At 71.4% G+C, this 114093-nt stretch carries 96 protein-coding genes, 1 pseudogene and 1 riboswitch (1 of these 98 only partly in view); of the genes and pseudogenes, 40 read left to right on the forward strand and 57 right to left on the reverse strand.

Translation table 11 applies throughout. From position 1 onward, the window contains the following. Positions 1–90: 90 nt before the first annotated feature. From ACGFRB_RS08290 to ACGFRB_RS08320, 7 genes are all read right to left on the reverse strand, one after another. Entirely contained in the window at positions 91–1128 is a 1038-nt protein-coding gene (locus ACGFRB_RS08290) for a ribonucleotide-diphosphate reductase subunit beta (protein ID WP_393240626.1), read from the reverse strand. Further along, entirely contained in the window at positions 1128–3509 is a 2382-nt protein-coding gene (locus ACGFRB_RS08295) for a ribonucleoside-diphosphate reductase subunit alpha (protein ID WP_393240629.1), read from the reverse strand. Before ACGFRB_RS08295 ends, ACGFRB_RS08290 begins: the two co-directional genes overlap by 1 nt. A 133-nt stretch (positions 3510–3642) precedes the next feature. Then, a riboswitch (cobalamin riboswitch) is annotated at positions 3643–3775 on the reverse strand. Between the two features lie 48 nt (positions 3776–3823). Next, the gene (locus ACGFRB_RS08300; RefSeq protein ID WP_393240632.1) at positions 3824–4342 is read right to left on the reverse strand and encodes a GNAT family N-acetyltransferase; all 519 of its coding nucleotides are present in this window, start codon (positions 4340–4342) and stop codon (positions 3824–3826) included. 43 nt (positions 4343–4385) lie between these two features. Next, a complete protein-coding gene (locus tag ACGFRB_RS08305) occupies positions 4386–4994 on the reverse strand; it encodes a hypothetical protein (RefSeq protein WP_393240635.1) in 609 nt (202 codons plus the stop codon). 104 nt (positions 4995–5098) lie between these two features. Beyond that, positions 5099–6721, reverse strand: a complete 1623-nt coding sequence (gene mctP, locus ACGFRB_RS08310) for a monocarboxylate uptake permease MctP (RefSeq protein ID WP_393240638.1) — start codon at positions 6719–6721, stop codon at positions 5099–5101. After that, positions 6718–6975, reverse strand: a complete 258-nt coding sequence (locus ACGFRB_RS08315) for a DUF3311 domain-containing protein (protein WP_393240640.1) — start codon at positions 6973–6975, stop codon at positions 6718–6720. Before ACGFRB_RS08315 ends, mctP begins: the two co-directional genes overlap by 4 nt. Before the next feature lie 315 nt (positions 6976–7290). After that, positions 7291–8055 (reverse strand): GntR family transcriptional regulator, encoded by a 765-nt coding sequence (locus ACGFRB_RS08320; RefSeq protein ID WP_363001793.1) that lies wholly within the window; start codon positions 8053–8055, stop codon positions 7291–7293. 285 nt (positions 8056–8340) lie between these two features. Between ACGFRB_RS08320 and ACGFRB_RS08325 the strand changes: the two genes are divergently transcribed. From ACGFRB_RS08325 to ACGFRB_RS08340, 4 genes are all read left to right on the forward strand, one after another. Then, the gene (locus tag ACGFRB_RS08325; RefSeq protein WP_363001440.1) at positions 8341–9624 is read left to right on the forward strand and encodes an extracellular solute-binding protein; all 1284 of its coding nucleotides are present in this window, start codon (positions 8341–8343) and stop codon (positions 9622–9624) included. A 104-nt stretch (positions 9625–9728) separates the two neighbouring features. Further along, positions 9729–10721 (forward strand): sugar ABC transporter permease, encoded by a 993-nt coding sequence (locus ACGFRB_RS08330; RefSeq protein ID WP_363001438.1) that lies wholly within the window; start codon positions 9729–9731, stop codon positions 10719–10721. A 35-nt stretch (positions 10722–10756) separates the two neighbouring features. Next, complete coding sequence (locus ACGFRB_RS08335; protein WP_363001791.1) at positions 10757–11626, forward strand: carbohydrate ABC transporter permease; 870 nt, start codon at positions 10757–10759, stop codon at positions 11624–11626. A gap of 9 nt (positions 11627–11635) precedes the next feature. Beyond that, complete coding sequence (locus tag ACGFRB_RS08340; RefSeq protein WP_393240644.1) at positions 11636–13168, forward strand: glycoside hydrolase family 3 protein; 1533 nt, start codon at positions 11636–11638, stop codon at positions 13166–13168. A gap of 118 nt (positions 13169–13286) precedes the next feature. Here ACGFRB_RS08340 and nagB read toward each other — a convergent pair whose 3' ends face one another. Both nagB and ACGFRB_RS08350 read right to left on the reverse strand, forming a co-directional pair. Beyond that, on the reverse strand, positions 13287–14072 hold the full coding sequence (gene nagB, locus ACGFRB_RS08345; RefSeq protein WP_363001435.1) for a glucosamine-6-phosphate deaminase: 786 nt from the start codon (positions 14070–14072) through the stop codon (positions 13287–13289). A 370-nt stretch (positions 14073–14442) separates the two neighbouring features. Beyond that, a complete protein-coding gene (locus ACGFRB_RS08350; RefSeq protein ID WP_363001434.1) occupies positions 14443–15051 on the reverse strand; it encodes a LysE family transporter in 609 nt (202 codons plus the stop codon). A gap of 617 nt (positions 15052–15668) precedes the next feature. Here ACGFRB_RS08350 and ACGFRB_RS08355 point away from each other — a divergent pair. Further along, positions 15669–17135: a histidine kinase N-terminal domain-containing protein gene (locus tag ACGFRB_RS08355; RefSeq protein WP_393241532.1), complete on the forward strand. Its 1467-nt coding sequence runs from the start codon at positions 15669–15671 to the stop codon at positions 17133–17135. Between the two features lie 278 nt (positions 17136–17413). On the opposite strand, the gene ACGFRB_RS08360 is transcribed toward ACGFRB_RS08355, so the two are convergent. Beyond that, complete coding sequence (locus ACGFRB_RS08360) at positions 17414–17671, reverse strand: WhiB family transcriptional regulator (RefSeq protein ID WP_003953983.1); 258 nt, start codon at positions 17669–17671, stop codon at positions 17414–17416. A 319-nt stretch (positions 17672–17990) separates the two neighbouring features. Then, complete coding sequence (locus ACGFRB_RS08365) at positions 17991–18959, reverse strand: diacylglycerol/lipid kinase family protein (RefSeq protein WP_393240650.1); 969 nt, start codon at positions 18957–18959, stop codon at positions 17991–17993. Between the two features lie 74 nt (positions 18960–19033). Here ACGFRB_RS08365 and ACGFRB_RS08370 point away from each other — a divergent pair, with 74 nt between their 5' ends. Continuing rightward, entirely contained in the window at positions 19034–19489 is a 456-nt protein-coding gene (locus ACGFRB_RS08370) for a hypothetical protein (RefSeq protein WP_363001432.1), read from the forward strand. A 137-nt stretch (positions 19490–19626) separates the two neighbouring features. Here the strand turns inward: ACGFRB_RS08370 and ACGFRB_RS08375 are convergent, their stop codons facing one another. The 3 genes from ACGFRB_RS08375 to ACGFRB_RS08385 form a co-directional block, all read right to left on the reverse strand. Continuing rightward, complete coding sequence (locus tag ACGFRB_RS08375) at positions 19627–20802, reverse strand: RNA polymerase sigma factor SigF (RefSeq protein WP_393240653.1); 1176 nt, start codon at positions 20800–20802, stop codon at positions 19627–19629. After that, entirely contained in the window at positions 20799–21212 is a 414-nt protein-coding gene (locus tag ACGFRB_RS08380; protein WP_361230972.1) for an anti-sigma regulatory factor, read from the reverse strand. Before ACGFRB_RS08380 ends, ACGFRB_RS08375 begins: the two co-directional genes overlap by 4 nt. A 191-nt stretch (positions 21213–21403) precedes the next feature. Next, positions 21404–21664, reverse strand: coding sequence for a UBP-type zinc finger domain-containing protein (locus tag ACGFRB_RS08385; protein WP_361230974.1), 261 nt, complete (start codon positions 21662–21664; stop codon positions 21404–21406). Positions 21665–21874: 210 nt separating this feature from the next. Between ACGFRB_RS08385 and ACGFRB_RS08390 the strand changes: the two genes are divergently transcribed. Beyond that, on the forward strand, positions 21875–23470 hold the full coding sequence (locus ACGFRB_RS08390; protein ID WP_393240658.1) for a Na+/H+ antiporter: 1596 nt from the start codon (positions 21875–21877) through the stop codon (positions 23468–23470). Here the strand turns inward: ACGFRB_RS08390 and ACGFRB_RS08395 are convergent. Further along, positions 23449–24429: a 1-aminocyclopropane-1-carboxylate deaminase/D-cysteine desulfhydrase gene (locus ACGFRB_RS08395; RefSeq protein WP_393240661.1), complete on the reverse strand. Its 981-nt coding sequence runs from the start codon at positions 24427–24429 to the stop codon at positions 23449–23451. The two genes, ACGFRB_RS08390 and ACGFRB_RS08395, sit on opposite strands and share 22 nt — an antisense overlap. A 181-nt stretch (positions 24430–24610) precedes the next feature. Continuing rightward, positions 24611–25201, reverse strand: a complete 591-nt coding sequence (locus tag ACGFRB_RS08400) for an N-acetylmuramoyl-L-alanine amidase (RefSeq protein WP_393240664.1) — start codon at positions 25199–25201, stop codon at positions 24611–24613. A gap of 321 nt (positions 25202–25522) precedes the next feature. Here ACGFRB_RS08400 and ACGFRB_RS08405 point away from each other — a divergent pair, with 321 nt between their 5' ends. The 5 genes from ACGFRB_RS08405 to ACGFRB_RS08425 all read left to right on the forward strand — a co-directional run bounded on the left by ACGFRB_RS08405 (position 25523) and on the right by ACGFRB_RS08425 (position 30033). Then, positions 25523–26947, forward strand: a complete 1425-nt coding sequence (locus ACGFRB_RS08405) for a family 2B encapsulin nanocompartment shell protein (protein ID WP_363001425.1) — start codon at positions 25523–25525, stop codon at positions 26945–26947. A 432-nt stretch (positions 26948–27379) separates the two neighbouring features. Next, on the forward strand, positions 27380–28432 hold the full coding sequence (locus tag ACGFRB_RS08410; protein ID WP_393240668.1) for a family 2 encapsulin nanocompartment cargo protein polyprenyl transferase: 1053 nt from the start codon (positions 27380–27382) through the stop codon (positions 28430–28432). A gap of 102 nt (positions 28433–28534) precedes the next feature. Continuing rightward, on the forward strand, positions 28535–29119 hold the full coding sequence (locus tag ACGFRB_RS08415; protein ID WP_393240671.1) for a dihydrofolate reductase family protein: 585 nt from the start codon (positions 28535–28537) through the stop codon (positions 29117–29119). A 91-nt stretch (positions 29120–29210) separates the two neighbouring features. Then, positions 29211–29483 carry a hypothetical protein gene (locus tag ACGFRB_RS08420; protein ID WP_393240674.1) on the forward strand — a complete coding sequence of 91 codons (273 nt, stop codon included), beginning with the start codon at positions 29211–29213 and terminating at the stop codon, positions 29481–29483. 127 nt (positions 29484–29610) lie between these two features. Then, complete coding sequence (locus ACGFRB_RS08425) at positions 29611–30033, forward strand: DUF6304 family protein (RefSeq protein WP_363001421.1); 423 nt, start codon at positions 29611–29613, stop codon at positions 30031–30033. Positions 30034–30134: 101 nt separating this feature from the next. On the opposite strand, the gene snpA is transcribed toward ACGFRB_RS08425, so the two are convergent. Beyond that, positions 30135–30770 (reverse strand): snapalysin, encoded by a 636-nt coding sequence (gene snpA, locus ACGFRB_RS08430; RefSeq protein ID WP_363001419.1) that lies wholly within the window; start codon positions 30768–30770, stop codon positions 30135–30137. Positions 30771–30912: 142 nt separating this feature from the next. Between snpA and ACGFRB_RS08435 the strand changes: the two genes are divergently transcribed. Continuing rightward, positions 30913–31860 carry a LysR family transcriptional regulator gene (locus ACGFRB_RS08435; RefSeq protein WP_393240678.1) on the forward strand — a complete coding sequence of 316 codons (948 nt, stop codon included), beginning with the start codon at positions 30913–30915 and terminating at the stop codon, positions 31858–31860. A gap of 82 nt (positions 31861–31942) precedes the next feature. Here ACGFRB_RS08435 and ACGFRB_RS08440 read toward each other — a convergent pair whose 3' ends face one another. From ACGFRB_RS08440 to ACGFRB_RS08450, 3 genes are all read right to left on the reverse strand, one after another. Further along, the gene (locus tag ACGFRB_RS08440) at positions 31943–32605 is read right to left on the reverse strand and encodes a class I SAM-dependent methyltransferase (protein ID WP_393240681.1); all 663 of its coding nucleotides are present in this window, start codon (positions 32603–32605) and stop codon (positions 31943–31945) included. Between the two features lie 94 nt (positions 32606–32699). Further along, entirely contained in the window at positions 32700–34190 is a 1491-nt protein-coding gene (locus ACGFRB_RS08445) for a HAMP domain-containing sensor histidine kinase (RefSeq protein WP_363001416.1), read from the reverse strand. 7 nt (positions 34191–34197) lie between these two features. Continuing rightward, positions 34198–34878 (reverse strand): response regulator transcription factor, encoded by a 681-nt coding sequence (locus tag ACGFRB_RS08450; RefSeq protein WP_363001415.1) that lies wholly within the window; start codon positions 34876–34878, stop codon positions 34198–34200. A gap of 200 nt (positions 34879–35078) precedes the next feature. Between ACGFRB_RS08450 and ACGFRB_RS08455 the strand changes: the two genes are divergently transcribed. After that, a complete protein-coding gene (locus tag ACGFRB_RS08455) occupies positions 35079–36383 on the forward strand; it encodes a DUF2079 domain-containing protein (protein ID WP_393240685.1) in 1305 nt (434 codons plus the stop codon). A gap of 105 nt (positions 36384–36488) precedes the next feature. Here ACGFRB_RS08455 and ACGFRB_RS08460 read toward each other — a convergent pair whose 3' ends face one another. Together ACGFRB_RS08460 and ACGFRB_RS08465 are read right to left on the reverse strand one after the other, a co-directional pair. Then, positions 36489–36944 carry an RICIN domain-containing protein gene (locus ACGFRB_RS08460; RefSeq protein WP_363001413.1) on the reverse strand — a complete coding sequence of 152 codons (456 nt, stop codon included), beginning with the start codon at positions 36942–36944 and terminating at the stop codon, positions 36489–36491. A 1288-nt stretch (positions 36945–38232) separates the two neighbouring features. Continuing rightward, positions 38233–40773, reverse strand: coding sequence for a hypothetical protein (locus ACGFRB_RS08465; protein WP_393240688.1), 2541 nt, complete (start codon positions 40771–40773; stop codon positions 38233–38235). A 258-nt stretch (positions 40774–41031) separates the two neighbouring features. Between ACGFRB_RS08465 and ACGFRB_RS08470 the strand changes: the two genes are divergently transcribed. Next, positions 41032–41247: a hypothetical protein gene (locus tag ACGFRB_RS08470; protein ID WP_393240691.1), complete on the forward strand. Its 216-nt coding sequence runs from the start codon at positions 41032–41034 to the stop codon at positions 41245–41247. Between the two features lie 16 nt (positions 41248–41263). Here the strand turns inward: ACGFRB_RS08470 and ACGFRB_RS08475 are convergent, their stop codons facing one another. The 3 genes and pseudogenes from ACGFRB_RS08475 to sodN all read right to left on the reverse strand — a co-directional run bounded on the left by ACGFRB_RS08475 (position 41264) and on the right by sodN (position 42873). After that, positions 41264–41794, reverse strand: a complete 531-nt coding sequence (locus tag ACGFRB_RS08475) for an NUDIX domain-containing protein (RefSeq protein WP_393240694.1) — start codon at positions 41792–41794, stop codon at positions 41264–41266. Then, positions 41758–42151: pseudogene (locus ACGFRB_RS08480) on the reverse strand (tetratricopeptide repeat protein); the annotation flags it as partial. The pseudogene ACGFRB_RS08480 and the gene ACGFRB_RS08475, both read right to left, overlap by 37 nt. 326 nt (positions 42152–42477) lie before the next feature. Beyond that, entirely contained in the window at positions 42478–42873 is a 396-nt protein-coding gene (sodN, locus tag ACGFRB_RS08485; RefSeq protein ID WP_363001407.1) for a superoxide dismutase, Ni, read from the reverse strand. A 142-nt stretch (positions 42874–43015) separates the two neighbouring features. On the opposite strand from sodN, the gene sodX reads away from it, so the two are divergent. Continuing rightward, positions 43016–43450 carry a nickel-type superoxide dismutase maturation protease gene (gene sodX / locus ACGFRB_RS08490; RefSeq protein ID WP_361231006.1) on the forward strand — a complete coding sequence of 145 codons (435 nt, stop codon included), beginning with the start codon at positions 43016–43018 and terminating at the stop codon, positions 43448–43450. Here the strand turns inward: sodX and ACGFRB_RS08495 are convergent. Continuing rightward, entirely contained in the window at positions 43354–43983 is a 630-nt protein-coding gene (locus tag ACGFRB_RS08495; protein ID WP_361231008.1) for a CGNR zinc finger domain-containing protein, read from the reverse strand. The genes sodX and ACGFRB_RS08495 overlap by 97 nt on opposite strands. 95 nt (positions 43984–44078) lie before the next feature. Here ACGFRB_RS08495 and ACGFRB_RS08500 point away from each other — a divergent pair, with 95 nt between their 5' ends. Next, the gene (locus tag ACGFRB_RS08500) at positions 44079–44840 is read left to right on the forward strand and encodes a class I SAM-dependent methyltransferase (RefSeq protein ID WP_393240698.1); all 762 of its coding nucleotides are present in this window, start codon (positions 44079–44081) and stop codon (positions 44838–44840) included. A 110-nt stretch (positions 44841–44950) separates the two neighbouring features. On the opposite strand, the gene ACGFRB_RS08505 is transcribed toward ACGFRB_RS08500, so the two are convergent. The 3 genes from ACGFRB_RS08505 to ACGFRB_RS08515 are packed head-to-tail and all read right to left on the reverse strand — an operon-like array spanning position 44951 to position 47704. Then, entirely contained in the window at positions 44951–45718 is a 768-nt protein-coding gene (locus ACGFRB_RS08505) for an amino acid ABC transporter ATP-binding protein (protein ID WP_363001402.1), read from the reverse strand. Next, complete coding sequence (locus ACGFRB_RS08510) at positions 45715–46704, reverse strand: amino acid ABC transporter permease (RefSeq protein ID WP_393240701.1); 990 nt, start codon at positions 46702–46704, stop codon at positions 45715–45717. Before ACGFRB_RS08510 ends, ACGFRB_RS08505 begins: the two co-directional genes overlap by 4 nt. A gap of 31 nt (positions 46705–46735) precedes the next feature. Beyond that, complete coding sequence (locus tag ACGFRB_RS08515) at positions 46736–47704, reverse strand: ABC transporter substrate-binding protein (protein WP_393240704.1); 969 nt, start codon at positions 47702–47704, stop codon at positions 46736–46738. 540 nt (positions 47705–48244) lie between these two features. On the opposite strand from ACGFRB_RS08515, the gene ACGFRB_RS08520 reads away from it, so the two are divergent. The 3 genes from ACGFRB_RS08520 (at position 48245) to ACGFRB_RS08530 (ending at position 52085) form a co-directional block, all read left to right on the forward strand. Beyond that, positions 48245–49453, forward strand: coding sequence for an NADP-dependent malic enzyme (locus ACGFRB_RS08520; protein ID WP_393240707.1), 1209 nt, complete (start codon positions 48245–48247; stop codon positions 49451–49453). A gap of 168 nt (positions 49454–49621) precedes the next feature. Further along, a complete protein-coding gene (locus ACGFRB_RS08525; RefSeq protein ID WP_363001396.1) occupies positions 49622–50587 on the forward strand; it encodes a zinc-binding dehydrogenase in 966 nt (321 codons plus the stop codon). Positions 50588–50660: 73 nt separating this feature from the next. Next, positions 50661–52085 carry a cellulase family glycosylhydrolase gene (locus ACGFRB_RS08530; RefSeq protein WP_393240711.1) on the forward strand — a complete coding sequence of 475 codons (1425 nt, stop codon included), beginning with the start codon at positions 50661–50663 and terminating at the stop codon, positions 52083–52085. Between the two features lie 352 nt (positions 52086–52437). Here the strand turns inward: ACGFRB_RS08530 and ACGFRB_RS08535 are convergent, their stop codons facing one another. Next, on the reverse strand, positions 52438–53334 hold the full coding sequence (locus tag ACGFRB_RS08535) for a PadR family transcriptional regulator (RefSeq protein ID WP_393240714.1): 897 nt from the start codon (positions 53332–53334) through the stop codon (positions 52438–52440). Between the two features lies 1 nt (position 53335). Further along, on the reverse strand, positions 53336–54211 hold the full coding sequence (locus ACGFRB_RS08540) for a DUF4097 domain-containing protein (protein WP_393240717.1): 876 nt from the start codon (positions 54209–54211) through the stop codon (positions 53336–53338). Positions 54212–54477: 266 nt separating this feature from the next. On the opposite strand from ACGFRB_RS08540, the gene ACGFRB_RS08545 reads away from it, so the two are divergent. Continuing rightward, positions 54478–55305 carry a hypothetical protein gene (locus ACGFRB_RS08545; RefSeq protein WP_363001389.1) on the forward strand — a complete coding sequence of 276 codons (828 nt, stop codon included), beginning with the start codon at positions 54478–54480 and terminating at the stop codon, positions 55303–55305. Positions 55306–55696: 391 nt separating this feature from the next. Here ACGFRB_RS08545 and ACGFRB_RS08550 read toward each other — a convergent pair whose 3' ends face one another. After that, positions 55697–55882, reverse strand: a complete 186-nt coding sequence (locus ACGFRB_RS08550) for a DUF6104 family protein (protein ID WP_053640526.1) — start codon at positions 55880–55882, stop codon at positions 55697–55699. A gap of 104 nt (positions 55883–55986) precedes the next feature. Here ACGFRB_RS08550 and ACGFRB_RS08555 point away from each other — a divergent pair, with 104 nt between their 5' ends. The 7 genes from ACGFRB_RS08555 to fxsT all read left to right on the forward strand — a co-directional run bounded on the left by ACGFRB_RS08555 (position 55987) and on the right by fxsT (position 69017). After that, positions 55987–56568, forward strand: a complete 582-nt coding sequence (locus ACGFRB_RS08555) for a CU044_2847 family protein (protein ID WP_393240721.1) — start codon at positions 55987–55989, stop codon at positions 56566–56568. Then, positions 56565–58979, forward strand: coding sequence for a trypsin-like peptidase domain-containing protein (locus ACGFRB_RS08560; RefSeq protein WP_393240724.1), 2415 nt, complete (start codon positions 56565–56567; stop codon positions 58977–58979). Before ACGFRB_RS08555 ends, ACGFRB_RS08560 begins: the two co-directional genes overlap by 4 nt. A gap of 187 nt (positions 58980–59166) precedes the next feature. After that, on the forward strand, positions 59167–60174 hold the full coding sequence (locus tag ACGFRB_RS08565) for a MoxR family ATPase (RefSeq protein WP_363001384.1): 1008 nt from the start codon (positions 59167–59169) through the stop codon (positions 60172–60174). Between the two features lie 6 nt (positions 60175–60180). Then, positions 60181–63717: an SAV_2336 N-terminal domain-related protein gene (locus ACGFRB_RS08570; RefSeq protein WP_393240727.1), complete on the forward strand. Its 3537-nt coding sequence runs from the start codon at positions 60181–60183 to the stop codon at positions 63715–63717. Between the two features lie 159 nt (positions 63718–63876). Further along, complete coding sequence (locus tag ACGFRB_RS08575) at positions 63877–64254, forward strand: hypothetical protein (RefSeq protein ID WP_393240730.1); 378 nt, start codon at positions 63877–63879, stop codon at positions 64252–64254. 273 nt (positions 64255–64527) lie between these two features. Next, positions 64528–65874: an aKG-HExxH-type peptide beta-hydroxylase gene (locus tag ACGFRB_RS08580; RefSeq protein ID WP_393240733.1), complete on the forward strand. Its 1347-nt coding sequence runs from the start codon at positions 64528–64530 to the stop codon at positions 65872–65874. Between the two features lie 116 nt (positions 65875–65990). Further along, complete coding sequence (gene fxsT / locus ACGFRB_RS08585) at positions 65991–69017, forward strand: FxSxx-COOH system tetratricopeptide repeat protein (protein WP_393240736.1); 3027 nt, start codon at positions 65991–65993, stop codon at positions 69015–69017. A 147-nt stretch (positions 69018–69164) separates the two neighbouring features. On the opposite strand, the gene ACGFRB_RS08590 is transcribed toward fxsT, so the two are convergent. From ACGFRB_RS08590 to ACGFRB_RS08625, 8 genes are all read right to left on the reverse strand, one after another. Next, positions 69165–72953, reverse strand: coding sequence for a multifunctional oxoglutarate decarboxylase/oxoglutarate dehydrogenase thiamine pyrophosphate-binding subunit/dihydrolipoyllysine-residue succinyltransferase subunit (locus ACGFRB_RS08590; protein ID WP_393240739.1), 3789 nt, complete (start codon positions 72951–72953; stop codon positions 69165–69167). 259 nt (positions 72954–73212) lie between these two features. After that, complete coding sequence (locus tag ACGFRB_RS08595) at positions 73213–74271, reverse strand: HAMP domain-containing sensor histidine kinase (protein WP_363001787.1); 1059 nt, start codon at positions 74269–74271, stop codon at positions 73213–73215. A 416-nt stretch (positions 74272–74687) separates the two neighbouring features. Next, positions 74688–75425, reverse strand: coding sequence for a response regulator transcription factor (locus ACGFRB_RS08600; protein WP_361236058.1), 738 nt, complete (start codon positions 75423–75425; stop codon positions 74688–74690). A 72-nt stretch (positions 75426–75497) separates the two neighbouring features. After that, a complete protein-coding gene (locus ACGFRB_RS08605; protein ID WP_393240742.1) occupies positions 75498–76241 on the reverse strand; it encodes a spermidine synthase in 744 nt (247 codons plus the stop codon). 262 nt (positions 76242–76503) lie between these two features. Beyond that, positions 76504–77124, reverse strand: coding sequence for a hypothetical protein (locus tag ACGFRB_RS08610; RefSeq protein WP_393240745.1), 621 nt, complete (start codon positions 77122–77124; stop codon positions 76504–76506). A gap of 794 nt (positions 77125–77918) precedes the next feature. Beyond that, positions 77919–78332, reverse strand: a complete 414-nt coding sequence (locus tag ACGFRB_RS08615) for a hypothetical protein (protein ID WP_393240748.1) — start codon at positions 78330–78332, stop codon at positions 77919–77921. Continuing rightward, the gene (locus ACGFRB_RS08620) at positions 78329–78799 is read right to left on the reverse strand and encodes a DUF4259 domain-containing protein (RefSeq protein ID WP_393240751.1); all 471 of its coding nucleotides are present in this window, start codon (positions 78797–78799) and stop codon (positions 78329–78331) included. Before ACGFRB_RS08620 ends, ACGFRB_RS08615 begins: the two co-directional genes overlap by 4 nt. 97 nt (positions 78800–78896) lie before the next feature. Then, a complete protein-coding gene (locus ACGFRB_RS08625; protein ID WP_393240754.1) occupies positions 78897–79205 on the reverse strand; it encodes a hypothetical protein in 309 nt (102 codons plus the stop codon). Between the two features lie 556 nt (positions 79206–79761). Between ACGFRB_RS08625 and ACGFRB_RS08630 the strand changes: the two genes are divergently transcribed. Next, positions 79762–80316, forward strand: a complete 555-nt coding sequence (locus tag ACGFRB_RS08630) for a DUF4365 domain-containing protein (protein WP_393240757.1) — start codon at positions 79762–79764, stop codon at positions 80314–80316. Next, on the forward strand, positions 80309–81562 hold the full coding sequence (locus tag ACGFRB_RS08635) for a hypothetical protein (RefSeq protein WP_393240760.1): 1254 nt from the start codon (positions 80309–80311) through the stop codon (positions 81560–81562). The genes ACGFRB_RS08630 and ACGFRB_RS08635 overlap by 8 nt, the downstream gene beginning before the upstream one ends. Before the next feature lie 25 nt (positions 81563–81587). On the opposite strand, the gene ACGFRB_RS08640 is transcribed toward ACGFRB_RS08635, so the two are convergent. Genes ACGFRB_RS08640 through ACGFRB_RS08655 form a run of 4 tightly spaced genes read right to left on the reverse strand, consistent with a single transcriptional unit; the run spans position 81588 to position 86527 of the window. Next, the gene (locus tag ACGFRB_RS08640) at positions 81588–82664 is read right to left on the reverse strand and encodes a hypothetical protein (RefSeq protein WP_393240764.1); all 1077 of its coding nucleotides are present in this window, start codon (positions 82662–82664) and stop codon (positions 81588–81590) included. Continuing rightward, positions 82664–83746: a TniB family NTP-binding protein gene (locus tag ACGFRB_RS08645; RefSeq protein WP_393240767.1), complete on the reverse strand. Its 1083-nt coding sequence runs from the start codon at positions 83744–83746 to the stop codon at positions 82664–82666. The genes ACGFRB_RS08640 and ACGFRB_RS08645 overlap by 1 nt, the downstream gene beginning before the upstream one ends. Continuing rightward, positions 83743–85770: an integrase gene (locus tag ACGFRB_RS08650; protein ID WP_393240770.1), complete on the reverse strand. Its 2028-nt coding sequence runs from the start codon at positions 85768–85770 to the stop codon at positions 83743–83745. Before ACGFRB_RS08650 ends, ACGFRB_RS08645 begins: the two co-directional genes overlap by 4 nt. Further along, positions 85760–86527 (reverse strand): TnsA-like heteromeric transposase endonuclease subunit, encoded by a 768-nt coding sequence (locus tag ACGFRB_RS08655; RefSeq protein WP_393240773.1) that lies wholly within the window; start codon positions 86525–86527, stop codon positions 85760–85762. The genes ACGFRB_RS08650 and ACGFRB_RS08655 overlap by 11 nt, the downstream gene beginning before the upstream one ends. A 201-nt stretch (positions 86528–86728) precedes the next feature. On the opposite strand from ACGFRB_RS08655, the gene lon reads away from it, so the two are divergent. Continuing rightward, a complete protein-coding gene (gene lon, locus ACGFRB_RS08660; protein ID WP_393240776.1) occupies positions 86729–89140 on the forward strand; it encodes an endopeptidase La in 2412 nt (803 codons plus the stop codon). A gap of 134 nt (positions 89141–89274) precedes the next feature. On the opposite strand, the gene ACGFRB_RS08665 is transcribed toward lon, so the two are convergent. The 3 genes from ACGFRB_RS08665 to ACGFRB_RS08675 all read right to left on the reverse strand — a co-directional run bounded on the left by ACGFRB_RS08665 (position 89275) and on the right by ACGFRB_RS08675 (position 91868). Continuing rightward, the gene (locus tag ACGFRB_RS08665; RefSeq protein WP_393240779.1) at positions 89275–89568 is read right to left on the reverse strand and encodes a hypothetical protein; all 294 of its coding nucleotides are present in this window, start codon (positions 89566–89568) and stop codon (positions 89275–89277) included. Positions 89569–89763: 195 nt separating this feature from the next. Next, positions 89764–90678: a lytic polysaccharide monooxygenase gene (locus tag ACGFRB_RS08670; RefSeq protein WP_393240781.1), complete on the reverse strand. Its 915-nt coding sequence runs from the start codon at positions 90676–90678 to the stop codon at positions 89764–89766. Positions 90679–91025: 347 nt separating this feature from the next. Next, positions 91026–91868, reverse strand: coding sequence for a lysozyme (locus tag ACGFRB_RS08675; protein ID WP_363001365.1), 843 nt, complete (start codon positions 91866–91868; stop codon positions 91026–91028). A 278-nt stretch (positions 91869–92146) separates the two neighbouring features. Between ACGFRB_RS08675 and ACGFRB_RS08680 the strand changes: the two genes are divergently transcribed. Further along, complete coding sequence (locus ACGFRB_RS08680; RefSeq protein ID WP_363001363.1) at positions 92147–92626, forward strand: MarR family transcriptional regulator; 480 nt, start codon at positions 92147–92149, stop codon at positions 92624–92626. A 201-nt stretch (positions 92627–92827) separates the two neighbouring features. On the opposite strand, the gene ACGFRB_RS08685 is transcribed toward ACGFRB_RS08680, so the two are convergent. Beyond that, on the reverse strand, positions 92828–93613 hold the full coding sequence (locus ACGFRB_RS08685) for a hypothetical protein (protein ID WP_393240784.1): 786 nt from the start codon (positions 93611–93613) through the stop codon (positions 92828–92830). A gap of 564 nt (positions 93614–94177) precedes the next feature. Here ACGFRB_RS08685 and ACGFRB_RS08690 point away from each other — a divergent pair. From ACGFRB_RS08690 to ACGFRB_RS08710, 5 genes are all read left to right on the forward strand, one after another. Continuing rightward, on the forward strand, positions 94178–97738 hold the full coding sequence (locus ACGFRB_RS08690) for a nitrate- and nitrite sensing domain-containing protein (protein WP_393240787.1): 3561 nt from the start codon (positions 94178–94180) through the stop codon (positions 97736–97738). After that, positions 97735–98265, forward strand: coding sequence for a roadblock/LC7 domain-containing protein (locus ACGFRB_RS08695; RefSeq protein WP_393240790.1), 531 nt, complete (start codon positions 97735–97737; stop codon positions 98263–98265). The genes ACGFRB_RS08690 and ACGFRB_RS08695 overlap by 4 nt, the downstream gene beginning before the upstream one ends. Beyond that, on the forward strand, positions 98262–98675 hold the full coding sequence (locus ACGFRB_RS08700) for a DUF742 domain-containing protein (protein ID WP_361236019.1): 414 nt from the start codon (positions 98262–98264) through the stop codon (positions 98673–98675). Before ACGFRB_RS08695 ends, ACGFRB_RS08700 begins: the two co-directional genes overlap by 4 nt. Continuing rightward, entirely contained in the window at positions 98656–99438 is a 783-nt protein-coding gene (locus tag ACGFRB_RS08705; RefSeq protein WP_393240793.1) for an ATP/GTP-binding protein, read from the forward strand. The genes ACGFRB_RS08700 and ACGFRB_RS08705 overlap by 20 nt, the downstream gene beginning before the upstream one ends. Before the next feature lie 251 nt (positions 99439–99689). Beyond that, the gene (locus ACGFRB_RS08710; protein WP_393240796.1) at positions 99690–100925 is read left to right on the forward strand and encodes a styrene monooxygenase/indole monooxygenase family protein; all 1236 of its coding nucleotides are present in this window, start codon (positions 99690–99692) and stop codon (positions 100923–100925) included. Between the two features lie 81 nt (positions 100926–101006). Here the strand turns inward: ACGFRB_RS08710 and ACGFRB_RS08715 are convergent, their stop codons facing one another. The 4 genes from ACGFRB_RS08715 to ACGFRB_RS08730 all read right to left on the reverse strand — a co-directional run bounded on the left by ACGFRB_RS08715 (position 101007) and on the right by ACGFRB_RS08730 (position 104195). After that, the gene (locus tag ACGFRB_RS08715) at positions 101007–102296 is read right to left on the reverse strand and encodes an NlpC/P60 family protein (protein WP_393240799.1); all 1290 of its coding nucleotides are present in this window, start codon (positions 102294–102296) and stop codon (positions 101007–101009) included. 143 nt (positions 102297–102439) lie between these two features. Next, a complete protein-coding gene (locus tag ACGFRB_RS08720; protein WP_363001356.1) occupies positions 102440–102778 on the reverse strand; it encodes a hypothetical protein in 339 nt (112 codons plus the stop codon). 161 nt (positions 102779–102939) lie between these two features. Then, entirely contained in the window at positions 102940–103131 is a 192-nt protein-coding gene (locus ACGFRB_RS08725) for a hypothetical protein (RefSeq protein WP_393240802.1), read from the reverse strand. Between the two features lie 128 nt (positions 103132–103259). Continuing rightward, entirely contained in the window at positions 103260–104195 is a 936-nt protein-coding gene (locus ACGFRB_RS08730) for a diiron oxygenase (protein WP_363001353.1), read from the reverse strand. A gap of 352 nt (positions 104196–104547) precedes the next feature. Here ACGFRB_RS08730 and ACGFRB_RS08735 point away from each other — a divergent pair, with 352 nt between their 5' ends. Beyond that, the gene (locus tag ACGFRB_RS08735; protein ID WP_393240805.1) at positions 104548–104697 is read left to right on the forward strand and encodes a hypothetical protein; all 150 of its coding nucleotides are present in this window, start codon (positions 104548–104550) and stop codon (positions 104695–104697) included. A 103-nt stretch (positions 104698–104800) separates the two neighbouring features. Here ACGFRB_RS08735 and ACGFRB_RS08740 read toward each other — a convergent pair whose 3' ends face one another. From ACGFRB_RS08740 to ligD, 5 genes are all read right to left on the reverse strand, one after another. After that, positions 104801–106447: a penicillin-binding transpeptidase domain-containing protein gene (locus ACGFRB_RS08740; RefSeq protein WP_393240808.1), complete on the reverse strand. Its 1647-nt coding sequence runs from the start codon at positions 106445–106447 to the stop codon at positions 104801–104803. Further along, the gene (locus ACGFRB_RS08745; RefSeq protein ID WP_393240810.1) at positions 106444–107832 is read right to left on the reverse strand and encodes an FtsW/RodA/SpoVE family cell cycle protein; all 1389 of its coding nucleotides are present in this window, start codon (positions 107830–107832) and stop codon (positions 106444–106446) included. The genes ACGFRB_RS08740 and ACGFRB_RS08745 overlap by 4 nt, the downstream gene beginning before the upstream one ends. Before the next feature lie 129 nt (positions 107833–107961). Then, positions 107962–110193 (reverse strand): HEAT repeat domain-containing protein, encoded by a 2232-nt coding sequence (locus tag ACGFRB_RS08750; RefSeq protein ID WP_393240813.1) that lies wholly within the window; start codon positions 110191–110193, stop codon positions 107962–107964. Positions 110194–110574: 381 nt separating this feature from the next. Continuing rightward, positions 110575–111597, reverse strand: coding sequence for a DNA ligase (locus ACGFRB_RS08755; RefSeq protein ID WP_393240816.1), 1023 nt, complete (start codon positions 111595–111597; stop codon positions 110575–110577). After that, entirely contained in the window at positions 111594–112487 is an 894-nt protein-coding gene (ligD, locus tag ACGFRB_RS08760) for a non-homologous end-joining DNA ligase (protein ID WP_393240819.1), read from the reverse strand. The genes ACGFRB_RS08755 and ligD overlap by 4 nt, the downstream gene beginning before the upstream one ends. Positions 112488–112565: 78 nt before the next feature. On the opposite strand from ligD, the gene ACGFRB_RS08765 reads away from it, so the two are divergent. Continuing rightward, a complete protein-coding gene (locus ACGFRB_RS08765; protein ID WP_393240822.1) occupies positions 112566–113678 on the forward strand; it encodes a Ku protein in 1113 nt (370 codons plus the stop codon). Between the two features lie 282 nt (positions 113679–113960). Beyond that, positions 113961–114093 carry the 5' end (the start) of a response regulator transcription factor gene (locus ACGFRB_RS08770; RefSeq protein ID WP_393240825.1) on the forward strand. The gene runs 584 nt beyond the window's last position, so the window shows 133 of its 717 coding nt (coding positions 1–133); it begins with the start codon at positions 113961–113963; the stop codon falls past the right edge of the window.

Below are 114093 nucleotides of genomic sequence, written 5' to 3' on the forward strand. Positions count from 1 at the left end.
CGCCGAGACGGAGCGAGCGAAGCGAGCGCAGTGCACCAGACGCCGCAGGCCCCGCCCTCCGGGCGGACGGAGCTACTTTCGAAACACGCCCTAGAAGTCCTCGTCCAGGTCCACCGAACCCTCGACCGCCACCTGGTACGCCGACGGGCGGCGCTCGAAGAAGTTGGTCAGCTCCTGGACGCCCTGCAGCTCCATGAACGCGAACGGGTTCTCCGAGCCGTACACCGGCGCGAAGCCCAGCCGCGTCAGCCGCTGGTCGGCGACGCACTGGAGGTACTCGCGCATGGACTCGGTGTTCATGCCCGGCAGACCCTCGCCGCACAGGTCGCGGCCGAACTGGAGCTCCGCCTCGACGGCCTCCTTCAGCATCGCGGTGACCTGCTCCTGGAGCGCGTCGTCGAAGAGCTCCGGCTCCTCCTTGCGGACGGTGTCCACGACCTCGAAGGCGAAGTTCATGTGCATCGTCTCGTCCCGGAACACCCAGTTGGTGCCGGTGGCCAGACCGTGCAGCAGACCGCGCGAGCGGAACCAGTAGACGTACGCGAACGCGCCGTAGAAGAACAGGCCCTCGATGCACGCGGCGAAGCAGATCAGGTTGAGCAGGAAGCGCCGGCGGTCGGCCCGCGTCTCCAACCGGTCGATCTTTTCTGCCCCCCTTTCCCCATCCAGGGCGGCCATCCACTTGAAGCAGAACTGCGCCTTGTCGCGGATCGACGGGATGTTCTCGACGGCCGCGAAGGCCGCCGCGCGCTCCGCCGGGTCGGGGAGGTAGGTGTCGAGCAGCGTCAGATAGAACTGGACGTGCACGGCCTCCTCGAAGAGCTGGCGCGAGAGGTAGAGCCGCGCCTCGGGGGAGTTGATGTGCTTGTAGAGCGTCAGCACCAGGTTGTTCGCCACGATCGAGTCGCCGGTCGCGAAGAACGCGACGAGCCGTCCGATCATGTGCTGCTCGCCCGGGGACAGCTTGGCGAGGTCGGCCACGTCGGAGTGGAGGTCGACCTCCTCCACGGTCCAGGTGTTCTTGATGGCGTCGCGGTAGCGCTCGTAGAAGTCCGGGTAGCGCATCGGACGCAGGGTCAGTTCGAAGCCCGGGTCGAGCAGGTTCTTCTGGTTCTTGTCGGCGGTCATTACTGGCAGGCCTCGCAGGACTCGGGGTTCTCAAGGGAGCAGGCGATGGCGTCCGCGTCGGGCGCCGGGGACTGCGCCGGTACGGGGGCGGCGGCGCGGGCGGCGCGGGCGATCCGGGTGGCCGGGCGCGAGCGCAGGTAGTACGTGGTCTTCAGACCCTGCTTCCAGGCATACGCGTACATCGACGACAGCTTGCCGATGGTCGGCGTCTCCATGAACAGGTTCAGCGACTGCGCCTGGTCCAGGAACGGGGTACGGGCCGCCGCCATGTCGATCAGACCGCGCTGCGGGATCTCCCAGGCCGTCCGGTACAGCGCCCGCGTCTCGGCCGGCACCCAGGCGAAGTCCTGCACGGAGCCCGAGGACTCGCGCAGCGCCTCGCGGGTCTCGGCGTCCCAGACGCCCAGCCGCTTCAGCTCGTCCACCAGGTACGCGTTGACCTGGAGGAACTCACCCGACAGCGTCTCGCGCTTGAAGAGGTTGGAGACCTGCGGCTCGATGCACTCGTAGACACCGGCGATCGAGGCGATCGTCGCCGTCGGCGCGATCGCGAGCAGCAGGCTGTTGCGCATGCCGACCTCGGCGATCCGGGCCCGCAGCGCGGCCCAGCGCTCCGGCCAGGTCAGCTCCACGTCGTAGTGGTCGGGGTGCAGCACACCTCGCGCGGTGCGGGTCTTGTCCCAGGCGGGCAGCGGACCGTTGCGCTCGGCGAGGTCGGCGGACGCCTCGTACGCGGCGAGCATGATCCGCTCGGAGATCCGGGTGGACAGCGCCCGCGCCTCCGCCGAGTCGAACGGCAGCTTCAGCTGGAAGAAGACGTCCTGGAGACCCATGGCGCCCAGGCCCACCGGACGCCACCGGGAGTTGGAGCGCCCGGCCTGCTCGGTCGGGTAGAAGTTGATGTCGACGACCCGGTCGAGGAAGGTGACGGCGGTGCGGACGGTCGCGTCGAGACGCTCCCAGTCCAGTTCGCCGGTGGCCGTGTCGACGAAGGCGCCCAGGTTGACCGAGCCGAGGTTGCACACGGCGGTCTCGCCGTCGTCCGTGACCTCGATGATCTCGGTGCAGAGGTTCGAGGAGTGGACGACCGAGCCGGGCTCGGCGGTCTGGTTCGCGGTCCGGTTGGCGGCGTCCTTGAAGGTCATCCAGCCGTTGCCGGTCTGCGCGAGGGTACGCATCATCCGGCCGTACAGCTCGCGGGCCGGCAGCGTCTTGCGGGCCAGGCCCTTCGCCTCGGCCGCGACGTACGCGGCGTCGAACTCCGCGCCGTACAGGTCGACCAGCTCGGGCACGTCGGCCGGGGAGAACAGTGACCAGTCGGCGTCCGCGTTCACCCGGCGCATGAACTCGTCGGGGATCCAGTGCGCCAGGTTGAGGTTGTGGGTGCGCCGGGCGTCCTCGCCCGTGTTGTCGCGCAGCTCCAGGAACTCCTCGATGTCCGCGTGCCAGGTCTCCAGGTAGACCGCGGCGGCGCCCTTGCGCCGGCCGCCCTGGTTCACCGCGGCGACGGAGGCGTCCAGCGTCTTCAGGAACGGGACGATGCCGTTGGAGTGGCCGTTGGTGCCGCGGATCAGCGAGCCGCGGGCGCGGATGCGGGAGTACGCGAGACCGATGCCGCCCGCGTGCTTCGACAGGCGCGCGACCTGGTGGTAGCGGTCGTAGATGGAGTCCAGCTCGTCCTTCGGGGAGTCGAGGAGGTAGCAGGACGACATCTGCGGGTGGCGGGTGCCGGAGTTGAACAGCGTGGGGGAGGACGGCAGGTAGTCGAGCCGGCTCATCAGCCCGTACAGCGCCGCGACCTCCTCCAGCGCGCGCACGCTGTCGTCCTCGGCGAGACCGGCGGCGACCCGCAGCATGAAGTGCTGCGGCGTCTCGATCACCTTGCGGGTGATCGGGTGGCGCAGCAGGTAGCGGGAGTACAGGGTGCGCAGACCGAAGTACCCGAAGCGGTCGTCGCCGGCCGGGTCGATCGCGGCGTCGAGCCGGTCGGCGTGCAGGGCCACGAATTCCGCGGTCCGGTCGGCGATCAGACCCTCGCGGTGACCGGTGGCGACGGACTCGGAGAAGGAGACCGCGCCCTGTCCGGCCGCCTCCTCGGCGATGGTGAGCGTGAGCAGCCGGGCGGCGAGCCGCGAGTACGCGGGGTCCTCGGCGATCAGGCCGGCCGCCGCCTCGGTGGCGAGTTCGCGCAGCTCCGCCGTGTCCGAGCCGGGGTGCCGGCCGCGCAGCGCGGCGGCGGCGACCCGGCCGGGGTCGGTGTCGGTGAGGTCGGCGGTGAGGTCGGTCAGGATCCGCAGCAGCGCGGTTCCGGGGCCGTCGCTCTGGGCCGCGATCTCCTCGGAAGATACAGCCGAAGCCGGATCGGCGGGCGCGATGGTCACTGGGGGCTCTCCCTCGCTCGGCTCGTGGCCTGCACGGGGGATACGGGGACGAGCGGGGGCCGGGATACGCGCGGCGCGCCGCGTCCACCGGCCCACTCCGCGAGGCCCGGACGTCTGTGGCACCCGGAACGGACGGACCGGGTGCGCTGTCCACAGGTCTTCGGACTCCGGCCGCGCGAAAGAGCACGAACCATACCGTTGCGGGACAGTTCCGGATTTCCACCGGATTCCCCTGCGACGACAGCGAGGACGAGCATACATGTGGGGGGCGCCGCTTGCGGCACCCCCCACATGTTGTGTCCCGGCGTCAGGCCTCAGACCGTGTCCCGCAGCTCCAGACCGTAGGAGAGCAGGGTGAAGTCCACCCCGGGAACGGGCTGCCAGTCCCGCTCGGGGGCCCGGACGAAGCCGAGCCGGGCGTAGACCCGGTGCGCTTTGGTCATGGTCCGCTGAGTGGACAGGACGATCCGCGCGCAGCGGGGGACGGCCCGCGCGCGGTCCACGCACGCCCGCACCAGCGCCTCGCCGACGCCCCGGCCGCGGGCCGCGTGGTCGACGGCCAGCATCCGGAATTCGGCCTCGTCCGCGCGGGCGGTGTCCGCCCACTTCTCGCCCCCGGTGGTGAAGGTCACCCCTCCGAGGACCGTCTCCGCCGCGTCGACCGCGACGAGCACCTCCGCCTCGGCGGCGCGCCCGGCCACGTCGCGCAGCAGGTCCGTATAGCCGTCGGCCTCGCCGAACGCCAGGAAGCCGTCGTCGCGGTAGGCCCGTACGGTGATCTCGCCGAGGCGCTCGTAGTCCTCGGGGCGCGCTGCTCTGATCGTGAAGTCCATGGAGGCCAGTCTGTCGGGGGCAGAGGGCCGGCGCGGGAGAATTTCAGCCACCGACCCCCACGCTGTTGTCGGGCGCGCCGTCGCCCTCCGCGGGCAGATCGCCGCGCTGTACGGGTGCCCCGCCGCCCGCCGGCTTCTCGGGCAGCACGTCGTCGAGTTCGCGGGCGTCGGCCCGGTGCGCCCGCTCGGCGGCGGCACGCAGCCGGTCCTTGCCGACGGTGAGCGGGGCGCCGAGGGTGATCCGTACGCCGTCCTCGACGCGGATGTACGTGTGCTGTCCGTCGGACGTGCGGTACCAGCCGGGCTTCTCCGGCGCGCAGGGGGCGGACTTCGGGGAGGCGGCGCAGTCCTGGTCGGTGAAGGTGCCGCGATCGGCGCCGAGGGTGACCTGGGTGCCGTCCTTGGCGACGTACGTGGCCTGGAAGCCGTCGTCGCCCATGACGCCGACCGACTGGCGGGCGAGGGTGAAGCCCTCGATCTCCGTGACGTACACATGGTCCAGGGAGAGCTGCGCGTACCCGGCGCGCTCCTCCAGCTCGGCCTGGGAGGGGGCGCCGGCGATCACGCTGCCGCAGCCGGTGAGGGCCAGCGCCAGGGGCAGGGCCAAGGGCAGAAGCAGCGGGCGGCTGGTCAAAAACGTACGAGAGTTCATCCGTTCATACTCGCGGGAGAACGGGCGGGGCCGCCGGGCTTTCCCTCGGGAAGGCCCGGCGGCCCCGGAACTGCTCCGTGTCGCTGTCGCGGTCGGCCGAGGCGTCAGTGCCCGGCGCCGACCTTCGGCAGCTCGGTGACGACACCCTTGTCGCCGGCGTCCGCCGTGTAGTCCTCCGGCGAGGTCTCGTCGACCCCGTCCGGCGTCCCGACGGCGCGCAGCACCAGGGTGAGGACGACGGTGACGATCACGTTCAGGGTGAAGGCGGTGAGGCCGATGTAGCCGATCTCGCCGATGCCCGGGATCTCCGCCGACGAGCCGCCGAAGTGCTTCTGCGTGGGGCTCGCCACCCCGTATGCGGCGGCTGTGCCGTAGATCATGCCGACGCCCCAGCCGACGAGCAGCGCCCAGCGGTGGAACCAGCGGGTGAACAGGCCGCCGACCAGGGCCGGGAAGGTCTGCAGGATCCAGATGCCGCCCAGCAGCTGGAAGTTGATGGCGACGGTCTTGTCCATGGTGAGGACGAAGATCAGGGCGCCGACCTTCACCAGGAGCGAGACCAGCTTGGAGACCTTGGTCTCCTGCTCGGCGGTCGCGTTCGGCTTGATGAAGTCCTTGTAGATGTTGCGGGTGAAGAGGTTGGCCGCGGCGATCGACATGATCGCGGCCGGCACGAGCGCGCCGATGCCGATCGCGGCGAAGGCCACGCCCGCGAACCAGTCCGGGAACATGTCCTCGAAGAGCTGCGGGATGGCGAGCTGACCGTTGCTCACCTTCACCCCGGCCGCGATCGCCATGAAGCCGAGCAGCGCGAGCAGGCCCAGCATCAGCGAGTACAGCGGCAGGATGGTGGTGTTGCGGCGGATCACGTTGCGGCTCTTGGAGGAGAGCGTCGCGGTGATCGAGTGCGGGTACATGAACAGCGCGAGCGCCGAGCCGAGCGCCAGCGTGGCGTACGTCCACTGGCCCGCCTCGCCGGGGGCCAGCGTGCCGCGCGGCTTGCCGGTGGCGGGGTTGGTCGTGGCGAACGCCTCGCTCGACTTGGCGAAGATCTCGTCGAAGCCGCCCAGCTTGATCGGGATGTAGATGATCGCCACCGCGATGACGATGTAGATCAGGGTGTCCTTGACGAACGCGATCAGCGCGGGCGCCCGCAGACCGGACGAGTAGGTGTACGCGGCCAGCACGCCGAAGGCGATGAGCAGCGGCAGGTCCTTGACGAACCAGTTGGTGTTCTCGCCGCCGCCGACGCCCATCACGTCCAGGACGGCCTGGATGCCGACCAGCTGGAGCGCGATGTACGGCATGGTCGCGAGGATGCCGGTGACGGCGACCGCCAGCGACAGACCCCGGGAACCGAACCGTCCGCGCACGAAGTCCGAGGTGGTGACGTAGCCGTGCTTGTGGGAGACCGACCACAGGCGGGGCAGGAAGGTGAAGATCAGCGGGTAGACCAGGATGGTGTACGGCACGGCGAAGAAGCCGGCCGCGCCCGCCGCGTAGATGGCCGCCGGGACGGCGACGAAGGTGTACGCGGTGTAGAGGTCGCCGCCGAGCAGGAACCAGGTGATCCAGGTGCCGAACGAGCGACCGCCCAGACCCCATTCGTCGAGGCTGTTCTCGTTGGTGGGGCGGCGCCACTTGGCCGCCAGGAAGCCCATGACCGTGACGGCCAGGAAGAAGAAGATGAAGACGCCGAGCGCGACGCCGTTCACGCCGTCCTTCACTTCGCGTCACCCCCCTTGCGCGCACGCTGGTCGGACTGCCACAGCAGGTAGGCGATCACGGTGAGAGCCGTGGAGATGAGCACCCACAGCATCTGGTACCAGTAGAAGAACGGGATGCCGATGAAGGTGGGGTCCACCTTCGCGTAGGAGCCCACCCACAGCATCGCCACGAAGGGTGCGACGAGGAGGAGCCCGATCACCACCCTCAGGGGTGTGACGACTGGTGGTTTTCCTTGTTGCGTGGCTTGTGACATGGCCGTCCGTCCCCTTGGTGATCACCGCGTAATGGGTGGGAAATCTAGGGGACGGGCTCACCTCCGCGTAACCCTTTCCCGCATAACGGATGCGACTCGCCAGGGACTCGTTTTCGATTGAATCCGGCCATATCTGGTCATGATTGGCCTGGAGTAGACCAATTAGTGTCGCCAAATCTCAATATGTGGACCGGATGTGGCGAGAGCGCTTCCGGTGCGTGGCGTGAAAACGGCGAACGGCCACGCTCCGCAAGGGGGAGCGCGGCCGTTCGCCGCGGCAGGGGGAAAGCGGGAGAAAACGGGAGGGGTCGCGGGTCAGTCCAGCGGGCGCTGGAGGCGGGCGACGAACTTGTACCGGTCGCCCCGGTAGACCGAGCGCACCCACTCGACCGGCTCGCCCCGCCGGTCCACGGAGTGGCGGGAGAGCATCAGCATCGGCAGACCGACATCGGTGCCGAGCAGCCCGGCCTCGCGCGGGGTGGCCAGCGAGGTCTCGATGGTCTCCTCCGCCTCGGCCAGGTGCACGTCGTACACCTCGGCCAGGGCCGTGTAGAGCGAGGTGTACTTGACGAGGGAGCGGCGCAGCGCGGGGAAGCGCTTGGCCGAGAGGTGCGTCGTCTCGATCGCCATCGGCTCGCCGCTCGCGAGCCGCAGCCGCTCGATGCGCAGCACCCGGCCGCCGGGGGAGATGTCGAGCAGCCCGGCGAGGGTGTCGTCGGCCGTCACGTACCCGATGTCGAGGAGCTGGGAGGTGGGTTCGAGGCCCTGGGCGCGCATGTCCTCGGTGTACGAGGTGAGCTGGAGGGCCTGGGAGACCTTGGGCTTGGCCACGAAGGTGCCCTTGCCCTGGATGCGCTCAAGGCGGCCTTCGACGACCAGCTCCTGGAGGGCCTGGCGTACGGTGGTGCGCGAGGTGTCGAATTCGGCGGCCAGGGTGCGCTCGGGCGGCACCGGGGTGCCGGGCGGCAGGGTCTCCGTCATGTCGAGCAAGTGGCGCTTGAGGCGGTAGTACTTGGGTACGCGCGCGGTGCGGGTGGCGATCCCGCTGTCCGTCTCCGTACTGCCCGCGTCCGTGGCCATGGCCCGCCTTCCCGACTCCTGTGCTGCTGCCGTCACCGGCTCCTCCGTCTGTCGCGGCTCACATGGTGGCACGGACCGGTCGAGGGTCATCGCCCTCCCTCAGGTGTCGGTCCGATAACGGACGCGACTGCCCTTCTTATACACCCTTGACACCCCTAAAGGTCTAGGCCAAGCTCCGGGTACTGGTCTAAACCATTAAAGACCAGGTCCCGGCCCCACAGCTGTACTCGACGTACGTCTTCGCGTGGTGGGTCAGGGGGAGCAGGCATCCCTGAGGAGGGTGGCGTGAAGCGCAAGCTCATCGCGGCGATCGGTGTCGCGGGCATGATGGTCGGTATCGCGGCGTGTGGTGGCGGCGACGACAAGGGCGGTGCGAAGGCCGGCGGCGACGCCAAGGAGCTGACCGTCTGGCTGACGGTCGACGCCCAGAACAACTGGCCGGAGCTGGTCAAGGCCGCCGACGACACGGTGGCCAAGAAGCACCCGGGCATCAAGATCAAGCACGAGTACTACGGCTGGCCGGACAAGAACACCAAGCTCGACGCGGTGCTCGCGACCGACAAGGCCCCGGACGTTGTCGAGATGGGCAACTCCGAGATGATCAGCTACATGGCCAAGGGTGCCTTCGCCGAGGTCGACCCGTCGAAGTTCGAGAACTCCGACAAGTGGCTCGACGCCCTCAAGGACTCGGTCACCTACAACGGCAAGACCTACGGCGTCCCGTACTACGCCGGTGGCCGCGTGGGCACCTGGCGCAAGGACGTCGCCACCGAGGCGGGCGTCAAGGCCGCCCCGAAGACCTGGGCCGAGCTGACCGCCGCGCTCGACGCCATCCAGAAGAAGAAGGGCGACAAGTTCAGCGCCTGGTACCAGCCGTCGCCGGACTGGTACGCCGCGATGTCCTTCGTCTACGACGCCGGCGGCTCCATCGCCAAGCAGGACGGCGAGACCTGGAAGGCCAACCTCTCCTCCACCGAGTCCCTCAAGGGCCTGACGGAGTACAAGAACATCGTCGACAAGTACATGCACGGCGACAAGACGAAGGACGAGGCCGACCGTCCCGTCGTCTTCGGCCAGGGCAAGTCCGCGACGATCTTCGCCGCCGGCTGGGAGGGCGCCACCGCCGCCGACCCGAAGACCGACAAGGTCGGCGGTCTGAAGGACAAGCTCGAGAACTTCGTCATGCCCGGCCCGTCCGGCAAGAACCTCCCGGTCTTCCTCGGCGGCTCGGACCTGGCCGTCCCGGTCAAGTCCAAGGCGCAGGACGTCGCCGCCGAGTGGATCGCCGCCTTCACGGGCGCCGAGGGCCAGAAGGGCCTCGTCGCCAAGGGCAACCTGCCGAACAACAAGGCGGCCCTCGCCCCGCTGAAGAGCGACCCGGCCACCGCCGTCCCGGCGACCGCCGCCGAGTCCAGCTGGTTCGTCCCGACCGCCCCCGGCTGGGGCCAGGTCGAGAAGGCCCAGATCCTCAAGACGATGCTCATCGAGATCGCCAACGGCAAGAAGCCGGTCGAGCAGGCCGCCAAGGACGCCGACGCCGCGATCGACAAGGTCATCAACACCAAGTGACCTGATGTCGCAGGGTCCCGCCGCGCGGGGTCTGTCCACTGGGCAGGCCCGCGCGGCGGGACCCTGCCGCCCGTATCACGAGAGGGATCGCTGAGGAGCACGGGATGAGTGCCGCTGACACAACCACCGCGAAGGTGCCGCCGGTGCGGCAATCGCCGCCATCGGGCTCCAAAGCCGCGAGCCCGGCTTCCGGGGGCGGCAAGAGAAAGGGCGGAGCGGGCATACCCTGGCTGCTCCTCGCGCCCTGTCTGATCGTGCTGATCCTGGTGCTCGGCTATCCGCTGGTGCGCCTGGTCACCCTCTCGTTCCAGCGCTTCGGCCAGCCGCAGCTGTGGGGCTTCAAGGAAGCCGAGTCGGCCGGCTTCGACAACTTCACCGCGATCCTCGGCGACGGCGAGTTCTGGACCGTCGTGCTGCGCACCGTGATCTTCGCGGCCGGCGCCGTGATCTTCACCATGGTGCTCGGCATGCTGATCGCCCTGCTCCTCCAGCGCGTCTCGGGCTGGGTCAAGGCCCTGATCAACATCGTGCTCGTGGCGAGCTGGGGCATGCCGATCATCGTCTCCACCGCCATCTTCAAGTGGCTCTTCGACGCCGACTACGGCGTGCTGAACTGGCTGCTCAGCAGGCTGCCCGGGGTCGACATGATCGGCCACAACTGGTTCGCCAGCGGCCCCCAGGGCCTCGCCGTGATCATGCTCCTGGTGGTCTGGGGCGCCGTGCCCTTCGTCGTCATCACCCTGAGCGCCGGCCTCACCCAGGTGCCCAAGGAGCTGGAGGAGGCCGCGCGCCTCGACGGAGCCGGCGCGATCGGCGTCTTCCGCTACGTCACCCTGCCCATCCTCAAGCCCATCATCGTCATGCTGACGACGCTGTCGGTCATCTGGGACATGGGTGTCTTCCCGCAGGTCTACGTGATGCGCAACGGCCACCCCGAGGCCGAGTTCCAGCTCCTCACCACGTACTCCTTCGACAAGGCCTTCGTCGTCAACGACTACGGCACGGGCTCGGCGATCGCCGTCGTCACCGTGCTGCTGCTGCTCGGAGTCGTGGCGGTGTACATGCGCCAGATGCTCAAGATCGGAGATGTCGAGTGAGCGTCACCAAGGCATCCGCACCCGCACCGGCACCCGTGCCCGCCGCCGCACCCGCCGTCTCCCCCCGGCCGGCCAAGGCCCGCAAGCCGCGCAAGTCGAAGGCCGGCTGGAACCTCCTCGGCCTGCTCGTCTTCGTCACCCTGGGCTTCCCCGTCTACTGGATGCTCAACACGGCCTTCAAGCCGGCCAAGGACGCGATCGACCCCGACCCGCACTTCTTCCCGTCCACCTTCACGCTGGAGAACTTCCGGCGCGCGCTGGACATCGCGGACTTCTGGGGCCCGGTCGGACGCAGCCTCGTCGTGTCGGCCGTCGTGGTCGTCATCGGCATCGCGATCGGCCTGCTCGCCGCCCTGGCCATCTCGCGCTTCGCCTTCCGCGGCCGCAAGGTCGTCATCGTCGGCATCCTGGCCGTCCAGATGGTCCCGCTGGTCGCGATGATCATCCCGGTCTTCCTGCTGCTCAACGACCTCGGTCAGTACGACAAGCTCAGCGGCCTGATCATCACGTACCTGACCTTCATCCTGCCCTTCACGGTGTGGACGCTGCGCGGATTCATCGTCAACATCCCCAAGGAGCTGGAGGAGGCCGCCCAGGTCGACGGCTGCACCCCGACCGGCGCGTTCCTGCGGGTGGTCTTCCCGCTGCTCGCCCCGGGCATGGTCGCCACCTCCGTCTACGGCTTCATCCAGGCGTGGAACGAGTACCTCTACGCCCTGATGCTGATGAGCCAGCAGAACCAGACGGCCACCGTCTGGCTGTCCAACTTCATCACCAAGAACGGCACCGAGTACGCCCCCATGATGGCCGGCTCGACCATGATGGCCGTCCCCATCGTGATCCTCTTCCTCATCGTCCAGCGCAAGATGGCCGCCGGTCTGACGGCCGGCGCGGTGAAGGGATAACGGAGCCCCATGACCACTCTCGTACGCGGTTCGGACACCCTGACCCGTGACGCGCTCACGGTCCTCCAGCCCGGATTCGTCGGCACCACCGCCCCCGACTGGCTGCTCCGCCGCATCGGCGAGGGCCTGTCCTCCGTGGGCCTTTTCGGACGCAACGTCGCGAGCCCCGAGCAGCTCGCCGCCCTCACGGCGCGGCTGCGCGCCGAACGCGACGACGTCCTCGTCGCGATCGACGAGGAGGGCGGCGACGTCACCCGCCTGGAGGTCAACGAGGGCTCCTCGTTCCCCGGCAACTACGCCCTCGGCCGTGTCGACGACGTCGAGCTGACCCGGGCCGTGGCCCGCGAACTCGGCCGCCGGCTCGCGCTCTGCGGCGTCGACCTCAACTGGGCGCCGTCCGCCGACGTCAACTCCAACGCCGACAACCCGGTCATCGGGGTCCGCTCCTTCGGCGCCGACCCCGACCTGGTCGCCCGGCACACCGTGGCGTACGTCGACGGCCTGCAGTCCGTCGGTGTCGCCGCCTGCGTCAAGCACTTCCCGGGCCACGGCGACACCAGCGTCGACTCGCACGACGCGCTGCCCCGGATCGACGTGGACCCGGCCACCCTGCGTGCCCGGGAACTGCGCCCGTTCCGCGCCGCCATCGAGGCCGGCACCAAGGCGGTCATGAGCGCGCACATCCTGCTGCCCGCGCTCGACCCGGAGCGCCCGGCCACCCTGAGCCCGCGGATCCTCACCGGTCTGCTGCGCCGGGAGATGGGCTTCGACGGCCTGATCGTCACCGACGGCATGGAGATGCGGGCGGTGGCGGCGACGTACGGCATCGAGCGCGGATCCGTCCTCGCGATCGCCGCGGGCGCCGACGCCATCTGCGTCGGCGGCGGGCTGGCCGACGAGGGCACCGTCCTGCGGCTGCGCGACGCGCTGGTGACCGCGGTGCGGACCGGTGAACTGCCCGAGGAGCGGCTGGCCGACGCCGCCGAGCGCGTCCGCGCGCTGGCGTCCTGGACCAGGGCGCACCGGGTCGCCGGGAGCGTGCCGGGACCGGGCGCGGCGGCGTCGGAGGGGACCGCGCCCGGCTCCGGCTCCGGCGCCGACGTAGGACTCGTCGCGGCCCGCCGGGCTCTGACGGTCACCCCGGGCGGGGCGCCCTTCACCCCGCTCGCCGACGCCCCGTACGTGGCCGCGTTCACGCCCACCGCCAACTTCGCGGTCGGCGACGAGACCCCCTGGGGCGTCGCCGCCGAACTGGGCCGGCTGCTGCCGGGGACCCGTACCGGCTCGTACGGCGCGGACGTCACGGCCGACGAGGTCCTGACGGCGGCGGGGGAGCGGCGCGTGGTCGCGGTCGTCCGGGACCTGCACCGTCATCCGTGGATGTCCGCGGCTCTGGACGCCCTGCTCACGGACCGTCCGGACACCGTCGTGGTGGAGATGGGCCTGAACGAGTCGGAGCCGCGCGGCGCGCTGCACATCGCCACGCACGGCGCCGCCCGCGTCTGCGGCAGGGCGGCGGCGGAGGCGATCACGGGCCGCTGAGGCCGCCGCTCTCCGAGGAGCGATCCGGGGGGCGTTCCGTCGGGCATATGCCGAGGCCCGGCACCTGGATCAGGTGCCGGGCCTCGGCATATGCCATACCTGCCGCCGCGGGAAGCGGTCAGATGCTCTGCCAGGCGGGCTTGTTCGCGAAGGTGTGGCGGAAGTAGCCCGCGAGCTTCAGCTTCGAGGCGGCGGCCTCGTCCACGACGACCGTCGCGTGCCGGTGCAGCTGGAGCGCGGAGGCCGGGACGAGCGCGGCGACCGGGCCCTCGACGGTCTGCGCGACGGCCTCGGCCTTGCCCTCGCCGGTGGCCAGCAGCACCAGGTGGCGGGCCTCCAGGATGGTGCCGATGCCCTGGGTGATGACGTGGTGCGGCACCTGCTCGATGTCGTCGTCGAAGAAGCGCGCGTTGTCGATCCGGGTCTGCTCGGTGAGCGTCTTGATCCGGGTCCGGGACGCGAGCGAGGAGCAGGGCTCGTTGAAGCCGATGTGCCCGTCGGTGCCGATGCCCAGGATCTGGAGGTCGACCCCGCCCGCCTCGGCCAGCGCCTTGTCGTAGGCCTCGCAGGCGGCCTGGACGTCCTCGGCGGAGCCGTCCGGCCCCATGAACCGCTCCTCGGTGAGGCCGAGCGGCTCGACGACCTGGCGCAGCACGGTCGAGCGGTACGACTCGGGGTGCCCGGCCGGCAGGCCCACGTACTCGTCGAGCTGGGCTATCCGCGCGCGCGAGGCGTCCACGGAGCCGGCCCGGACCAGGGCGGTCAGCGCGTCGTAGATGGGCAGCGGCGTCGATCCGGTAGCCACGCCGAGCAGCGCGTCGGGCTTGCGGCGCAGGAGACCGGCGATGCCGTCCGCGATCAGCTCGCCGCCGGCCTTGGCGTCCTTGACGATGACAACTTCCACGCTGTGCCTGCCGATCTGATCAGGGGCTGGTGAGGACCGAGGTGGTATAGACCAATCTCCTCAAATCTAGCAGAGCGGGGGCCGTTTGTGCGGTTCCCGGACAGCTCTTCCCGGCTCTTCCGGGCTCGTTCGGGGGCCGTGGGCGCGGGGGCGCGGGGCGCCGCGAGGGCCCGCTTCTCATCGTCTGCCGCACGGGCCCCGGCAGCCACTCGGATGGCGGAGGCGCGGGCGGGGCGCGAGGGGGCGCGAAAGGGGGCGTGCGGCGCGGTGGAGAGGCCGGAAGAGGGGCCTCGGAAGGGGCCTGGGAAGGGGCCTGGGAAGGGGCCGGGGAGAGCGCGGGGCGGGCCGGGGTGGGAGCGGTCGCGTCGCGTCAGGCGGAGGCGAAGACGAGGGAGATGCCGAGGGCGACGAGGACGCCGCCGATGGAGCGGTTCAGGACCTTCTGCCGTCGCAGCATCCGGGCGCGCAGGGTGCCGGAGGAGAAAAGGACGCCGGCGAGGCTGAACCATCCCAGGTGGGCGAGTGCCATGAACAGGCCGTATCCGGCCTGCTGGACGACCGGGGTGTCGTGGTGGACGACCTGGGTGAAGGTGCTCACGACGAACAGCATCGTCTTGGGATTGAGGGCGTTGGTGAAGAATCCGTTCCGCAGGGCCTGGCCGCCGGTGAGGGCGCCCTGGGCGGCGGTGGTGTCCACTTCCGCGCGCGAGGAGAAGGTCTTGTAGCCGATCCAGACGAGGTAGCAGGCCCCGACGATCTTCAGGGCGGTGAACAGCTGCGGAGTCCTGGCGAGCAAGAGGCCGACGCCCAGCATGGTGTAGGTGACGTGGACCAGGACCCCGAGGCTGATGCCGGCCGCGCTGAGGAACGCGGCGGTGCGTCCGTGGAGGTAGCTGTTCCGTACGATCACGGCGAAGTCGGCGCCCGGGCTGATGACCGCGAGGACGGTGATGACGGCGACCGCGACGACTTCGGCCATGACGGGACTCCTGGGGTGTCGTCCAGCCCGGAAGCCCAGCGGAACATCTCCCGGCCGGGGGCGTGTGCCGCGGTGTGCCGCGGTCGGGCAAACGATTTCCGCAAGGGGCGGCGTCATCAAGCGGGAACGGCACGACTGACCGGATCGGGTCGGTGAATGGCAGGTTCGGGGCCGTCGGTGTCCACGTGGCGAGAGTGGCGCTCCCGGTCGCACGCGCCGGCGACCGGATCGTGGTCACCTGGCTCGACTGCTCGCACCGTGCTCCGGAAGGACCCGGAAGGACCCGGAAGGCCGCGGAAAGACCCGCGGGCCGCGGCGCCTGACGGGACCCTCAGCCCATCTGGCACCGCAGCCCGGAGTTGCCCGGCCGTGGGTGTGCGGTCCCCGGCCGTGAGGAGGCCATGGCGCAGTCAGGGCAGAGAGCGCCGGGTGGCCTCGTCCACCCTCCTGTGCGGGGAGGGTGGAGGCTTGCGGAAATATTGTGGACTAGACCATTCTCGCCTGTCCACGCAGGTGAACGATCGTTTCCACGTGTCCCCCATACTCCACCACGGACGCCCGGAGATCCAGGTTCACCGCCTATTCATTCCGCGGGTACTCTCGCACCCGTGCCCTCCATGAACGACCTCGTACGCCAGCACACCGCTCTTGGCGAGTCCGACCTCGAATGGCTCCACCTGCTGGTCTCGGAGTGGCAGCTGCTCTCCGATCTCTCCTTCGCCGACCTGGTCCTGTGGGTTCCGACCCGCGACGGCACCCGGTACGTCTCCGTCGCGCAGATGCGGCCCAACACCGGCCCCACCTCCTACCAGGACGACATGGTCGGCCATCTGATCCCGCGCGGCCGCCGGCCGCTGCTCGACGCGGCGCTCGACGAGGGCCGGATCGTGCGGGAGGGCGACCCCGAGTGGCGTGAGGAGGTCCCGGTCCGGGTCGAGTCCATCCCCGTCCGCCGTGAGGGCCGGGTCCTCGGCGTCATCGCCCGCAACACCAATCTGCTCACCGTGCGGACCCCGTCGCGGCTGGAGCTGACCTATCTCCAGTCGGCCTCCGACCTCGCGCAGATGATCGCCGCCGGCGAGTTCCCCTTCCCCGGCGAGCAGGTCGACATGGATTCCTCTCCCCGGGCCGGCGACGGGCTGATGCGTCTCGACGCCGACGGTGTCGTCCAGTACGCCTCGCCCAACGCCCTGTCCGCGTACCACCGGCTCGGCCTCGCCGCCGACCTGGTCGGCCAGGACCTCGGCCAGATCACCACCGAGCTGGCCCCCTCCCGCGGCCCGGTGGACGAGGCCCTGGTCAAGATGGCCTCCGGATACGCCCCGAGGGAGTTCGAGGTCGAGGGCAACGACGGGGTGATCCAGCTGCGCGCCATCCCGCTCAAGCCCAAGGGCACCCGCATCGGTTCGCTCGTCCTGCTCCGGGACGTCACCGAACTGCGTCGCCGCGAGCGCGAGTTGATCACCAAGGACGCCACCATCCGGGAGATCCACCACCGGGTGAAGAACAACCTCCAGACGGTGGCGGCCCTGCTGCGGCTCCAGGCCCGCCGGATGGACTCCGAGCGGGGGCGCGAGGCGCTCAACGAGGCGGTACGGCGCGTCGGTTCGATCGCCATCGTGCACGAGACGCTGTCCCAGAACCTCGACGAGCGGGTCGAGTTCGACGACATCGCCGACCGGGTGATCGCGATGGTCGCGGAGATCTCCCCGGGCAAGGTCGCCTGCCGGCGCAACGGCCGCTTCGGCATTCTCGACGCCGAGGTCGCCACCCCGCTCGCCATGGTGCTCACCGAGATCCTCCAGAACGCCCTGGAGCACGCCTTCGCGCCGGGGGAGCAGGGCACCGTCGAAGTCACCGCCGTACGCGGCGAGTCACGACTGGACGCCAGGCTGTTGATCACCGTGAAGGACGACGGTCGCGGACTGCCCGAGGGATTCGATCCGCAGCGGGCCGGAAACCTCGGTCTCCAGATCGTGCGCACCCTGGTGGAGGGGGAACTCGGCGGCGGTTTCGACATGCAGCCGGGCGCGGAGCGCGGTACCCGGGTGGTGCTCGACATTCCTGTGCGTCCGCAGAAATAGACGGATCGTCAGTCTTCGCTCCGTATTCCAACGGCCCTTTAGGAAAAGGCCGTTCGAAATCCCTTCAAAGATCCTTCGAAGAAGCCTCGAAGATCCTTCGAAGGCGTTCGGTCACGGAACGCACAAAGGCGAACGCGGTGCGGACACAGCAGCGAGCCCCGGGCCGAAAAATCGGCCCGGGGCTCGAATGCTGTGGGTTACTGCGCGCGCTGCGGCTCAAGGGGCGGTGATTGCGTACACGATGTGCGCGCCGCCGGCCTCGGTCCGTAACGGGTGGCTCAGGCGCTGGCGTTGCGCGCCCGGTTGCGGGCGGCGCGGCGCTTCATCGCGCGACGCTCGTCCTCGCTGAGGCCACCCCAGACGCCGGAGTCCTGGCCGGACTCGAGCGCCCACTGCAGGCACTGCTCCATGACGGGGCAGCGGCGGCAGACGGCCTTGGCTTCCTCGATCTGCAGCAGAGCAGGACCGGTGTTGCCGATGGGGAAGAACAGCTCGGGGTCTTCCTCACGACAAACGGCGTTGTGACGCCAGTCCATGGCTGCTACCTCTCTTGGTGTTACGTGCAGGATGTGCTTGTGAATGTGAACGCTTTCACGAATCCCCCGACAAGGGAAGGGCCGACTGCCAGGTGAACTGGTGTGGTCCTGGGTTTGAGGAGGGGTTCTGGCTTTCAGTGGAGGCTGGTCTTGCGGGCCGTCCCGATCGCCAAGAAGAGACTCGCAAACCTCGGCAGCGGATACAACCCCTTCTGGAAAGTTTTTTTGGAATCCTCGGTGTCGGCTCCGTCACAGCCGTACATCTAGGGGGTGGATGGCAGCCTAAACGTTCGAGTGGAAGGACTTTCGGTCCTTCTGGTCACACAATCACACGCAGTGCACGGCGTACGCCTGTGAACGTCACGCTCGTACGCAGTCCGAGGTGGTCTCCGTCCATCTGGAGGGGGAGCGGAACCTTCGAATGCAAGGTGAAGTCGGTGAGGTCGTGCAGGGATATCGCGTGCTTGCCGCGCGGCCCGCGCTCCGGGGTCGACGTGAGCAGCTGGGTGCCGTACCGGGCGACCGCCGCGGTCGACAGCCGGGTCAGTCCGAGCACGTCGAGCGCCGTGTCGAAGGACGCGTCCGGCGACGCGTACACCGGCCGGTTGCCGAGATACGTCCAGGGCGAGGTGTTGCAGATGATCGACAGGACCAGATCCTCCACAGGATCCTCGCCCGGCCGCTCCAAGGTGATCGTCCCGTGCCGGCGGTTCCGCTCGCCCAGGAACTGGCGCATCACCTGACGCAGATAGAGCGCGTGCGTCGAACGCTTGCCCCGCTCCCGCTGCTGCTCGACCCGCCCGATCACGCTCGCGTCGAAGCCGAGCCCCGCGCAGAAGGTGAACCAGCGCTCCGGCACTCCCTCGTCCTCGGTGTCGGGGGTCCCGGACGCGAGTCCGAGGCTGACCGTCCGGGTCCGCCGCTCGCGCAGCGCGTCGAGCAGGGCGCCGGTGGCCTCCACGGCATCGTTCGGCAGACCGAGCGCTCGCGCGAAGACATTGGTGGAACCGCCCGGCACCACCGCGAGCCCCGGCAGCCCCTCCGGATCGGGCCCCCCGTGCAGCAGCCCGTTCACCACCTCGTTGACGGTGCCGTCGCCGCCGAGCGCCACCACCAGGTCGATGTCGTCCGACTCCGCCGCCTTGCGGCCCAGGTCACGGGCGTGCCCGCGGTACTCGGTGGTCACCGCGTCCAGCTTCATCTCGCTGGCCAGCGCGTGGATCAGCACATCACGGGTGCGCGCACTGGTGGTGGTTGCTGCCGGGTTGACCACGAGAAGCGCGCGCATGACCGCCAGCGTACCTACCCGGCGGTACACGGGCCCACTCCGGTGCCGGACCCGGTCCGGCTACCCTGCCTGGTATGAGCAGCGCCGACAAGAGCAGTACGGAGCGGGCCGCGGAGCCCACGGACCAGGGCCCGAGGCCCCGGCGGCTCACCGCGGCCGCCGCGGTGGCCGGCGTCGAGGCCCTCGCCCTCCTGGCGGGCGGTCTCTACCTCCTGGTGACAAGTGTCACCGGCCACCCCGACGATCCGACCTCCGCCCTGATGGGCGCGGTCACCCTGATCGCGCTCGGGCTGATCCCGTTCGCCGCCGCCCGCGGACTGCTGATGCGGCGCTCCTGGAGCCGCGGCCCCGCGGTGATCACCCAGATCCTGGCGCTGCCCGTCGCCTGGCAGCTGCTCCAGGCCGACAGCGTCATGATCCCGGCGGGCATCGCCCTCGCGATCCTCGCCGTGAGCGGACTCGTTCTGCTGGCCGGCCCCTCCACCACCGAGGCGCTCGGCATCAGGCGCCCGGGCCAGGACGCCTCGTAGCGGGAGCGGCGGGCCTCGTAACGGAAGCGGTGCGGGCGACCCCATCCGTACCTCCGCACCCGTCGTTCGTTCGCGCATATGCCAGGACCCGCCGGGGCGCGCTGCCCCGGCGGGCCCTGGCATAGGACCGTCCGCGCTCACTCCTCCACGAGGAGCTTGTCCCGCAGCTGCGCGAGCGTGCGCGCGAGGAGCCGGGACACGTGCATCTGCGAGATGCCGACCTCCTGCGCGATCTGCGACTGCGTCATGTTCCCGAAGAAGCGAAGCAGCAGGATCCGCTTCTCCCGGGGCGGCAGGTCCTCCAGGAGCGGCTTGAGCGACTCCCGGTACTCGACCCCTTCCAGGGCCTCGTCCTCCGCGCCCAGGGTGTCCGCGACCGCCGGCGACTCGTCGTCCGTGTCCGGGACGTCCAGCGAGAGCGTGGAATAGGCGTTCGCCGACTCCAGCCCCTCCAGGACCTCCTCCTCGGAGATCCCGAGCCGCTCGGCCAGCTCGTGCACGGTCGGCGAGCGCCCGTGCAGCTGCGAGAGCTCGGCCGTCGCCGTCGTCAGCGAGAGCCGCAGCTCCTGGAGCCGGCGCGGCACCCGCACCGCCCAGCCCTTGTCGCGGAAGTGCCGCTTGATCTCGCCGACCACCGTCGGGGTCGCGTACGTGGAGAACTCCACCCCGCGCTCCGGGTCGAACCGGTCCACCGACTTGATCAGGCCGATCGTCGCCACCTGCGTCAGGTCGTCGAGCGGCTCGCCCCGGTTGCGGAAGCGCCGGGCCAGATGCTCCACCAGTGGCAGATGCATCCGGACCAGCCGGTCGCGCAGCGCGGCCCGCTCGGCGGAGCCCTCCGGCATGTCGCGCAGCTCGACGAAGAGGGCCCGGGCCCCGCTGCGGTCGTGCGGATCGGCGGCCCCGCGACCCGCGTGGGTCCCGGCTCCGCCGCGCCCCGCGGGAGCGGTGCGGCCCTCGCGACCGCCGCCGTGGTCCGCGCGGCCTGCGTCGTCGGCTTCGTCGGCTTCGTCGGCGTTGTCCGTGTGACCGGCGTGCTCTTCGTCGGCCGTGTGGTCTGCGAGGCCGTCGTCCGCGTCCGCGTGCTCGTCGCGCTCCGCGCCGCCCGCCCGCGCGCGCTCGCGCAAGTGGCCACCGGAGTCCGAGGGCTCCCGGGGGGCCGGGGTCTTCGGCACCGCGTCGTGCTGCTCGTGCTCGCTCATCTGGTCCGCCTGCTCCGCGTGATCCGTAGCGACCTCGGCCCCGGCGCCGGCCTCCGGATGCGGCCGTGCCTGCTGCTCAGGGATGCCGGCCGTCGCCTCCCCGTTCCTCACGCCGGGCCTGGCCCCGCGCCGCGCTGTTTGTACAGGCTGATGGAGACCGTCTTGTCCTCGGCGACGGACGACTCCACCTTCCCGGCCAGCGCCGAGAGCACCGTCCACGCGAAGGTGTCCCGCTCCGGCGCCCGGCCGTCGGTCGTCGGGGCCGACACGGTGACGTCGAGCGCGTCGTCGACCAATCGGAACACGCAGCTCAGTACCGACCCCGGCACCGCCTGCTGGAGCAGGATCGCGCACGCCTCGTCGACGGCGATACGAAGGTCCTCGATCTCGTCCAGAGTGAAGTCCAAACGCGCCGCGAGACCGGCCGTGGCCGTACGCAGCACGGACAGGTAGGCACCCGCAGCGGGCAGCCGGACTTCCACGAAGTCCTGGGTCCCGGGCTCGCCTGCGATCTGGGACACCCTCACCTCCAAGGTGGCACATGCTCTTTCGGGGTCCGGGGAGGAGCCCCCAGGACCGGTGCGGTACGCGGTGGTCGCGCGGTCCGCCGAGACGCTATCGCGATCCTTCCCGCCGTGTCGCCAGGGGTCCGGAAGGACCACCTCCGCACGGCGGCCGCGGAGAACCCGCGGAGGGGTGACGTACCCACACGTCAGACGATCGAACCGTCCACGAAGCACCAGCGCCAGTGTTCACCCGGCTCGAACGTACGCATCACCGGGTGACCCGTCGTACCGAAGTGCGCGGTCGCGTGCCGTCCCGCCGACGAGTCGCAGCACCCCACGTGCCCACAGGTCAGACAGAGCCGCAGCTGGACCGGGTGCGTGCCGTCGGCCAGACACTGGGGGCAGGTGGCGTTCAGCGGAGCCGGTTCGGGGCGCGGCAGTTCGGCAACGTGCGGACACTCGCTCATGATGGCCAGGTTACGTTGTGGCCGCGCGCCGTCGGCACGCGGCGAAGGGTCGGGAGACGGCGCGAGGACCGGGCCGGCGCGGCGGCATGACGGGACGCGACGGGACATGACGGGGCGACCGGGGACCGCGCACGTCCACGACGCGCACCGCGGGCACGGTGGGCACGGCGGCGACGGACGGGCACGACGGGGACGGACGGACAGGCGGGCATGGACGCATTGCACCTGGTGGGACTGGTCGCGGCGAGCGCCGCCGTCGCTGGCTTCGCCCGCCGGACCCCGGTGCCCGCGCCGCTGCTCCTGGTCGCGGCCGGCCTCCTCGCCTCGTACGTGCCCGGCGTCCCGGACTACACCCTCGACCCGCACATCGTGCTGCCGCTGATCCTGCCGCCGCTGCTCTACACGGCCGCCGTCGACTCCTCCTACCTCGACCTGCGCGCGAACATCCGGCCCGTCGCCCTGCTCTCCGTCGGCTACGTGCTCTTCGCGACCGTCGCCGTGGGCTGGCTCGCGTACGCCCTCGTCCCCGATCTGCCGCTGACCGCCGCGCTCGTCCTCGGCGCGGTCGTCGCCCCGCCGGACGCGGTCGCCGCCACCGCCATCGCCCGCAAACTCGGGCTGCCGCACCGGATCACCACCATCCTCCAGGGCGAGTCCCTGGTGAACGACGCCACCGCCATCACCGCGTACAAGGTCGCCCTCGCCGCCGCCGTGGGCGAGGGGATCGGCTGGGCGGGCGGCCTGGAGGAGTTCGCGCTCGCGGCGGTCGGCGGCATCGTCGTCGGTCTGATCCTCCAGGTCCCGATCCACTGGCTCCGTACGCATCTGCGCGAGGCGCTGCTCCAGAACACCCTGTCGCTGCTCGTGCCGTTCGTCGCGTACGCGGCGGCCGAACAGGTCGGCGCCTCCGGGGTGCTCGCGGTCGTCGTGGTCGGGCTCTTCCTGGGCCACCACGCCTGGCGGGTCGACTTCGCCACCCGGCTCCAGGAGGAGGCGGTGTGGAAGATGGTGGCCTTCGTCCTTGAGTCGGCCGTCTTCGCGCTGATCGGTCTGCAACTGCCGTACGTGGTGCGGGGCCTCGGCCCGTTCGGGATCGCGGAGTCCGCCGGATACGCGGTGGGGGTCTTCGTCTTCGTGGTCGTGGTGCGCTTCGTCTGGGTCTTCCCGGCCACCTTCCTGCCCCGGTGGCTGTCCGCCCGGATCCGGGAACGGGAGCCCGGGGTGGACTGGCGGGCGCCGGTGATCGTGGGCTGGGCCGGGATGCGCGGGGTGGTCTCGCTGGCCATCGCCTTCTCCATCCCGGTCGCCGCGGCCGGCGCGCCGTTCCCGGCCCGCAACCTGATCCTCTTCCTGACCTTCACCACGGTCATCGGCACCCTCGTGGTGCAGGGGCTGACCCTGCCGCCGCTCATCCGGATCCTGAAGCTGCCCGGCCGCGACCGCACCCGGGAGACCCTGGTCGAGGCGCAGGCCCAGAGCGAGGCGTCGCAGGCGGCGGAGGAGCGGCTCGAAGCCCTGCTCGCCGACGAGCGGGGCGCCCTTCCGAAGCCGCTGGCCGACCGGCTCCGCGCGGTGATGGAGCGGCGCCGCAACTCCGTCTGGGAGCGGCTCGGCGCGGTCGACGAACGTACCGGCGAGACCGTCGACGACACCTACCGGCGGCTGGCACGGGAGACGATCGACGCCGAACGGGAGGTCTTCGTGCGGCTGCGCGACGCCCGCCGGATCGACGACGAGATGATGCGGACGCTGCTGCGCCGGCTCGACCTGGAGGAGGCGGCGGCCTACCGGGAGGAGGCGGGCTGAGCCTCGGGGTCGGTACCGGTCTTCGTGGGGTCGGAGCCAGGGGCCCGGGGTTCCGGGGCGCCGGTGATCACGGCCGCGATCCGGGTGCCGGGGGTGAAGGCTCCCTCGGCGGCCAGCGTCACCACGGCGTGCAGCATTTTGGCCACATACAGTCGTTCGATGGCGAGTGTGCGCCACATCCCGTGCCGCTCTTCGAAATTCCTTGCGAAAGCGTCGAGTTCCGGGGTGGTACGGGCGTAGCCGCCGCAGTGGAAGCGCTCGTCGAGCCACCAGTCGCCGCGCGGACCGCCGAACGCGGCCTCCTGGAGCGCCCGGACCTCCGCGCCGAGGAAGCCGCCCTTGAGGACCGGGACGCCGAGTGCCCGCTGTCCGGGGGCGAGCCCTGCCGCGAGGCCCGCCAGGGTGCCGCCGGTGCCGACCGCGACGGCCGCCACGTCGGCTTGCCCCGCCAGTTCCCGGCCCAGCTCCACGCAGCCCTGGACGGCCAGGGCGTTGCTGCCGCCCTCGGGCACGACGTACGTCTTCGCCGGGGCCTCGGCCAGGGCCAGCAGCCGGGCCAGGGCCTCGGGGCGGTGCTTCTCGCGGTACGTGGCGCGGTCGGCGAACACCAGGCGCATGCCGTCGGCCGCGCAGCGCGCGAGCGACGGGTTCAGCGGCCGGCCGGCCAGCTCGTCGCCGCGTACGACACCGATCGTGGCGAAGCCGAGGAGCCGGCCCGCGGCGGCCGTGGCCCGCAGGTGGTTGGAGTACGCGCCGCCGAAGGTGAGCACCGGACGGCCGTCGGCGGCCCGGAGATTGAGCGCGAGCTTGCGCCACTTGTTGCCGGGCAGATCGGGGTGGATCAGATCGTCCCGCTTGAGCAGCAGCGTCAGCCCGTACCGGGTGAGGCGCTCGTCCTCCACCGGCTCCAGAGGGGATGGGAGCCGGGGCCGCAGCCGGGCGGGATCGAACGCGTTCACCCGGACATTGTCGCCGGTCGGGGCGGGGATCGGGGCGCCGGGGCCCGCATCTGGAGGCCGGCACCCGGGTTCGGACACCGGCCCCCGCCCCGACCGGCGTCCGGGCCCCGGCGGTTCCCGGGGCCGAGGCCCGAGGCCCGAGGCCCGGATCCTGGGCCTCGGCCCCGGGCCCTGGGCCCGGTCAGTCCAGGCGTCCGGCGATCCGCTCGCGCATCGACGCCATGGTGAAGCCGCGCGGATCGACCTTTCCGGGCTGCCATTCCAGGTGGCCGATGACCGAGCGCTGGGTCCAGCCGTGCACCCGGCACACCGCCGCGGCGGCCTTGGCGATGGCGTCGAGCTGCGCCGCGGGCCACGGGTCCTGGCCGTCGCCCAGGTTCTCGCACTCGAAGCCGTAGAAGTGGCGGTTGCCGTCCGTGCTGGCCTCGTTGTCCGGGGGGAGGTCCCGCTCGGCGATGACCGCCTGGAGGACGTCGGGGTCGCCGGCGCCCGCGTGGTTGGCCCGCCCGAAGCCGACCAGGTGGACGGTGCCGTCCTTGGCTATCACGCCGTGGCACAGCGGCCCCGGCAGTGACGTGTAGCCGTCCCGGCAGACGCGGACGGTGCCGTCGGTGCCCTGGGTGGCGGTGTGGTGGATCACCACGCCGTGGACGGGCCCCCAGGAGCCCTTGCTGTTGCGGTTGTGGTGACTCCAGTCGCCGACCTCGACGACCGTCAGACCCTCGTCGCGCAGTGCGGAGAGGAAGCGGCTCGCGGACATGGGTGTGGCCATGGCTGGCTCCTTTTTCAGGCCAGGCACGCGAAATTGCGATGCCTCATCCGGAGTACCGGAGGGCCCAGCTCCGCTGCCATCTGTTCGGACCGTGTGCGAGCCGATCCGGACATCCTGGGGCCGGTTCGTGGAGCGATCGTCCATGCGGTGCGCACCCGCGCGGGTGACCCGGACGGGTGCATTACGGGGCGGGCGGGGGTGGAAAGCGCGCGCCTTGCCCCGATCGGACGCTCTTCACACCCACTCTTTTGTGTAATGGCGTGAGTACGGTCCGTGCTGAAAGGCTTCCTCTCGCAGATCTGTCGTACGAGAGGGAGTTCCATGTCTGTTGGTTCGGTTGGTTCGGTTGGCGACGGGATCCGCGCGGATCAGGCCGCACCGCAGCAGAGTCTCGGTACCGCCGCCGCGCGGAACCTCGCCAGCACCACCAAGTCGGCCCCGCAGATGCAGGAGATCACCTCCCGCTGGCTGCTGCGGACGCTGCCCTGGGTGCAGGTGAACGGTGGCGCGTACCGCGTGAACCGAAGGCTCAGCTACGCGGTGGGGGACGGCCGCGTCACCTTCGTGCAGACCGGTGAGCGGGTCGCCGTCATCCCCGCCGAACTCGGCGAACTCCCCGCCCTGCGCGGCTTCGACGACGCGGCCGCCCTGGACGAACTGGCGGCCCGCTGCCGCCAGCGCGTCTACGCGGCGGGCGAGGTCATCGCCGGCCGCGGCGAGCCGACCGACCGGGTCCACCTCCTCGCCCACGGCAAGGTCGAGCAGGTCGGCGAGGGGCCGTACGGGGACGAGGCGATCCTCGGAGTCCTCGCCGACGGCGCCTACTTCGGCGAGGACGCGCTCACCGACCCGGACGCCACCTGGGAGTGGACCGCCCGCGCGGCCACGAGCTGCACGATCCTGGAGCTCACCCGTACCGAGGTGCAGAACCTCGCCGCGCGGGCGGGCAGTCTGGCCGGTCATCTCGCGGAGTTCGCCGCACTGCCCGAGCGGCCGTCCAACGCCTACGGCGAGGCGGCCATCGATCTGTCCGCCGGCCACGTCGGCGAGGCCGTCATCCCGCACGCCTTCGTGGACTACGAGGCGTCCCCGCGCGAGTACGAGCTGAGCATCGCCCAGACCGTGCTGAAGATCCACACGCGTGTGGCCGACCTGTACAACCACCCGATGAACCAGACCGAGCACCAGCTGCGGCTCACGGTCGAGGCGCTCCGTGAGCGCCAGGAGCACGAGATGGTCAACAACCGCGAGTTCGGTCTGCTCGCCAACTGCGACTACGGACAGCGCATCCAGCCGCACGACGGCGCGCCCGGCCCCGACGACCTGGACGAACTGCTCTCGCGGCGCCGTGACTCCCGGCTGTTCCTGGCCCACCCGCTCGCCATCGCCGCCTTCGGGCGCGAGCTGAACCGGCGCGGGCTCGTCCCCGACTCGATCGACGTCGACGGCACCCGGATCACCACCTGGCGCGGAGTGCCGATCTTCCCGTGCGACAAGATCCCGGTCACCGACGCCGGCACCACCTCGATCATGTGCATGCGTACGGGCGAGTCCGACCAGGGGGTGATCGGTCTTAGGCAGGTCGGCCTCCCGGACGAGATCGAGCCCGGTCTGTCCTGCCGTTTCATGGGCATCAACGAGCAGGCGATCATCTCCTACCTGGTCACGGCCTACTACTCGGCCGCCGTCCTCGTCCCGGACGCCCTCGGCGTCCTGGAGAACGTGGAGATCGGCCGCCGGCGCTGACCGGCGCTGACCAGCGCACCAGTCCGGTGAGCCGAGCCGGTGCGCCGGGGCGTGGGCACCGCCGACCTGCCCCCGCCCCGGCGCCCGTCCGCTCCCCGGCCTGTCCGGCGGATTGCCGGACCCCGGCCGGACCCCGGCGGGGGCCGGGACGCCGGGCACGGCCCGGGAGCGCGGCCGGCCTGCCCGCCGCGCCTTTGGCCGTCTGAAGAGCCCCGCCGCACGGTGCTTCGGCGCCTTGCGCTCCTTCCCTCCCGGCCCCCTGCGGGCCAGGAGGGACCTCAGCCCCCGGTCCCGGTGGGCCCGGGGGGACTCCAACCCTCGGTCCTGGCGGGCCTGGGGCGACCTCATGCGCCGGACGCCCCGGCTTTCCGGCCCTGATCCATGGACCGGCCCCCGGCCCGCCAGGCCGCGACGAAGGTGACCGCGAACCCCATGACCACGATCAGCGCCGATACCGCCACGACCGGAGAGCGGAGCGCCCTGCGGCTCCTGGACCGGGCGCGTGGCGTCGTCGGCCCCCGACTGCGTACCGCCGTCGACACTCTCCCCGGTGATCTGCGGCGCATCGCCGCCTACCACTTCGGCTGGGAGGAGGCCGACGGCAGCCCGGCCGCCGGTCCGGCCGGCAAGGCCATCCGGCCCGCCCTGGTGCTCGCCGCCGCGCGGGCCCTCGGCGGCGAACCGGATCCCGCCGCCGGGGCCGCCGCCGCGGTGGAGCTGGCCCACAACTTCACCCTGCTCCACGACGACATCGTCGACGAGGACCCGACCCGGCGTCATCGCCCCACCGCCTGGGCGGTGTTCGGCATTCCCGACGCGTTGCTCGCGGGCGACGCGATGTCCGCGCTCGCGCTGCGGCTGCTCGCCGAGGACCCGCACCCGGCGGCCCTGGCCGCGCAGAACCGTCTCGCCTCCTGTGTCATCGAGCTCTGCGCGGGCCAGCAGGCGGACTGCTCCTTCGAGCGCCGCGCGCCGCGCGAGGTTTCCGTGGACGAGGTGACGGCGATGGCCACCGCCAAGACCGGGGCCCTGCTCGGCTGCGCCTGTGCGCTCGGCGCGCTGTACGCGGGGGCGGACGAGGAGACGGTCGAGGCGATGGACGCCTTCGGCCGGGAGGCCGGACTCGCGTTTCAGCTGATCGACGACCTGATCGGCATCTGGGGCGATCCTGGGCGCACCGGCAAGCCCGCCGGGGCCGATCTGATGGCCCATAAGAAGTCGCTTCCCGTGGTGGCCGCGCTGGCCTCCGGGACCGAGGCGGGCGAGGAGCTGGCCGCGCTGTACGCCCGTCCGGTGCTGGACGCCGAGGCGGTCCTGGCGGCTGCGGACGCGGTGGAGCGGGCCGGCGGCCGGGACTGGGCGCAGAGTCAGGCGGCGGAGCGGATGGCCAGTGCGGTGGAGCAACTGTCCCGGGCCGTCCCGGACTTGTCGGCGGCGGGGGATCTGCTGGCACTCGCGGAGTTCGTGACGCGGCGCAGTCGCTGAGGGCGTACATAAGGGCTTGCGTAACCACTCCATCCGGAGCACTATGAATGCAGTGGTCAACGCGACCGCGCCTTCCTCTGCCCCCCATGGAAAGAGACCGGCTTGCGCAAGCTCACCTATTACGTGGCCTGTTCCCTCGACGGCTTCATCGGCGACCCGCACGGCGACGCCACGTCCATGTACGCGTTCGCGGACGAGGAGTACATGGCCTTCATGCACGCCGAATTCCCGGAGACGGTCCCGACCGCCTTCCGGGAGGCGGCGGGTCTCGTCGGTGTGCCCGCCCGGCGGTTCGACACGGTCGTCCAGGGCATGGGGTCGTACCGCCTCGCCCTGGACACCGGCGTCACCAGCCCGTACGCCCACCTCCGCGAGATCGTCGCCACCCGCTCGCTCGCCGAGTCGCCCGACCCCAATGTCGAGCTGGTCAGCGGTGATCTGGCCGCCCGCATTCGCGAACTCAAGGCGGAGGACGGCCCGCTGGACATCTGGCTCTGCGGCGGCGCGGAGATCGCCGGGCAGCTCGCCGACGAGGTCGACGAGCTGATCATCAAGTCGTACCCCCAGGTGTACGGCTCCGGTATGCCGATGTTCGCCGCGGACTTCGCCGCCCGGGACTTCACCCTCGATGGCGTGCGCGTCTTCGGCAACGGGGTCGTGGTGCGCACGTACACCAGGAAGCGGTGACGCGGGGAGGGGTGGGGGAAGCGGCGGAGCGCCGGTACGGGGAGCGGTGACGCCGGAAGCGATGGCGGAGCCGCCGCTCTACCCTGGAGGCATGGCCGAGGAGGTGCCGCGCACGACGCGCGACCCCCGCGCCGAGCCGCCGTGCCCGGCGTGCGGGGAGCGACGGCGGGTGGCCGCCCGCCGGCACAAGGTTCTCGGGGCCTGGGTGCCGGAGTGGGACGTGCTGCCGTGCCGCAATCCGGACTGCGCGCTGTACGAGCCCCCGGAGCCGGCCGACCCCGCCGACCCCACAGGTCCAGCGGACCTCACAAGCCCAGCGGACCCCGCAGGCCCCGCCGATCCGGGCTCGGAACCGGCCCGCTAGAGCGGCCGGAGCGGGAACGGAACCCACTATCACGTGAGCGACCGGCGAGAACGGCGAGAACGGGAGAAGTCCGGCTGCCGGGTGACCGGCCGCGCGCGGGAGCCGGTCATACCGCTACAGTCCGCGCATGTCATCGGAGTCGACACAAGTCTGGACCGGCTGGTACCGGGACCGCCGTGGTGCGGAATCCATCGTCATCACGGCCGACGGGGGCCACCTGGCCACCCGTATCAGGGGAATCGAGTACGAGGGCGCGAGCTTCGCCGCCCTGCGCGCCGCCGCGGACGGGGGTGGAACGACGCTCACCGGGTGCGTCCTGGAGTGGGATCTGCCCCTGCCCGTCGTCGCGGACGGCGCCGCCCAGCAGGCGACGCTCAGCTGCCTGCTGACCCTCGGCGAACGCGCCGACCTCAGCCTGACACTGCACTACGCGGGCGCCGCCTTCGAGTCCGGCATCGCGGGCGGCGACTTCGGCGAGGCGCTCGACCGGGTCAGGCGGCAGCTGCCACCCGGATCCGACTTCGGCGGACGGCTGGCGCAGGCCGCCTGAGCGAGGGATGGGATGGGGCAGGGCGGTCCGTACGGCTGAAGGAGCCGTACGGACCGCCCTGTCGGTCGGTCACCCCTGCCGGGTCGGGCGGGGGCGCGCGGTCAGCCGGCCTTGAGGGCCGAGGTCAGCCCGTACTGCCACAGCTGGTTCACCCGGGCCCGCTCGGTGGCGTTCGGGGTGGAGTTCGTGCACGAGGTGCCGGGGCCGCCGCCGGACATCAGCTCGCTGCACGGCCCGCTGTAGTGGTCGGGGAGGCCGAGCACGTGCCCGGTCTCGTGGGCGGTGACGCGGGTGGAGTTGTACTGCTGGTTCTGCGCGTAGTCGAGGAAGATGTAGCCGTTGCCGTGCCCGTCGGTGCTGGCGTACGAGCCGCGGGAGTCGTTCCCCTCGTAGTAGGCGAAGTCGGGGTTGGAGCCCTCGGCCAGCTTGACGTTGGTCACCGAGCTGTTCCATATCCGGGCCGAGTTGGAGATCACCGAGCGGAAGCTCGGCGCGTTGGCGGTGCTGTAGACCACCGTGACGGCGGTGGCACCGGGCGCGGCGGCCTGCTTCTTCGCGACCGAGGCGAGCACGGCGTCGAAGAACGCCTGGTTGGCCTTCGCCTCCTCGGCCGACCCGGCGTAACCGGCGCCCGGGGTAGGCGCGGTGGCGCCGGCCGGGGCGGCGGCGAGGGAGAACGTGAGGCCCGCGCCGAGAGCGGCGGTCAGCAGGGACGTGAGGATCTTCGGGTGTCGCATGGGGGCTCCTCCTGTGGGGTCCAGGAGAGTCTCGGGGGCACCGGAACGTCCCGGGAATGATGCCGTTCGGCGATAACTCCGTGAAATCACTGGCGAATTGACGCTCTGGTGCACACAGATGCCCCGGCCTACCCTCGGGGCCATGGAGCTGGAGGTGAGGCATTTACGGGTGCTCTGCGCCATCGCGGACAGTGGCAGCCTGCACAAGGCGGCACGCCAACTCGGCGTCAGTCAGCCCGCGTTGACCAACCAGCTGCACCGGATCGAGCAGTCGCTCGGCGCCGAACTCTTCTCCCGGGGCCACACCGGCTGTCACCCCACCCCGCTCGGCCGCACCGTCCTCGGCCGGGCCCGCCCCCTTGTCGACGGCATGGCCGCGCTGATCGACGAGACCCGGGCCGCCGCCCGTTCGGCGGGCCCCCTGCTGCGCGTCGGCTCCACCGCCAGCCGCGCCCTGCCCGGCTGGCTGCGCCGACTGCGCCAGGACCTCGCCACGGACGTCGATCTGCGGGTGGGCGTCTCCTCCAACGACCTGCTGCGCACGGTCGCCTCCGGCGGGCTCGACCTGGCCTTCGTCCACGAGGTGGAGGGCTGCCCCCTGCGCGTCCCGGACGGGGTGCGGGGCCGTGTACTGGTCCAGCGGGAGCCCCAGTTCGTCTCCATGGCCCCCGACCACCCGGCCGCCGCGCACGAGGTCGTGGACCTCGCCGATCTCGCCCACGACCGCTGGACGGTGGACCCGTCCGTCGACGGCGAGTGGGACGGTCTGCGCCGTGTCCTCGCGGGCGCGGGACTCGACCCGCCGGTCCTGCACGCCGACTATCACACGGCCGCGACGCTCATCGTCCTCGGCGAGGCGGTCGGCCCCTGCCAGCCCACCTCGGGCCCGCGCGACGACATGGCCATCCGCCCGCTGCGCGGCGACCCGCTGGCCGTCCGCCTCCTCCTCTTCACCGCCCCGGGCACCCCGCTGGACCGTCCGTACGCGGCCCTCACCGCCGCCTACCGCGAAGCCGCGCTCCGCGCGACGCCGTACCGCCGCTGGCTCCACGCGGGCGGCTCGGCGGGACCGTGCCTGGAGGCGGCGTGAGGGTGGGCCGAGGGGGCTTGGGCCGAGAGGGCGTCGGGAGAGGTGGTGTGTGGGCGGGGTGCGCGGGCCGGGGCTCCGACGCTCAGCGGCGGCGGGCGAAGACCATGCCGCCGAGCGGGCTTTCGGCGGACGTCAGCGTGGTCCGTGCCTCGACGGCGAAGCCCGCTTCGTCGAGCAGGGCGGCCAGCCGGGCGGGGCGCCGGAGGTGGACGTACACCTTCATGGGATGGCCGCCGTAGCCCTGGGTCTTCAGTCGCGACCCGTCGCCGACATGGAAGGCCAGCAGCAGTGGGGCACCGGGGCGCAGGGCGTGCCAAAAGCCGGCGAGGACCGCCGGGACCTCGGCGTCGGGCACGTGGATCAGTGAGTACCAGGCGACCAGCCCTGCCACAGAGGCGCCGGCCAGGCCGAGTTCGGTCATGGAGCCGGTCTCGAAGCGGGCGCCGGGATGCTCGCGCCGGGCCGTCTCGACCATGGCGGGCGACAGATCGATGCCGTACGCGTCCACCCCGAGCCCGCGCAGATGCGCCGTGATCCGCCCCGACCCGCACCCCACGTCCACCACCGTGCCCCCGCCGCCCTCCCGCACGGACGCGGCGAACAGCGCGAGCGCCGCCCGTTCGTGGGGCGTCTCGTCGAGCAGGTCGCGCACCGTGTCGGCGTAGCTCGCGGCGACGGTGTCGTAGGACGCGCGGGTGTCGTCCAGCCAGTCCGGGGTGTGCAGGGTGTGCAGGGTGTTGTCCACGCGCGCAGGTTACGGACCGGGCCCGGGGCACGGGAGTCGGAGACGGCCGGCGCGTGCCCGCCGGGTGAGGCCGTCGGGCACCCGGCGGCGACCCTCAGGCGCCGCCCCCGGGGGACTTCACCCTGCTCAGCGGGATGCGTACCGCGAGAGAAGCTCCCCGCTCGCTGTTCGCGACCGCCAGTGTTCCGCCGTGCCGAGTCGCGATCTCACGGGCGATGGGCAGTCCGAGACCGGCTCCGCCGTCAGAGCGTGAACGAGCCTCGTCGAGTCGGGTGAAGCGGGCGAACACCCTCTCCCTGTCGGCGAGGGGGATGCCGGGGCCGTCGTCGGCGACTTCGGTGACGACCGTCCCTTCCTCTATGCGGGCGCGGACGGTGACGCGGTGGCGGGCGTGCCGGCAGGCGTTGCCGAGCAGGTTGCGCAGGAGGCGTTCCAGCTGCACGGCGTTTCCGCGGACGATGACATCGGCGGGGAAGTCGCAGGCCAGGTCGAGCCCTTGTGCGGTGGGCAGGTGCTGGTGCTCACGGACCAGATCCTCCGCGAGGGAGGAGAGATCGACCTCCTGGGCCGCCGGTGTGGTGCGCGGGGCGCCGTCCATCTGCGCGAGGAGCAGGAGATCGTCGGCCAGGGCCTGTAGCCGGACGACATCGGCCACGGACTCGCGGACGACGGCCGGCCAGTCGACGCCCGCCTGGTGCCGCAGCGCGGACTCGAGTTGCGCGCGCAGGCCGGCCAGCGGGCTGCGGAGCTCATGGGCGGCGTCCGCGACGAACTGCTGCTGTCGGGTGGACGCCTCTTCCAGCCGGTCGAGGGTGTCGTTCGTGGTGCGCGCCAGACGTGCGATGGCGTCCCCGGTGTCCGGGACGGGGACACGCTGGTCCAGGGAATGGCTGGTGATGTGGGCCAGCCGCCGGCGGATCGCTTCGACGGGCCGGAGAGCACGGTGGGCGGTGACATGGGTGAGAAGCCCGGTGAGTGTGCCGACGGCCGGGGCGCCCATGGACAGCGCGACCCAGTAGACCGTGTCGATGTTGCCCCACTCGTACTGCACTTGACGCAGCAGACAGATGGCGAGGATCAACAGCGCGGCGCTCGTCGTCGCTGCCGTCAGGACGAGACGGCTCCTGAACGGGATGCGTTGTGCGCCGCCGCCCAACGTGGTCCAGGCGGCCACCCCGGTGAGAAGCCCGGTGGTCGGTGCGACGAAGAGGAGTCCCCACGTGAGAGCGGCGTCCGCCGTGGCGTAGGGGAGGGTCGAGTTGTAGTGCTGGACCCACTGCGCCTGGGTGAAGAAGAGAACGCAGGCAGTACCGCCGGCGGCTGCGGACGTGCGCGCGCGCACCGGTACGGCATGCCCCTTGGTGGCCAGCCAGCACGACAGCGCCACGCAGGCCGTTCCGAGGAGGAGACCGGCATGCCGCAGGAAGTCGATCTGCGGGCCGACGCGATCGGTGGTGAAACGCTCGGGGCCCAGGGGCGCGAGCGGTCCGGCGAGGTGATCGGCGTACTGGAGCCACGCGGCTGCCAGAGCGACCACGAGGGCCGATGCGAGCGCGGTGGCCCAGGCGGGGCGTGGCGGGCGCATGCTGAGGTTAGTCGCTGCCGGTTGCACGGATGCGGTAGCCCCCTCCGCGGACCGTTTCGATGGATTCGGTACCGAAGGGCACATCGATTTTTCTCCGGACGGCACTGATGTAGACCTGCACGATGTTCGGATCCCCGGTGAAATCCGCGGACCACACTTCTTCCAGGAGTTCGTGCTTCGTCACCACTTCTCCACATCGACGCAGAAGACTCTCCAGAACGCCGAATTCCTTCGGAGTCAGGGAGATGGCCGTCTGATTTCGTCCGCATGTCCGGCGAGCGGGATCGAGCCAGAGGTCACCCGATTCCAGTATTGTCCGAGTCCGTGAACCTCCGCGGCGGAGCAGAGCCCGAAGTCTCGCTTCGAGAACCACGTACGAGAAGGGTTTGGCCAGATAGTCGTCGGCTCCGGTGTCGAGCCCCTCGGCCTCGTCGTACTCTCCGGTCTTCGCCGTCAGCATGAGTACGGGGACGTCGTTCTTCTCCGCGCGGAGCCGCGAGCACACCTGATAGCCGTTGAGCCCGGGGAGCATGATGTCCAGGAGTATCGCGCTGTACGGGAATTCTCGCGCCATGTGCAACCCGGTGACGCCGTCGCGAGCCACGTCCACCGCGTAACCGACCGCCGACAGGCCCCGTTGCAGAGAGGCAGCCAGCCGCTCTTCGTCCTCGATCACCAGAACTCGCACGGCCTCAGTATGTGCGCTCCGCGGAACCGAAGCTGAGGAAATCCTCAGCTTCCTTCAGCCCATCCTCAGCGGGCGAACCGCACCATCTGTGGATGCTGTCGACCACCACACGCGTTCCGACCGGTCCGCCACGCGAGCTCATCGGGGCTCAGCGGCGACACCCCGGGGGGTGGTATCTGCCGGCTGTCCTGGCTTCGGCGGTGTTCCTCGTCTACATGGTCTACGCCCTGCGTGAGCATGCCCGGTTCGGCACGACCGGCTATGACCTGGGGATCTTCGACCAGGCGGTGCGCTCCTACGCGGAGGGGAGGTGGCCGGCCTCGGAGCTCCGGACGGCCACCGCGCCCCCCGGCTTCACGGGCGAGGCGTATCCGCTGCTCAGCGATCACTTCCACCCGATCCTCGCCCTTCTCGCTCCGCTCTATCTGGTGGCGCCCCACGTGGAGACCCTGCTGATCGCGCAAGCGGCGCTGATGGGGGTCTCCACCTTCGTGATCACGCGCGCCGCCCAGCGCCATCTGCGGACCCGGTGGGCCGCTTTGGCGATCGGTCTGGCCTACGGCTTCTCCTGGGGGCTTCAGCAGCTGATCGGGTTCGACTTCCATGAAGTCGCCTTCGCCGTACCGCTCCTGGCGCTGGCCGGCAGCGCCTACCTCGACGGGCGGTGGGTGGCCGCCGCCTGGTGGGCGGCCGCCCTCCTGCTGGTCAAAGAGGATCTGGGAGCGACGGCCGCCGTCCTCGCCCTTCTCCTCCTTCGCCATCACCGCCGGGCCGGCCTTCTGCTCGGTGCCACGGCGCTGGCCGGTACGGCCTTGACCGTCCTCGTGGTGATTCCGGCCCTGGCCCCAGACGGGCAGTACGGCTACCTGGCCCAGCCGCAGCCGTACGGGATGCTGGACGGCTGGCCGTTGAAGGCCCTCACCATCGGGGCGCTGGTGGTCATCATCGCGGGCGTGGCCCTGCGAAGCCCGTTCGCCCTGCTTCTGCTGCCGACGCTGGCGTGGCGCCTCTTCTCGCCGAATCCGGCGTACTGGGGGATGGGGCTGCACTATTCCGCCGTCCTCATGCCCATCGCGTTCATCGCGCTCATCGACGTCCTGCGCAGAGGGGTGCGCCTGCCCGTCCTCGTCCCCCTGGTGATCGCGGCGATGCTGTTCCCCGCCCAGCCGCTCCGCTTCCTGGTGACGCCGGGGTTCTGGCAGGACGGCCCCCGCGAGACGGCGGCTCGGAGCGCGATCGATCTGATCCCTTCCGGCGCGCGGGTGGCCGCGAGCAACAGCCTCGCGCCCCACCTCAGCGACCGGGCGATCGTCGACCTCGTCGCCGACGGTGTGCTCACCCGGCGCAAGGACATCACCTGGATCGTGGCCGACACGACCGACCCGTTTCCCATCGGGGGCGTCATTGCCGTCATCCGGCAGGCGGAGGAGAATGGCTGGCGCAGCGTCTACGCCGAGGGTGGCGTGGTGGTTCTGCGGAGTCCCGCCGGCTCGGGGCCTTCCTGAGCGGGTGATGTCCGCGGGTTTCCCGAGTCGATGCCATGTACGGGCCGGGGCCCGCCCTCTGCGACAGGGCGGGCCCCGGTCTCACTCACCGGTGAAGGCGACGGATCAGCTCCACTTCTGGTAGCTGCCGCTGTTGGCGGGGTACGTGTAGACCTGCTTGCGGGCGTTGCTGTCGAGCCTGAAGCCGGTGGCCACGTTCTTCAGCCGGTAGGCGCTGCCGACCTTCGATATCGCCCACTTCTGGTAGCTGCCGCTGTTACAGGCGTGCGTGTAGACCTGCCTGCGGGCGTTGCTGTCCAGGCAGAAGCCGGTGGCCTTGTTCTTCAGCCGGTAACCACCGCTGACCTTCGAGACCGTCCACTTCTGGTAGCTGCCGCTGTTGCAGGCGTGCGTGTAGACCTGCTTGCGGGCGTTGCTGTCCAGGCAGAATCCCGTGGCGACGTTCTTGAACTGCTCGGTACCCGGAACAGCGGCCTGTGCCGGAGCGGTCACGGTGAGAACTCCGGCGCCGGCCACGACCGCGGTCACTAAGGCCGAGGAGAGGGTCTTTCGCGTGAACATGAATTTCCTTTCGGTGGTGGCTGATTGCCGATTCGAACGTAACCGAGGGGGATCAATCGAGACAATGATGGTTATGGTTATCGCCGCTTCGGCCGGTATTTATGCGCCAAGAGTTCGCTTGTGGGGGCGTGGTCGCGATGTCTGTGATATGGGTGTGACGCGCAGCGAAAGCGGAATGCGGAATCAAACACTCTGAGCAGCGGAATCGGAGGTTTCCCTACCGCGTGTAGAGATCCGCACGCCGAGGGAGGCGCTTTTATTTTCGCTTGTCCGCATCTGGGGTATTTTTCCGGAGTGCGGAATTCCTCCCCGGGGATAGGCGCGATCTCAATGCCGGCGCATCGAAAACGAGCCTGCCTCCACGCGCACGACCGTCGGCGCTGTTGTGTACGGCCTGTGCGGCATGTGCGGCCGGCGTGATCGTCGTGGTGGGGCTGGGGGCGTGACCGGGGGCGTGCCGGGTGCGGGTGCGCCAGGGGCACCGGCCGGTAGGCGTCGATTCCGCGCCGTCCCGCGTGATGGAACGTCCACGACGTCCTCGTGCGTGTCAGGGTGGCGGCCGTGGGCGGCGGGGTCATCGCCGTCGGCCGCGCCTCCGCTCCATGCCGCGGGATCCGCCTCTCGGTCATGCCGGCCGAGGCGGTCGCCCCGCTCGCGGTCGAACAGGCCGAGGCGATGGCGCGTGTGATGCCGCCGTACATCCGCACGGCCGTGGTCGTCCTCGGCGAGCGAGGACCGGGTGGGACGGGGCCCGTAAGACGCTCTGGGCGGTCGAGGGCGGGGTCGCCGAGCGCGAGATTCGTAAGCCCGTCGAGTCGTCGCACCGGGGCGCCCGTGATCCGCGCCTCCGCCCTCATCGCCGGCGGCGCGGGCGTCAGGCGGGTGCGGCCGGTCTTCGGGTAGGCGTCCGTCGCCATCGAGCTGCGGATCCACACCCTCGGGGCCGGGAAAAAGAGACCGCACCCGGCCGTCAGGGACGCCCCTGGGCGGGGCGGCCTGCGGGCCGGGTGCGGGCGGGTAGACCAGACGATTGGGAAAATCGTAGGTCAAACGGCATGACCTAGGGTCAGGCCTTCTTCGTCTCCCCGCGATGGGGTGGGTCGGCGACTTGCGGTGATGGGTGCTGCGGGTCGCTGACCTGGCCTTTTGCTGGTTGCTGGCGATGGGGTACGACGGTCTTGACCGGGTGTCCTGCGGACTACGTGCAGACTGCGGCAGTGCTTCGCCGTTGGCCAGCGGTGGCCTTGCTTCTCTGGCGCAGTGCCGGTTTAGGAGGAATGGGCCTTCCTTATGTCTCAGCGCGTGTGGAAGGAGTGATGGACCACGGGGTGCTGATGGTGCCGTCCGGCTCCCAACCGTAGTCATTCAGCCGCTTCGCTTCCTCGCGGCGTCCCATGGATCCCAAAACCCCCACCGCACAGTCGATTCGATCATGGGAAGCGTCAGGGGCGCTGATTGATCTGAGCCAAGTGAGGGCCTCGGATGCGCGATTGGCGCGCAACAGCAGTCTCACCGCGCCGGAAGCTGCATTATGCCTGCCGTCCTCTGCGCTCTTCTGGTACCAGATTACTGCCTCGTCGAGCTGCCCCTTCTCCTCAAGGATGCAGGCCAATTCGTACTGAGCCCGAGAATCCCCGGCCTTTGCCAATGGGGATAGAAGCGAAACTGCTTCATCGCTCCTGGACTCCCGCCGCAGAAGCTCAGCGAGATCGTATGTCACGCCGATTTCGTCTTCGATTTGGGAGTAAAGGAAGTCGATTGCCTCATGGGTTCGACCTAGGTGGCGCATCAGTTCAGCAAAATCGCTGGCCGCCGAACTGTTCCCGTTTGTGATCATTTCCCTCAGGGCGGTCACGCATTCTTCCTCGAGTCCCTCCGAGAGCATTGTTTTTTTCAGGGCCATGGGGGCAAAGATAGATCCCGTATGGCTGCTGTGCCCGAGCTCCTTCAGGTATGACAATACAGAATCAACTCCGTCGGACAGTCGCTTCTCTTCGCAAACTGTATACATTGACATAAAGTCGCCATCGAGTGTCGATTGTTCGAGTATTTTCAATCCTCTCGCTCGTTCCCCTGTCCCAATGAGAAATTTTCCCAGGTTATGCTTCGTGTCGAACTTCTCGCACCAGGTCAGAGCCGCCTCTATGGAGACGTGGTTCCAGGTTTCCATAAGGGCATCATGAAACCACTCGTCCGAATCCCCGTCATATTCCCATTCCCTCATGTGCTCCCGGCAGTCAACGAGCGCGAAAATGTCGCCCTGGCGGGCTGCTCGCTTGTAATGGCTCTTCGCGGAATCCCAGTCGGCCTCATCGCATGTAACCAGAGTTTGCGCGGCTAAACGCAGCGCGTGGGAATCTCCGAGGGAGTGCGCCTCCTCGTACCATTCGAAAGCTTCTCTTCTCCTGTTCGTCATGGAAAGAATCTCGGCAATCTGGAGGGCTGCCTCACTGCTTCCGGAGTCGGCGGATTTCTTGTAGAGAGCGATGGCAGTGCGGTACAGGCCGCGGTATTCTGCCGATCTTCCGATGTTCAGCGCCTCGGTTGGGGGTGAGTGATACACCAGGAGGTCCCAAATTCCTGGTGGAGGGGAGGTTCGGCACCGCTCTTCCCGCCCCAGATGATCCAAGGGATCTGCCAGGCGATACCGTACCGATCCTTCCGTCACCCCTTTGTTTCGTGGGCGAATCCGAGTCAATGGCCCGCGGATCCCTCGTTGAGGTTTTGCCGCATAAGCCAGGGCAACTTCCAGCCAGTCATCGGGCAAGTAGTCGAACTCTAGGTCGGTCAGGTATTCGTATGCTGCGGTTTCGAGCAGCTCCAATGGGATGTGTTCGCCATATCCAAGCCGACGGATGTCCATCGCTGCGTCGATGAGGGCTCTAAGTGGTGGCGGCGCTGTCTGGTAGCGCTGAATCAGCGCTGGCACTCCGGCCAGATACTGGGTCACCTGACATTGTTCCGCGTGTTTTATGGCTTGAGCGAGCCGGGCATCGTGTGTGGCGGCTTCTCTCAGGTTATCCAGGTCATTCGGCACGAAGGTGACCGGAACGCGTATGGAACTCCCATTGAGCACGTGGCGCGCGTGCGGGTGCAGGTCTCTTTGGCCGTCGTGTGGTTCCGATGTCAACTGGTCCCAGTACTTGGGCCAGAGGGTAGCCAGGATCAGTACGGGGCGTCGCTCAGATGAGTGCATAATCCGTCGAAGTGCGGCCGCTACTTTCTCGCCTTCTGCAGGATCGGCTGTGAGGAGAAAACGCTGGGCCTCGTTCAGCCACACCACTGTGTGCGGACCGACCTTCTCGATTTCTGCTGCCAGATCAGCGTGCGGAGCGGAGTCCAGAGCTTTCCAGAGGCGCCACTTCGGGGGTAGTTGTTGGATTGCTTCCCAGAGTGTTCGGGTTTTTCCCGTCGAGGATTCTCCGACGAGTGTGACGATCACGCTCTGTTCCGAAACCGCTCGGTCGATTTTCTCTCGAACGTGGTGGTCGTGATCACGTGCCACATAGGCGGGCAATGTTAGCGTGTGCCCACCTTCGGCGACGGTGATGGACTGGTGGACTTCGAGAGCGTAGGGGTCGAGTTCGCTCAGCGGCTTGCCCGGAGGCTCGGCGAGGAGCGCCTTAATCCATGCAGTTCGGACCCGTTCCGTCGCGTCCGTGACATCCCAGCGGGCCTCGCGGGCCAGTACCGCTGCAATTGAGACAACATTCGCCTGTTGCGCCGGGAATTCACTCGAACCAATGATCCTGTGCACGGTGTCCTTCGAAGGGGACCCTGGGAACAGATCGTCGGGGTCGTCGGCGATCAGATCGGCGATCCGTGCCACGGGGGGAGTCCTGGCCTCCACGTAGAGGCGATAGAGCAGCAGCTTCAGCTCACGCAACGGGCCCGGAGCGACTCGTGGTGCGGGAATTCGGCGCTGCCCACCGCTGCTTGACTCCCCGTGCTCTCCCTTGTCTCGGCTCATCGCAGCATCATCCCGCTTCCGTCTCACCTCGGCAGGGTTTCTCCAGGTTCGGGCCCCGCTGGTGATCCTGCCATCGCAACTCATCGTGTGCCCTCCGCGGCCCCGCAGCGTGGTCACGTGAGCGGGCAGGAGACACGCCCGCCGGACGCTCAACTGGAGGCGAACGTGCGTAAGAAGAAGCTGGACAAGCGCAACGTCCGGCGCGGGCTGCGACTGGCCCGTGCCGAGCGAAACACTGTGCTGGCGGCGGCAGTCGGCGGTGTGTCGACTGCCTTTGCGAACGGGCTTTTCGGCTTCGTCGTCGAAGCCGTACGGGCCGTGCTGGGGCAATGACCCGCAGTTGGCATCTCTATTGCCAGCCGTTGAGGGAGACCTCCGAGCCTCCTGTGAGGTATCGGCGGAGGGCGCATGAGGTGGTGTCCACGAAGTTCTCAGGGATTGCATCGGCGTCGTCCCATAGGACCTGGGAGTGCTTGCGGGGTTCGCGGTTTTGGAGTTCGCCGGTCCAGTCGTGGGTGGCGAAGACGACGGTGAGGAAGCCGTTGGGGGCTTCGACGCCCCAGGCGCCGTGGATGATGTGGGCGACCTTGAGAGACTCCGGCTTCACGGTGAGGCCCGTCTCCTCGTAAAGCTCGCGGACCGCGGTCTCCGTGATGGGTTCGCCCGGTTCGCTCTTGCCGACGGGGAGGTCCCACATGCCCTGGGCGAACTTGGCGTTCTCGCTGCGCTGGAGGAGGACGACGCGGTTGGTGGCCTTGTCATGGACGATGACTGCGGCGACCAGCAGGGTCATGGATTCGAGCGCCGGCTTGAGGGCCTTCGGCTGGTCGTCGGTTTGCTGGGTCACGGTGCTCCCTTCGTCGGGCGGGTTGTTGGGCATGTGAGAGCGAGGGCTTCGCGGGCGCGGCTGGCGAGATCGGCGGCGCCGGGGACACGGCGGCGCTGGTAGACCGCGAGGGTGGAGCGGATTGAGGTGATCGCCTTGCGGGTGCGGTCGGAGGTTATGCCCTCCATGAGCACCAGGGCTTGCGTCCAGGCGGCGACCGCTTCGTCGGCGCGGGCCTGGGCGGCGAGGCTGTCCCCGAGGTCGGCGTGAGTGCGGGCGTGGACGCGCTTGTACTTGGGGTCGGCGGGTGAGGGCGCCGCGGTGCTGCTGCTCGGTGCCGATGTGGTCGGCGAGGGTGCGGGCGGTGTGGCTGGCCACGGTGCCGGTGGCGGGGCCGCTGACGCGGGAGTAGTGGGCGGCAGCGCGTGTCGCCGGGGGAGCGGCGACTCTTCTCGTACAGCCGGATCCGCACCTCGGGCTGCTGCCCGAGCACCTGGCTCAGGTCGCGTGCTGGACCTCGCGGCTATCCGCGGTTCGTGCCGTCTCCTGACCGATCCCCCTCGCGGTCGTGGTCGGAGAGGGTCTTCGCGCGCTGCGGATCCACACCCTCGGGGCCGGGAAAAAGAGACCGCACCCGGCCGTCAGGGACGCCCCTGGGCGGGGCGGCCTGCGGGCCGGGTGCGGGCGGGTAGACCAGACGATTGGGAAAATCGTAGGTCAAACGGCATGACCTAGGGTCAGGCCTTCTTCGTCTCCCAGAAGATGCGGTCGATCTCGGCGATGAGCTCCAGCGCCTTCTGGCCCGTCTTCGGGTCGGTCGACGCCTTGGCGGCCGAGAGGGCCTTCAGGGTGTCGTTGACCAGCGCGTGCAGCTCGGGGTACTTCTCGAAGTGCGGCGCCTTGAAGTAGTCGCTCCAGAGCACCGAGACGTGGTGCTTGGCGAGCTCCGCGCGCTGCTCCTTGATGACAGTGGCGCGGGCCTGGAAGTGCGGGTCCTCGTTCGCGGACATCTTCTCCTGAACGGCCTTGACCGACTCGGCCTCGATGCGGGCCTGGGCAGGGTCGTACACGCCGCAGGGGAGGTCGCAGTGGGCGCTGACCTTCACCTTGGGGGCAAACAGGCGGGAGAGCATGCGGCTGTCCTTCCTCGTGATCGTCTTTTCAAGTGGGACATTACTCGGTGAGAAGCATGTTTTCTTGAGCGCCCCCTGGGGCTTAGGACAAAAGTCCAGGGCCAGGATGGGACCCGTGGACGACTGGAGCAGGAGGCGGCGAATGGTGGAATCGGGGCAGGCGGCGGGTCGGGAGACCGGGGCCCCGTTCGGGATCGCCGAGGTGACAGGCGTGTCGATGGTGCCCACGCTGCTCCATGGCGACCAGTTGTTCGTGCACTACGGGGCGCGCTTGCGGCCGGGTCAGGTGGCCGTGCTGCGGCATCCGCTCCAGCAGGATCTGCTCATCGTGAAGCGGCTGGTGGAGCGCCGGGACGCCGGGTGGTGGGTGCTCGGGGACAACCCTGACGCGGAAGGGGACAGCCGGGTCTTCGGGGTCGTCCCCGAGCCGCTGGTGCTGGGACGGGTGCGGGTGCGCTACCGGCCCGTCACCCGGGGCCGTCAGCGCTCGGCCGGGGTGCTGCTGTCCTGGCTGCTCACCTCGGTGCGGCCGGTGCGTTCGGCCTCCGCCGCCTCCTGGCGCTTGCGGGCCCGGTAGGCGGCCACGTTGGCGCGGGTGGCGCAGCGGTCGGAGCAGTAGCGGCGGGAGCGATTGGTCGAGGTGTCGAGATAGGCGTTGCGGCAGGGGGCGGCCTGGCACAGGCCGAGCCGATCGGCGCCGAACTCCGTCAGGTGGATGGCCAGACCCATCGCGGCGATGGCGGCGAAGCCGGAGGTCGCGTTCGACGGGTGGTCGGCGAGGTGCATGTGCCAGCGAGGCCGGCCCTCCTCGTCGAGGTAGTCGTGGCCGGAGATCTGCGGACTGACCGGGAACTCCAGGAGGAGGGAGTTCAGCAGGTCCACCGCCTGGGTGTGGTCGCCCTCGTCCGCCGCCGTGAAGACCGCGCGCAGCCGGGCCCGGACCGAGCGGAAGCGGGTCACGTCGGCATCCGTCGCCCGCCGGGCCATCTGCGAGGCCTCGCCGAAGAGGTCGCGGACCGCCTCGACGGAGGTGAGGGAGTCCGTGCCGCGGGCCGGCTCCTCGGTGTTCACCAGACGCACGGCGTAGTCCGAGTAATAGGCCAGTTCCACTTGTAGTCCTTACTCCAGCGGGCTAGGGTCAGGGCGGGGAAGGGTAAGCGACGCTTTCCCTTCGAGGGTATTACGAAGAGGGTGGAGGCAGAACCATGACCGACACGGCCCGTACTACCGACTGGTCCGCTTGGCAGCACAGCTGGGACCGGCAGCAGGAGTGGTACATGCCGGACCGTGAGGAACGGTTCCGCGTCATGCTCGACATGGTTGAGGCGACGGTGGGGCCGGAGCCCCGCGTGCTCGACCTCGCCTGCGGTACGGGAAGTATCACGGACCGGCTGCTCCAGAGGTTCCCGAACGCCACCAGCACCGGTGTCGATCTCGACCCGGCCCTGCTCACCATCGCCGAGGGATACTTCGCCGGCGACGACCGCGTCACCTTCGTCACCGCCGACCTCAAGGACCCGGCGTGGACGCGGGCCCTGCCGCAGGAGTCGTACGACGCCGTCCTCACCGCCACCGCCCTTCATTGGCTGTACAGCGAGCCGCTCGCCGCGCTCTACGGGCAGCTCGCCGGGATCGTCCGCGAGGGCGGTGTCTTCATGAACGCCGACCACATGATCGACGAGGCCACCCCGCGCATCAACGCCGCCGAGCGCACCCGGCGACACGCCCGGATGGAGGCGGCGAAGGCCGAGGGTGTCCTCGACTGGGCCGACTGGTGGGCCCTCGCCGCCAAGGACCCGCTGCTCGCCGAGGCCACCGCCCGCCGCTTCGAGATCTACGGGGAGCACGCCGACGGCGACACGCCCTCGGCCGGCTGGCACGCCGACACCCTGCGCGCCGCCGGATTCGGCGAGGCCCGCCCGGTCTGGTGCTCGCCCTCCGACACCATGGTGCTCGCACTGCGCTGACCGGCCCGCGCGGCCGGGCCCCGGGTCGCCGGCCGGGGAAACGCGAGGGGGCGGTACGGACATTCCGTACCGCCCCCTCGCGTATGCATCCGCTCTACGGCGCCACAGCCCTACAGGACCTTGGACAGGAACGCCTTCGTCCGGTCGTGCTGCGGATTGCCCAGGACCTCCCGCGGGTGGCCCGACTCGACCACCACGCCGCCGTCCATGAACACCAGCGAGTCGCCCACCTCCCGGGCGAAGCCCATCTCGTGCGTGACGACGATCATCGTCATGCCCGACTCGGCCAGATCGCGCATGACGTCGAGGACGTCGCCCACCAGCTCCGGGTCGAGCGCCGAGGTCGGCTCGTCGAAGAGCATCAGCTTCGGCTCCATCGCGAGCGCGCGGGCGATCGCGACACGCTGCTGCTGGCCGCCGGAGAGCTGCGAGGGGTAGTTGCCCATCTTCTCGCCCAGCCCGACCCGGTCGAGCAGCCGCTCGGCCCGCTCGCGCGCCACGGCCCTGCTCTCGCCCTTCACCTGGACCGGCGCCTCCATGACATTGGCCAGGGCCGTCATATGCGGGAACAGGTTGAAGCGCTGGAAGACCATGCCGATGTCGCGGCGCTGGAGCGCGACCTCGCTGTCCCGCAGCTCGTAGAGCTTGCCGCCCTTCTCGCGGTAGCCCACCAGATGGCCGTCCACCGACAGCCGGCCGCCGTCGATGCGCTCCAGGTGGTTGATACAGCGCAGGAAGGTCGACTTGCCGGAGCCGGACGGGCCGACCAGACAGAAGACCTCGCCGTTGCGGACCTCCAGGTCGATGCCCCGGAGGATGTGCGCGGCGCCGTACGACTTGTGGACGCCTTCGGCCTTGACCATGGGCTCGCCGGTCATGCCGACACCTCCGAACGCTTGACCGTGGTCAGATTCGCCTTGATCCGCTGCCACGGGGTGGGCGGCAAATTGCGGGTGGACCCGCGGGCGAAACGCCGCTCCAGGTAGTACTGACCGACACTGAACACGCTGGTCAGCGTGAGGTACCAGATCGACGCCACGAAGAGCATCTCCATCACGGCACCGGCCGTGGTGCCGATGTTCGAGGAGGCCCTCAGCAATTCCGTGTACTGCACGGCCGAGACCAGGGACGAGGTCTTCAGCATGTTGATGAACTCGTTGCCGGTCGGCGGCACGATGACCCGCATGGCCTGCGGCAGGACGACCCGCCACATGGTCTTCGGCTGCGACATGCCGAGCGCGTGCGCGGCCTCCGTCTGGCCCTCGTCGACCGACTGGATGCCGGCGCGGACGATCTCCGCCATGTACGCGCCCTCGTTGAGGCCGAGGCCGAGCAGCGCGACCATGAACGGCGTCATGACGTCGACGGTCTCGTTCTTGTAGATCGGCCCGAGGTTGATGTACTCGAAGATCAGCGACAGGTTGAACCAGACCAGCAGCTGCACGTACACCGGCGTGCCGCGGAAGAACCAGATGTAGAGCCAGGCGACCGCGCCCGTGACCGGGTTCTTCGACAGGCGCATCACGGCGAAGAGGATGCCGAGCACCAGGCCGAGCGCCATCGACGCGACGCTGATGACGACCGTGCTCCACAGGCCGCCCAGGATCGAGGTGTCGAACACCTTGTCCCGGACCGTGGTCCAGATGATGTTGCCCTGGGAGAAGGCGTAGATGAGCCAGGCGAGGAGAGCGACCACCACGACGGCGCTGACCCAGCGGCCGTAGTGCCGTACGGGAATGGCCTTGATGGCCTGGTACGGGATGGCGACGGCGGGGGCGGCGCCCGCGGCGGCGTCCGGGAGGGTCTTCGAGAGGCTGGGGCCGGACGGATCGCCGTCCGGGACCTTGTGGATCTTGTCAGTCATGACGACTGCCCTTCAGGTGGTGCGGGGAAGGTCACTTGCCTGCGTTGACGGTCGCCGACGTGACGGCGCTGCCCTCGACTTCCCACTTCTTCAGGGCCGCGGCGTAGCTGCCGTCCTTGATGATGGCGTCGAGCGCGTCCTTGATGGCATCCCGCAGCTGGGTCCGCTCCTTCGACACGCCGATGCCGAAGAGACCGACGTCGCTCTGGCTGCCGACGACCTCGAAGTCGTTGCCGGAGTTGGACGTCTTCGCGATGTAGGCGGCGACCGGGTAGTCGTTGAGGTCGGCGACCGCGCCACCGGCCTTGACGCGGGTCTGCGCCTCGGCGTCGGTGTCGAACTTCTGGATCGTCAGCTTTTTCGCGCCGCACTTCTTCGCCTGGGCGACGAAGGTGTCCTCGTAGATCGTGCCGCGCTGCACGGCCACGGTCCTGCCGCACACGTCGTCGAGCGTCTTCAGGCCCTCCGGGTTGCCCTTCTTCACCAGCAGGGAGACGCCGGAGCTGAAGTAGTCGACGAAGTCGATGCCCTTGCCGATCTTCTTGCCGTCGTCGTCCAGACCCTCCTGACGCTTCTTGTTGTCCGTCATCGAGGACATGATCACGTCCTGGCGGCCGCTGTAGATCGAGGTGATCAGGCCGTCGAAGGTGCCCTGCGTGAACGCGAAACGGACACCGAGCTGCTTGCTCAGGGCCTCGGCGATGTCGGGGTCCACACCCACGATCTTGGAGCCCTCGGTGAACTCCATCGGGGCGTACGAGGCGTCCGCGCCGACCTTGATGACGCCCGCCTTCTGGATCTCCGCCGGAAGCTTCGAGAAGAGAGGAGCCTTGGCGGAGTCGGCGGAGGCCGCGCCGCCCTTCGGCTGCTTCGCGCCGTTGGTCTGGTCACCACAGGCGGTCAGCAGCATGGAGCCGGCGACCGCGACGGCGGCTACCGCGGCAAGACGGGAGGTGCGGGTCTTGGCGGCGGCCGTGCTGCGCGTGGAGCGTGCGGTCATGGTCGGGTTCCTCCGGCGTGTTCGGGGGGAGTTGCCATGGGTCGCGTACGGATCTTCGAGCGCCGCGACCTCGTGTGATTACGGCATCCTGCCATTTGGACTGCCCGAATCCGACGGCCACGGATGTCAAAATCGGATAACGGGTGGTTGCGGAACCCCGGTCCCCAGTTCCCCCTAGGCAAAACCTTCTTCGGGGTGTTGTGGTGTGCGCCGTAAATTCTCCTGCCCATCTCGCTATTCGGACGAGAAGAAGGCCGTTATTCGGGTCGGGAAAGCATCTTTCCGGACATCGAGTGACGTGTCGATCTCCGTACCCCTGTGGTGGCGCTCGGTATGAGCCACGTCACCGAGGCACTATGAACTCGTGCGGGGACCGGTCCGTCCGGTAAGAAGGATCCTTACACCCCTCATCCGGGGCTCAGGGCGCGTTGTGCGGCGCGCCCGCGCGGCTGCCCCACACGGCGGCCGCGGGACCCGCCCACCGCTCCGCAACAAGGGAGCGGCCACCCTCAAACGAAGAAGACTTAAGGGGTCAACCCAATGGCAGCGGAGATCGTCAACCATCGCAGCGAGAGCGGTACCGAAGGGGCTCCCGAGCCCTTCGATCCGGCCTTCGCGCTGCACCGCGGCGGCAAGATGGCCATCGCGGCCACGGTGCCTCTGCGGGACAAGGACGACCTGTCCCTCGCGTACACGCCCGGCGTCGCCAAGGTGTGCACGGCGATCGCGGAGCAGCCCGAACTGGTCCACGACTACACCTGGAAGTCCCAGGTCGTGGCGGTCGTGACCGACGGTACGGCGGTGCTCGGACTCGGCGACATCGGCCCGGAGGCATCGCTCCCGGTCATGGAGGGGAAGGCGATCCTCTTCAAGCAGTTCGGCGGCGTGGACGCGGTGCCGATCGCGCTCGCCACCACCGACACCGACGAGATCGTCGAGACCGTCGTTCGGCTCGCCCCCTCCTTCGGCGGCGTGAACCTCGAGGACATCTCGGCCCCCCGGTGCTTCGAGATCGAGCGCAAGCTCCAGGAGCGCCTCGACATCCCCGTCTTCCACGACGACCAGCACGGCACCGCGATCGTCTCCCTCGCCGCCCTGCGCAACGCGGCGAAGCTGACCGGCCGCACGCTGGGCGACCTGCGCGCGGTGATCTCGGGCGCGGGCGCGGCCGGTGTGGCCATCGCGAAGTTCCTGCTGTCGGCCGGGATCGGCGACGTCGCCGTGGCCGACCGCCGGGGCGTCGTCAGCCGCGACCGCGACGACCTCACCGAGGTCAAGCGCGAGATCGCCGAACTCACCAACAAGGCGGGCCTGTCCGGCTCCCTGGAGAAGGCGCTGGCGGGCGCCGACGTCTTCATCGGCGTCTCCGGCGGTACGGTCCCGGAGGAGGCGGTCGCCTCCATGGCGCCGAACTCCTTCGTGTTCGCCATGGCCAACCCCAACCCCGAGGTGCACCCGGACGTCGCGCACAAGTACGCGGCGGTCGTGGCCACCGGCCGTTCGGACTACCCGAACCAGATCAACAACGTCCTCGCCTTCCCCGGCATCTTCGCCGGTGCGCTCCAGGTCCGGGCCTCCCGGATCACCGAGGGCATGAAGATCGCCGCGGCCGACGCGATCGCGGGCGTGGTCGGTGACGACCTGGCCGCCGACTGCGTGATCCCGTCGCCGTTCGACGAGCGGGTCGCCCCGGCCGTCGCGGCCGCGGTCGCCGCCGCCGCGCGCGCCGAGGGCGTCGCCCGCCGCTGACCCGGCGTCATCTCCGAAGGCCCCGCACGGTTCCACCGGACCGCGCGGGGTTTTCGCGCATACGGGACCGGCGCGCGCGGGGCCGGTGGAGCGACGCGGGGGCGTGGGACGCGCGTCACACGGGTGCGTGGTTCCGGGATCTCCCCGCCGCCGCCTAGGGTCGGGCCCATGTTCGCTGCCTACGCTGCCCGAATCGACCGCGACCAGCCCCTGAACGGCCTCGAACTGGGCGAACGCCCCGAGCCCGAGAAGCGGCCCGGCTGGACCACCGTCACCGTCAAGGCCGCCTCGCTCAACCACCACGACCTGTGGTCGCTGCGCGGCGTCGGACTGCCCGAGGACAAGCTGCCGATGATCCTCGGCTGCGACGCCGCGGGCATCGACGAGCACGGCGACGAGGTCGTCCTGCACTCCGTCATCGGACAGACCGGCCACGGAGTCGGGCCCGACGAGAAGCGCTCCATCCTGACCGAGCACTACCAGGGCACCTTCGCCGAACGGGTCACCGTCCCGGCCTGGAACGTGCTGCCCAAGCCGAAGGAACTGTCCTTCGAGGAGGCCGCCTGCCTGCCGACCGCCTGGCTCACCGCCTACCGGATGCTCTTCACCAACGCCGGGGTGCGGCCCGGCGACGCGGTCCTCGTTCAGGGCGCCGGCGGTGGTGTCGCCACCGCCGCGATCGTCCTCGGCAAGGCGGCCGGCCTGCGGGTGTTCGCCACCAGCCGCGACGAGGCCAAGCGCAAGCGGGCCGTCGACCTCGGCGCCGTCGAGGCGTTCGAGCCCGGCGCGCGCCTGCCGCAGCGGGTGGACGCGGTCATCGAGACGGTCGGCGCCGCCACCTGGTCGCACTCCATCAAGTCGCTGCGGCCCGGCGGCACCGTCGTCATCTCCGGTGCCACCAGCGGCGATCGGCCCTCGCACGCCGAGCTGACCCGCATCTTCTTCCAGGAGCTGAAGGTCGTCGGCTCGACGATGGGCTCCAAGGACGAACTGGCCGACCTGCTGGCCTTCTGCGCCACCACCGGCGTACGGCCGGTCCTCGACCAGGTGCTGCCGCTCGACCGGGCCCGCGAGGGCTTCGAGCGGATGGAGACCGGCGACCTCTTCGGAAAGATCGTGCTGACGACGTCTTGATGACACGTCGGACGTACTGATGGGATCTCCCGCACCCGCACCTCGCCCACACCGCCGTGCCGGAGGTCCCTTCGTGCTGCGAACCACTTTGACGGCAGCCTTCGTTGCCGCATCCCTGATCGCACCCGCCACCGCCCACGCCAGGACCACCACGAGCACGGCCGGCAGACCCGGTGCCGGGCAGTCCGGACCCGGGGGCTCGGGCATACCAGCCCTCACCGACGACCAGGGCCGGACCCTGACCCTGCGCGGCTGGAACGTCGAGGACAAGTCCCACCGGGGCGAACAGGCCCTCTCCGCCATCACCGAGAAGCACTTCCGCGACATGCGCGCCAAGGGCTTCGACTTCGCCCGGCTCCTGGTCTTCTGGGACGACCTGGAGCCCCGGCCCGGCCAGTACAGCAAGGACTACCTCCGCAAGATCGAACGCGTTCTGGACTGGGCCCACACCTACGGCGTCAAGGTCCTCATCGACGCCCACCAGGACGTCTTCGGGCCCGCCTTCGGCCACCGCGGCATCCCGGAGTGGGCCACCCGGACCGACGGACTGCCCTTCACCCCGCACCCTGACGACTGGTTCGCCGAGTACTTCGAACCCGCCGTGCAGCGCGCCTTCACCCATCTCTACGAGGACCCGGACCTGCGGCGCGCCCAGGCCCGGATGTGGCGGACGCTCGCCGACCGCTTCGGTGACCATCCCGCCGTCCTCGGCTACGACCTGATCAACGAGCCCATGGGTGAGCCGCGGGAGGGCGAGGACCTGCCCACCGCCGCCCGCCGTATCGAACGCGACCAGCTCACCCCGATGTACAACCGTCTCGCGGACGCGGTCCGCCAAGCCGACCGGGACGGCTGGGTGTTCGTGGAGCCCACCCCGATCGTCGGCGAGGGCGTGCCGACGGGACTCGGCCGGATCCACGACCCGAAGACCGTGTACGCCCCGCACTTCTACAACTCCGCGATGGAAGCCGGTGCCGACTACGACCCGGCGGCCGGCTGGATCGAGGCCTACGAGCAGGCGGTCACCCGCTACCCGAAGGCGTACAAGGTCCCCGTGGTGGTCGGGGAATGGGGCCCACTCGAAAACTCCCTTCCGAACATGAACCGCTTCTACCGCGAGGCGATGGCCTCACTCGGCCGCTACAGCTCCGGCTGGGCGGGCTATGTGTGGTGCTACGGCGGTGGCTACTGCGCGGTGGACGACTCCGGCGCCTTCCGTACGAACAAGGAGCTGACCGCGGAGCCGTACGCCGAGGCCGTCGCCGGGACGGTCCGCTCCGCCTCGTACGACTCCGCCGCCCGCGTCTACCGGCTGGAGTACGACGCCGCCCGGCGCGGCTCCCGGGTCACCGAACTCTCCCTGCCCCCGGGCGAGTGGCGGGTCGCGGCCCAGGGGCGGGCCGTCGTGTCCCGCACCACCAAGGGCGGGAACCGGGCCTCGGTGGTCGCCGCCCCCGGCGCCCGAGTGACCGTGACCGTGACGGCGAAGGCGCGGTGAAGCGGCGGTGTCGGCGAAGGCACGGGGTGACGGCGGTACCCGCCGAGGCTGATGTGTCCGGCGGGCCGGGACAGAGCCCGGTGGCGAGGCCGGGGGCGAAGGTCCTCCCGCGAGGCCCGGGAGGGGAGTTCGGGATGGCCCGCGCAGGTGCCGAAAGGCTCCCACTCAGTCCCGGCCCGGCCTCCCCGCACGCCCCCTGAGGTGCGGTCGGCGGGCCCCCGGGCGGTCGTCGGTGACCGGAGCCCCGGCTCCGGCCCGCCCGCAGCCGTACCCGCGTCCCCGCCCGGTTGCCGGCCCGCCCTCCATCGGCCGGTGCCGCCCCTCCCGGCCACCGCTCCCGCCCCGGGGCGGGTCAGCTCTTTCTGTGCTCCGGGCTCAGCAGGTTCAGGATGCTGTCCGCCGCCGCCCCCAGGTGACGGCGGGCCTCGGCGGCCTGCTCGCGGCTCACCCCGTGGTCACGGGCCGCGTCGCGGATGTCGTCGCGGAAGCGGTCGAGGAGGCGGTCCAGCTCGCGGGCCGGTTCGGCCGACTGGTCCAGATCCCTGGCCCAGTCGGAGACGGCCTCCTCGGGGGTGGCCGGACGGCTTCCGGCCGGTCCGTGGGCCGTACCCGTGATCAGGTCGCCGAGCTGGGCCGTGATGCCCGAGATGCCTTCCCAGACGCCCTTGGGCCACTCCCCGCGGCTCATCTGGACCTGTTCCTGCACCTGGTCCTGGACCTGCTTGGCGATCCGCTGGAACTCCTTCGCCTGCCGCTTGGCCGACTGGGCCTCGGCGCGCGCCTGCCGGGCCTGCTCCTTCCATTCCTGCTTGGCCTTGCGCAGCTCGTCCTTGGCCTCGGAGAGCGACGAGCCCCCGGCGGTCCGGGACGCGCTCGCCGCCGCCCGCATCTCGTGGCGCAGCTTGCCGGCGGCGCCCCGTACGTCGTCGCGGATCTCCGCGGCCAGTTCGGAGACGGACTCGCGGATCTCCACTTCGAGATCGGCCAGCTCGCCGGCCCGCGCGGCCAGTTCGGCCCGTCCGGCGTCGGTGATCGAGTAGACCTTGCGGCCGCCTTCGGTGGCGTGGGTGACCAGACCCTCGGCCTCCAGCTTCGCGAGCCGCGGGTAGACCGTGCCCGCCGAGGGGGCGTACAGGCCCTGGAAGCGCTCCTCCAGGAGACGGATCACCTCGTATCCGTGCCGGGGGGCCTCGTCGAGCAGCTTGAGGAGGTAGAGGCGCAGACGGCCGTGGGCGAAGACGGGAGGCATGTCAGAGGACCTTTCCGGACGCGGGGGAGGGGGCGGACCAGTCGTCGCCCTCCGGCTCGGGGTCGGGGCGGCGCAGCAGCGCTATCGAGCCGGTGACCGTGGTCGCCTTGAGGGTGCCCCGGCCGGAGCCGAGGGTGCCGGTGATGCTCTTGGCGCCCCACTGGCCGCCGACCCGCAGATCCTCGAACGCGTTGGAGAGGGAGCCGCTGGTGGTGCTCGCCTCGACCTGGGCGTCCGCCGGGTGCGGCAGCCGGATGGCGACTTCGCCGGAGACACTGGCCAGCCGGATGTCGGCGGGCGGCCCGTCCCGGCCCGAGGCCGGGTCGAGATCGACGACCAGGTCTCCGCTGACCGTCTCGGCCCGCACGGCGGCGCCCGCGCCCTCGACGACCGTCACATCGCCGGTCACCGAGGTGATCGAGAGGTCCCCGGTGACGGACTGCGCCTCCAGGGCGCCCGAGACGGTCTCGGCGCGGACCGGACCGGCCAGGCCCACGAGCGTGGTGTCGCCGGTGACACCACGGACCTCCGTGGCCCCGGTGATGCCGGAGATCACGGTCTCGGCGTCGACGGCTCCCACCTCGACGTCGGCGCCCGCCGGGATGGCGAGGGAGACGACGGCCCGGCGGCGGTGGCCCTTGGGGCCCAGCCACTTGTGGAGGTTCTTCCAGTGCAGGTCCTCGTAGGTCACGGTGAGGACGGAATCCTGCTCGGTGACGACGAGCGGCGGGCCCGAGATCTCGGAGACGTCCAGACGGGCGGAACTCTCGTCGGTTCCCACCACGTTCACCGCCCCGCTGACGACTCTGACCCGGACCCGGGTCACGGGGCCGGTCGACGTGATCTTCCTGGGTTCGGCGACGGACCACTCTGGCATGGTGCTGACCTTCCGTGTGCGGGCCGGTGCCGCCGGCCGGCGAGCCCGGCGGCGACCGAGACGCAACATATCGCGTCTCTGATGAACACGATATATCGCGGCCAGGTCAAGTCAACCCTGATTCACCCCTGAGGAGGAGCCGGGGTCGACTCAGGGGTGCGGAGGGGGCGTGGAGAGGGCGTGGAGAGGGCGCCCGGAGTGACGGGATGGCGTGTGCCCCGGTGCATGTGCCGTCTTACCGGGACAAATTGACCTAGCGTGGGGGCATGAACGCGACACCGGGATCCCACCCCGCCGGGGCTCTGCTGCTCTGCCGGGCCCAGCCGCCGGCGGTCCGCTCGTCGGCCGCGCTGCTCACGGAACGGCTGCTGCTCGCCCCCGCCGGACCCGAGTGGAGCGTTCTCGTCCCGGAGGGCAGGCCGTGGCGCGAGGGCGGCGAACCCGTCGAGCGGGTCGTCACCGGCTGGTCCACCGCCCTCGCCGTCGCCCTGCCCGGCCGGCCCGTCCTCGCGCTGTGGTGGGACCCCGACCGGGCCGGCTTCACCCTCGCCGCGGGCTTCCGCCGCACCGTCGGCTACGTCTGGCTCGCCGACGGCACCCCGGCAGGCGAGGACGAGGCCATGTACACGTTCGCCGGCCGCCTCGGGCTCGACCCGGTGCTCGACGTCCAGGCCCTGGAGGCCCTCACCCGGCCCGACCCGGACGCGGACGCCGACGCACGGCTCGTCGGTCTCACCGCGGTCCTCGCCCGCACCGGACTCGCCCTGCCCGCCGGCATCGCCCCCGGCGCGAGCGCCGAACGACTCGCCGCCGCGGCGCTCGCCCACGGCGGCGAACCCGTCGTGGGAACCGGCTGGCGCGAGGCGGTCCGCGCGGAACTCGGGGCGGTCGACGTCGGCCCGTACGGCCCGTACTTCCGCGGCCCCCGGGCCCGTCTGCTCGGCGCGGCCCAGCTCGCGGCCGGGGTGCCGCTGCTCGCCTGGGGCATCACCCGCCGCAGCGGCGGCTGGGCGGCCACCGGCGCGCTCCTCGTCGCCCACGGGGCGCTCGGGATCGTCTACGACCGGCTCCGGAAGGCCCCGCAGGGTCCGTAGGCCGTGCCGTGTCTTCGCGCTGCCTTCCCGGGCGTCGCCGGGGAGGGCCACCCCCGTCATGCGGCGCCGGCCGGCAGGCGGTCCCCGGCGGCTCTTCGGGTACGGCAGGCGCCCCGGGTCGCGTCGTACCGGATCATCCGTGCGTGTCCCGTGCGAGGACGGCCCTCCGTCGTCCGCGCGATCGCCGATCGCCGCCCGTGGCACTCAAGGAAGAAGTACGGAAGGACCGAAACGCCGCCGCACGGCCCGGCCTCCGGCCGGACGACGGCATGGTGAAGAAGTGAAGAGACGGCCCGGGCGAAGACATCGCCCGGGCGAAGGCCCCGTCCCGTCCGGGACCGGCCGGGTGTTCCCGGGGCCGGGGCGGGGTCCGGCTCGCCCCTACCCGTTCCTACTCGTCGTCGTCATCCTCGTCGTCGAGGCGCGCCAGCCAGGTCGCGAGGCGCTCGACCGGCACCTCGAAGTCGGGGTTGAGGTCGACGAAGGTACGCAGCTGCTCGGCGAGCCACTCGAAGGTGACCTCCTCCTCGCCGCGCCGCTTCTCCAGTTCCTCGATGCCACGGTCGGTGAAGTACATGCGATCAGAATATGCTGTGGCACGGACACGGCCCGCGTCCCCTGTTCCTCTCCGGCACCACGGTCTAGCCTCGTTCATCATCCTTCCGGGGAGCGGGGGCCGCTGTGGCACAAGGGATCGCTCGTATTCGGCTGGACGACGGCACGTCCGTCTGGGCCCGGGTCAGCGGGACGGAGGAACTGGACCGGGGCTCCGGTTTCCAGGACACCGGCTTCGGCGACCGGGTCGTGTCGATGGCCGGAGGTCTTACCGACGTGGTGCGCGGGGTGGTCGGCTCGCTGCGCGCTGGGCTCACCCCCGAGGGGCCCGTCGAGGTCGCCGTCAGCTTCGGCATCGAACTCTCCGCGCAGGCCGGCAAGGTGATCGGGGTCCTCGCCGACGGCGGTGGCACGGCCTCCGTCAACGTGTCTCTCACCTGGACCGAGCCCGGCCGCCGGGCCGCCGCCGAGGCCGCCGCGGCAGCGGCAGCGGCCGCGCGGGAAGCCGCCGGCACCGTCCCACCGGCCCCCGGCGCCCCACCCGGCACGCCCCCCACGCCCGTGCCCGCGCCCGCACCTCCGCCCCTGCCGTCGTACGCTCCCTCCTCCACCCCGGCCCCGGACCCGGGCTCGACCTTGGCCGATCCCACGGCCTCCGGGATCCCCGCGCCCCCCCACTCGCCGGAGAATGGCCCCGGAGCCGTATGAGCGCCTTCGACGCCCTTGTGCGCCCCTCGCTCGTACGCATCGCGGCCCCCGGCTCCGGGTATGACCCGCACGGCGACCCGTACTGGGGCACGGGCTACTTCATCGCCCCCGGCTGGGTGCTGACCTGTGCCCATGTCGTGGCCAAGGGGGGTAGTGCGGTGTGGCGGAGCGAGCCGGCCCTCGGCATCACCTGGGCGGGTGGCCGGACCACCGGCCGGGTCGTGCTGGCCAAGCCGCGCCCCGCCACCCCGGAGGCGGAGCTCGCGTCCTGGAGCTTCCCCGACCTGGCGCTGGTACGGGTCGAGGGCGCCGAGGACGCCGTCTGCGTCCGGCTCGGTGAGCGGGCGCCCGCCGCGCCCACTCCGATCCGGCTGTACGGCTGGTCGTACCGGACCGGCGAGCCGGCCGTCCTGTCCCTGAGCGGCGAAGTGCGCGGCTCCGAGGGCAAGGCCCTGCTGCTGGACGCGGTACCCACCGAGGGCTGTTCCGGTGGCCCGGTCGTCGACCTCGGACGCGGCACCGTCATCGGTGTCGTCAAGGGACGCGCGCGGGACGGGCAGGGGCCGGCCCAGGGCGCCGCCACCTCGCTCGCGTCGCTGCGCGAGCTGTACGACGTGCCCGGCGGCCGGATCCTGCACGAGGTGCTGCGTGCCCACGACGGCTTCCATCTCGCCCAGCACCGTTCGCTGACCGTCCGCCAGACCTGGACCGCCGTCCAGCGGGACCTGTGGGCCGGCACCGGCATCAGTCCCGCCACGCGCGTGCAGCTCTACGGACGCCTGGCCGCGCTCCCGTCGCCCACCGGTCCCGGCGAGGTCATGGACCTCGTCGACAGGGTCAAGCGCCGGGTCCTGCACCCCGAGTACCAGGCCGTCCTCGAGACCGACGCCCGCACCTGGCGCGACGGCGTCGGCCTGCTCCGCGAACTGCACGCGGGTGATCCGCGGACCGCCGACCTCCGGCCGGGTGATCCGAGGGCCGCCGAAACCCTCGTCTACGCGCGCGGGGACCGGTCCGGCTCCGCCGACTCCGGACGCGACGCCGTCCTGCTGTACGCGGCGCACGTCGTCCGTCATGTCACCGGGCGGTACGGTCCCGTGCCCGGCGCGGCAGGACTGGCCGACTGGATCGGCGAGGAGGCATATGCCGCGCACGCGGCCGTACGCGAGGACATCGCCGTCCTCCTCGACCCCGACGGGCCGCACACCGGAGCCGGGAACGGGCGGGAACCGGGCGCGCGGGCCGACGTCCGGATCGAGATCGACGCCGTTCCCTGGGCCACCCCGCGGCGCTACGCCTGGCGGGTCATGCTCCGGTTCGCCGGCGGCGGGGACGGCCACGGCGGCCATGACGGCCATGACGGCCATGACGGCCATGGGAGCCACGACGGAGCCGGAAGCACCATCAGCCCGCTGCGCGGCGACGACAAGGGCGTTCCGCGCGAGCGGCTGCGCGAGACCCTGCGCGGCCCGCTCGCCGAAGCCCTCGCGCTCGGGGACAGCGGCGACCACCTGGCGCGGGTCGAAGTGGTGCTGCCGCGTGAACTGTTCGACGAACCCGTCGACACCTGGCGGCTCGCCCCCGACGACGAGCCCTTCGGAGAGCGCTCCCTGCCGCTCGGTCAGCGGCGGGTCGTCTTCCTGCGCGACCGGCACCGCAGCCACCACCCGCCGTCCCCGGAGTGGCGGCTGCGCTGGCGGGGCAGCACGGCCGGGCCGCTGCGGGCCGTACCGCTGCGCGAAGAGGTCCTCACCCCGGGCGCCGAGGGCCACGGCCCGCAGTTGCGCCGGGAGAGCAGGATGGCGGTGTACGCGCGCCTCGGCGCGGCCGGCGGCGGCAGCGTACCCGTCTACTGCGGCCCGGTCGCGGCCGGCGACGGCCGGCGGGCGATGGAGGCCGCCCTCGCCGCCGGGCATCCGATCGCGCTGTGGCGGCGCGCCGACGACGACCACGGCGACTGCGCCGCGTTTCACAAGCAGGCCGACGCGTTCCTGCGGGACGCCGGCCGCGCCGACGGGATGCACCAGCCCCTTCGCATGCTGCGCCTGCTGGCCGGGGACACCGAGGCCGACCCGCAGGGCCGCTCGGAGCACGCCTGGGCGGAGGACCTCGCGGTCCTCTACGACCCGCCCGACCAGGCGCTGTTCGACGCCCCACTCCTCGGCCCGCTTCCGCTCGACGACACCCGCGGGGCGGAGGGGGCCGATGGGGCGTACGGGAGTGGCAAGGCCTACGGAAGCGGCGGGGCCCACGGGAACGAGGGAGCCCGCGCGAACGGCTGGGCGAACGGGACTTCCGGGAGCAAGGGGAGCCACACGCCGAACGGGACCCCCGAGGCGAACGGGAGCCCCGGGATCCCCGGGCCCGAGGAGACCCCCGCTCCCGACGGCACGCGCGCGAGGCGGCCGTGAGGGCGCGTGAGCGGCCCGCGCGAGGCGCGCACAGGACGCGCGCGAGGCGCGAAGCGGCGCGTGCTTCGAGACGCCCGGCTTTCTCGCGAACAAGCCGGCTTGGGCGTCGGCAGACCGGCCGGGCGAGCGGTACCGTCGAGAGGCCCGGCGTGCACCCCACCGTGTCACGAGCCAGGAGGGTTCAGTCGTGAACGATTGGCGGATCTACCGCGGGGCCGGCCATCCGCACGACGAGGTGCGGCGGCTGCCGCCGCCCCCGCCCTGGCGGGACTTCTCCTCCGGCGGCCCGGACGACACGCTCGCGGGCTCCGACCGGCGGCTCGGAGTGCGCCGCCGCCTCGTCCAGAACCACCACCCCCGGCCGGCCGAGACCGACGCCGTCAACGCGGCTCTCTATCTGCGCCGGCCGCTCCTCGTCACCGGCAACCCCGGCACCGGCAAGTCCACCCTCGCGCACGCCGTCGCGCACGAACTCGGCCTCGGCCGGGTCCTGCGCTGGCCCATCGTCAGCCGCTCCACCCTCCAGGACGGCCTCTACCGCTACGACGCCATCGGCCGTCTCCAGGACGTGCAGTTGGAGCGGGCCCGGGCCGACGCCGAGGGCACCGCCGCCAGTACGGCCGGCATCGGCTCGTATCTGCGGCTCGGCCCCCTCGGCACCGCCCTGCTGCCCTCCGAACTGCCCCGGGTGCTGCTCATCGACGAACTCGACAAGAGCGACCTCGACCTGCCCAACGACCTCCTGAACGCCCTGGAGGAGGGCGAGTTCGCCATCCCGGAACTGGAGCGGCTCGCCGACCGCGAACCGGTCGTCGACGTGCTCACCGAGGACGGGCGCAAGGTCCCCGTGCGTGGGGGAAGGATCCGCTGCACTACCTTCCCGTTCATCGTGCTCACCTCCAACGGCGAACGGGACTTCCCGGCCGCCCTGTTGCGCCGCTGCATCCGGCTGGAGCTCGAACCGCCCGGCGAGGAGCAGCTCGGCGCGATGATCGAGGCCCATCTGGGGCCCGGAGCGGCCACGTCCGAACCCGGTCTCGTCGCCCGTTTCCTCGACCGCGAGCCCGGCGAGGTCATCGCCACGGACCAGCTGCTCAACGCCCTCTATCTGACCCGGCACGCCCCGCGCACCGAGCGGGTCACCCGGGAACGCATCGCGGACATGCTCATGCAGCCGCTCGACCGGCCGAGGTGATCGCGGATGGACCCTGGGCGTCCGTCGCGGCTGGCGGAGCTGACCCGCAGGCTCCGGGCCGCCGGACAGGATCCGACGGCCGAGGAGATCGCGGACGCCGTCTGGCTCGCCCAGTGGCTGCCGTCGCCCGGTGCCGGCGGGGGGCCCGACGGGGGAGGGGCGGCCGGCCCGCTCGCGGGTGCCGGCTCCCACGGGGTTCCGCACGGAGGCGCCGGATCCGGTTCGGGGTCCGTTTCCGGTGACCTTCCGGGTCCCGAGGGGGACTGCCGGGACCCGGCCGCCCCGGGTCCGCAGGCCGCCCCGACCGGACCCGACCCCGACTCCAACTCCGACCACGACCCGGGCGCCACCCCCGCCTCCGTTCCGGGGCCCCGGCGCGCGGAGTACGTCGACCTCCGGCTGCCCGGGGGCGTACGCGCGCGTACGAGCGGAGGCGCGGGCGCGGGACTGGGCGCCGCGCTGCCCGTACGCGCGCCCGGCGCCAACGCGCTGCCCGGTCTGCTCGGCCTGCAGAAGGCGCTCCGTCCGCTGCGCCGTTACGCCATCGGACTGCCCGCCCGGCCCGGCGAGGGACGCCTGGACGAGGAGGCCACCGCCGAGCGGAGCGCCGCCCTGGGCATCCTCACCCCCGTACTGCGCCCCGCCGCCGGCCGCCGTCCCGATATCCAGCTGCTCATGGACACCGGGCCCGCCATGGTCGTGTGGGAGCGGATGGTCGAGGAGCTGCGTCAGGCGTGCCAGCAGTCCGGCGCCTTCCGCGACGTCCAGGTGCACCGGCTGTACGACACCGGCGAGGGGCCGCCGTGCGTCACCACCACCTCGGACCCTGAGGGCCGCCCCCGGCTGCGCCCCGCCGACCAGCTCCACGACCCCACCGGCCGCCGTCTCACCCTGCTGGTCAGCGACTGCGTCGGGCCGCTCTGGCAGCGCGGCGCGGCCCAGCGGCTCGTCCACCAGTGGCCCCGGCACGCGCCGCTCGCCCTGGTCCAGCCGCTGCCGCCGCGGCTGTGGTCCCGTACGGCGCTGCGGGTCGAGCCGGGCGCGCTGCTGCGGCCTCCCACGCCTGGCGGGCAGGTCTGCTTCGAGCCGGACGAGGAGGAGTGGGAGCCGGTCGCCGGGGACCGGCGGGTGCTGCCCGTGCTCACCCCGACCCCGGAGGCGTTCGCGTCCTGGGCGCGGTTGCTCACCGGGCACGGCGGGGGCGCGGTGCGCGGCTGGGCGGCCCGGGTCGGCCCGCCGCCGGGCGGTCCCTTCGCCCCGGCCGGTGCGATCACGTACGAACGCACCACCGCGAGGGACGCGCCCGGCGCCCCCGCGTACGCGCCCCTCCCGGCGCACACCCCCGTCCCCGAATACGCTCCCGGCGCCGCCCGGCGCGCGGACGACGAGCTGTTACGCGCCTTCCGCGCCGGAGCCTCCCCCGGCGCGGTCCGGCTCGCCGTCCATCTCGCGGCCGCCCCGCTCGCCCTGCCCGTGATGCAGCTCGTCCAGCGCGCGATGCTCCCCGACACCGGCCCCATGGAGCTGGCCGAAGTCCTGCTCAGCGGACTCCTCCGACGGCTTCCCGGGGCCACCCCGTACCCGTGCTTCAGCTATCCGCCGGGTGTGCAGGCGCATCTGCTCGGCTCGCTCGACCGGGGTGCCGCCGCGCTGGTCCTCAAACACTGCTCGGAGTTCGTCGAACGTCACTTCGGGCAGGGCACCCGGAACTTCCCCGCCCTCGCCGCCGCCCGCCTCGCCGGACACCCCGCCGACGCGGCGGACGAGCCCCCCGGCGCCCCCGGCGCCGCGGCCGGCGCCTCGGGCGGTCCCGCGCGCGCCCCCGCGCAGGCCGACTCCTCCGACTCCACCGGTTCGCTGCTCTCCGCCGGCCCGGGGGAGGAGGACGAGCAGCCCGCCGGCGCCGCCGCGGAGCTGTTCGCCCGTATCCCCGCGCGCGTGCTGCGTTTCTACCAGCCCGACCTGGTCGCCCCCGAACCGTTCGCCGCCGCCCGTCGGCTGTTCGCCCAGTGGCGCGGTCAGTCGGATCCGGCGCTGCTCGCCACCGCCCGCGAGCTGGCCGAGGCCGCGCTGAGCGGTGGCTACGGGAGCGGCGGCGGAAACGGCGGCGGGATCGGGGCCGGCGGGGTCGGCGGGGTCGGGGAGGGTGCGCCCGTCCGTCCCGAAGAGATCGCCGGGGCCCGGCTCGTGCTCGGGCAGGTGCTGTTCGCGCAGGCCGGGACCGCCGCCGTACGCGACCGGGGGCAGCGCCAGGACCTGCTGACCCGCGCCCTCGGCGAACTCGCCCTCGCCGCGCGCACCGCCCCGCCCGGCAGCGCAGACTGGGCCGAGGCCCGCCTCGAACAGGCCGCCACCCTGCACGCGCTGTGGCGGCACACCGGGGACACCGCCCGGCTCGACGCGGCGCTCGACGCGCTCGCCGGTGACCCGGCCGGGTGGCCCGAGAGTCACCGGCACGCCCTGTTCGCACGGCGCGGCCGGCTGCTCCTCGCGCGCGGGGAAGGCCCCGGCGCGGTGGCCGCGTTCACCGAGGCCCTGGCGGTGCGCGAGACCGGCCCCCTCCTGCTCGACCTCGCCGACGCCCTGCGTCTCTCCGCCTTCTCCCCGGACCCGGACCCGGACCCGGACCCGGACCCGGACCCGGCCCGGGCCACGGCCCCCGCCGCCACCCCCGTTTCCGTCCACGACGCCGAGGCCGACGCGCTCGACCGCGCCGAGCCCCTGCTCGGCGACTCCACCGCGCTCCGGCTGCGCTGGACCACCGCCCGGGCCCGGCTGTACGACGCCACCGGCGACGGGCCAGCCGCCGATGCGGCGTACGAACGCGCCACCCTGCTCACCCCCGCCGACGGCGAACAGCGCGGCCGGCTCCTGCTCACCTGGGGCGAGTCCCTGCTGCGCCGCGCCGCGACCGGCACCGGCACGGCCCCCGTCGACCGCGCCGAGTCCGTGCTGCGCGAGGCACTCACCTCTCTGCCCGCCGACACCCCGGTTCGCGCCCGGGCGCGGGTGCTGATCGGCAGCGTCCTCGCCCTCCGCTACGACCGGGCCGGGTTCCTTCCCGATCTGTACGAGAGCCGCCACCTCCTCGAACAGGCCGTCCGCGCCGCCCGCACCCCCGCCGAGCGCGCCGAGGTCTGGCTGCAACTGGGCTGGGTGCGGCTCCGGTTGGGCGAGACCGGTTGGGACGAGGGGCCGGACCAGGCCCTGCTCGCCTACGAGCGGGCCGCCGAGGACGCCCGTGCCGCGCACGGTGACACCCCCGGCACCGTCACCCTGGCCCGCGCGCTGCACGCCGAGGGTGCCGTCCTGCGGCTCACGGGCCGGCACGGCCGGGCCGTCGACGCCCTGCGGACCGCCGCCGGGCAGTGGCGCAGGCTCGATGCCGCGCTCATGGAGGTCGACCAGACGGACATCGCGCGCACCCGCGCGCTGCTCGCCGAGGCGGAGGCCGGACCGGGCCCGCTGCCCGGCCGGATCCCGCCCGCCGAACGGCGCCGGATCGCGCCACCGTGGTGGCCCTGGCGGGAGGTGGCCGGATAGCGATGTCGGCAGGCCGGTGTGGCGGCGAGCGACCGGATCGGCAACGGGGGCGCGAATGGGGGCAGTTGAGGTGAATCGGGTTTCCGCCTTCACGGCGTCGGGAAGAACCGCTGCGCCACTGCGGCCGTGGGGGACGAGGTCGGTGAGGAGGATCCGAGGGTGTTGGAGCACGCGGAGCCGGCGGCCGGAGACGGCCGGGAGACCGGACGGACGCCCCCGAACCCACCCAACCCGCTGTGCCTTCCCGCACCGCTCGATCTGCTCGATCCGCCCGGTCCGTCCGCCCCGCGCGACCTGCGCGAACCGTCCGACCTGCCCGACCTGCGCGAACCGTCCGACCTGCCCGACCTGCCCGGCCCGGCCGACCCGGCCGAGTCGTCGGATCTACCGGGGCTGCCCGATCTGGCCGCCGCCGGTCTGCGGGCCGTACGGCTCCTGGACCACCCCGCCCTGCTGGAGCGCGCCGAGCAACTGCTCGACCGTTCCGCCGACCTCGCCGAGGCCTGGGCCGGAGCGAGCGGCGATGGCCTGCCCTGAAGCCCGCCCCGGGGCCGACGGCCGGCGCTTTCCGGCCGGATGCGCGCATCGGCGGGGAGCGGCGGAGGTACGGGGAGCGGCGGAGGTACGGGGAGCGGGTCCGCGAAGTGCGCCGGGCGCGCGCCACGCACCGGACACGCCCCTGACCTCCCGTACGGGACGCGCGAGCCCGGGAGCCCGTACGCCCACCGGAGCCCGTACGCCCAGCAGAGCGGACACGCCCGCCCCAGCCGCCAGGGCCGCTCGCCCCGCCCCCGCCGTCCGGAGCCGGTCATGACCTCCGGGCCGCTCTCCGACACCGCCCTCACCCGGCTGGCCCACACCCGCCCCGAACCGGCCGGCACACAGCTCCTCGGGGCCGCCGTCCGCGCTCGCCGGCGCCTGCTGCTCAAGGCCCTGCGGCTGCGCGTCGACCGAGGGCGCGACGGCCCGCGCTCCGCGCCGTACACCCGGTTCGACGCCTCCTGGGCCCTGCTGGAACGCGCCGAACGGCATCACGCCGGCGCCGTCCGCGCGGTCGTCGACTACCCGGCCACGGGAACCTGGCTGGCCGCCGTCCTGGCCGCCCCCGAAGGCCCGGCGTTCGAGACGCTGCTCGCCCACTGGGACACCCTCGCCGTGGCGGCGTCCCTGCGCGCCCGCTGTCCGTTCGACCGGGAGCTCGTCACCCCGGGCGGCGTCCTCGCGCTGACCGGTGTCGGGCGGCTGCTGACCGGCGCGGAGCGCACCCGGGTCCGCTTCGTGGGCGGCCGGAGCGTCCGGATCGGCCCGGCCGGTGCCCCGCTCCCGCGCGCCTTTCCGTACGCCCTGCTGGTCGCCTCCGGGCCGCCGCCCACCCGGGTGCGCGGCACCGGACCTCAGTGGAGCCCGCTGCGTGCCCTGCCCGGCGGGTACGCGGTCCTGGACGACCTCGACCCCTACCGGGTCCCGCCCGACGGCGCCGGGCTGTCCGGCCGCCGGGCCGTCGGTCACGCCGCCGACGCCTACCCGCTCTGGGCGGCGCACTGGCAGGGCGCCCGCACCCTGCTGGCCCGTACCGACCCCGACCGGGCCCGGGAGATCACCCGTGCGGTCCGCGCCCTCGTCCCCATGGACCCCGCCGGCCCCACCGGCCCCACCGGCCCCACCGCACATGCTGGCCCCATGGACCCCACCGCCCCCGCCCGCCCCTTCGGTGCCACCCTCGCCGCCGCGCCCGGCGCCGTGCTCACCACCCCGCCCGCGAACCCCCGGGAGCTGGCCGAGACGCTGGTGCACGAGGTGCACCACGGCAAACTCGCCGCCCTGCACGCCCTCGCCCCGCTCTACCGCCCCGGCGGCCAGGCCCTCCACCGGGTCGGCTGGCGCGCCGACGAGCGGCCGGTCTCCGGCGTCTATCAGGGCGCGTACGCCCATCTCGCCCTCACCGACCTGTGGCGCCGGGCCGCCGACGGGGACGGACTGCCCGCCGCCTGGCGGACCCTCGCCGGGGAGAGGTTCGAGCGCTATCACGACGAGGTGGGCGACGCCCTGTCGATACTGCTTCAATCCGATCAACTCACCGACTCCGGACGAGAGTTCGCCGAACGGATGCAGCGGCACCACGTGAGTCTCGGGAGTACCGCCCGGGGCGTCCCGTAGGTGACACTGTGAAGGCGACCCGTGACACAACGTGGCACGCGAGCGGTGGGAAGTGAGCAGCGAGCACGACGAGCACGAGCACGACGAGTACGAGCACGAGCGACGAGGGAGCGCAGATGGCGGAACAGGGGCGGTCGGGCGGCGGGGCCGCCGCGGACCGGGGTGCGACGACGGCACCCGAACACGTCCTGGTGGTCTTCCCGGGCTATCACCGCCCCTGGGCCACCTGGATCGCGCAGCGCCTGGAGTCCTACGGCGTCCGGGTCACCCAGCAGCGCTGGGACCCGCCCCGCGAAGTCCCCCTCGAAGACTCCCTCGGCGATCTGCTGCTCGCCCGAGGCCAGGTCCTTCTCGTCCTCAACGACTGGTTCTTCGAACTCGGCCCGCGCCCCGCCGGCGAATGGAACGACGTGCTGCGCGGCTTCGTCGCCGCCCACGCCGAGCGCTTCGCCGCCGTCAACCTCACCAACCGGTCGCTGCTGCCCGCCACCGCCGTCCTCGAACCCGTCAGCCTCTGGGGCGTCAGCGAGGACGAGGCGGAGGCCCGGGTGCTCAGCCGCCTCGGCATCGAACCGCGCCGGACCGGCGGCCGCCGCGCCGCCCTCGGCCCCCTCGCCCGCTACCCCGACACACCGCCCGAGATCTGGGGCGAGGTCCCGCGCCGCAACCGCCGTTTCACCGGCCGCGACGACCTCCTCACCGAACTCCAGCAACGTCTCATGGACGCCGACCGGGGCAACGCCACCTGCACCCTCCTCGGCATGTCCGGCATCGGCAAGACCCAGATCGCCGCCGAGTACGCACACCGCTTCAGCCCCGACTACGACATCATCTGGTGGGTCAGCTCCGACGACCGCAACATCCAGCGCGACCGCCTCGGCGGCCTCGCCGTCGCCCTCGAACTGCCCGTCGGCAACGAGCCCGGCGAACGCATCCGCGCCGTCCGCGAGGCCCTGCGCCGAGGCACCCCGCACTCCCGCTGGCTGGTGGTCTTCGACGGCTGGGACGACACCGACGGCATCGACGTGATGCTCCCGCAGGGCCCCGGCCATGTCCTCGTGACCTCCCGCAACCGCGCCTGGGCCGATCACACCGACGTCATCGAGGTCCCGAGCTTCGACCGCGCCGAGTCCACCGCGTACCTCATGCGCCGCGCCCAGCATCTCACCGCCCGCGAAGCCGACGAGGTCGCCGCCGAGTTCGGCGACGTACCCCTGCCGCTCGTCCAGGCCGCCGCCTGGCTCGGCGAGTCCGGCATGGAGGTGGACGAATACCTGCGGATGGTGCGCGAGGGACGGCTGACCACCATGGACGAGCCCACCGGCGACGGCTTCCCGCACGCCTCCCTCACCTCCTGGTCGATACTGATCAACCGGCTCCGGCGGGCCCAGCCGCAGGCCGTGGAGATCCTCAGCCTCTGCGCCTCCTTCGCCCCGGGACGCATCCCTCTCGGCCTCGTCCGCACCCACCCCCAGGCCGACCTGCCCGAGGATCTGCGCTGGATGGCGACCGACCTCGCCGCCTGGACCCGGGCCCTGGACACCCTGGTCAACTACTCGGTCCTCACCCGCGACAGCCGGGGTGTCGCGAGTTCCGAGACCGGCCCCCACCAGGAGTCCGTGCACATGCACCGGCTCGTCCACGACATCGTGTCCCGGCTCACCGACGGAGAGCAGCGGGCCGCACACCGACGGGCCGTGCGCACCCTGATCGCCGAGGCCGACCCGGGCGATCCGATGGACAGCCGGCACTGGCCGCAGTACGCCGAGCTGCTGCCGCACCTCGCCCCCTCGGGCGCGCTCGCCAGCCGCAACACGCGCGTCCAGAACGTCATCCTCAACTGTCTGCGCTACTGCTACCGCAGCGGCGAGTACACGGCGGGCACCCGGCTCGCCGAGCTGATCCGCGCCGAGTGGTCGTACTTCATGGACCCGCTCGCCCAGCCGATGCTCGACCTCACCACGCAGGAGGGCAACATCCTGCGGTCCAGCGGCCGGTTCCGCGAGGCCCACGCCCTCGACCGGGCGCTGCTCGACCGGCTCGTCCGCACCACCCCTCGCAACGCGCTCGGCGAACTCTTCTGCAACAGCAACGTCGCCGCGAACCTGCGCTACCTCGGCCAGTACCAGGAAGCCGAGACCCTCCAGCGCCAGGTCCTGGACTCCTCCCGCGAACTCCTCGGTGACGCCGAGTTCGTCACCCTCGTCGCCCGCCACAACCTGGCGCTGGTGCTGCGGCTGCGCGGCCGCTACCAGGAGGCGTACGAGCACGACGTCGAGGCCCTCGCCCAGCGCGAGACCGTCCTGCGCACCCGGCACATCAACACGCTCAACTCCGTCAACGCGCTCGTCCACGACCTCTTCCTGCTCGGCCGCTACCGCGACGCCCTGGTGCGCCAGGAGGCCAATGTCCGGATGCACGTCCAGGTCCTCGGCGCCCAGCACCCGCAGACCCTGTCCGCGCGCACCCAGCTCGCCCTGTGCCGGCGCCGGGAGGGCGGCTCCCAGCAGGACATCGGGCAGCAGATGGAGAGCCTGCTGGAGCAGATCGAGCAGGTGCACGGCCGGAGTCACTACGTGACCCTGTCCTTCATCAACAACTACGCGAGCTATCTGCGCGAGCACGGCGACCTCAGCAAGGCCCGCGACCTGACCGAGGAGGCCGAGTCCGCCTACCGCAGCCTGCTCGGCCCCGTGCACCCCGTCTCCACCGGCATGCTCGCCAACACCGGCCTCGTCATGCAGGCGGCCGGCGAACGCTCCGACGCCCTCGCCCTGCTGGAGTCGGCCCTCGCCGGACTGACCTCGTCCCTCGGCGCCGACCACCCCTGGGTCCTGGGCTGCGCCCTCAACACCGCCGCCGCCCGCAACTTCAACGGGCGGGTCGCCGACGCCACGGAGCTGAGCCGGGAGACCCTGCGCCGGGCCCGCCACGTCCTCGGGGGCGAGCACCCGCTCACCCTCTCCTCGCAGGTCGCGCTCGCCGCCGACCTGCGCGGGCTGCGCGAGGTAGAGGAGGCCGGGAAGGTCGAGGCGGACGCCCTGACCACCCTCACCCGTACGCTCGGCGCCCAGCACCCGCACACCCTGTCCGCGCGCCAGCGCAACCGGCCGTACTGGGACTTCGACGCGTTCCTCGGCTGACCGCCCGGGCCGCGGGCCGGGTGGGCACGCCTGGTCGGTACCCGGACCAGGCGTACGGCCCGCACGCGGACACGCCGGAGGCCCGGCACCCTTCTCGGGTGCCGGGCCTTTCGTACGTACCGCCGTTGTCGGCTCCGTACGCCTGGATCAGGCGTCGAAGACCTCCGCGACCAGCTGCGCCTGCTCCGCCTGGTGGCGCTTGGCCGAACCGACCGCCGGGGAGGAGGAGTGCGGCCGGGAGATCCGGCGCAGACGCTCGCCCGCGGGGATGTCCGAGCCGACGGCCAGGTCCAGGTGGTCGATCAGGTTGAGCGCGATGAACGGCCAGGCACCCTGGTTCGCCGGCTCCTCCTGGGCCCACAGGTACTTCTCGGCGTTCGGGTACTTGGAGATCTCGGCCTGCAGCTCGGCACCCGGCAGCGGGTACAGGCGCTCCAGACGGATGATCGCCGTGTCCGTGACACCGCGCTTCTGACGCTCGGCCTCAAGGTCGTAGTAGACCTTGCCCGCGCAGAAGACGACCTTGCGGACGGCGGCCGGGTCGACCGTGCTGTCGCCGATCACCGGGCGGAAGCCGCCGGTGGTGAACTCCTCCACCTTCGACGCCGCGGCCTTCAGACGCAGCATCGACTTCGGGGTGAAGACGATGAGCGGCTTGTGGTGCGGGTTGTGGACCTGCCAGCGCAGCAGGTGGAAGTAGTTCGACGGCAGCGTCGGCATGGCGACCGTCATGTTGTCCTGGGCGCACATCTGCAGGAAGCGCTCGGGACGGGCGGACGAGTGGTCCGGGCCCTGGCCCTCGTAGCCGTGCGGGAGGAGCAGGGTGACGCCGGAGGTCTGGCCCCACTTCTGCTCGGCCGAGGAGATGAACTCGTCGACGACGGTCTGCGCGCCGTTGACGAAGTCACCGAACTGGGCCTCCCAGACGACCAGGGAGTCCGGGCGGGCCAGCGAGTAGCCGTACTCGAAGCCCATCGCCGCGTACTCGCTGAGCAGCGAGTCGTAGACGTTGTAGTGGGCCTGGTCCTCGGACAGGTAGAGCAGCGGGGTGTAGTCCTCGCCGGTCTCCTGGTCGACCAGCACCGCGTGGCGCTGGCCGAAGGTGCCGCGGCGGGAGTCCTGACCCGAGAGACGGACCGGGGTGCCCTCCATCAGCAGGGAGCCGATGGCGAGGGTCTCGCCGAAGCCCCAGTCGATGGTGCCGTCGTCGATCGACGCGGCGCGGCGCTGCATCTGCGGCAGCAGACGCGGGTGGACCGTGATCCGGTCCGGGATGTTCACCTGGGACTCGGCGATCCGCTTCACGACCTCCTGGGAGACCGCGGTGTTCACGGCCACCGGGAACTCCGCCTTGGCGTCCGGGACGTGCGTCGGCGCCGGGGCGGAGGTGACCTCGCGGACCTCCGCGAACACCTTCTCCAGCTGGCCCTGGAAGTCCTGGAGCGACTGCTCCGCCTCTTCCAGGGTGATGTCGCCGCGACCGATGAGCGACTCGGTGTACAGCTTGCGCACCGAACGCTTCTTGTCGATCAGGTTGTACATCTGCGGGTTGGTGAACGAGGGGTTGTCGCCCTCGTTGTGACCGCGGCGGCGGTAGCAGATGAGGTCGATCACGACGTCCTTGTTGAACGTCTGGCGGAACTCGAAGGCGAGCCGCGCGACGCGGACACAGGCCTCCGGGTCGTCGCCGTTCACGTGGAAGATCGGGGCCTCGATCATGCGGGCCACGTCCGTCGCGTACATGGAGGAACGCGAGGACTCGGGGGCCGCGGTGAAGCCGACCTGGTTGTTGATGACCACGTGGACCGTGCCGCCGGTGCGGTAACCGCGCAGCTGCGACATGTTCAGCGTCTCGGCCACGACACCCTGGCCCGCGAAGGCCGCGTCGCCGTGCAGGGCGATCGGGAGGACGGTGAAGTCCGTGCCTCCCTTGTTGATGACGTCCTGCTTGGCGCGGACGACACCCTCGACGATCGGGTCGACCGCCTCCAGGTGGGAGGGGTTGGCGACCAGGGAGACCGCGATCTGCTCGCCGTCGAGACCGGTGAAGGTGCCCTCGGCGCCCAGGTGGTACTTCACGTCGCCGGAGCCGTGCATCGACTTCGGGTCGAGGTTGCCCTCGAACTCGCGGAAGATCTGCGCGTACGACTTGCCGACGATGTTGGCGAGGACGTTCAGCCGGCCGCGGTGGGCCATGCCGATGACGACCTCGTCCAGGCGCGACTCGGCGGCGGAGTCGATGACCGCGTCGAGCAGCGGGATGACGGACTCGCCGCCCTCCAGGGAGAAGCGCTTCTGGCCGACGTACTTCGTCTGCAGGAAGGTCTCGAACGCCTCGGCGGAGTTCAGGCGGCGCAGGATGCGCAGCTGCTCCTCGCGCTCCACGCGGGCGTGCGGGCGCTCCACGCGGTCCTGGATCCACTTGCGCTGCTTCGGGTCCTGGATGTGCATGAACTCGATGCCGGTGGTGCGGCAGTACGAGTCGCGCAGCACGCCGAGGATGTCGCGGAGCTTCATCATCGTCTTGCCGGCGAAACCGCCGACCGCGAACTCGCGCTCCAGGTCCCACAGGGTGAGGCCGTGCTCGGTGATGTCCAGGTCGGGGTGCTTGCGCTGCTTGTACTCCAGCGGGTCGGTGTCGGCCATGACGTGGCCGCGCACCCGGTAGGAGTGGATCAGCTCGAAGACCCGGGCGGCCTTGGTGACGTCGTCGTCGTGCGACGTGTCGATGTCACGGAACCAGCGGACCGGCTCGTAGGGGATCCGCAGCGACTCGAAGACGTCGTCGTAGAAGCCCTCCTCGCCGAGGAGCAGGTTCGCGACGATGCGCAGGAACTCGCCGGAGGCGGCGCCCTGGATGACGCGGTGGTCGTACGTCGAGGTCAGGGTCATGACCTTGGAGACGCCCAGCTTGTTCAGGGTGTCCTGGGAGGTGCCCTGGAACTCGGCCGGGTAGTCCATCGAGCCGACGCCCATGATGACCGACTGTCCGGGCATCAGACGCGGCACGGAGTGGACGGTGCCGAGGCCGCCGGGGTTGGTCAGGGAGACCGTGACGCCGGTGAAGTCCTCCATCGTGAGCTTGCCCACGCGGGCGCGCTTGACGATGTCCTCGTACGCCTGCCAGAACTCGAAGAAGCTGAGCGTCTCGGCCTTCTTGATGCCGGCGACGACGAGCTGGCGGTCGCCGTTCGGCTTCACCAGGTCGATGGCCAGACCGAAGTTGACGTGCTCCGGCTTCACCAGGGTCGGCTTGCCGTCCTTCAGCGCGAAGGAGTGGTTCATCGACGGCATGGCCTTGATGGCCTGCACCATCGCGTAGCCGATGAGGTGGGTGAAGGAGATCTTCCCGCCCCGGGCGCGCTTCAGGTGGTTGTTGATGACGATGCGGTTGTCGAAGAGCAGCTTCACCGGGACGGCGCGGACGGACGTGGCCGTCGGCATCTCCAGCGAGGCGTTCATGTTCTTCGCGACCGCGGCGGCCGGGCCACGCAGCGTGATCAGCTCGGGGCCGGCGGCGGGCTCGGTGTCCCGGGCCTCGGCGGCGGCCTTGGCGGCCTTGGCGGCCTTGGCGGGCGCGGGCTTGGCGGCCGGGGCCGGGGCAGCGGCCTTCGCCGGAGCCGGAGGGGCGGCCGGGGCGGGCACGGCGGCGGGAGCGGCAGGTGCGGCCTGTGCGGGGCCCGCCTGCGGCGCGGCCGGCGCGCTCGGGGTGCCAGAAGTGGCGGCGGCCGGGGCGGCGGGGGTCTCCGCGGCACCGGGCTTGTAGTCGGCGAAGAAGTCCCACCAGGCGCGATCGACCGAATTCGGGTCCTGGAGGTACTGCTGGTAGATCTCGTCGACGAGCCATTCATTGGCGCCGAAGGCGGCTACAGGGGACTTGCCCTGCGCGCCCTGGTCGGCCGGGGAACTCGGGGTACTGGGGGACTGAGACGACACGGCGGCAACCGCCCTCTTCCGCTTCACAAGGTGATGGACAGCGGAAATAGAGGCTACGCCTCCCCGCCCGGGAGGTGCAGGCCGGGCGCTCCAACGTCACGTAAGTCACACTCGACGCCGTGTTTCGGAGCCGGGAATGGCGGGAAACAAGCCTGGTTCCGCTTCGTTCAGGGTACGAGAAACGACGGCTGCGACCCCTATCGGCCGCGCGCCCTGTCCACGTACACGCAGAACGTGTTCTTCCGGTTCGAACCCTACGTCAATCGCGCGGCGGAAGGCTTCCCGGAAGAGTGAGTCTGATCCGGCAGCCGCGTGAGGATTCGGCCACGCCGATGCGTCCGCCGTGCAGATCCACCGCCCAGCGGGCGATCGCGAGCCCCAGTCCGGTGCCGCCGTCGCTGCCCGGACCGTGCTGGGCCTGCGCCGGGACCACGCCCCGGTTGAACCGCTCGAAGACCTTGTGCCGCTCCGCCTCCGGGATGCCCGGCCCCTCGTCCCGGACCTCCAGCTCCAGCGACTCCGGATACGGGCCGCGGCGCGCCCGCACCGTGACCCGGCCGTGCGGCGGGGAGTGCTTGACCGCGTTGTCGATGAGATTCGCCATGACCTGGTGCAGCCGCTCCGCGTCCGCGTACGCGGTCAGCTCCGGCGGCGAGACGTCCAGGTGGAGATGGACGTCGGTGCGGCGGTGCAGACCCGAGGTGGAGGACAGGCCGCGCTGGGACGCGGCGAGGTTCGCCTCGCGCAGAATCCCCGACAGGTACGGCCACACCTCGAAGCGGCGGGCGCGGAGCGTGACGACACCGTTGTCGAGGCGTGAGAGGTCGAGCAGTGTCTCCACCAGCCGGCCCAGCCGCTCCGTCTGCTTCAGCGCGGTCCGCATCGTCTCCGGATCGGCCTCGGAGACCCCGTCCACCACGTTCTCCAGGACGGCCCGGAGCGCGGCGATGGGGGTGCGCAGCTCGTGCGAGACGTTGGCGACCAGCTCCTTGCGGTTGCGGTCCACCGCCTCCAAGTCGTCCGCCATGCGGTTGATCGTGGAGGCCAGGTCGCCCAGCTCGTCCCGGCGGTCCGCGCCGCGCACCCGGCGGCTGAAGTCGCCGCGCGAGATCGAGCCGGCGACATGGTTCATCTCGTCGAGCGGGGCGGTCAGGGACTGCGCCACGAACTGCGTGATCAGCAGGGTGGCGATCATCGCGAAGATCGTGATGTAGCGGAACTCGGTCGAGGTCCGGATCGCCACCAGGGCGAGACCCGAGGTCAGCAGCACCGCGCCGACGACCAGGGTGCCGAGTTTGGTCTTGATCGACACGGCGATGCGGCGGCGGCGCGGGGGGCCGTCGTGGAACGGGCCGTCGTGGAACTGGTGGTGGTGGGGGTCGGGCCGCCGGCCGGCCCGGTCCCCGCGGTGCGCGGGGCCCCGCCCGCGGGTGGGTCGGTCCCCGCGCACCCTGGCCGAGGCGCGGGCCCGCAGGGCGTCCCCGAGTCTGTTCCAGGGGCCGCCCTTGGGGGTGCTCCCGGTGCCGGTGCCGGTCCCGGGCTCGTCGCCCCTGAGGACGTACCGGAAGGCGTCCCCCAGGGGCCCCTCGGGGATGTCGCCGGGGTACTCGCCGGGGTCGTCCCCGGGCATGTGTGTCTCCGGGAGCGCCTCGGCCTCCCGGGCCGGACGGGCGCCGGTCTCCCGTGCCGGACGCTGTTCCCGGCGCCGGGTGCCGGGCGCCCACCCCCGCGCGCTCACGGTGCCGGGGTCTCCAGCGCGTATCCGACGCCGTGCACGGTACGGATCCGCTCCGCGCCGATCTTCCGGCGCAGCGCCTTGATGTGACTGTCCACGGTCCGGGTGCCGGAGGCGTCCGCCCAGTCCCACACCTCCGCGAGCAGCTGCTCGCGCGAGAGCACCGCGCGCGGGGTGTTCGCCAGACAGACCAGCAGGTCGAACTCGGTCGGCGTCAGATGGACGTCCTCGGCCCGGACCCGGACCCGGCGCTGCGCGTGGTCGATCTCCAGCTCGCCGAGCCGCAGGATCCCGCTGCGCGGCGTCGCCGCGGCGAGCGCGGCCCGCTCCACCCGGCGCAGCAGGACGTGCACCCGGGCCGCCAGCTCGCGCATCGAGAACGGCTTGGTCATGTAGTCGTCCGCGCCCACGCCCAGACCGACCAGCATGTCCGTCTCGTCGTCCCGCGCGGTGAGCATGAGCACCGGGACGGGCCGCCGGGCCTGCACCCGGCGGCAGACCTCCAGGCCGTCGAAACCCGGCAGCATCACGTCGAGGACCATCAGGTCCGGCTGCCATGCCTCGGCGGCGTCCACGGCCGCCGGGCCGTCCGTCGCGGTCTGCACGAGGAACCCCTCGGCGCGCAGCCGGGCGGAGATCGCGTCCACGATCGTCGCGTCGTCCTCGACGACGAGCACGCGCCGCTGCGCCCCCGGGGTGGCCGCCGCACCGTGATTCGTGGTGTGTGTCTGCTCCATTGCCCCGCCTCGCGTCGCCGATGTCGGTGCAGCAGCCTAGAGGCAGCCGAGCCGCCAAGGCTACGCAGGTGATCAGGAGGGCCGGACCGCGAGGTGGACCACGTCCGGGACGCCCCGGGCAACCGGCACCTCTTCCGTCCGTACCCCGTTGAATCCGGCATTCCGCAAGGACTCCTCGAAATCGGCGGACGGCCGGGCCGACCACACGGCCAGGATTCCACCCGGTGTCAGACGGGCGGCGCAGGTCGCCAACCCCTCGGCGGAATAAAGGGATTCGTTGTCCTCGGTGACCGTCCAGTCGGGCCCGTTGTCGATGTCCAGGCACAGCGCGTCGTAGTGGTCGGGGGTGGTGCGCAGATGCTCGACCAGGTCCGTGTGCAGGATCACGGTGCGCGGATCGACGAGCGCCGCGCCGGAGACGGCGGCGAGCGGACCCTCGCGGTGCCAGTCGATGATGGCGCTCTCGCGCTCCACGACGACGATCCGGCCCCAGCGTTCGTCGGCGGCCGCGTGGGCCAGCGAGAAGCCGACGCCGAGACCGCCGATGAGGACGGACGGCGCGGGCCGGTCCTCGGGCAGCGCGTCGCGCGCCGCGTCGATCAGCAGCCGCTCGGAACGGCCGTCGGAGGTGTCCATCAGGAAGGTGCCGTTGGCGATGATCTCGTAGTGCTCGGTGCCGTTCCCGAAACCGGTGCCGGTGCCGTCCGCCTTCGTGCCGGCGCCGGTGCGCGTGCCGGTGCCCTCCGCCTCGCGTCTGCGCAGGACGACCTCGCCGTACGGGCCTTCGCGGCGGTCGAGGGTGACGGGGCTGTTCATGATCACTCCGTGGCGCTCGGTGGTACGGGTTCGCCCGTCAATCCTGCGGGGGAGCGGGCGGCCGGGACAACCGCTTTGGCCGGGCTGGGGCGTTATCCGGCCGGGGGCGGCACGGCGGGGTGCGCGTACGGGGTTTGGCGGGCGGAGGGCGGGGCAGGGCTTACCGAATCGCCGGCCGGAGGGCCGGTGGAACGCTCCCGCGCGGGATGGCCGGCGGGGTGGACCGGAGGGGTGCCGCGGGCGGGAGGTCGTGGGCGGGAGGTCACGGGCCGGTCGGCGGGCCGCCTCCCGGGAGCGCGTCGAGGACCCGCTGGAGCGCGGGCGGGCGCGGGGCGCCGTCCCGGGTGACGACGACCCGGTGCCTGTACGTGATCTCGTACGTGAACCCGTCGGCCACCGGGGTGCCGTACGGCTGCTCCGGTACGTAGGCGTAGGCCGGGTTCTCCAGCGCGGCGCGCAGGGCGGCGGTGTTCTCGGGGGTCATCGTGCCGGGGGAGGGCTGCCCGGCGCCGTGGGTGAGCGTGAAGGAGCCGTCGTAACGGACCGTCAGCCGGTTGGTGATCCCGGCGAAGCCGCCGCTGGCGACCACCTCGACCAGCTCGTCCGTGGGGGCGGGCGCGGGTGTGGGGGCGATCCATGGGGGACCGGTCCACGAGGGACCTGGATCCGTGGGAGCGAGATCCGCGGGGGCGGGGGTGGCCGAGGGAGAGGCCGCCGGGGCCTGACCGCAACCGGTCAGGGCGATGACGACGGCCAGGACGGTGGCGGCCCCGAGCCTGCGCCGGAGGCCGCGGCTGTAGGTGCGCTCGCTTTGGAGGGGGCGACCGTGCTCGTGTCCGTACGGCTCCGTGTGTTCCGTGTGTTCCGTGTGTTCCGTTTCCATGGGGCGAGCCTGCCCGGTCGCGGGGGCCGCGCCCGGCAGGACGCGGCCGTCCGGCGGTATGGCCGCGGCGAGGGGGTGAGCCTCCTGGGCGTCATGCGATCCGGGGCCGGCCGCTTCCGGGTGACCGAAGTGCGGCCGTCCCCGGGCGCCGCTATCACTTTCGGCCAGGTGTCCGTCTGGTCGACCTCGGCGCACAGCCGTCCCGCTGATGCCGCGTCGATCCGCTGGCCCCAGGGCACGGGTGGGTGGAGCGTCCTGCGAGACGGTCCAGCCCGCCGGTCATCCACGCCGATGGGATGGCTGGATATGGCGTGGGGGCATGACCGTGGCGAGGGTGCCTCGCGGGGAGTGTGTTCGCTCAGAGCGAACAACTCGTCCGTTCGGGGGTGTGTCCGACGGGGGCGTCCCCGCTCGGTTCGCCGCCGAGGGCGGCTCGGGCAGCCAGTCGCGCGAGGGGTCGTATTCCAGCCGCTGCCCGCACCTCGCCCGCGCGGCGCAGGCAGCGGTGAGACGGGCCGGTCCGGGGTGGTCGTGGCCGGTGCGCCCGGCCAATGACCAGGTATATAGAGGGGTGGGATCGGTCGACGGGACCGCGCGCGGTCCGGGAGCGTCCGGCAGGGGGACATCGGCGGGTAGCGGCGAGAAACGGCGTGAATCTTCCGTCACCCCTGCGAGGGAATGAATGGGCGTCAGGGTGACGCCCATGGCGATGCCGCGGAGGCCGAAGCGCTCGGTGAACCGGTGAAGGAAGTCGAGCCCGTCCGGCGCGCCCGGCGCCCGCAGCGGACCGCCGCTCAGTTGATCGGGCCAGGGCCGCCGAGTACCCGGTCGCGGTACTCCTGGAAGGCGTGCCGGCCCGAGGGCTCGCCGGGCGCGAGCAGGTCGCCGGAGGAGAGGTCCAGGGCCCGGCAGTCCAGGGCGTCCGCGATGCGGAATATGAAGGGGAGTACGTCGTCGCCGAACTCCCTGATGTGGAGCATGAGCGAGTACTCGGGTTCCTCGGTATTGATGCTGATGTCCATCGACCAGGTGGGGCCGAGAAGTTCGCCCCACGAGCAGTCCGACAGGCCGATCTCGGGAACGGCCCGCCGCACGGCGGCGGCCACCTCGTCGGGAGTGCCGAGCAGGGGTGGGCTGTAGTCGACGGGCAGGTCCTTCGCCGACGTGATGTTGGCGGGCATCCGGAAGAGGAGAACTTCCCAGCTCATGATGTTTCTTCGGCGGACGTGGAGGAAGGTGCGGGCGACCGGTCCAGTGCGAGCTGTTCGCCTGGGGAGGCGGGGGTGAGTACGGCACGCATCCGATCGATGCTTGCCCGCCAGGCGTGGGCATCGGCGGATGAGACCCAGGCTTCGAGGAGCTCGGAGGGATCGGTCATGACGCGATCGAGCGCTTCGAGGGCGAGGGTGCGAAGGTCGGTGAGGTCGGGAAGCGGCGCCTCCGGACCGTCATGAGACTCTTCGAGGGCATGGCCGCCGCATTGGCCGGCGACCAGGGCGGCCGCCGCGACGGCTTCGTCGGCGATGCACGTGTCGAGACCTCCGGGGGCGTCGGCGGCGCGGATCAGGGTGTCGCGGACAAGGGCGTGACGGTTCTCGGCGGGGGTGTCGTCAAGGCCGTCGCACCAGTCCGCGGCGGTGTCGTTGTCGAAGGGACCGGTGCCCCAGGTGCCCATGCTTCCTCCCCCTGGAGAGCTTCGGACCTTGAGTCCTTGAGCCGATGTCCGGGCATCGTGGCACCCGCCACTGACAGTGGACGCGCACCGGCAGGGATCAGGGCTCCCGCACGTCGTCGGGCGGACGGCGGATGTGGACCATGCCGGCGTCCAGGTCCACCCGGAAGGGCGGGTCCTCCGCCGGTTTGACGTTCTTGCGTACGCGTTCCTGTTCCATCGCGCGCTTGACCGCCTGGGCCCCGGGGTCGCCCTCCTGGATGAAGTCGACGCCGAGGGACGAGAGGCCCTTGGTCTTGCGCCAGTAGATCCAGCCGCGCGCCTCCAGGGCGAGTAGCGCGCGGTCCACGAGGAACGCGCCGGCGCCCAGCGCGACGACGACTCCGCCCACCCACAGCAGTACGGTCACCGGCCGGCCCCCCGCCCCCGGCGCGCGGCCTCGGCGTCGGACACGGGCGGGAGCGGCGGGAATGTCAAGAACGCGGCCATGGGCGCGACGCTACGCCGCCGCCCGCGGCGGGTCGAGGGCCCCGCCGCACGGCGGCGGACACGGCCGTGAATGTCCCGTCCCGATTGTGGCTGCATCGAGACCTGGTGCTGACCTGTGGAATGAAAGGAAGAGCTGGTCTATGTGGCCCGCTTGTGTCCAGATCGACTTTGCATCTTCCAGACGGTATCGATGCCTGTCGCGACATGGGCGCCCGCGTGCGAGGTGCCGTGGCTGACTCCGTGATCCGCGGCCTCTTTGAAGAGGTGTGCGAGGACCTCCGGCAGCACGTGGTGGCTCGGACTGTCGCTCTCGGGCATGGAGGGGATGGGGCCTGTCGCCTGTCGCCTGCATGGCCCATCGATCCGGGCGACTGTCAGCGGCGGTCAATAGCGTGGCTGTGGGTGGCCTACACAGCTGGGAGGGGGGAAACGTATGCTGCGCTCGCTGGGGCAAGGGAAACCAAAGGGGGGTATCCATGTCGCGAGCTGTGGGGAGCGGCATAGCCGAACCCGTCGACCGCCGCACGTTCACGACCTGCATGGAACAGCTCCAAGAGGGCTACATGCAGAGTGTCGCCGCGACCGCGGGCTGTCTCTTCATCAAGCAGGGACGTGACATGTTCGGCATGGACGCCATGCTCGTGCGCACATCCTCCGACCCGCTGGGGGAGGAAGCCAGCTTCTACGTCCAGATGAAGAGCACCACGCAGCTCACCGTCAACGGGGAAGCGGAATCCTTCGGGTACCGCTTTGAGAAGCGCGACTACATGGAGCGTCTGGTCCGCCCTCGCCTAGGCATGAAGTCCCTACTGGTCGTTATGGCAATTCCCAAGGGGCAGGCGGAGTGGACGCGGACCGCACACACGCATCTGGAGGTCAAGCAAGCCTGCTACTGGCTGAACCTGGAGGGGATGACCGTTCCAGCGGTCGAGAGGCCTTACGTTCGGATTCCCACCGCCAACCTCTTCAACGCCGAGACGCTGACCGCCATTATGGGAAAGATCGAGAGGGGTGAGCAGCTCCATGGCTGACCTGGCATCGACCGGGCTCGATCTGTGGCGCGTCGACCCGACCCGACTCACCACCCTGATGACCGAAGCCGGCTGGACACTCGTTGGCCGTCGCAGCGGCATTTATAACAGGCTTGCCCCTCCCGGTGAACCTGATCCTCGCGCTGGTTCCTTTGTAGTTCCTCTGGACCGCGAGGCGCCGGAGTACATCGAGGTCCTGCAGAGTCTGCTTCAGCAGGTGAGCGCACCCAGCTATCGCAGCCTGTGGGCCCGGGCGATCGCCCCACGACTGTTCACGGATCCCACGGACGAGTTCCGATTCCGCAGAGAAGCAGCCTTCCCTAGCGGACTCATCTCCTGGCGGGAGGGCGAGCGGCTCATTTCCTGCGCCCGCCGCACCCTGGTCGCAGGTGCCAAGTCGTACATGGACCAGGCGCGGCATTTCGGTAACCGGCACGGTCAGTTCGCCAACCGCTACCTCGACTCGGTACTGATGGGACAGACGGAACCAGGCAGCTACATCGTCAAGGCGTTCGCTCCGTCAGCGACGACAGTGCTGCTGCGTAAGCCTTCCGTCTCGGCGCCTGCCCTGGATGTGGGTGCGGCAGCCGGACCGTATGGGCGGGATGTCAGCCACGCGGTGGTGAAGGCGCTGTCCGCGACTGTCGAGGCCATTGATCACTATCGCTCCAGTGGGTCTCTCACGGGCTTCGACGCGGGCGTGCGAGAAGGGGTCTCGTACGAGATGGCGACTGCCATTCTCGGGATCACCGAGCACTCTGACGGATCGGACATCACGATCGAATGGGACACCTCTGTGCCAGGCGGCTTCGAGGAACCTGTTTCGCGTTACGAATTCTCCGGCGGCGATGCGGTCATCTTGGAGAAGGCGGCACATCGGCTGGCTGCGGCGGAGGACGCTGGGTTCGTGACGGTGACTGGTCGGGTTCACTTGCTCGCCCGTAAGGAGGCCGACGGCCCTGGCGTCTTCGGAGTTGAGAGCATCGTAGGGGGGCAGCCCCGGAAGGTCCGTGTACGGCTGGCCGACGAAGACCAATACCACGAGGCCATTCACGCGTACGAAGAGAACCTCGCTGTGCAGGTCAATGGCCGACTGGAGCGTGAAGGGAATCTCCACTGGCTCTACGATGCCAGCGTCATGCGCACGGTCGGATCGGTGGACGCCCTGCAACGCGCTGAGGAAATGGAACGCCCCCAGGCCCCACCGGTCACACGGGGACAGCTAAGCATCGACGACATGGAGTGAATCAGAATCCGACCCCTTGGGATTATCACGGACGCAGCTGGTAGTAGCTGTCTCCGGCTGGCGTGAGCACGTGTCTCCGCATGGGGTCCCAGGCTCGCCGGAAGACGGTGGCGAGATGGCGGTGTGCGACGAGCGCTTCACCAGCTCGGTGGGATGCGTCGAAGGCGTGAGCGCGCCGTTGCTGTGCGCGTCGGGTGGCGGGGCTGAGAGCTGGCTTCCGCAGCTGACGTTTTTGGCCGTGTACGTAGATGGGTGCAAGCGGCGAGCGCTTGGCGTTCATGTTGGCCCAGTGGCTGATGGGATCGTTGTCGTGGTCCTTGTATCTGTAGTCAGGGTGTCGTAGCCGGTGGGCGATTTCGGTGTTGAAGCGGCGGCGGTTCCAGGTCGATTGCTGTGCCTCCTGTCTCCAGTAAGGCGATGCGAAGAGCGGGGCTAGCGCGACGGCTTCGGGATAGACAACGGCGCAGAGACGTGCGACGGAGAAGGTCGTTTCGGCTGTGCCGGGCGGGATGAGGATGTTGGCCCGGCGGGTCCAGTCGTGCCATGCCGCGCCGTTCTCGTTCTCCGGTCGTGACCAGAGCTGGCCGCAGATGAGTATGGCGGTGAGGACGGCGTCGTAGGTGACGGCCCACCCGTGACGCCGGAGGATGCGCAGATGCCGATGCTGTGCTTGAACGACCTCTGGAAGGGTATCGAGGGTCGTGGTGTGTCCGTCGGCGTCGGATGGGCAGAGCCAAAGCCGGTGCCGGGTGCAGACGTAACGATGGTGCGGCATGATCCTGATGACCTCGCCGCCAGGGTGTTTGGCATTGCAGTGAGGGCAGCCGGGCTGTGGCTGGTGGCGGAACATGGCCCAGTCGGGCTGTGGTGTGCGAAGTTCCGGCAAAGCGCCGGCGAGGGCGTGAACGGTTCGGCCAGTGATGGCAGCGAGGCGTTCGGGGACGACGACACGACGCATGCCTCCGGAGGCTTCACGTTCGGTGACGCATCGCCAGAGGGCGTTGATGTCGAGGCCGTGGAGCCGGGCCAGACGGGCTATGTAGGAGGCGGAGATCTCATGCCGGGCGGGCGGGACGGGATCAGGAAGACGGCGCAGGAGCATCAAGCCACTCGCCTTCGCCGGGAGGAGGGCTTGGCCGGTGCGGTGAGTTTCTCGGACTGCTCGGCGGCGAAGTCGATCGGGACGACGGCCAACAGGTCCTCGGTGATGCGTTCACTGCCATCTTCGATGGCCAGGACGGCGGCGCCGCGGATGAGCTGGGAGAGGCTGCCGATCATGCCGCCGGTGCGGTGGAAGATGTACTCGCTCAGGCCAGTGAGCGTTCCTGCGGTGTGGTCGTGCAGCCGGAGCGTCGACTCCAGGGTTCCCACCAGGGCCCGCCAGGTTTCGCGATCGGCAGCTGTGGCGTGCGCGAACGGGGCGGCGGGGATAACGACGAAGCGTCCGGCGATCTGCCGTCCTCGGGTTCCGGCGAACAGGCCCTTGGATTCGACGTCGATGCCGGCGTAGGCGAAGGTGGCAGGTAGCCGCTCGGCGAGGTACTTCAGCTGGTCGGAGGCTTCGGCTCCGGAGCGGGTAGTGAGGGTCAGATTGTGGATCTCGTCGACAAGCACCAGGTCGACGTGGACGTGGGCGGCCGTTGCGCAGACGGCGTCAACGACGTCGGTGACGTTGGCTCGGGTGGGGAAGGTCAGCCCGAAGAAGCGGGCGAACTCCATCGCGAGCATCTTCGGTGTGGCCGCGGGCGGGACGGTGACGTAGATGACCGGGAGCCGGTTGCGGTCGCGGGGGTGCCGCTTGCGGATGGCCAGCTCGTGCGCCCGGCCGAGCTGGGTCAGCGCGGTTGTCTTCCCGGTGCCGGAGGCGCCGGAGAGGATCACGCCGCGGCGGGCTGAGATCTGGTTGCGGTTGAGCTGGATCAGCAACCGGGAGGTAGTGGTGACCTTGCGGATGGCCAGGGTGTTCACCATCGGCAGATCGGCGTGATATTCGCGGCGCCGTTCGTCCTCACGCATCCGTTCCCGCGGCCCCAGCGCTGCCCGTTCGCTGGCTGTCAGCAGCGGGGGCGGGACTGGCTCGTGGCAGACGAAGTGACGCCAACCCTCCTTGGTGGTCAGCGGGTTGTCCGGCGGAGCCTGCTTGGCTGATTCCTTCTCCGGGGCAGACGGGGAGGGCGAGTTCATAGCCACCTCTCGGCCACTGCGTGAGCGTCGAAGATCCCGAACTCCGCAGCTGCTGCGGGTGGCTGGAGCTCAGGCTGTGACTCCGTGCGCTGTTCGGTCTCGGGTGCCGCGGCGGGGGCGAGGACGGTGCTGGCGGTGCGGGTGCGGGCGGCCACCTTGGCCGACCGGGTGTCCGGGCCGTGCTCGGCGCGGGTGAGCAAACTGTCCAGGACGCGGGCGACGGCCGTTTCGTTGGTGTCGTCCAGTCCAGCCTCGGCCGCCAGACGGCGCGCGTGTTGCCAGGTGAAGTCCGCGAACGGCGCGTTCATCAGCGGCCACTGTGTCCACGGCGCGGTGACCCAGCCACCCGGTGTGCGGACGAACACCTGGGATAGGTCGTAGGGGTCGTAGTGCACTTCCCAAAGACCGCGCTTGGCGGTGATCCCGGAGTGCTCGCGCCGGTGCGGCCCCAGGTCGGGGCTGTCGTAAGTGCGGTAGCTGACCTGGATGCCGTAGTCGTTGATCGCTCGCCAGGCCACGGGCAGCAATTCCAGGTAGTCCTCGCCGCGCAGCACCAGCGGCAGATAGCCGCAGGCCGCCACCAGCGAGGCGTACTTGTCGTTCGGCGACATCGCCCTCTTCGGGCGGAACGGGTCGCGCAGAGCGCTGTGCGGCCTCGCCTGCCACCCGGCCAGCAGCCATTCATCCAGCAGGTCCTGAAGCTCCGCGACCGTCCAGACGGCCCGGTCCTCGATCCGTTCGCCGCGACGTGAGACATCCCGGCCGGTGTAGCCGGCCAGGTGCTGGGTGAACAGCGTGTTGATCGAGGAGAATGTGGCCTCCACGATCGCCTTGTCGGTCGGCGTGCGCGGACGCGCCCGCTGCACCGAGACGCCGAGCCGTTCGCAGGCCCGCAGGAACGTGTCGGAGATGAATACCTTGCCGCCGTCGATGACGACCGTGTCCGGCGCGATCACCGGTTTCGCCGCTGTCTGTTCCATCCGCGCGTCGACGTCCAGCAGCCGCATGTGCGGCATCCGTGAGGCCGCCATCCGCAGCGACGCAGGCCAGCCCGGCCGCATCGGCTCGGGCACCAGCATCCGGGCCAGCAGAAGCGAGGCGTCCACCGCCTTGGTGCCCACCGGCCGCAGCACCGCGGCGCAGACCGTGCGGGTCGCGACGTCGACCGCGATCGTCAGATCCGCGCGGACCGTCAGCCCGGAGTCGAGCACCACCATCACGTCCAGCGGGGTGGAGTCGATCTGCACCTGTTCCCCGGGCCGGTCCGCGAATGTCGGCGTGAACGGTCCCTGCGGCCGGTTCGCCGTCTGCCGCCGCGTGACCGCCGAACCGAACGTATGCCGCCCGGCCGACAGCGCCTCGATCAGCCTGTAGAAGGTGTTTTTGCTTGGCAGTGGAACCACCCCCTCGCCGTGGGTGGCCTCCACCAGCTTCACCACCCGGCGGATCAGCCGCGAGCGCGTCCCCGTCGAGCCGGACGTCTCCGCGTCCATAACCTCCCGGATCGCCGCCACCAGACGGGCATCCGCCCGCCCGGTCGGCTCCGATACCCGCACCAGACGCTGATCGACCAGGCCCCAGAGCCCCTGCCGGGCATAACGGGCCCGCTTCTCGTTCACCGTGCGCAGGCCAACCCCCAGCTCGACCGCCTTCGCCCTGGCCCGCTCGCTCAACGGGTGCACCGCGGGGTCGTACTCTGGCCGAGGAGACGCGCCCGGTCCGGCGCTGGCGGGCAGCCCTGTGTTGACCTCGGCAATGTGCTGTTCCCACTCCTTTGCCGCCGCCAGCACCGCCTCCGGAAGCGCCGTCAGCAGCCCGGACGGCTCCAGCGCGGGCAACGGCTCCGTGCCGGTGACGGAGAAGTCCGGCGCCGCCATCAGATGAGAGGCCAGCACCACCGATTCCGCCCCGGACTGCGACCGCAGCCGCACCGCCGTACCGGCGAGCGCCACGACTTGGTGGTCCCCGTCGTCGTAGGTGATCCAGTCACCGGGCCGCAGCACCGCCCAGCGCTCAGAAGCCACCGGCCACCCCCGCGGACACCGCAGCTTCCGCGTGCAGGGGAACGGACATGTCCACGGCCAGCTCGTGCGTCCACAGCAGATGGAACAGCACCGGCAGCACCGCGATCTCATCCCCCACCGAGGCTGCCCCGTCCAGCAGCGGCCGCGGCTCGGCGAACGCCGCCAGCAACTCGGAGGCGACCCGCTCCAACCGGTGCCGGGGATGGCGGTAGCCGGCCAGCCAGCGCACATTGCGCACCACGATGGCGTCCGGTGCCCCCACCAGCCGAAACTCCCAACCCACCTGAGCGCAGGCCGTCCGCGTTGCCTCGAACTTCGCCACGTCCCGAGGCTTGCGGCGATCTGCCGGACGGCAGTCGACCACCACCGCCGTGCCGTCTTCCCGGCGGGCGAAGTAATCCGGCGCGTGCGAGACGGCCTTGCCCGCCTCCGACCGCCAGAAGAGCCAGAACGGCTGCGAGGAGATCCCCACCACCGACGGGTCGAAGTCCATCAACATCACGTGATCGCGTTCCAGCCAAGACTCGTACCCGACATGCCCACCGGCCGTCGCCGACCACCACAGACCCGGCAGGTGACGCTGCCCCTTGTACGACTTGAACGCGCGTACCGGAGCGGAGTCCTCGAACCGAACGGCCCACGCGTTCACAAGCGGCAGGCGGAACTCCGCCCCGTCCCGGTCGACGTACCCGACCTCGAACCCCTCAATCGGTGGCCCAGCGGACCCGCCCGACAGCACCTTCAACGCATGCACCACGACCAGCTAACGCTTGCCCCCGATGCAAGGTCACGCTGACCTATGCAAGATCCCATGCAGGATCAAGCTGACCTTTGCAAGGTCAAGCGGTGAAGGACAGTGAACGGGTGATCGCTCAGAGCGAACGGCATTCGGGGAACACCAGGCGGCTCATATGCATTGAGTCGGTGTAGCTCAACTTGACTGCCGAAGGGGAGATCAATGGCTTCCGAGTCCGTGGCGTCCGCGCCGCTCACTTTGCCTGTGCTGCCGCTCGACGACGAGGTCGTGCTGCCCGGAATGGTCGTGCCGCTGGATCTGTCCGATACCGAGGTGCGGGCCGCGGTCGAGGCCGCCCAGGCCGCCGCGCGGGGCGGCGCCGGCAAGCCGAGGGTGCTGCTCGTGCCGCGGATCGACGGAACGTATGCCGCGACCGGCGTGCTCGGCACCGTCGAGCAGGTCGGGCGGCTGTCCGACGGCGACCCCGGCGCGCTCGTCCGCGGCCGTGGCCGCGTGCGGATCGGCGCGGGGACGACCGGGCCCGGCGGGGCCCTGTGGGTCGAGGGAAGCGCCGTCGAGGAGACCCTGCCCGATCCGCTGCCCGGCTCCGTGACCGAGCTGGTCAAGGAGTACAAGGCGCTGGCCACCAGCTGGCTGAAGAAGCGCGGCGCCTGGCAGGTCGTCGACCGCGTCCAGCAGATCGACGGCGTCGGCGCCCTCGCCGACAACGCCGGCTACTCGCCCTTCCTCGCCGTCGACCAGAAGGTCGCCCTGCTGGAGACCGCCGACCCGGTCGCCCGGCTCCGGCTCGCCACCGCGCAGCTGCGTGAGCACCTGGCCGAGCAGGATGTCGCCGAGACCATCGCCAAGGACGTCCAAGAGGGTGTCGACAAGCAGCAGCGCGAGTTCCTGCTGCGCCGCCAGCTCGACGCCGTACGCAAGGAACTGCGCGAGCTCAACGGCGACGCCGAGGGCGACGAGTCCGACGACTACCGTGCCCGCGTCGAGGCCGCCGACCTGCCGGAGAAGGTCCGCGAGGCGGCCCTGAAGGAAGTGGAGAAGCTGGAGCGGTCCAGCGACCAGTCCCCGGAGGGGTCCTGGATCCGCACCTGGCTCGACACCGTGCTCGAACTGCCCTGGAACGAGCGCACGGAGGACGCCTACGACATCCAGGGCGCCCGGGCCGTCCTCGACGCCGAACACGCGGGCCTGGACGACGTGAAGGAGCGGATCACCGAATATCTGGCCGTACGCAAGCGGCGTGCCGAGCGCGGTCTCGGTGTGGTCGGCGGCCGGCGCGGCGGCGCGGTGCTCGCGCTGGTCGGCCCGCCCGGCGTCGGCAAGACGTCGATCGCGGAGTCGGTCGCGCACGCGATGGGACGGAAGTTCGTCCGCGTCGCGCTCGGCGGCGTCCGGGACGAGGCGGAGATCCGCGGCCACCGGCGCACGTACGTCGGCGCGCTGCCCGGCCGTATCGTCCGGGCGGTCAAGGAGGCCGGGTCCATGAACCCGGTGGTGCTGCTCGACGAGATCGACAAGGTCGGCTCCGACTACCGGGGCGACCCGGCCGCCGCCCTCCTGGAGGTCCTGGACCCGGCGCAGAACCACACCTTCCGCGACCACTACCTGGAGGTCGAACTCGACCTGAGCGACGTGGTGTTCCTGGCCACCGCCAACGTCCTGGAAGCCATCCCGGAAGCCCTGCTCGACCGCATGGAACTGGTCCGGCTCGACGGCTACACCGAGGACGAGAAGGTCGTCATCGCCCGCGACCACCTGCTGCCGCGGCAGCTGGAACGGGCCGGCCTGGAGCAGGGCGAGGTCGTCCTGGAGGAGGCGGCGCTGCGCCGGCTCGCCGGCGAGTACACGCGAGAGGCGGGCGTCCGTACCCTGGAACGCTCGATCGCCCGGCTGCTGAGGAAGGTCGCCGCCCAGCATGAACTCGGCGACCGCGAGCTGCCGTTCACCATCGGACCCGACGAGCTGCGCGGGCTGATCGGCCGGCCGCACCACGTCCCCGAGTCGGCACAGGACCCGGCCGAACGCCGCACCTCCGTCCCCGGCGTGGCCACCGGGCTCGCGGTGACCGGCGCGGGCGGCGACGTCCTGTTCGTCGAGGCGTCGCTGGCCGACCCGGAGACCGGCGCGGCGGGGCTGACCCTCACCGGTCAGCTCGGCGACGTCATGAAGGAGTCCGCGCGGATCGCGCTCTCCTTCCTCCGCTCCCACGGCGCGGAACTGGAACTGCCCGTCACCGGTCTCAAGGACCGCGGCGTGCACATCCACTTCCCGGCGGGCGCGGTCCCCAAGGACGGGCCGAGCGCCGGCATCACCATGACGACGGCCCTCGCCTCGCTCCTGTCGGGCCGGCTGGTCCGCACCGATGTCGCCATGACCGGCGAGGTCTCGCTGACCGGCCGCGTCCTGCCGATCGGCGGTCTGAAGCAGAAGCTGCTCGCCGCCCACCGCGCGGGCGTCACGACCGTCGTGATCCCCAAGCGCAACGAGGCCGACCTCGACGACGTCCCGGCCGAGATCCTCGACAAGCTGGAGGTCCATCCGGTCACCGACGTCCGCCAGGTCCTGGAGATCGCGCTGGCCCCGGCGGAGGTGGCGGTGGGCGTGGCGGCCTGACGCGGGCCGGGAGGGCGGCCCGGGAGGGGCGGGGGTGGCGGTCCGGGAGGGCAGGGCCGCGGCCCGGGCCCTTCCGGGCCGCAGTGTCGTGTCGTGCGGGGAAGTGACCCGGCCGATTCCCCGCACGACGACTGTCATTTGATGGACACGCTGCGCCCGAATTCCTGGGTCGTCCGGCCGCCGGGAGGAACGACCGCGATCACCCGCCCGGTGCAGTTCGCACCGTCGTGGACGAGGGCGCTCGCATTGGTCTGGTTCCGCAGGATGAGGGGGAAGACCGGTGCTTCGTAGCAGCCGCTCGGGTTCCGGATGGTGGTGTCGGGGGCGATGAAGAGCTGTCCGTTGGCGGCCGAGGCCGTGCCGGGCAGGGAGAGCGTCATGATCCCGGCGGTGGCGAGAGTGCCGAGGGCGGTCGCGAGGCGTCGCATACAGACTCCAGGGGAGTGAGGTGCTCGGGGACGACGGGGCGCGAGGGCCCCGGAGACAACCTCTCCGTCCGGAGGAGCGCCCGCAATTCGCGGGCGCCGAGCGGGCGATCCGTGGACACGCGAATGGGTGCGGTACGGCGACGGGCGCCCGCCTTTCGGTGGTGCGCCCGCCGCCGTGCCGCGTGTCGCCCGGGATCAGGACTGGTCGCGGCGCCGGGTCAGGAGCAGGCTGCCCGCGCCGAAGGCGGCCAGGGCCCCGGCGCCCGCGAGGGCGAGGGGGAGCGGGGAGGAGGGGGTGCCGGCGGCTTCGGCGGAGAGGGCCGGGGGCCGCTCGTCGCCGCCGTGGCCCGCGTGGCTGACCGTGGAGAGCGGGGCGCCCGCCGCGATCGCAGCCTCGGACGGGGCCTTCGCCGCGGCCGTGCCCGCAGTGGTGGTGGTCGTGGCCGTGCCCGGGGCCGCGTTCGCCGCGCCGCCGCCGAAGGTGACGTCCGAGCAGCTGTAGAACGCCTCGGGGCTGTCGTTGCGCTGCCACACCATGTAGACGAGGTGACGGCCGGTGCGGGACGGGAGGTTGCCGTCGAAGGCGTAGTAACCGTCGGTCGCGGTACGGGTGGTGTTGTAGACGGCGACCGGGGTGGGGTCGAGGTCGGACCACTTCAGCGGCTTCGTCGGGTCGAAGCCCTGCCGGGTGACGTACATCGTCATGGTGCCGGAATGCGCCGCCGTGACCCGGATCTTGAAGCCGAAGGTGCCGGGGGCGACCGCCGTGGCGGGCCAGTCGGTGCGGGCCCAGTCGAGGGCGCGGTACTTCTCGCGGTTGGCCGAGCAGAGCTTGCCGTCCGGGATGAGCGCCTTGTGGTTGCCGTCGGCGTTGGCGATGTTGACCTCGTTCCAGTCGTAGAGCGGCTGGGTTCCCGAGTCGGCGACGAGGTCCTTGCACACCTGCGACTTCGGGGTTTCCGGGCCCTCCGCGTAACAGGCCGCGATCCGGCTGACCGGGTTGAACACGGCGCCGTGGGCCGAGGCGACGGTCGGGGTGAAGGCGGTGAACGCCGCCGCCGCGGACGCTGCGGCGGCGACCAGGACGGGGGTACGGCGGGAAGACGGCATGCGGGGGCTCTCTCTCGTGCGTGGGGGAGGACGCGGAGCAACACATCGTCGGCGCACGGGAGTTGCTGGGATCCGTGCGCCGCCCCGAGGGTCGCATTGGTCCATACCAATCGGCAAGAGGGGTGCCGAAGGAGTCGTGGATTCCCGCCCGCGCGGCAGTCGGCGCCCCGCGAGGGTCGGCGCCCCGCGCGGAAGTACGGAGGTGCGGAGGTGTGGGGGTGCGGATATGTGGAGGCGCCGAGACGCCGAGACGTCGATACGCACAAGGGCGGGGCCCCGGGGTGTTCGTTCCCCGGAGCCCCGCTGGGGTTCCGTACGGTGGCCGCTGACGTACGGCAGCCCCCGGCTCAGCCGTTCGCGAGCGCCTGTACGCGCGAGAGGTCGCCGTTGAAGTGGCTGTGGTCGCCGACGTACGCGCCGGTGGAGGTGTACTGCCACATCGTGTAGTACGACCAGCCGGCCGGCAGCGTGCCGACGTCACTGGCGTAGCGCGCGACCCACAGCGGGTTCGTGGTGGCGAAGCCGGCGTAGTTGCCGGTGCACTGGGTCCACCAGCTCGTCGCCGTGTAGATCACCGCGTCGCGGCCGGTGCGGGCCTTGTAGCGGTTGAGGAAGTCGCGGATCCAGGTGACCATCGCGGACTGCGTCTTGCCGTAGCAGGCGTCGCCGTACGGGTTCCACTCGATGTCGAGGGCGCCCGGCAGCGTCTTGCCGTCCTTGGACCAGCCGCCGCCGTTGTTGACGAAGTAGTCCGCCTGGACGGTGCCGGTCGTGGTGTCGGGGGTGGCGAAGTGGTACGAGCCGCGGATCATCCCCACGTTGTACGAGCCGTTGTACTGCTGCGCGAAGTAGGGGTTCTTGTAGTACGTGCCCTCCGTCGCCTTGACGTAGGTCCACCTCACCCCGCTGTTCCACAGGGTCGGCCAGTCCACGTTCCCCTGGTAGCCGGCGACGTCGACGCCCTCGGTCTGGGCGGCCACGGCCGGGGCGCCGCCCGGCTGCCCGTTCTGGCCGTCGTGGGCGAGCACGCCCATGCCCATGTGGGCGGTGCCGCGCGTGGGGATCTTCTTGGCGCTCGGGCCCGGGTCCTGGGCGGCGCTCGCGGTGCCGGAGAGGGCGAGGGGAAGCAGGAGCGTCAGGGCCGCGAGAGCGGCGCCGGCGAGGGTCTTTCCGGATCTGTGCACACGCATTGCGTGCCTCCGCGATGTCAGTGGGGGGTGTGGGGATGGGGTCGGTCCCGCGCCGGTGGCGGACCGGCGTGGACCATGGCAAAGCCTGACGTGTTCATGTCATCTCTGGAACATGTCATGTACGCGCCGATAGGCCACGCTACGCACGTAGACCAGCCAACGGAAGGGGATCCGGATGCTTCCGTTGGTCTACGCCTGCGAAATACTGGAGGAGCTGCGGCGATGGCCGCGGCGCGAGGAAACTTTCAGCGAGCGGAAAGCGCGCGAGGGGTGCTGACGTGCACGGAAGCGGTACGGGGAGTGAAGCGCCGGCGGCCGGCGGGGGCCGTGTGGACCAGGAGTTCCTCGCGCTGGAGCGCGAACTGGCGGTCCTCCTGCGCCGTGCCCGGGCCCAGTCCGGCGAGATGGCCCGCGAGGTCCATCCGGAACTGGAGCCCTCCGCCTACGGGTTGTTCATCCGCCTCGACGAGGCGGGCCCCCAGCGGGCCACCGACCTGGCCGCGTACATCGGTGTCGGCAAGGCGACGATGAGCCGCCAGCTGCGCGCCCTGGAAGACCTCGGCCTGGTCGCCCGCGACCCGGATCCGGTCGACGGCCGCGCCTCGCTGGTCCGGCTGACCGACGAAGGCCAGGGCCGATTCCGTCAGGTCCGCGACGCCCGCCGGATGAGCTACGTCCGCAAGCTCGCCGACTGGGACCGCTCCGAGGTGGCGGAACTGGCCCGCCTGCTCCAGCACTTCAACCTCCGCTCGGCCTGATCCCCGGGAGACGGACGGCTTGGCCGGTTCGGCCGGTTCCGTGGGTTCGGTGGGTTCGGGTTCACGGGCGCGGTCGGTTCGCGGGCTCGGTCGGATCCGGATCCCGGCCCGCCGGCTCCGCCTCCGGACCGACTCGTACCCCCGCGTCCCGGCGGACCGCCCCGGATCCGTACTTCGACTCCGGCCGCGCCCCGCCCCCGCTCACCCCAGCCGCACGTACACCGCCGTCGCGTCGTCGTGCGGCTTGCCGCCCCGCGGGGCCGCCGATTCCGCGTCGGCCGCCTCCAGCACCCGGACGCGGTCGAGGAGAGCGCGGACGCCCTCCTTCTCCAGGACCCCGAACAGGTCGGCCCAGTCGCCCGCCCCGAACCGGTCGACCCACCGGGTCGCCCCGTCCGTGAGGCCCGCGAGGGCCCGGACCTCGGTGCGCGGGGTCGTGCCGGTGAGCGCGCGGGCGGAGACGGCCGGATCGGCGGCGGCGGTGAAGAAGCCGCCCTCCTGATTGCGCAGGCGGTCGGTGGCGGCGACCGAGCGCCGGACGTCGGCCGGGATCCGGTCGAGCCGGTCGTCGAGCACGGCCCGTACCGCGCCGTCGGGGGACCGCAGGAGCAAGGCCGCGTCGGACAGGACGAGGTGTTCGACCGTCAGGTCGTCCCAGCGGGCCAGGGCGACCGTCGCCTGGGGCGTGCGGGGGTGAGAAAGGTCACAGGTGTTCCGGTGGACGTCGGCGGTGCGCCGGATTGCCCGGGAAAGGATCTCGGACAGCGTCAGATCTCTTCGCGAAGCGGATAGTTCGGTCAGCGCCCCGCCGAGCCGTGCCGTGAACCAGGGCACACCGTGTACACATCCGTCGTCGCCCGACGGGGGTGTCACCCCGTCCAGGACCACCAGCGTGCCACCCAGGCCCGAGGCTGGCAGGGCGGCCGCCGCCCAGTCCTCGTTGGGGCGTTCGGGGCTGCCGGGAAGGGTCGCCGCTTCGGTCCGCATGACGTCCAGTCTGCCCCGCGTCCGCCACTCCCGCATGGCTCCTTCACATCGCCTCCAAACGGCCGAATACGGTCTGTACCAGCGGCGGCGCATGAGCTGGAGGCGGGGATCGGACGGGTCCGGAAAGCTGCGGGCGGGCATCCTGCCAAAGGCCGCGCGGAAGATCCAACCGACAGGTGGGCGAGGTGCCCCGCGGCCGTCATCGGGAGTTGTTGACCAACTCCGGAGTGTTGTTCACTCGTTCGTGTGGCGGAGTGGCCGATGCGAGTCCCCTGACCAGAACCGCTGAAATGGTCGGTGGACACACCAGGGGTGGGGGGCTCATCCATGTGACCGGTCGTCACCTCTGCTTCAAGGGCGGACGATTCAAGAATGCGAGCACCGGTGCAGAAGAAGCGGCCTCGGAGCAACAACGGCGCGCGGAGCCAGACCCCCGGTGACCCGCAGGCCACCGGCCTGCCCATCCGGCCCCTGCCCGCCGAACCTCAGGCGCCTGCGGCATCCCGGGCACCCCGGACATCGCAGGCTCCCCGGACCCCCCAGGTACCCCGGGGCGCGGACTCCATGACCCCGGTCCCCCTCCCCGCCGAGGCCATGAACCCGGCCCCGTCCCCCGCCTCCGGGCCGTCCTCCGTCTCCGGAACGTCTCCCACTTCCGGGCTGTCCTCCGTATCCGGGCCGTCCTCCGTATCCGCCCCGGCCGCCGCCCCGGCCGCCCCCGCACCCGCCGCCACCGGCCGTACGAAGCGGGTCCGCAGCCGCCTCGTCGCCGGGGTCGCCCTCGTCGGTCTCACCGTGCTCGCGGCCGGCGCCCCCGCCGTCCTCGCCGCCTCCGCCGACCTCGACGAGTCCGTCGAACTGGTCGCCCTCGCGCAGCTGGACCGCCAGGCCGTCTCCCTCGCGCACTCCCTCTCCGACGAGCGCGACGAGATCGTCGCGTACATCGCCGCCGGCCGCGACGACCAGACCGGCACTGACAAGACCAAGCGCCGGATCACGGACGCCAAGTCCGCCCGCGTCGACCGCCAGATCGACGAGATCCGCGCCGCCGCCCCCGCCGACCTGCGCCGCGATCTGGCCGGACTGCCCTCCATCCGGCGTACCGCTCTCACCGGCAAGGGCGGCGCGCTCGAAGCCCACCGCGCGTACGGCGAGATCATCGGCAAGCTCCAGGCCCTCTCCGACCGGCTCGCCGAGCGCACCCCGCCACGTGCCGCCGAGGCCGTCCGCGCGCCCGCCGCGCTCGGCCACGCCACCGAGCAGGCGTCCGCCGAGCGCGGTCTGCTGCTCGCCGCGCTCGCCGTACCCCGGCCCGAGGCCACCGGCGCCACCCACTACGACCCGGCCACCGGTACCTACGTCGCCGACGTCCCCGCGGGCTCCGAGGACGCCGACCGCACCAGGAACGCGCTCACCGCCGCCGCCCAGCAAGCCCGGGTCCGCGAACTCGCCGCCCTCGCCGACTTCGACCAGGCCGCCACCGTCACCGCCCGCGCCTCCCTCGCCGCCGGTGTCACGGGGCCCGAGGTCAAGCAGGCCGAGCGGTATCTGGCCAAGCTCACCGACCGGCCCGAGCTCTCGGCGGCCGAGCTGAACACCGACCCGGCCGCTCTGGAGGCCGCGCTCTCCGCCCGTATCGAGCAGATGCGCGGCGTCGAGTCGTCGCTCGCCACCCAGCGTGCCGAACGCCTCGGGGCCCTCCGCGACGGCGACGTCACCGGCCTGGAGACGCGGATCGCCCTGCTCGGCGGCTGTCTGCTCGTCGCCGTCGGCATCTCCACCTTCGTCGCCCGCACCCTCACCCGTCCCCTCGCCGCGGTGCGCATCGGCGCCGCCCGGCTGGCCGACGCGGCCGAGCCGCAGCACGAGGAGCCGATCCGGTTCACCGGGCGCAACGACGAGTTCGCGCGGGTCGTCCAGTCCCTCAACACCCTCCAGGGCAAGTTCGCCGCCCTCGCCGCCCGGGTCGAGCAGCTCGACGGCGACCGCGCCGAACTGGCCGGCGCCCGCGACTCCGTCATCGCCGAGCTGACCGACCAGCGCGCCGAGCTCCAGAGCCAGACCGCCGTGCTCACCGCCGAGCTGGAGCGGCTGCGCGGCACCGTCCAGCAGACCTTCGTCAACCTCTCGTTGCGCAGCCTCGGTCTCGTCGAGCGCCAGCTGGGCGTCATCGAGAAGCTGGAGGAGCGCGAGCAGGACCCCGACCGGCTCGGCACCCTCTTCAAGCTCGACCACATGGCGACGGTGATGCGCCGGCACAGCGAGAACCTGCTGGTCCTCGCCGGCCATGAGCACCACCACGGCCACCCCGGCCCGGTCCCGCTCGTCGATGTGCTGCGCGCCGCCGTCAGCGAGATCGAACGGTACGAGCGGATCAGCATCCAGTCGCTGCCGCCGCACGCCCAGATCGCGGGCTTCGCCGCCGACGACCTGAGCCACCTGGTCGCCGAACTCCTGGAGAACGCGACCTCCTTCTCTCCGCCCGAGTCCCACGTCCAGCTCTCCGGCTGGCTGCTGGAGTCCGGCGAGGTCATGCTCTCCGTCCAGGACAACGGCATCGGCATCGCCGCCGACCGCATGGAGGAGCTGAACGCCCGGCTCGCCGACCCCGAGGTCACCTGCGGGGAGGAGACGGGCGAGGGCCTGGGCATCCGGGTCGCCGCCCTCCTCGCCGCGCGCCATGGGGTACGGGTCGAACTGCGCGAGCAGAAGCAGGGCGGCATCGCGGCGGTGGTGATCCTGCCGCTGTCGCTGCTGCCCGCCGCCGCGCCGGACGCGGTCCCCGCCACCGTCGCGCCCACCGGCCGGGCCGGGGGCATCGCCGCCCCGGGCGCGCGGCTCACCCTGCCGGGGGCGGTCGCCGAGGCCGACGCGAACAGGCTTCCCCCGCGTCACCGCGATCCGCTCATCGAGGCGGCGGAGCGCGCGATCGAGGAGTCGGGATCGCACCCGATCGTCAGGCCGCGGCGGGAGGCCGAGTCCTCTGAGGCGGAGCCGGGGAGCGCACCGGAGACCGAGCCGGAGCCGGAGCGGTCGGAGTCGGCGCAGACGCCGTTCGGGCTGATGGACGCTTTCGGTGCGGGTGCGGGTGCGGGTGCGGGTGCGGGTGTCGGCCTCGCCGATGCCGACACCGATGCGGACTCCGACATCGAAGCCGACATCGAAGCCGGCATCGACGGCGCCGACGAGCCGGGCGAGGTCGCCCTGGAGGCAGGGCCCGGCGCCGGCGTCCGGCACGATGCCTCGTACGACGTACGTCACGACGGCGCGGCCACGTCCCCGGTGACGCCGTCGCACGGAGCCGGGCCCGCGGCCGAACCGGTCGCCGGGCACGACGCGGACCCCGACGAGGCCCCCGCCCGCCCCGGTCTCCCGGCGCGCGGCGCGGAGCCCGTGGCGGAAGAGGAAGAAGCGGCGGAAGCCGCCGCATCAGATGCTCCCGGCACAGTGGACACCGAGCCCACCCCCGCGTTCGGCGAGTCCGTGTCGGAGACCACGCTCCAGGTACGGCTGCCCGTACCGCCGCCCGAGGCGGCGGAGCAGACCACCCACGAGCGGGACCGTGAGGGGGCCTTCGACCAGGCCCAGGCTCCGGGAGAGGCCCACGACCAGGGCCACGACCAGGCCGAGGTCCAGGTTCAGGCCCGGACTCCGGGACAGGCCCACGACCAGGGCCATGAGCGGAGTCACGAGCGGAGTCACGAGCAGGACCCGGGACCCGCCTCGGGACGGACGCCCGGACAGACGCCCGGCCAGTTTTCCGAGCCGGCCTTCGGTCGGGCACCCGCGCCGGCCCCCGAGCCGACGATGGTCCCCGAGCCGGCGCCCTCCGCGCCGGCCTCCGAGGAGACCGGCCCCGGCCCCCGCGAGGGTGGCTGGGACCGGGTCACCGACAAGGGGCTGCCCAAGCGCACCCCGCGGATAGTGCGGCAACCCGGCCCGGCGGCCGGCAACCCGCGGATACGCCGTGGCGGCGTGGACGCCGAGGCGTTGCGCCGCAGGCTCGGAGGCTTCCAGCTGGGAGCCGCGAACGGCCGCCGTGACGTGGCCGCCGAGATCCGGGCCGGAGCCACAGCACGTACCGAGGAGACCACGGGGGACACCGTCGAGGAGGCACGCAGTTGACTGCGACCGGAACATTCGGACTGAGCAGTGAGGCCCGCAACCTGCAATGGCTGCTGGGCAACCTGGTCGAGGAGGTGCCCGGGGTCCACTCCGTGGCCGTCGTCTCCTCCGACGGGCTCCTCCTGCTCTCGTCGGACCCGGACATCCAGAACAACGGCAACGGCAACGGCAGCGGCAACAAGGGCGCGAGCGCGCCGGCGGCGGCCCCCGTGCCCCCGCGGGGCGACGGGCCGCGCGGCTCCACCGCCGACCTCGCCACCATCGTCTCGGGCATCGGCAGCCTCACCATCGGCGCCGCCCGTCTGATGGACGGCGGCGGGGTCAAGCAGACCATGGTCGCGATGGACGAGGGCAGCGTCTTCGTCATGTCGATCAGCGACGGATCGCTGCTCGGCGTGCACGCCGAGCCCGACTGCGACATGAGCGTGGTCGCGTACCACATGGCGCTGTTCGTCGGCCGGGCCGGACACGTCCTCACGCCCGAACTCCGCAGTGAACTGGCCAAATCCATGGAGGGCGTGCGGTGATACCCGCCGCGTCCGCTCACCGGCTGCCGAAGCGCGGGGAGGGGCGCCGCCCCTCCCGGGTCCGTCCCTACTCGCTCACCGGCGGCCGGACCCGCTTCGGCCACGTGCTCCTCGTCGAGACCTTCGTGGCCGCCCTTGAGGCCGCGCCCGAGAGGAAGGTCCTCACGGACGGCGGGGCGGCCGCGCGCGGTCTGATGCCGGAGATGCGGGCCATCGTCGAGATCTGCCGCCGGATGCGCACCGTCGCGGAGATCTCGGCACTGCTGAAGATGCCGTTGGGAGTCGTCCGGGTGCTGCTCAGCGACCTGGCCGACCAGGGAAAAATACGTGTGTACGGGACCGGTCACGGCACCGACCGGCCCGACCGCGCGCTCCTCGAAAGGGTGCTGAGTGGACTCCGCCGTCTCTGAGGCCGCCGCCGTGGCCGAACCGTCCGTCACCGCCGCGAGCACCGACGCGCCCGCGTCGCCCGCTCGTCCGGGTACGGGCATCCCCGCCCAGCCCACCGCCGCCACCCGGCCCATATCCGCGTCCGGTTCCGAGTCCGGACCCGACTCCGAACCCGGGGCCGGCGCCGAGCCGGATCCCGAGGACGGTGCGCGGGACTGGCAGCTGGACCACTCCCGGGCCCCCGTCGCGACCAAGGTCGTCATCGCGGGCGGGTTCGGGGTCGGCAAGACCACCTTCGTCCGCGCCATCTCGGAGATCACCCCGCTCCAGACCGAGGCGCTGATGACCCGGGCGAGCGAGGAGACGGACGACCTCACCGCCACGCCCGACAAGCTGACCACCACCGTGGCCATGGACTTCGGCCGGATCACGCTCGACGACGATCTGGTCCTGTACGTCTTCGGTACGCCGGGACAGCAGCGTTTCTGGTTCATGTGGGACGACCTGGTGCGCGGCGCGATCGGGGCCATCGTGCTCGCCGACACGCGCCGTCTGACCGACTGCTTCCCGGCGCTCGACTACTTCGAGAGCTGCGGTCTGCCGTATCTGGTGGCCGTCAACCACTTCGAGGGCACCGAGCGCTTCGAGGTGAGCGATGTCCGCGAGGCGCTGACCGTGCCGGAACGCGTGCCCGTCGTCATCATGGACGCGAGGAAGCGGTACAGCGTGGTGGAGACGCTCCTCGCGATGGTCGAGCACTCCCTCGACGCGACTCCCGAGTAGCCCGAGGTCCCGGGGCCCTGCGGTCCCGGGACCCGTACGGCCGGGCCTCCCCTCGAACAGCCGAAGCCCCGTACGACCCGAGCCCCGTACGGGGGGCCCATACGACCTGAGCCCCCCGTACGAGGTCCGTACGACCGAAGCCCCGCACCGCCGGGGCCCCGGAACAGCACGAACCCCGCCCTCCCCGAGAGCCGAAGCCGGCGCCGCCCCCCACCTCACCCGCCGCCCCCGAGCCCCTCAAGGTCCAGCCCATGCGGAAGATACTCATCGTCGGAGCCGGCCAGTCCGGTCTCCAGCTCGCCCTCGGTCTCCAGTCGAAGGGCTACGACGTCACCCTGATGTCCAACCGGACGGCGGACGAGATCCGTTCCGGCCGGGTCATGTCCACCCAGTGCATGTTCGACACCGCGCTCCAGCACGAGCGCGACCTGGGCCTGAACTTCTGGGAGGACCAGGCGCCGCGCGTCGAGGGCCTCGGCGTCTCCGTCGCCGCACCCGACTCCTCGCGGGCGATCGACTGGATCGGCCGTCTCGACCGCTACGCGCAGTCCGTCGACCAGCGGGTGAAGATGGCCGGCTGGATGGAGGCCTTCGCCCGGCGCGGCGGCCGGCTGGTCATCCACGGGGTGGCCGTCGGCGACCTGGACTACTTCGCGCGCGGCTACGACCTGGTGCTCGTCGCCGCCGGCAAGGGCGAACTGGTGTCCATGTTCGGCCGGGACGCGTCCCGTTCGCCGTACAGCGAGCCGCAGCGCGCGCTGGCGGTGGCGTACGTGCACGGGCTCGGCCCGCGTCCCGAGCACCCGGAGTTCGACGCCGTCCGGTGCAATGTGGTGCCCGGGGTCGGCGAACTGTTCGTGATGCCGACGCTCACCCTCTCCGGCCGCGCCGACATCCTGTTCTGGGAGGGTGTGCCCGGCGGTCCGCTCGACGTCTTCCGGGGCATCAAGGACCCGGCGGAGCACTTGCGGCTCACCCTGGAGCTGATGGAACGTTTCACCCCGTGGGAGTACGCCCGTGCCACCAAGGTCGAGCTGACCGACGCGGGCGGCACGCTGGCCGGTCGCTACGCCCCGACCGTACGGCACCCCATCGGCCGGCTGCCCGGCGGCGGCGCGGTCCTGGGCGTCGCGGACGTCGTCGTCGCCAACGACCCGATCACCGGCCAGGGTTCCAACGCGGCCGCCAAGTGCGCCGCCTCGTACCTCGCCTCGATCGTCGAGCACGGCGACCGCCCGTTCGACGAGGCGTGGATGCAGAGCACCTTCGACCGCTACTGGGAGATCGCGCGTCCCGTCACCAAGTGGACCAACGCGATGCTCGCGCCCCTGCCCGAGCACGTGGTGAACCTGCTGGGCGCGGGGACGCGGCTGCGGCCGATCGCCGACCGCTTCGCCAACGGCTTCGAGAACCCGGCCGACTTCGAGAACTTCTTCTTCGATCCGGAGAAGGCCGCCGCCTACCTGGCCTCGCTGACCGAGAGCTGATCCCCGAAAGGTCCGCCGGCGCCGGAGGACGGTCGCAGCCCTCGGTCCCGCCGTCCTCGGTCCGCTGTGTTCGAAGGGCCCCTACAGGTCCGCCGGGCGGGTCCCGCCGAAGCCCGTGTCCGCGCCGTTCGACGCTCCCTCCGGGAGCTCGGGCGGCGCGAACGTCTTCAGGGGCGCGCCGCCCGGGTCCGGGCGGACCGCGCCGAGCAGCGGGTTGGCGGCGATCGGGGAGACCTTGATCCGGGTGCCGGGGCGCGGGGCCTGGACGACCAGGCCGTGGCCCAGGTAGAGCGCGATGTGGGTGGCCTTGGGGAAGTAGACGATCAGGTCGCCGGGGCGCAGCCGGTTCAGCGGTACGTGCGGCAGCTTGGCCCACTGCTCCTGGCTGGTGCGCGGCAGCGCCCGCCCGGCCGCCGCCCAGGACCGCTGGGTCAGACCGGAGCAGTCGTACGTGTCGGGGCCCTCCGCGCCCCACTCGTACGGCTTGCCGATCTGTCGTACGGCGAACCGCAGCGCCCTCGCGCCCTGCGGTGAGGGGGTGCGGGCGCCGTCCAGGGCGCCGGACGCCATGAGGGTGCTCTGGGCACCCGCGGTCTGCTGGGCGTCGAGCGAGGTGAGCCGGCCGAGCTGGTCGGCGGTGAGCGACGCGAGCAGCTTCTCCACCTCGCGGAGCCTGGTCTCGACGGCCTCCTTCTGCTTCTTCCGGTCGGACAGCAGGACACGACCGCGTGCGAGAGCGGTGCGTGAGGCCGTCGCCAGTCCGTCGGCCTTCTGCTCGGCGGCCTGGAGCCGCTGGACGACCGTGGACCGCGACCGTGCCGCGCGGGCGGCCTGATGGGTCTCGTCGAGGGCGGTCTGCGGGTGCCGGGCGAGCAGCAGGGTGAGGTACGGGGAGAGGTCGGAGCGGCCCTGGTACTGGAGCCGGGCCAGCCGGCCGGCCTCGTCGCGGCCCTGCTGGAGGGAGCGGCGGGCGGCGGTCAGCAGGGCGTCGGTCCTGCGGGTGTCGGCGGTCTGCTTCTTCAGGGCCTCGTCGGCCGCGTTGTACGCCTCGGTGGCCTGCTCGGCCTCCTGGTAGAGGGTGCGCAGCCGGGTGAGCAGTCCGGTGACGGAGCCGTCGACGGCGCCGGGGGCTTCCGTGGTCTCGGCGGCTTCGGTGGCTTCAGCGGCCTCGGTGGCCTCGGTGGCCTCGGTGGCCGAGTCCGTGAACGCGTCCGCGGCCGGTTCGTCCGCCGCCCCGGGGGCGGGGGGTACGCCGGGGACCGGCGCGAGCGGGGCCGCGGAGGCGGTCCCGCCCATCGGCCCGGTCGCCGCCAGGGTCGTCGTCAGGGCGAGCACACCCGTACCGATCGTGCGCAGCAGTCGTCCCGCCACGTCATCACCTCCACGGCCGCCCGAGGCCGTACGGCCCCGCGGCCCCGAGTCGTCACGCCTTCACGCCTTCGCGCTTGTACGGCGACGATGATGACCGGAGGGATGATGTGATCAGCGCATGATCGGGCGGGTGTCCTGCGCACTCACTCGGACGGCGCAGTCGATCCTGCCCCGTCCGCCGTGCCCGGGCCGTCCGCCGAACCCGCGCCACCCTTGCCGGCCGGCTTCTGCCAGGGCCAGCGCAGCTCGCGGCGCTCCCGCCCGTCCGGCGCGTACACGTACACCCAGCCGCGCTGGAGCCCCAGCCGCTTGGTGTAGCCGGCGGGCTCGCGGCGGTACGCGTGGACCGTCGCCGGGTGCCCGGCGTGGGCCGGGACCGGCACCTCGTACCACTTCGGGGGGTGCCCGGTCGGACCGGTCAGGACCGGCAGCACCCGGCCGTCGAGGGGGCCGCCGCGAAAGGGGGTGTTCTCGCTTCTCACCCCACCAGTGTCCGTCAGGGCCGCCTCGGGGTTCACCGGCGGACGGGGGAGCGGCCGTCGTGCGGCGTACTCGCCGGGGTGATGGGGCACGTGCGGGGACCGCACCGCACCGCACCGCACCGTGCCGGGGCGAGTGCGGCCGCCGCGGGTCTCCCGCCCTGCTACGACAGGACCTTGCCCAGCACGTCGACGATCGCACGGTAGGCCTCCAGCATGGCGATCTCCGTGTCGTTCACCGGGTGGTCGTACTTATCGGCCTGCTTCGCGGCGTAGTCGCGCGCGTCCCGGATCTTCGTCTTCAGGACGACGTCGTTCTCGGTGAGACCCGGAAGGTCTCCCGCTCCTGTGGGCATGGCGTTCCTCTCGTCGGCCGGTGGCTGTCGCCTGTCAGCCTGGGCGCCCACGGAACCCCGCGCACGCGGGCGGACCCCACCCCTCGGCCGTACGAGTGGGTGCCCCGCCCGCGCCCTGCCGCCGGCGCTCAGGCCAGCAGCCCCGACGACTTCCACATCCGCCGGCCCGCGCCCCGCAGCACCCCGACGTCGTCGAGAAAGTCCGTCAGCCGCTTCGCTCCCGACTGCATCACCTCGCGCCGATGCCCGCTGGCCCGCACCTGGGCCACGGCCTGCCGGCGGTCCAGGCCCACGTTCTCGTACACCGCCGGGTTGATGAAGCACACGGAGAACACCCGCGCGGCCTCGCCGCAGCTCAACCGGGTCAACTCCTGTTCCCAGCGCGGCGCCGTGATCATCTGGCGGCGCAACTCCTCGCGGGCGTACCGCACATGGCGCGACTCCTCGACCACATGGATACGCGTCACGCCGCGGATCAGCGGCTGTATCCGCTCGTCCGGGAAGGTGAGCCGCTGCATCCAGTCCAGGATCTCCTCGCCGAGCAGGGTCGCGGCGAACGAACCGGGCGTGGTGGACACGGTCTTCAGGACCCGGGCGAGATTGTGGTACATCCGCGGCACCGGGTACTCCGGGGAACCGCCGCGCTTGATCATCCGGGCGAACATCATCGAGTGCCGGCACTCGTCGGCGATCTCGGTGAGGGCGTAGCGGACGTGATCGCTGGTGAGCGGCTTGTCGTAGATGTGCCGGACCAGCAGCTGCATCAGGATGATCTCGAACCAGATGCCCAGCGACGCGAGCGAGGCGGCCTCGTGGCGGGAGAGGTCGATCCGCTGTTCCTCGGACATCCGCCGCCACAGCGGGGTGTCGTAGAGCGAGACCAGCTCCGGCGGCCAGAACCACTTGCCGTCCTCGAGCGGGGCCTCCCAGTCGAGTTCGGTGTCGGGGTCGAAGGAGTGCTTGAGGGAGGATTCCAGGAGCCGTTGGGCGACCTGTTCGCGGTCGCGCAGCGGACCCAGGGCGTCCTGGAGGAGGGTGAAGTCGGGCTCGATGAGACGGGCCATGGTGGTGGCACCTCGCGCGGGGGTCGTCGACGGGAAGCGGGCAGGGCGGCCGCGTCGCGAGGCCGCCGGGCGGCCGGATCGTACGGGGGCGGAGCGGGTCGCGGGCGGTTCACGAGCGGTTCGCGCGCGGCCGGGTTACCGGCGGTCACGGCCGTCGCCTCCCTATAGGACTCCTCTCCGCCCGAAGCCGTCAATCCCTCGCGCACGACTTATTGACGCCGTGTCTATCAACGCGTGAGCCTCGGGGAAAAGCGCCGGAAGGAGCCGTCCGTGACGCCTGCGCGTGACCGCGCCGAGCGGGCCCCCGAAGGCAGGGCCCCCATGAACCCCAAATCTGGCAAGGGGAGTTCATGTGAGACGGCCTGGCAGGCACCGGCCGCCGGAGCGGCCCGCCCCGGACGAGAAGCTCGCCGAGGCCCTGGACCGAGAGGGGTTCGCGGTGGAGGAGCGGGAGCAGGTCGCCGAAGTGAACGAGGCCGTCGCGCAGGGCGAAGCCCCGTAAGAAATCCTTGCTCCCTGGCCGGTCATGGCACGCCGACGGTGGTTCACGGACGGTGGTCCACGGGCTGCGGCTCACGGACGGCGGTGGACGTGGGCGCGGCGACTCACGGACTGCGGGGGATGCGCGGACGGAAGGGCGGATGGCGGCGGGAATCGTCCGCCTCCCACTCCTGGCCCGTCTCCCACCCCGTCCGCTGGTCCATCTCCCGGCCCGTTCCCCGTTCCATTCCCTGGCTCTTCCCTGGATCCGCCCCCTGACCCATCCCTCCGGGCCGGGCGTCCCGCCCCTCCGCCTCCAGCTTCAGTGCCTCCTCCATTACCGCCTTCGCGATCGGCGCCGCGTTGCCGCCCCCGCTGATGTCCGTGCGGTCGGCCTCCGCGTCCTCGACCACGACGGCCACCGCCACCGCCGGCTGCACGGCGTCGGCGGCCTGCGCCCAGGCGATGAACCAGGCGTACGGGGTACCGGTGTTGCCGAGGCCGTGCTGGGCCGTGCCCGTCTTGCCGCCGACGACGGCGTCGGGGATGGCGGCGTTGGTGCCGGTGCCGTCCTCGACCGCCCGCACCATCAGCTCCCGCAGCGCCCGCGCCGTCGCCGGGCTCATGGCCTGGCGGTAGCCGCGCCGCACAGCGCTCTCCACCGCCCCGCCCCGCGCGGTCGTGGTCCGCTCCACCAGATGCGGCTGGGCGATGTCGCCGTTGTTCGCGACCGCCGCCGCCACCAGGGCCATCTGCAGCGGAGTGGCCGCCGTGTCGAACTGGCCGATCGACGACAGCGCCAGCTGGTCCGGGCTCATCCGGGTGTCGAACGTCGACTTCGCCACCCAGGACGGGATCCGCAGCCCCGCGTCGTCGAAGCCGAAACCGCGCGCCGCGTCGACCATCCCCGCGAGCCCCACCTTCACCCCGAGCCCCGCCATCACCGTGTTGCAGGACCACTGGATCGCGTACGAGAGGGACGCGTTCTCGCAGCCCGACGCCTCGTTGGGCAGCACCTGGCGGGTGCCGGGCAGTACGAACGGGTCCGGGATCCCGGTCGGCGCGTCCACGTCCGTCACCACACCGGCGTCGAGCGCCGCCGCCGCCGTCACGATCTTGAACGCCGAACCCGGCGGATACGTCTCCCGGATCGCCCGGTCCAGCATCGGCCGGTCCCGCGCCGCGTTCAGCCGCTGCCACGCCCGCGCCACCTCCGCGCCCGTCCCCGACAGCACCCCCGGGTCGTACGACGGCGAGGACACCAGCGCCAGGATCCGCCCGCTCGACGGCTCGACCGCCACCACCGCCCCCCGTCGCCCCGCGAGCCCCCGGTAGGCGGCCTCCTGCGTCCGGGCGCGGATCGTGGTGACCACCGTGCCGCCCGGCCGTCGGCTCCGGGTCAGGTCGTTCCACAGCGGCAGCGGCGCCAGCCGCGGGTCGGTGCCCGCGAGCAGATCGTCCTCGGTGCGTTCAAGGAGGCTGGTGCCGTACGTCTGCGAGGCGTAGCCGGTCACCGGCGCGTACAACGGACCCTGTGTGTACGTCCGTTCCCAGCGCAGTTGCTGTCCGCTGTCCCGGGCGCCGGTGACCGGGCGGCCGTCCACCAGGATCGCGCCGCGCGGCTGTCCCCAACGGGCGATCGCGGTACGCCGGTTGGCCGGGTTGTCGTCGTACGAACCCGCCTGCACCACCATCACCCGGGCCGCGTTGACGAGCAGCGCCACCAGCAGGACCAGGCAGAACGCGGCGGCCCTGCGGATGTGACGGATCACCGGACGTCCTCGGCGGCGGGGGCGACGATCCCGGCGGCGGGCGGCTCCGGCAGCGGGGCACGCGCCGAGTCCGAGACCCGGACGAGGAGGGCGACGATCACCCAGTTGGTGACGACCGAGGAGCCGCCCTGCGCGAGGAACGGCATCGCCATGCCGGTGAGCGGGATCAGCCCCATCACCCCGCCGGCGATGACGAACACCTGGAGCGCGAGGATCGACGACAGCCCCACGGCCAGCAGCCGGCCGAAGGCGTCGCGCAGCGCGAGCCCCGCACGGAAGCCTCGGCCGACGAGCAGCGCGTACAGCAGGAACACCGCCGTCAGCCCGACGAGCCCCAGCTCCTCGCCGACCGTCGCCAGAATGAAGTCGGACTTCGTGGCGAAGCCGATGAGCGTCGAGTGCCCGAGACCGAGACCCGAACCGAACATCCCGCCCGCCGCGAACGCGAACAGCGACTGCGCGAGCTGCCCCGGCCCCTGACCCGCCCGGATCGAGGCGAACGGGTCCAGCCAGTCCTCGACCCGCGAGTGCACATGCGGCTCCAGCGACCCGACGAGGAACGCGCCGGCCGCGGCGAGCAGCAGTCCGACCGCGATCCAGCCGGTCCGGCCGGTCGCCACGTACAGCATGATCACGAACAGTCCGAAGAAGAGCAGCGAGGTGCCGAGGTCCCGCTCCAGGACCAGCACGCCGACGCTCACCAGCCAGATCGCCACGATCGGCCCGAGCACCCGGCCGGTGGGGAAGCGGAACTTCCACACCGTGCGGCCGGTGTGCGCGAGCGCGCCCCGGTTGGCGGCGAGATACGCGGCGAAGAAGACCGCGAGCAGGATCTTCGCGAACTCGCCCGGCTGGAAGGAGAGTCCGCCCAGCCGGATCCAGATCCGCGCCCCGTTCACCGCGGGGAAGAAGATCGGCAGGATCATCAGGCCGAGCGCGGCGGCGACGGAGAGATACGCGTAGCGCTGGAGGGCGCGGTGGTCCCGGATCAGCAGCACGACCACGATGAACAGACCGACGCCGAGCGTCGACCAGACGAGCTGGGTCGGCGCCGCCTGGTCGTCCGGGGTCTCCAGGTCGAGCCGGTAGATCAGGGCCAGCCCGAGCCCGTTGAGCAGGACCGCGATCGGCAGGAGCAGCGGATCGGCGTACGGGGCGCGCAGCCGGACCGCGAGATGGGCGAGCAGGGCGAGGGCGCCGAGCCCGGCGCCGTAGCGGGCGGCGTCCGGGGGGACGGCACCGCTGCGGGCGAGGCCGACCTGCGCGTAGCCGAGCACGGAGATCAGGACGGCGCCGACGAGCAGCGAGAACTCGACACCGCGGCGCCGGGGGACCCGCACCCCGGGCGGGGGCGGGTCCGCGGCCTCGGTGCGCGGTGCGGTCATGGTCCGCAACGTAGCAAGCAGTAAGCCTTATGTCCCTTTTGTGTGACGGTGTGCCGTCGGGTGTCCGGGGTCGGTGCCCCGTTCCGCCCGCTCTTCGCGCGCGGCCCTCGCGGCCCCTCCTCCCGGCAGTCACAACCCCCGGCGCGTCATCAGGTCCAGGGCCGCCTGGCACAGCGTCAGCAGCTTCTCGTCGTCGTGGACGTCGTGCGAGCCCGCGCCGTCCTCACGCGCGTTGTGCCGCCGCCGACGGGACAGTTCCGCGCGGACCGCCGGCTCCGCCTCCGCCGCCAGCGGACCCATCTCCGCGAGGCACTCGGCGACCTCCACCCGGGCGAACCGGTTCTCCTCCCAGGCGGACAGCAGAACCGGCAGCACCGCCGCCGACTCCCCGGCGACCCGCCACAGGGCCGTCGCCGACCGCACCCGGACCCACAGGTCCCGCGAGCCCAGGCCCGCCCGCAGCGCCGGAGCCGCGTCCCGCGCCGCCGGGCCGATCGCGCCGAGCGCCTGCGCCGCCGCACACCACTCGGCGCACGTCGTTCCCGGCCGCAGCCACTGCTCCAGCGCGGCGACCGCCTCCTCGGGCGGGCCGTCCAGGGCCCACAGCGCCTGCGCCGCCACCGACGACACCGCCGCCGACGGGGCGTCGAGCAGCTTTCGTACATCGGGCAGCGCCTCCCGGGCCGCCGGCCCGAACGCCGCCAGCGTCCGCAGACACGCCTCGCGCACCCACTCGCGCCGGTTCGGCGGCGCCCCGCGCAGCACCCGCAGCACCTCCGGCAGCGCCTGCGCGCCCCGAACCGCCGCGAGCGCGTACAGCAGGGGCGCCGCCCGCTCGTACAACCGGTCGTCCAACATCACCTCGGCGAGCCGGCGGCGCAGCACCGGGGCGAGCGGCATCGCGGCGGGGCCGAGCGCGTCCACCGCGTACAGCAGCTCGCGCCGTACCTCCCGCTCCTCCAGGGCCCGGGCGAGCAGCGGCACCGCCCGAGCGTCCCCCGAACGGGCGAGGGCGAGGAGCGCCGCGCTCTGTCCGAAGCCGGCCGCGACCTGCTCGCCGGGACCGCTCTGCCCGCCCCATCCGTCCCGTCCGCCGTGCCCGGCGCGCCCGCTGTACCCGTCGTACCCGCCGCGCTCGTCGTACCCGCCCTGCCCGCCGTCCCCGCCGTGCCCGTCCCGGCCGTGCGTGAGGGGCAGGGGGTCGGCGAACCCGGCGGGGCAGGCGGTCAGTCGCTCGGCCAGCGCGTCCGCCGCCGGCGCGGCCAGCTCGAAGAGCCGCTCCAGGAACGAGGTGGCGGCCTCGCGCAGCCGCGGCTCCGGGTCGCTCAGCTGCTCCCCGACGAGCCGTACGACCTCCTCGTACCGCCCCCGCCAGATCCGGATCAGCCCGCCCGCCAGCCAGATCGCGTCCGACCGCTGCCCCCAGTCGGGGCTGCGCAACTGCGCGAGGAGCAGGGCGAGCCGGTCGTCGACCCGGTCGTCCAAGGCGGTGTGCAGGGTACGGAGCAGCTCCTCCGTCCAGGGCGTACGGCGGCCCGCCGAGTGCTCCTCAAGAAGCTCGCGGACCTGTCCGATCAGCGTCGGCGCGGCGGTCTTCGGGGTCTCGGTGGGACGATCGGGCGGGGTGGTGCGCACCTCTTCGAGCAGGACGGTGACCAGGTCCACCACGTCGTCGGGGATCTCGGCCGGCGCGCACCGGGCGAGCTGGGCGAGCGCGGCGAGCCGCAGCCCCGGCGCCTGCGCGGCGCGCACCAGCCAGGCCAGCCAGTCCACGGTCTCGGTGTGCAGTGCCTCGTGCCGCAGCGCGATCCGGCCCACGGCCGCGACCAGCGCGAGCCGTACCTCGGTGTCGCGTTCGACGGTGAGGCGCTCCCGCAGGAGCCCGAGCACCCGTGCCGGATCGGGGTGCAGGGAGGCGAGCGCGCAGGGGGTGGCGAGCCGTACCTCCAGGTCGGGGTCGTCGACCAGGCCGAGGAACACGTCCGCCCCGGCGGCGATCGCGGCCGCCGCCATCGCGTAGTTTCCGGCGGGGATGAACTCCTCGTCCTCCGGGTCGAGTTCGTCCAGCTCCTCGTCGCCGTTCAGATCGATCCCGCCGACGCTGGTGAGTAACTCGACGATGCCGCCCCGGTCCTGGACGGTGGGGTCGGCGACGAGTTCGAGGAGGAAGGGGATGCAGGCGAGGGTCGAGTCGTACACATCGCCCTGGTGGTGCACCGCGCCGTACATGTCGTCCAGGGCCTGTTCACGCTCGGCGGGATCGTCGGAACCGAGTCCGCGCAGCAGTTCCGGCACATCGTCCGCGGGGCCGTAAGCGTGCCCCAGCGAGGCCCAGTCGACCTCCTCGATCCCCGTCAGCATGCCAGGCCGCCTTCCCCGTGAGCGCTGTACCAGGCAGCAAGTGTGCACCAATAGGCCGTCTCCAAGGCCCTGCCTGCGGGACCGGCGCCGCCGCGGCGCGCCCGGCCGCTCGCTTTGCGCCACGCCGGGGAAGGCGAGGGGGGCCGACCGGCCCTTGACCCGGCGCTCACGGGCGTCCGTGAGCCCTCTGGAGCCGCTCCGCTCACACGCGCGCGCCCGCTGGACCGGCGCACTTGTGTGCGGGGGCGTGGAAAGGGGCGCTCGGGAGGGGCGCACAGGGAGTTTGTCCTGAACGGAGCGCAGAGAAAAGGCAGTCGGGATTCGGCCAGCAGGGGTATCGGAGGGTTGCCGGATGGTAAAGGGGTGGTCAATGAGGCCGTCTCACCGCCCGTTTTCCTCCTCTTTCGGGGCTGCGTCGGGAGGGGGGCCGTCGAGCGGGGGCAGGCCTCCCGGGGACGGGTCCGGGGGCGGGTCGGAGGGTCCGTCCGGGGGCGCGGTGGCGTCCCGTACCCGCACGAACCGGGCGGTGTCCTGGCGGCCCGCGGGCAACCGGAGTTCGACGGGCAGGGGGTCGGGGAGCGGGCGTACGGTCCCGTGTTCCGGATCCTCCTCCGGCGCGCCGAGCCGGCCGGCCGTCGACTCGGCGACCTGGTGTGCCTGGAGGCCGGTGAGCCGCGGGGTGGTCCGCAGGGTACGGCCGTCGGCGAGCCGGACAAGCAGCGCCCGCGGCCGGTCCGGCGGCCCGAACACCCCGACCAGGACGGCGTCTTCGGTGTCCGCGTGCCGGATCTTCCGCCACGCCCAGGTGTTGCCCGGGCGATACGCGGAGTCCCAGGCCTTCGCCACGATCCCCTCGACGCCCGCCGCGCGCAGCGCGCCGAACCACTCGCGGGCCGTCGCCTCGTCGTCGGTGGCGAGCACCCGCTGGAGCGGCGGACCGGTCCCCGCGAGGGCCTCGGCGAGCAGTTCCCAGCGCTCCCGCAGCGGCCGGCCGCGCAGATCGCGCCCGGGCAGGGCGAGCAGATCGAAGGCGATGTACGAGACGGGGACGCCGGCCCGCTCACGGTCCCGGTGCGAACGCAGCAGGTCGGTGAAGCTGAGCCGGCCCTCGCGGTACGCGCACAGCTCGCCGTCCAGGACCACGCCCGGCGGCAGCGCCTCGCTCAGATAGGCGGCGATCGCCGGGAACTCGGGCGCCAGATCGCGCCGGGCCCGGGACTGCAGGACGACCCGGCCGCCGTCGAGGACGAAGGCGAGGGCGCGGAAGCCGTCGAGCTTGAGGGAGTACTGGAAGCCGCCGGGGACACCGCCCTGCCGGGGGATCTCGTCCACGGAGCGCGGCCGTACGACCTCCAGGGGCGGGCGCAGCATGACGGGGCTCGCGCCGGTGGTGGGCGGCGTCATGGCAGGGCTCCGGCCGCCGCCGGGTCGAAGAGCGCGGCGAGCAGATCCCCGTACCGCTCCAGGCGTGGCGGCACGGCGTCGAACAGCAGCACCAGCCGTCCGGGGTCACCCGAGGCCGCGGTGTCCGCGACCTCCTCCCAGGTCACGGGCGCGGAGACGGTGGGCAGCCGGCGGGCCCGCAGGGTGTAGGGGGTCGCGGTGGTCTTCGCGGCGGCGTTCTGGCTGTGGTCGACGAAGACCTTGCCGGGGCGCAGGGCCTTGGTCATCCGGTGGACGACCAGCGCGGGCAGCTCCTCCGCGGCCTCGACGGCCAGCCGGCGCGCGTACGCGGAGACCTCGGCGGACGGGGTGGGGGCGAGGGGCGCGAGTAGATGCAGACCCTTGGAGCCCGAGGTCTTCGGACAGGCGGTGATTCCGTCGGCGGCGAGCCGTTCCCGCAGGTGGAGGGCGACCCGGCAGCACTCGACGACGGTCGCGGGCGGCCCCGGGTCGAGATCGAGGACCAGCCGGTCGGCGACGGCGGGGGAGTCCGCCCGCCACTGCGGGGTGTGGAACTCCACCACCAGATTCGCCGCCCACACCAGCGACGGCAGGTCCTGGACCATCACCTGGCGGGCGCGGGGCGCGTCCGAGCGGGGCACCGGGGTGGTCGTCACCCAGGCGGGCGTGCCGGGCGGCGGATTCTTGGAGAAGAACAGCTGGCCGTCGGGGCCGTCGGGGTAGCGCAGGAAGGACACCGGCCGGTCCCGCAGATGCGGCAGGATCGCGGCCTCGACGACGGCGTAGTAGTGCAGCAGCTCCCCTTTGGTGGTGCCGGTGGCCGGGTGCAGGACCTTGTCCAGGTTGCTGAGGGAAAGGCGCCGCCCCGCCACCTCTGTGACCGGCGTCATACGATGAGAATCGCATGGAATCGGAATCTTTGATGTGAATGCGACGAGGAAGACAAGAAACAAGAAAGGGGATGAATCGTGCGATCGATCTGGAACGGGGCCATATCCTTCGGCCTGGTCAGCATCCCGATCAAGCTGGTCAACGCGACCGAGAGCCGGTCCGTCTCCTTCCGTCAGATCCATGCCGCCGACGGCGGCCGCATCCGCTACAAGAAGGTGTGCGAGCTGGACGGCGAGGAGGTCGTCCAGGCCGACATCGGCAAGGCGTACGAGGACGCCGACGGCACCATGATCCCGATCACCGACGAGGACCTGGCCGCGCTGCCGCTGCCGACGGCGAAGACGATCGAGATCGTGGCCTTCGTGCCGGCCGGTGACATCGACCCGCTCCAGATGGACGCCGCGTACTACCTCTCCGCCAACGGCGTGCCGGCCGCCAAGCCGTACACCCTGCTGCGCGAGGCGCTGAAGCGGAGCGAGAAGGTGGCGGTCGCGAAGTACGCGCTGCGCGGCCGGGAACGCCTCGGCATGCTGCGGGTGGTCGACGACGTGATCGCCATGCACGGACTGCTCTGGCCGGACGAGATCCGCGCCCCGGAGGGCGTCGCGCCCGAGACCGAAGTGTCCGTGCGCGAGGCCGAACTCGACCTGGCGGACGCCCTGATGGCCACCCTCGGCGAGGTCGACATCGACTCTCTGCACGACGACTACCGCGAGGCGGTGGAGGAGATGATCGCCGCGAAGGCGGCCGGCGGCGAGGGGGTCGCCCCGCCGGAGCCCGAGACGCCCGGCGGCGGCAAGGTGATCGATCTCATGGCCGCCCTGGAAAGCAGTGTCCGCGCGGCCAGGGAGTCCCGGGGCGAGCCCGCCGAGGTGACCGAACTCCGGCCGAGAGGAGGGGAGTCGGGTCGGGCGGCGGCATCCACGCGGTCCGGTGCCCGGTCCAGCCCCCGTTCCGGTTCTCGTTCCCGGGCCACACCCAAGGAGACCGGAGCGAAGAAGTCCACGGCCAGGACGGCGAAGAAGAAGACGGCGGCGCCGGCCCGCAAGTCGACCTCGGGGTCCTCGGACGCGTCGTCCAGGGCGACGGAGAAGAGTGCCAAGTCCACTGCGAAGAAACAGACTTCGAAGAAGAGTGCGGCGAAGAAGGAGTCGGCGGGGAAGGCCGCGCCGCGCAAGCGCAGCGCCTGACCGGGGAGTGACCCAAAGGCGCGTACCCCCGGCCTCACCCGACCCTCGTCGGCGGGTTCCGATGGGTGTCGGCAGGTCCCGATCGGGGGCCGGGGTGGTGCGACGGGCCTCGGTCCGGCCCCATTCCCGCCCGCCTATCCGGGGATCGCGCATTGCGCGATCCGGTGGCGATAAACGGCGGCGAATATGCCAGAGTCACATGCGGAAGGCACCTTTGACATAGCCGAGGGGTGGTTTTTAGGCTCTCGGTCAGTTGTCCATGGGGGGAAAATGATTCAGCGTGTGCCGGATAGTCCCGCACCTCTCGATGTGACGGGCGTCTTTTCCGCGGCGGGTGGCGACGTCTGGCGGATCCTGGTGGTGGACAGCGATCTCGCGCACGCGGAGCCGCTCGTGGCGGGCCTGCGCCGGTGCG

The organism is Streptomyces sp. NPDC048718 (assembly GCF_043198875.1).
In the GTDB taxonomy this organism is placed as follows: domain Bacteria; phylum Actinomycetota; class Actinomycetes; order Streptomycetales; family Streptomycetaceae; genus Streptomyces.

What these genes read in the sequence shown, in the direction of transcription:
- ACGFRB_RS08290 (WP_393240626.1), bottom strand. Translation starts at nt 1,128, where the DNA reads ATGACCGCCGACAAGAACCAGAAGAACCTGCTCGACCCGGGCTTCGAA.
- ACGFRB_RS08300 (WP_393240632.1), bottom strand. Translation starts at nt 4,342, where the DNA reads ATGGACTTCACGATCAGAGCAGCGCGCCCCGAGGACTACGAGCGCCTC.
- ACGFRB_RS08305 (WP_393240635.1), bottom strand. Translation starts at nt 4,994, where the DNA reads ATGAACTCTCGTACGTTTTTGACCAGCCGCCCGCTGCTTCTGCCCTTG.
- ACGFRB_RS08315 (WP_393240640.1), bottom strand. Translation starts at nt 6,975, where the DNA reads ATGTCACAAGCCACGCAACAAGGAAAACCACCAGTCGTCACACCCCTG.
- ACGFRB_RS08320 (WP_363001793.1), bottom strand. Translation starts at nt 8,055, where the DNA reads ATGGCCACGGACGCGGGCAGTACGGAGACGGACAGCGGGATCGCCACC.
- ACGFRB_RS08330 (WP_363001438.1), top strand. Translation starts at nt 9,729, where the DNA reads ATGAGTGCCGCTGACACAACCACCGCGAAGGTGCCGCCGGTGCGGCAA.
- ACGFRB_RS08340 (WP_393240644.1), top strand. Translation starts at nt 11,636, where the DNA reads ATGACCACTCTCGTACGCGGTTCGGACACCCTGACCCGTGACGCGCTC.
- ACGFRB_RS08350 (WP_363001434.1), bottom strand. Translation starts at nt 15,051, where the DNA reads ATGGCCGAAGTCGTCGCGGTCGCCGTCATCACCGTCCTCGCGGTCATC.
- ACGFRB_RS08355 (WP_393241532.1), top strand. Translation starts at nt 15,669, where the DNA reads ATGAACGACCTCGTACGCCAGCACACCGCTCTTGGCGAGTCCGACCTC.
- ACGFRB_RS08360 (WP_003953983.1), bottom strand. Translation starts at nt 17,671, where the DNA reads ATGGACTGGCGTCACAACGCCGTTTGTCGTGAGGAAGACCCCGAGCTG.
- ACGFRB_RS08365 (WP_393240650.1), bottom strand. Translation starts at nt 18,959, where the DNA reads ATGCGCGCGCTTCTCGTGGTCAACCCGGCAGCAACCACCACCAGTGCG.
- ACGFRB_RS08370 (WP_363001432.1), top strand. Translation starts at nt 19,034, where the DNA reads ATGAGCAGCGCCGACAAGAGCAGTACGGAGCGGGCCGCGGAGCCCACG.
- ACGFRB_RS08385 (WP_361230974.1), bottom strand. Translation starts at nt 21,664, where the DNA reads ATGAGCGAGTGTCCGCACGTTGCCGAACTGCCGCGCCCCGAACCGGCT.
- ACGFRB_RS08390 (WP_393240658.1), top strand. Translation starts at nt 21,875, where the DNA reads ATGGACGCATTGCACCTGGTGGGACTGGTCGCGGCGAGCGCCGCCGTC.
- ACGFRB_RS08400 (WP_393240664.1), bottom strand. Translation starts at nt 25,201, where the DNA reads ATGGCCACACCCATGTCCGCGAGCCGCTTCCTCTCCGCACTGCGCGAC.
- ACGFRB_RS08405 (WP_363001425.1), top strand. Translation starts at nt 25,523, where the DNA reads ATGTCTGTTGGTTCGGTTGGTTCGGTTGGCGACGGGATCCGCGCGGAT.
- ACGFRB_RS08410 (WP_393240668.1), top strand. Translation starts at nt 27,380, where the DNA reads ATGACCACGATCAGCGCCGATACCGCCACGACCGGAGAGCGGAGCGCC.
- ACGFRB_RS08420 (WP_393240674.1), top strand. Translation starts at nt 29,211, where the DNA reads ATGGCCGAGGAGGTGCCGCGCACGACGCGCGACCCCCGCGCCGAGCCG.
- ACGFRB_RS08425 (WP_363001421.1), top strand. Translation starts at nt 29,611, where the DNA reads ATGTCATCGGAGTCGACACAAGTCTGGACCGGCTGGTACCGGGACCGC.
- snpA (WP_363001419.1), bottom strand. Translation starts at nt 30,770, where the DNA reads ATGCGACACCCGAAGATCCTCACGTCCCTGCTGACCGCCGCTCTCGGC.
- ACGFRB_RS08435 (WP_393240678.1), top strand. Translation starts at nt 30,913, where the DNA reads ATGGAGCTGGAGGTGAGGCATTTACGGGTGCTCTGCGCCATCGCGGAC.
- ACGFRB_RS08445 (WP_363001416.1), bottom strand. Translation starts at nt 34,190, where the DNA reads ATGCGCCCGCCACGCCCCGCCTGGGCCACCGCGCTCGCATCGGCCCTC.
- ACGFRB_RS08460 (WP_363001413.1), bottom strand. Translation starts at nt 36,944, where the DNA reads ATGTTCACGCGAAAGACCCTCTCCTCGGCCTTAGTGACCGCGGTCGTG.
- ACGFRB_RS08475 (WP_393240694.1), bottom strand. Translation starts at nt 41,794, where the DNA reads ATGCCCAACAACCCGCCCGACGAAGGGAGCACCGTGACCCAGCAAACC.
- sodN (WP_363001407.1), bottom strand. Translation starts at nt 42,873, where the DNA reads ATGCTCTCCCGCCTGTTTGCCCCCAAGGTGAAGGTCAGCGCCCACTGC.
- sodX (WP_361231006.1), top strand. Translation starts at nt 43,016, where the DNA reads ATGGTGGAATCGGGGCAGGCGGCGGGTCGGGAGACCGGGGCCCCGTTC.
- ACGFRB_RS08500 (WP_393240698.1), top strand. Translation starts at nt 44,079, where the DNA reads ATGACCGACACGGCCCGTACTACCGACTGGTCCGCTTGGCAGCACAGC.
- ACGFRB_RS08505 (WP_363001402.1), bottom strand. Translation starts at nt 45,718, where the DNA reads ATGACCGGCGAGCCCATGGTCAAGGCCGAAGGCGTCCACAAGTCGTAC.
- ACGFRB_RS08510 (WP_393240701.1), bottom strand. Translation starts at nt 46,704, where the DNA reads ATGACTGACAAGATCCACAAGGTCCCGGACGGCGATCCGTCCGGCCCC.
- ACGFRB_RS08515 (WP_393240704.1), bottom strand. Translation starts at nt 47,704, where the DNA reads ATGACCGCACGCTCCACGCGCAGCACGGCCGCCGCCAAGACCCGCACC.
- ACGFRB_RS08520 (WP_393240707.1), top strand. Translation starts at nt 48,245, where the DNA reads ATGGCAGCGGAGATCGTCAACCATCGCAGCGAGAGCGGTACCGAAGGG.
- ACGFRB_RS08525 (WP_363001396.1), top strand. Translation starts at nt 49,622, where the DNA reads ATGTTCGCTGCCTACGCTGCCCGAATCGACCGCGACCAGCCCCTGAAC.
- ACGFRB_RS08535 (WP_393240714.1), bottom strand. Translation starts at nt 53,334, where the DNA reads ATGCCTCCCGTCTTCGCCCACGGCCGTCTGCGCCTCTACCTCCTCAAG.
- ACGFRB_RS08540 (WP_393240717.1), bottom strand. Translation starts at nt 54,211, where the DNA reads ATGCCAGAGTGGTCCGTCGCCGAACCCAGGAAGATCACGTCGACCGGC.
- ACGFRB_RS08545 (WP_363001389.1), top strand. Translation starts at nt 54,478, where the DNA reads ATGAACGCGACACCGGGATCCCACCCCGCCGGGGCTCTGCTGCTCTGC.
- ACGFRB_RS08550 (WP_053640526.1), bottom strand. Translation starts at nt 55,882, where the DNA reads ATGTACTTCACCGACCGTGGCATCGAGGAACTGGAGAAGCGGCGCGGC.
- ACGFRB_RS08560 (WP_393240724.1), top strand. Translation starts at nt 56,565, where the DNA reads ATGAGCGCCTTCGACGCCCTTGTGCGCCCCTCGCTCGTACGCATCGCG.
- ACGFRB_RS08570 (WP_393240727.1), top strand. Translation starts at nt 60,181, where the DNA reads ATGGACCCTGGGCGTCCGTCGCGGCTGGCGGAGCTGACCCGCAGGCTC.
- ACGFRB_RS08580 (WP_393240733.1), top strand. Translation starts at nt 64,528, where the DNA reads ATGACCTCCGGGCCGCTCTCCGACACCGCCCTCACCCGGCTGGCCCAC.
- fxsT (WP_393240736.1), top strand. Translation starts at nt 65,991, where the DNA reads ATGGCGGAACAGGGGCGGTCGGGCGGCGGGGCCGCCGCGGACCGGGGT.
- ACGFRB_RS08600 (WP_361236058.1), bottom strand. Translation starts at nt 75,425, where the DNA reads ATGGAGCAGACACACACCACGAATCACGGTGCGGCGGCCACCCCGGGG.
- ACGFRB_RS08605 (WP_393240742.1), bottom strand. Translation starts at nt 76,241, where the DNA reads ATGAACAGCCCCGTCACCCTCGACCGCCGCGAAGGCCCGTACGGCGAG.
- ACGFRB_RS08610 (WP_393240745.1), bottom strand. Translation starts at nt 77,124, where the DNA reads ATGGAAACGGAACACACGGAACACACGGAACACACGGAGCCGTACGGA.
- ACGFRB_RS08615 (WP_393240748.1), bottom strand. Translation starts at nt 78,332, where the DNA reads ATGAGCTGGGAAGTTCTCCTCTTCCGGATGCCCGCCAACATCACGTCG.
- ACGFRB_RS08620 (WP_393240751.1), bottom strand. Translation starts at nt 78,799, where the DNA reads ATGGGCACCTGGGGCACCGGTCCCTTCGACAACGACACCGCCGCGGAC.
- ACGFRB_RS08630 (WP_393240757.1), top strand. Translation starts at nt 79,762, where the DNA reads ATGTCGCGAGCTGTGGGGAGCGGCATAGCCGAACCCGTCGACCGCCGC.
- ACGFRB_RS08635 (WP_393240760.1), top strand. Translation starts at nt 80,309, where the DNA reads ATGGCTGACCTGGCATCGACCGGGCTCGATCTGTGGCGCGTCGACCCG.
- ACGFRB_RS08640 (WP_393240764.1), bottom strand. Translation starts at nt 82,664, where the DNA reads ATGCTCCTGCGCCGTCTTCCTGATCCCGTCCCGCCCGCCCGGCATGAG.
- ACGFRB_RS08645 (WP_393240767.1), bottom strand. Translation starts at nt 83,746, where the DNA reads ATGAACTCGCCCTCCCCGTCTGCCCCGGAGAAGGAATCAGCCAAGCAG.
- lon (WP_393240776.1), top strand. Translation starts at nt 86,729, where the DNA reads ATGGCTTCCGAGTCCGTGGCGTCCGCGCCGCTCACTTTGCCTGTGCTG.
- ACGFRB_RS08665 (WP_393240779.1), bottom strand. Translation starts at nt 89,568, where the DNA reads ATGCGACGCCTCGCGACCGCCCTCGGCACTCTCGCCACCGCCGGGATC.
- ACGFRB_RS08670 (WP_393240781.1), bottom strand. Translation starts at nt 90,678, where the DNA reads ATGCCGTCTTCCCGCCGTACCCCCGTCCTGGTCGCCGCCGCAGCGTCC.
- ACGFRB_RS08675 (WP_363001365.1), bottom strand. Translation starts at nt 91,868, where the DNA reads ATGCGTGTGCACAGATCCGGAAAGACCCTCGCCGGCGCCGCTCTCGCG.
- ACGFRB_RS08685 (WP_393240784.1), bottom strand. Translation starts at nt 93,613, where the DNA reads ATGCGGACCGAAGCGGCGACCCTTCCCGGCAGCCCCGAACGCCCCAAC.
- ACGFRB_RS08690 (WP_393240787.1), top strand. Translation starts at nt 94,178, where the DNA reads ATGACCCCGGTCCCCCTCCCCGCCGAGGCCATGAACCCGGCCCCGTCC.
- ACGFRB_RS08710 (WP_393240796.1), top strand. Translation starts at nt 99,690, where the DNA reads ATGCGGAAGATACTCATCGTCGGAGCCGGCCAGTCCGGTCTCCAGCTC.
- ACGFRB_RS08725 (WP_393240802.1), bottom strand. Translation starts at nt 103,131, where the DNA reads ATGCCCACAGGAGCGGGAGACCTTCCGGGTCTCACCGAGAACGACGTC.
- ACGFRB_RS08730 (WP_363001353.1), bottom strand. Translation starts at nt 104,195, where the DNA reads ATGGCCCGTCTCATCGAGCCCGACTTCACCCTCCTCCAGGACGCCCTG.
- ACGFRB_RS08745 (WP_393240810.1), bottom strand. Translation starts at nt 107,832, where the DNA reads ATGACCGCACCGCGCACCGAGGCCGCGGACCCGCCCCCGCCCGGGGTG.
- ACGFRB_RS08750 (WP_393240813.1), bottom strand. Translation starts at nt 110,193, where the DNA reads ATGCTGACGGGGATCGAGGAGGTCGACTGGGCCTCGCTGGGGCACGCT.
- ACGFRB_RS08755 (WP_393240816.1), bottom strand. Translation starts at nt 111,597, where the DNA reads ATGACGCCGCCCACCACCGGCGCGAGCCCCGTCATGCTGCGCCCGCCC.
- ligD (WP_393240819.1), bottom strand. Translation starts at nt 112,487, where the DNA reads ATGACGCCGGTCACAGAGGTGGCGGGGCGGCGCCTTTCCCTCAGCAAC.